Origin of the sequence: Bacillus sp. FSL H8-0547 (genome assembly GCA_038002745.1) — a bacterium.
Classification (GTDB): domain Bacteria; phylum Bacillota; class Bacilli; order Bacillales; family Bacillaceae; genus Bacillus_P.
In genome coordinates this window covers 173,015-288,357 of record JBBODD010000001.1, presented here as the reverse complement: position 1 = coordinate 288,357, position 115,343 = coordinate 173,015, and the positions used below count along the sequence as shown (strand labels likewise).

Sequence of the window (115,343 nt, the reverse complement as noted above, 5' to 3'; positions counted from 1 at the left end):
GAGAAAATCCATTCCACAAGCGACACAACAGCCATGCTGTACTTTGTTCTTTTTGAGTTCAGATACTTGCTCACAGAAAGAGATTTTGCAGAAGCAGAAGCAAAGCTTGAGAAAATCAGCCTCTATAAAGATATCTTTGAAGAAAAAATGACGTACTATTACGAGAAATTCATCGGCCTTCATCACTACCTTCAGAGCAAATATTCCTCAGCCCTTATGCATCTTAAAGGAGCTGAACGGTTTTTGACGAAGCATCTCCCCTTTGAAAAATGGGAAGAAGCGGATCTCTATTATTCAATCGCCCTTACCCTCAGCCAGCTGCGGAAGGCAGCCCTGGTCATTCAATATACCCACTTCGCATTAAATATCTATCAGTCAAGATATGATTTAATGAGATGTGCCGAATGCCAGATCCTGCTTGGGATTAATTATTTGAGGTGTGAGGAGTACAGCAGGTCAGAGGAAAGCTATCAGCTTGCCCGAAAAATAGCCGAACAGCTGAATGATAAAAGTTTACTAGGAATGATCTGCCATAACATGGGGTATTTAAGTTCTATCACCAAAAAATATGAACAGGCAATTGATCATTATAACGAGGCCTTGAAGTACAAAAATAAACATGAAGCATTAAGCACAATTTTCTCCATTCTCTACGCGTATTACCAGCTGGACAAGAAAGAGGATGCAGAAAAGTGGATTCTTGAAGGCCAAACCATTTTAAAGCAGAATCCTAATCAGGAATATGATTATCATTTTAAAGTCTATGATTCTCTGCTCAAAGGCAATCTTTCAGCTGAATTTGAATTCTTTATGCTGGAAGTGGTCATTCCGTACTTTATTGAACATGAAAAGCAGCAATATATTATTGAATACTCGGAGCTCATGGCCTCTTACTTCGAAGAGCGCCACAAATATAAATCAGCGGCACACTACTATCAAATCGTATGTAATGCTTTAAAAAGAGCTTATTCAAATTAGGAAAAGAGGAGAATGATTTATGAAGAAACTATTAGTTGGATTAACCACTGGCGTATTCTCTCTGGCGTTTGCAGCGGGAGTTGGACTTTTCTCAGAACCTGACCATCCGAAAATTGTTTCTGAACCTGATCACCCGAAGATTGTTTCGGAGCCGGATCATCCTAAAATTGTTTAATTGATAAACATAGACTTTGGCCAGCGAGTCTGGCTTGATACCATTTTAGTCATGAAAAACCGAACTAGGGTAGCTAGTTTGGTTTTTTTATGTTTAAAGCCTATGAATGGATTCGTATTTGTGTGTGTTTCTACTAGTGCCGCCGATTTTATTGGAAAAGGATCGTCGTTTATGGCGTCATTCGCTGGAGTGCTGCCACTTTTAACGGAATTGAATCCTTGTTTGTGGCGTCAATCGTTGGAGTGGTGCCACTTTTAACGGTAGTGGCTCCTGGTTTGTGGCGTCATTCGCTGAAGTGCTGCGACTTTTATCGGAGATGGAACCTCGATAGTGGCTCGTTATCCTCTAACAGCGCTTTCCCTCATCCATTGACCCAAGAAAGTGTTCTATTCCGCCTCTAACAACACTAACCCTCGTCGATTGAGCCAAGTAAATATTCTATTCCGCCTCTAACAACACTAACCCTCGTCGATTGAGCCAAGTAAATGTTCTATTCCGCCTCTAACAACACTAACCCTCGTCGATTGAGCCAAGTAAATGTTCTATCCGCCGTTAACAACACGAACCCTCGCCGATTGACCCAAGTAAGTGTTCTAATCCCCCGTTAACAACACGAACCCTCAACGAATGAACCCAGTAAGTGCTCTAAACCCGCCCTTAACAGCACTCCACCCAGTCCTAAAACCCCATCAACAGCTCCATTCATTCTTTTGAACTAACGATTTGCTAAATATTCTGCCAAAATGGCCGATGTATGGTGTATAAGTCTTTTTGCACACATACATACTTGGCAGATTTGGTTAAAAAGGAGGGTCTGGATATGAGAAAGAGAAAAGGATGGAATTTTAACAAGAGGTCAAACCTTACATTGAAGGGCAAGCTGCTGGGGAGTTTTTCGATCATCATGGTGCTCAGCCTGCTGATGGCAGGATTTACGATTGCCGGGTTCACTATGGTCAACAGCCAGACGAAGAAAATTGTGCAGGAGGATATGCAGTCGCTGCTTGCAGAAGGCAAGCTCAGGGACAATATCACACAGCGGGTTTCTTTAATCAGGGCATATTTCATTTATGGAAAAGATGAATACAAAGATCAGTATTATGAGTTGACGGAAGAAAGCAAATCTCTTCAGAAAAATCTGCTTGAACGCAGTGTGAACCCTAAAAGCAGGGAGCTTATGGAAAAGAGTTCCGAGTGGGAGAAAATGGTTGAGGAAGATGTGATTAAAAGCTTTGATTCCGGGATGAGAGTGACAGCCAATCAGACGTTGAGAGGCGATGTTCAGAATCTTGCGGATGAGCTTACAAAGGGCTTTGACGCCCTGGCTGAAGAGCGTGAAAAATCGATTGTAAGAGATGGTGACGCGATCATCAGTCAGGGAAGATTGATCAATCTTCTTGGAATTGTTTTGTCTTTACTTATTATCGGAACGGGTATTTTTCTTTCTGTCCGGATTTCAAATGCCTTGACGAAACCAATTCATTCCATCGCCAAAAGGATGGAGGATATTTCAAAAGGACAGCTGAATCATGAGCCCATGTCTCTTGATTCGAAAGATGAAATTGGCAGTCTTGTCGCATCTGTGAATGAAATGAATGTGCAGCTGAGCGGAATTGTCCGGGACATTTCGGAAGCATCGGTTGTTGTTTCATCGCAAAGCGGTCAGCTGCAGGCTTCTTCAAAAGAGTTAAAAGCTGGAAGCGAACAAATTGCGTCAACGATGCAGGAGCTTTCATCGGGAGCTGAGACGCAGGCATCTTCCGCTTCCGATCTTTCTGAAACGATGGGTGAACTGATGGAATCCATTTATGTCGCGAATCAAAGCGGGGAAGCTGTTGCAAAAGCATCTGGTGAAGTTCTCACTCATTCGTATGCGGGGTATGAACTTATGAATGAATCTGTCAATCAGATGAACCGCATTAATGGACTTATGGAAACAACTGTTGAAAAAGTAGAGCATCTGGATGAACAGTCAGAGAAAATTTCCACTTTGGTGGATGTCATTCAGAGCATCGCAGATCAGACGAATCTTCTTGCTCTTAACGCAGCGATTGAAGCTGCCAGAGCAGGGGAGCACGGCAGAGGGTTTGCGGTTGTGGCAGATGAGGTTAGAAAACTTGCTGAACAGGTTTCAAGCTCAGTTGTTGATATTAACAAGATTGTCAGCAATGTCCGCAAAGAAACAGAAGAAGTAGCTGAAAACCTGAAGGATGGATATAAGCAAATTATAAAAGGGTCTGCATCCATCAGTAAGACAGGAGAGAGTTTTTCAGAGATTAAAGAGTATATTGAAGAAATGTCGGGAAGAATCACGACCATCCAAAAGGATTTAAACCGCATTATGAAAAGCAGCGAAATCATGAATGATTCCATTTCAAGTATTGCGTCAGTTTCAGAGGAGGCTGCGGCAGGGATTGAGCAGACTGCTGCTTCTGCTGAACAGTCAAGCCAGTCCATGGAAGAGATATCAGGACATGCTGATTCACTGGCTGCCGTCTCAACAAGACTTACACAGCTTGTAAACCGGTTTAAACTATAAAAAAATGAGGCGCAGCAGGCGCCTCATTTTTTATTGCGGAAATGAAACTGAGCGTTTAGCTGGCCTTCAAGCATTTTTTTGCGGTAATCAGGATTTGAACGCATTTCCTTCTTGCGCATTTCTTTCAGGATTTCATTCGTCTGCACGCCGTCTTCACGTTTGTTGGCAATGTCCATTAATCGTTCTACATCCGAAAAAGAATACTTTCTTGTGCCTCTTGAGGTCCGCTGCGGAGAAATCAGATGCCTCTCTTCGTAATAGCGGATTTGGCGCAGGGATAAGCCGGTAAGCTCGCTTACAATCCCGATTGAAATCACTTTTTTATCTTTATATGAGTGGTCTTGCTGTTCCATTTTTCCACCCCGCACTTTCATTTCTTTTTCCAATTATACCTTATGGAAATGAGTTGAAGTGCACTTTTGTCAGAAAATCTAACATGAATTGTTAGATTTATAAAAAACATTGTGAGTTTATTTAACAACAATGATGATTTATGAATCTTTTCTCATTACACTTGAATTAACAGATTGAAGGAGGAGACAGCATGGATTTGAAGAAGGCAGCTGAAATTGCCAGGAAGATTGTAGAACTGGATGTAAGGAGGGATGAAATGCTTGAGGATCTGCAGAATGAAATCGGAAAAGATGCGCATGAATTTCTGCGGTACATGCAAAACTCATGCCTGAAAAAATCATCCTGATCTTCTGGCCATTCGGGAAGGAAGAAAGTCCGTTAAAAAGTGACTGAGCTCAAAAAGATAGTCTTCTGTAAACATTGAGGTTACATCGCTGAAGCGGTCATATCTGTGTTCATAAGCACATAAAAGCAGCAGTTTCCCGGATTTGAATTCAGCAGTATACAGCTGCTCATTCTTCGGTTCAAGTGTATTCAGAAAATAGATTTGATGCAGTTCCCCGCGTGTCCGATAAGCAATCGGGCGGATATGATTCATTGTCAAGCCTCCTCCATGTAATAGCCTGAGACTAGTCTTGACCGTTTACGGCTTTTTAACACATTCAGCTGAACTTTTACACTGGCTTAACCGTGGACTAACAATCAGCGGGTAGAGTGATAACTAGACAGTTTGAAAGGAGAAGTGAAAAATGAGCAAATTGTTCCGGAAAGCTCTTGAAGATCAAAGGGTTTTTTACAGCAGGAAATTGAACTCGCTCGGCATATACGACGAAGAGGTGCTGAGCAGCATGACGCTGTCTGAATTAAAAAAGGAATATCAGTATTTTTACAGCGGTGTACCTTTTATGAAACTCACCCATAAAAAACCTGTGCAGCCGTAGAATCCCGGTTTATACTCTTCATGGCGGGCAAAAATTGCAAAAACGATGCCATTCTTCTAATCAGCCTTCCTCATGAAATCCCGCCAAAAGCCGAGATGTTCTCCGGCTTTTTTTGCTGTCTGGAAGACGCGCGGTGCAGGAACAGAGGGAAAAGAGAAGATAGCCTCGAGACACGAAATTGTGGTAAGATGATTAAAAGAAGACTGCGGAGGAATTTATGACAGTTGCAGGTATTGTACTGGCCGGCGGAATGTCGCGGCGATTTCAGTCTGATAAGGCATGTGAACCATACAATAACGGCACATTTCTCACGTATGCTTATTCGGAATTGAAAGCGGTATCAGATGTTGCTGCAGTCTCCGGACGCAAATTGAAACATCCTGAGATCACAAGTTTTGAAGACATTCCTCCATTTAAGGGACTTGGACCGCTTGCCGGAATTTACTCGGCTATGAAAATAGTAAAATCTGAATGGTACCTTGTCCTTGCTTGTGACATGCCGCTGATTGACCGGCAGACTCTCTCTGTCTTTACAGGGTTACAAACCGCAGGACATTCAGCTGTTGTACCTGTTATTCACGGAAAGGTTCATCCGCTTTGTGCAATGTACCATCGCTCGCTGCTTCCCGTGCTGCAGAAACAGCTTGAGGACAGAGAACTTAAAATGATGTCACTGCTGCATGCCGCCGAACCGCTCATGCTCGATCAATCGCATTTTGACCGGCCTGACCGATTTGCAAATATCAATAAAAAAGAGGATCTGGCCTTATTGAATGAGCCAAAGTTCCAGCAGGAAAGAAGCCTTTAAAAAACAGTATTTTCATAGTAAAATAATCCATGTTGTTTTTTGAATTTTTAGATATCTTTAGAATGTTAAGGTAAGAGGGCGATGAGAATGAAGTCTTATACAAATGAAGAACTTGAACTTGCACTGAATCTTTTTAAAACGTTTGCAAGGGCATTTAAGAGTGTTTCCGAACATTCAATTCGTGACAGCAAGGAACATGGGTTTAACCCGACAGAGTTTTCTGTGCTTGAACTTCTTTATACGAAAGGTCCCCAGAAGCTTCAGCAAATTGGCTCGCGTCTTCTGCTTGTCAGCGGGAATGTTACCTATGTGATCGATAAGCTTGAAAAGAATGAATTTATATACAGGGAGCAGGATCCAAAAGACAAGCGTTCTGTTTATGCCAATCTTACTGAAAAAGGAAGAACCTACCTGGATGAGATCTATCCGGTACATACATTGCGAATGGCCCGGGCTTTCTCCGGCCTGTCCATCGACGAACAGCAGCAGCTGATGGCTTTGCTGAAAAAAGCAGGCGTACACAGTCAGCATCTGCTTTTCAGATAAAAAATCCCGAAAATCGGGATTTTTTATTTTGGCTGTACGCCTTAATCATCCTGCGTGCGATCTGACAGCATCCAGTGTCCATTTCCACATCAGGCAGCTCACTGCGATAAAGAACAGGTGCAGCGCTGCGAACGAGGCGAAGCCGGTGTGATAGGAAAATAATCCATTTTCCAGCAGGAAATAGTGGATGCAGAGAAGGATAAGAAAAAGCAGCAGCTTAATGACTCTGCGGCGGATAAGGACAATCAGTGTGTAAAAAACGCACGCAATGCTGAAAAAGACAGAGTTTGCTGCAAGATGATCACGAACGGGATTATCAAACCAGCCCGGCTGAAACAAATACATGGTAAGCGGAACGGTTGCTGCCCATGTTAGTGTTAAGGATACGCTCAAATTCATAAAGTAAAGGCCCAGTTTGGCAGCGGGGCGGTTATTTTTTTTCAGCAGCCTGTACCACCAGGATGAAATGAGAAAGGCGGCAGGAAGCAGCAAAGTTGTATAGTAAACTTTCCACCAGTGATGTTCATAAATTCCCAAATGCAAAAAGGAAACTTCCACAGCGGACATGCCAAAACTGATCAGCAGCATCGCCGGAAAGGTAAGCCTGTAAAATGCGGCTGTGACACCAATCATCGGGACAATCATGAGCTGGCTGAAAATAGAACCAAATGAGCTGTCTGAGAAAGGGTCACTGAAAACTTCCGGTTTATATGTATAAGAATGTAAGAAAACAAAGATGAAAACTTCAAAAATAATCGCAAGCCCCGCATTTAACAGCCATAGAGGAACGAGCATGGGACGGTCTTTTCGTGCATTTGCATAAGCAAGCGCTGCGGTTGCTGCGAAAAGGAGAAAGAACCAAAAAAAATTCGGCATAGGTCAGGCCTCATTTATATAAGAGTATGACTTATTTTTGTCATTCTCCCGATGAATTATGTTTGGCTTAACAGATTCGGGATGATGACGCTGTTATCCTTTTGATTTTTGCTCCTCAATGAAATGCAGGATTTGCATTAGCACTTTATCCTGCGGAGAGGAAAAGAAGTCTGCAAAGGGACAGGACATATCCTGCAGGCGATCGGCAACTGTGTTCATTGTATACGAGTCAGGCTTCAGACCGTCCTTTACTTCCTCCCAATAGAGCGGTGCTGCTGCAAAGGCTCCTGCAGGATTTCCCCTGAGAGAATAGGGTGAAATGATGGTCTTGCCTTCAGCATGCTGAATATAATCGATATACAGCCTGTTTCCGCGGTTTTTCTTCAGTCTTTCAACCGTAAACGCTTCAGGGAATACCTGTACAAGATAAGAAGCAATAAATTCTGTAAAGCTTCTCGTCTGCTCGTAGGAAAATGTCCCCTCCGTTATGGGGATGTGAATCTGAATGCCTTTTCCTCCTGAAAGCTTTGGAAAAGACTTAAGAGAGAATGATTCAAATAGTTTATGCATTTCAAGAGCCGCTTTTACAGCAAGTCCAAATTCATTTCTTGAAGGAGGGTCTAGGTCAAATACGATTTCATTTGGCTGATGGGACTTCCGGGTCTGAAAGGGAACGTGAAATTCGATGGCACCCTGATTGCCGAGCCACAATAAAGTGGAGGGGTCATTGCAGAGAATGTACTGGATTCCTTCATGTAAGGATGTTTGAATAAAATCCGGCGCGTAGTCAGGGCAGTTTTTCTGATAAAAAGCTTCATCAGAAGTGCCGTGCGGATAGCGGATGACAGTCAAATGTTTATTCTCAAGAAAAGGGAGCATGCTTTCAGAAACATCAATCAAGTATGCAAGATAATCTTCCTTTGACCTTACCGGATTGTTCCAAAGAGGCTTGTCCGGGTGAGTAAGATGAACGTCTTCATGAACGGAAACCGCATGTACTTTAAGCTGTGACCATGTGCAGAGTTCAGGAGCAAGGTCAAATCTGAACGCATGAAATGAAGGCTCCCGCAGCTGATTTTTGTACAGTCCGAGAAATTGAAGTTCCACACAGATTGCTGGAGCAATAGTGATCCATTGGGAATTTTCCTTCTCTTTATTTTGTCTGAGAATCTCCACAAGCGATTCTCTTTCTGTTTCCTCAAGCCCGTGGGAAAAAACACCGGCTTCCATAATCGTGCCGTGATCGTAAGTGCCTGCTTTAAAGTAGCCGTTTTTCTTGTCATATCCGATAATAAATACATGGCCGTATTTATAGTTTTTTATTTTAAGCCAGTTTTTTGTGCGGATGCCTGCCTCCCACCTGCTGTTCAGATCTTTCGCCAGAATTCCTTCTGAATCGTGGCGTATGGCATCCTTAAACAGGGCATCTCCGTCTGAGAAAGAGGGGACATATTGTATACGTCCTTCCCCGGGTGCGGGGGTGAGCGGAAAACCACATGATTCCAACAGAGATGACAGTTTCTCCTTTCTGATATTGAGAGGGGAAGCCGAGAACTTTTCACCGGCGCACTCTACCAGATCAAACACCAAAAACGTACATGGATCAGCATGTACTGCACGCTGGATGTTCTCCTCCTTTTTCAGCCTTCCCCGCTTTTGAATCTTCTCAAATGATGCTTTGTGCGCACTTTGCAAAACGGTGAGTTCCCCGTCAAGTGTACAAGGCATAAACGGCTGAAACTTGGAAAAGCTTGAACGGACAGCTTCTATGATTTCGGGAAAAAGAGGAGCAAGGTCTTTTCCGTTTCGGCTTGTAAAGGAAATGGCTGATTGTGAGATGGAAAGAAGGGCTCTGAATCCGTCATATTTTATTTCAAAGCTCCACTGGCTTCCTGCAGGCCTCTTTAAAGAAAGAGATGGAAGCATTGGTTTTACATACATAGCAGACTTCCTTTGCTTTTTATTACTCTTACTATTTCTTATTAACGATTCGTTTATGAAAGGATGTTCTAATGATGAAAGCCGTATTTTTGGACCGTGATGGTGTGATAAACGAAGTGCTTACGGAGAGGGTCCGCTTTGTGAACAATCCCTCACAGCTTTACCTGCTTGACGGTGCTGCAGAGGGAGTGCGGATTTTATGCGATAAAGGCTATAAAGTGTTTGTCGTCACCAATCAGGGCGGAGTTGGACTTGGCTATATGAAAGAGGCTGTCCTAAAAGATATCCACCGGAAAATGGTTGAAGAGATTGAAAAAGCAGGAGGGAAAATCGAAGAGGTCGCATATTGCGCACATTCCCCGCATGCCGGCTGCGAATGCAGAAAGCCCGGTTCCCTCATGATTACCGATCTTGCTGAACGACATGGCGTTACAATAGAAGAAAGTTACATGATCGGTGACAGGGATGTGGATATAATGGCCGGAAAAAAAGCGGGAACCAAAACAATTCTGGTTGGCTCATCTGATCATGGCGCGGATATGAATTTTCCTTCTCTGCTGGATGCCTCGAAATGGATTGGGGAACAGCAGGAATCCCGCTGATTGCTCAGCGGGACTGTCCTTACGCTTTTTTTCTGGCTGTTTTGGTTTTTTTGCCGGCTGCCGCTTTTTTCTTTGTTTTTGCAGCTGGTTCTTTTGCTGCCGGTTTTTCTTTGGATTTGTCGATGCTTGCCTGAAGGGCGCTCATCAAGTCAACGACATTTTCACGGGGAGCATCTGCAGGTGTTTTGCCCTCATTTTTGCCGGCTTTTTTCTGAATCAAATTCAGGAGCGCTTCGCGGTAGTCATCTATATAAGATTCTGGGTTAAAAGAGGTTGTCAGCTGGTCAATGAGCATGATTGCTGTATCAAGTTCCTTTTCCCCTATATCTGTCTTCTCAGGAACACTTGGCACGTCTGATGCTTTTCTGACTTCGTCCGGGTAATGAACTGTCTCCATCACAATCGTATTCTGGTATACCCTCAGAACCGCGAGCTGCTGTTTTGAACGGATGGTCATTTCTGCAACACCGATTTTACCCGATTTCAGCAGGGCCTCGCGCAGAAGAGAATAAGCTTTTGCTCCATTTTCCCCGGGGCCGATAAAATAGGAGCGATTAAAGTAAATCGGATCAATTTCATCAAGGTTGACAAAATCGATGATTTCAACCGCTTTATCCTCAAGCTCCTGCTTAAGCTGTTTGAGTTCGTCTTCTTCAAGGATGACAAATTTTCCTTTTACGTATTCGTAGCCTTTTACAATCTCATCATTTCCGACTGCTTCATCACAGTTCGGGCATTTCTTTTCATATTGAATGGGCGTATGGCATTTACTGTGCAAACTCCTCAGCTTCACATCTTTATCTTCAGTAGCGGCATATAATTTAACCGGTATATTGACCAGTCCAAAACTGATGGATCCTTTCCACATCGTGTGCATGTCAGATCTCCTGCTTTCCTTGATGATATATCATTAGGTTTGCCATAATTTCTGTGATAATGTGCAGGTTCCATACAGCTGTTTATTGTTTATGATCTTTTTAAATGGGAATATTTCTAGAAAAGAACAGGAGGGGAAGCCATGGAGCAAAGCAAAACTGCGGCAGACCTAAACCCGGCTGGAATTGCCGGGGCAGGAGCCATTGATCAGACATCTGATTTCCGCATCAGCCAAATCATGAATTCTTCAAGAAGAGCGTTTGCCTCTTGGAGAGAAAAGAGTGCAGGAGAACGGCTATCTTATCTGAAAAAGCTGAAACACGTTCTGATAGACCATATGGACGAGTGCATTGAAGTTCTCGCAGCAGACACCGGAAAAGTAAAAATAGAAGCGGTTACAGCAGATTTGATGCCTGTTCTTGACACATTATCCTTTCTCGAAAAAAATGCTGAAAAAAGTTTGAAGGCGAGGCGTGTTAAGACGCCGATCCACTTTATCGGGAAAAAAAGCTACATTGAATATATGCCAAGAGGAGCCGCTCTGATTATCTCGCCCTGGAATTATCCCCTCCAGCTCGCACTCGTGCCAGTCGTAAATGCTCTTGCAGCAGGAAATACCGTTATTTTGAAGCCTTCGGAAATTACCGCTGAAACAGGATTGTTTATTGAAAAAGCCGTTCAGCTCGCAGGTTTTCCGGATGGAGTCATTCAGGTGGTTCATGGAGGAAAGGAAACCGGGCAAGCGCTGGTTAAAGCTAAACCGGATTTTATCTTTTTTACAGGATCTGCTGCTGCAGGCAAGAAGATTCAGGAAGAAGCCGCAAAGACCCTCATTCCCGTTACATTGGAGCTCGGAGGAAAGGACCCCTTCATTGTTTTTGAAGATGCAAATCTTGAAAGAGCAGCGAAGGCAGCTGCATGGGGTTCCTTCACAAACAGCGGGCAGGTCTGCATGAGTACTGAGAGGATTTATGTGCAGGAGGATGTGTATAAAACATTTCTTGACCTGCTCGTTTCTGAAACAGTCAAGCTGAAGCAGGGTCGTGGTGAGGATGATGATATCGGCGCGATGACACATCCGTCGCAGCTTTCAGTTATAAAAGACCACGTGGAAGAAGCCGTTGCGGGAGGGGCACGACTCATCGCCGGATCACTTCCTGAAAACTGGAAGCTGTCTGAAGGCCTGTTTATCAATCCGATGGTTTTTGCAGACGTAAAGCAGCATATGAAGATCATGCAGGAAGAAACCTTTGGGCCTGTTGCAGCTGTCATGCCGTTTCAATCTGAAGATGAGGCCATTGCTCTCGCGAATGATTCAGTCTATGGGCTGAATGCAAGCGTCTGGAGCAAAGATCTTGAAAAAGCTAAGCGTGTTACTTCAAGACTTGAAACTGGAAACGCCGTTATTAATGATGTGATGATGTCCATAGCCAACCAGCATCTCCCGTTTGGAGGAGTGAAACAAAGCGGAATCGGAAAGTATCACGGCAAGGACGGAATCCGCCGCTTTTGCCATGAAAAATCTGTCATGGTGGACAGGGGCAGAAAAAAGACAGAGATGCAGTGGTATCCGTATAAAAACAAGTATAACAAAGTAAAGTCGCTTTTAAAGATGCTCTACGGCAGGAAAAGAAACAGGAAGGCACGCTAAAAAACAGCGGGAGAACCTCCGCTGTTTTTTTCTGTTTGTAAGGAAATTATAAAGAATAAAAGGCTGTGGATAGCATAACAAATTTATCCTCGGCAAGCGTAAGCTCCTAAATCCTCTCTCAGAACAAATCCGTCAAAAAAGGTGGGAACCGGACTCTTCAGCCTGATTCTTATCTGCCTATCGGAGCGGGCCTTGGCGCTTGCGCTTTTGTTCTTATCCCTTAAACTGAATGAACAGAATGACCGCTCCCAATATCCATACGTAGACCGCAAATCCCCTCAAAGAATGTTTCTTCACAAATTGGATCATCCACTTAACAGCCACATATCCTGTCAGGGCAGCACTAAGCGTAGCAACGAAAAGAGGGAAGAAGCCAATAGTCGCCGCCTCGCCTGAAAACAAATCGGATGCCTGAAAAAGAATAGCTCCGAATATAGCAGGTATCGACAGCAGAAACGAAAAATAAGCAGCTGTTTCTTTGTCTATTCCTCTCATAAGAGCTCCGACGATCGTCATTCCTGATCTTGAAATGGCAGGGAAGATGGCGAGGGCCTGGAAGGAACCGATGAAAAAGGCATCAAAAATGGTGAGGTCATCGAGTTTTTTTGCTCCTTTTTTTATGGAATCAGCAAACCATAAAAATGCTCCGGTAATAAGAAACTCCCATCCGATCGTTGCCCCTGATTTGCTGATGCCGTCAAAAAAATCGCTGATGAAAACACCTGCAGCCACCGCAGGCAATGTTCCCGCAGCAAGCAAAAGAGTTAATTTGCTGAATGGCTGTTTCAAAAGCCTCCATAATATATCTTTGTAAAAGACGATCAGGGCAATAAATGTGCCAATGTGAAGCATCGTATCGAGAAAGATCCCGCCGTCCTTCATGCCAAACAGCATTCTGCCCAAGTAAAGATGACCAGTTGAACTGATGGGAAGAAATTCCGTCAGTCCCTGAATAACGCCCAAAATAAACGCCTGAATCCAGTCCATTTTCATCACCCCTGTAAAATAAGCGTTCATAAAAATGCCAAAATAAAAGTATTGTAAAGTTGTCCCTTTTTAATGATATGTATAGTATGATAGCTTGTAGAACTGAAAGGCTGATTTGTGCGGCTGCTTCTGATAAGAAGGAAAGTACTGCGCGTAATCGATGTCTGTAATAAAGGAGTCTGGAACTGAATATGGAACATTACATACTTGCTTTTATTGAGTACTTTAAAGACCTCTCCTATTTTGGGGTGCTTTTTGCTCTATGTTTTGAATTTGTGCCTGCCGAGATTGTTCTTCCGCTCGCTGGATACTGGGTGTATCAGGGAGATATGCTGCTGTGGGGCACTGTGCTTGCCGGCACGATTGGCGGAACAATCGGTCCGCTTACCCTTTATGCACTTGGCCGCTATGGTGGAAGACCTTTTCTGATTAAATATGGAAAATACATGTTTATCAATGAAGAAAATCTCGCTAAGGCCGATTTGTTCTTTGAGAAAAACGGGGCTATGGTGGCTTTTACGGCAAGGTTTCTGCCAGGGGTCCGAACGCTGATCTCCATTCCGTGCGGCATGGCAAAAATGAACGTCTGGGTATTTTCCATCTATACCTTTGCAGCCATGCTGCCGATCACATTCCTGTATGTTTATCTCGGATTTAAACTTGGGGATAAATGGGAACAGGTAGGCGGAATGGCAAACGACTATTTGCTTCCTGCCGCTGCAGTAGTCGTAGCTGCTTTTATTTTGTACAAGTTCTTCACAAGAAAAACGGTCAAGCCCTCAGCAATTTCACAGGATAAGAAAACCAGCTGAAAAACTTGCTGCATCCTGACATGGATTTCCTAAAACGTCTTTTCCAGCATAAGGAAAAGATTTTTTTTGATAAGAGTGAAAGGAAATTGGGTATATAGAGAAAATACAGATATAGGAGGAATGTTGAATGGATGTTGCCCTTTTGCTTGAATACGGGTGGGTATTACTTGTTTTAATTGCACTGGAAGGAATTCTTGCGGCAGACAATGCTCTTGTTATGGCCGTCATGGTTAAGCACCTTCCGGATGATCAAAGAAAAAAAGCTCTGTTTTACGGGCTTGCAGGAGCATTTGTCCTGAGGTTCGGCTCGCTTTTTTTAATTTCATTTTTGGTCGATGTCTGGCAGGTACAGGCAATAGGGGCTGTTTATCTGCTGTTTATTGCCATAAATCATTTGGTGAAGAAATTCATTTTAAAGAAGGATTTGCATGGTGATAAGGACAGAAAGGAATCAGGCTTTTGGATGACGGTTCTTAAAGTGGAACTTGCAGACATTGCGTTTGCGGTTGATTCCATCCTTGCGGCAGTCGCACTGGCAGTAACACTGCCTGCAACGGGTCTGCCGGAAATCGGAGGTCTGGATGGCGGCCAGTTTGCCGTCATTTTGGCCGGGGGCATCATTGGCCTGATTATCATGAGATTTGCAGCGAGCTATTTTGTCGCCCTGCTGCAAAAACGTCCGAGTCTTGAGACCGCTGCATTTGTCATTGTTGGCTGGGTAGGAGTGAAGCTTGCTTTGTACACGCTCGCTCACCCGGACATTAACATCATTGATAAACATTTCATTGAATCTGCAACATGGAAGCTTATCTTCTGGATTGTTCTAGCAGGGATTGCTGTTGCCGGATGGTTCTTATCCAAAGATGAAAGCAGTCGCCCGGATACAGAAGAAGAGAAGCTTGTGGAAAAAGCTGAAGACCGACTTGATTGAGCACCCTGAAAGGGGTGTTTTTTTTTTTGAAATTAAATGACAGTTCGTGGGTGAAATAGTGGTTTTATATTAAAAATTTTACAATTAATCAACTTTTACCCTGGATTTCCGCCTTTATTTGTAACCTTTTTGTAAAAAAAACTAATATTACACCCTCAAAACCCAAACTTGCTTCGTAGCTGTTTAGTAAGAAAAAAGAAAGGAGAACAATTATAATAGATTCTTCATCTGCTGCTTCATCAATGCCTAATAGGTTCATCTTTACCTCAAGGCTCTCACGATTCCAAATTTCTTCCTTTGCGCTCTCAGGGCAAATTAGCTATGATTATACGAAGTAATATGGGAGAACTGAGGTGAGAACCGGTGCTTAGCCTGTTGTTTAAACTTGGCAAAAAGAAACCAACTTTAGAAGAAACTGTCCTGCAGATCCAGGACGGCGACACACAATTGCAGAACACATTAATTGACCAGTATAAACCTTTCGTGGCAAAAACCGTTTCTTCGGTCTGCAAAAGGTATATTGATGAAAAAGACGATGAATTCAGCATTGGATTAATTGCCTTTAATGAGGCCATTGAAAAATATTCAACTGAAAAGGGAAGTTCGCTGCTCGCTTTTGCCGAATTGATTATAAAGAGAAAAGTCATTGACTATATTCGAAAAGAAGCAAGAAACGCCCAGACAGTAAATATTGATCTACAGGAACACGAAGAAGGCGAGGCTTCGCAGAGCAAGATTGAAGCGGAGCTGTCCGTTGAAGAGCATCAAAAGCTCATTGAACAGGAACAGCGAAGGGAAGAGATTGTGTATTTCCATAAAGTGCTCCAGGAATTCGGTCTTTCTTTTTCAGAGCTGATGGAGAATTCTCCAAAACATATGGATGCAAGGCAAAATGCAATAAAAGTAGCTCAAGTCCTGATTGAGCACGATGAGCTGAGGCGGATTCTGTTTGCGAAAAAACAGCTTCCTGTTAAACAGCTTGAATCGCTTGTATCTGTCAGCCGCAAAACAATAGAGAGAAACAGAAAATATATTATTGCCATGACAATAATTTTATCGGGGGATTACGTTTATCTGAAAGACTATATAAGAGGGGTGCTTCAATCATGAAAAAAGGGATCGTCGTTGACCGTAATGATGATTATGTTACATTGCTTACCCCTGATGGACAATTTTTGAAAGCAGCAAAACAAAAACGTTCATACGAGCTGGGTGAGGAAATTACTTTTTTTCAGCTTTCAGATACAAGCGAAAGAGCATCAAAATCAGTAAGTATTTTTAATCTGCGCGGAATTCGAAACGGGTTACTCGCAGTGGCAGCTCTTATTCTTATCTTTTTTACCTTGCTGCCCGTTTTGAATGATGACAGGGTATATGCTTATATGACGATTGATATCAATCCAAGCTTTGAGCTTCAATTAAACGAAGAACTTAAAGTCATAAGGATTGAACCCATGAATGAAGATGGGAAGGCTATGCTTGCCGAACTGAAAGACATGAATAAACGCAGTGTATCAGATGTCTTTTCAACCATTGTGGACAAAAGCAGATCTCTCGGCTATTTAACAGACGATAAGGAGATCTTTGTGACGACGGTAACAGCAGATGACAAGCATGAAGAGACAAAAAAGAAAATGCTTGCAGATGTTGTGCGCCTGAAAGAGTCATACAAGGAACAAAGCCTGAATGTTCAGGCGGTAGAGACAGATGTTGAAACACGCAATAAAGCAGTGGAACAAGGGATTTCTACTGGTAAATATGTAAAACTGCAAAAAACAGAAGAAGCTGATCCTGCAGAAAAAGAAGATGCGGAAAAGCGCAATGAAGAGGAAAAGGCTGATAAAGAGACAGAACCAGCCAAACCGGAATCTGCTGAAACAGTTCCTCCTGTTAAAGAGCCAGCACCTCCGCCAAAAAAGGATCAGGAACCGCCTGCTTTGAAAGAGAACAAAGAGAAGGAAATCAACAAAAAGCCCGCTGTGCCAGATCCGCCTAAAGAAAAAGAAACATCGATGAACACAAATAAACAGACAGCTAAAGCAAAAGCCGAAGCTGAAAAAGTAAGTAAAGAAGCTGAAAAAGCAAGAAAAGAAGCAGATAAAGCAAGTAAAGAAAGAGAGAAAGAAAAAAAGCGGAATGAAGAGAAATCCCGTGAAGACGATGATGACGAGAGAGACGGCGACAGCCGCGACCGGGATGATGACCGCGAGGAAGATGAAGACAACGACAATGACGATGACGATAATGAGGGGTCAAGATCTGATCGTGATTGAAACATAGGGTGCCGCGAAAGCGAATCTGACCGGATAGGCACCTGCTGCATACATAGAAAGAAGAAAACCGCAGGAGGATTCCTGCGGTTTTTGCCATATTATTCAGTTTTAGAAGCCTGTCCTCCAAGACCTGCCTGTGCTTGTGCGACCAGGCGCTTCGTGATTTCTCCTCCAACAGAACCGTTAGAGCGTGCAACTGTATCAGAACCAAGCGTAACGCCGAATTCCTGTGCAATTTCATATTTAATTTGATCCAGGGCCTGTTCAATCCCAGGAACAAGCAATTTATTGCTGCTGCGTGCCATTATACTCAACTCCTTCATAAAAGTTTGCAGCCATAGGGCTGTGTTTATAGTCTTGTTTCAAAAGGACAATCTATACTGGCAATTGTGCCCTATGATATGAGGTGAAGGGGTTGAGTAAATGACACTTATTTAAAAATGCTCCTGCAGAAACAGACGGGTTCTTTTCTGAAGATAGGATGTGATGACGGAAAGCACGGTAATCGTCAAAATATCCTTTACCTGATTCCAGTCATCTTCCGGAAGATCCTGAAAAAGGTCATGAGCCGCCTGTATTTGATCCTGAACATCCTTTTCGAGCTCATGTTCAGAAAGCGAGAATACCGTGATCGATTCCATACGTTCAAGAATTGTCCCGTAAGCGGAGTAATAACGCAATGGCGAAATCAAATCATCGCTTCGGTCCGATAATGTATTAAACAGAAGCTTCAGCAAATGCCTGATTGTATCAAAATCAAATGCTGATTTCAGGTCTCTCACAATGAGGAGGATGGCTGCTTGTTCGATTGAATATTTTTTGCCGTGTTCAGGTGAGCCGATCAGCTCTTTCATATCCCTCTTTATCCAATTCTGAATCGATGTGGACTTTAAAGAAGTCAGTTCGCACAGTTTTGCAAGTGAAACAATTTCATTTGATGAAAGTCCTCTTGGAAGAGGCTTGGAGCTTCTGATGAAATCAGGAAAATCAGACGGGTCGATCCCGATTTCTTTCAGTACAGATGCCGGAGCCGCATCGCTTTCTCCCTGCAGGGTGAAAAGCAGTTTGGCCATTTCTGAGCGTTTCAGCTGTATTTTCATGGGCATCACCTCTTTGTCATTTATATGTCTGTTTTTTAAGCAGCCATTTTTCAATCGTGCTGCATAACATTACCAAGTGCTTAGTATTTGCGATTATTCCTCTTCATTCTTTATACTATAAATTATAATATAAGTTCAAATGAACTCAAAATCTTTGGGGGTGCAAGATGGCAAAACGTATCTTTTTGTTCCTTTTAACCAATATCCTCGTATTGACAACAATAGGAATTGTCTTATCTTTGCTTGGAGTTGGCTCCTATGTAACGGCTGGAGGTGGAATCGATCTCATCAGCCTGCTCGTATTCAGTGCTGTTGTAGGTTTCTCCGGATCATTTATTTCTCTGTTCATGTCAAAGTGGATGGCAAAAATGATGATGGGCGTAAAGGTTCTGAAACCGGATCAAAATTTATCGGCATATGAGCGAAACCTCGTAGAACGCGTTCACAGACTTGCAAGAGCTGCAGGCATCAGAAAAATGCCTGAAGTGGGCATCTATCAGTCACGCGAGGTCAATGCGTTTGCAACGGGTGCGTCTAAAAATAATTCTCTCGTTGCCGTTTCCACCGGACTGCTTGAAGAAATGGATGACGCTGCAGTTGAGGGCGTTCTTGCCCATGAAGTTGCCCATATCTCAAATGGCGATATGGTAACGATGACGCTGCTTCAGGGTATCGTTAATACATTCGTAGTGTTCCTGGCAAGAATTGCGGCTTGGATTGCCTCCAGGTTTGTTAGAGAGGACATGGCGCCAATCGTTCATTTTATTGCGGTTTTAGTGTTCCAAATCCTGTTTTCCATTCTTGGAAGCCTTGTCGTTTTTGCTTTCTCCCGCCACAGAGAATTCCACGCGGACAAGGGAGGGGCCGATTTGGCAGGCAAGGACAAAATGGTCCACGCTCTGCGTATGCTGAAAGGATACACGCAGCGGATCAGCAGCGATCAATCTTCTGTTGCATCATTGAAGATAAGCGGGAAACGCGGGCTTGCCCTCTTTTCAACCCATCCTGACCTTGATGAGAGAATCCGCCGTTTAGAAGCAAAATAACCAGGGTATGAATCTGAGGAGATGCTGTCTCCTCTTTTTTTTGTTTACTCAACCCCAAAGTATGTTTTTGTCTTCGCATGTTGAAAATGAAAGCAGGCAAGATAAATTTTGGACAACCCCTTTTCATTCTGCCGGGTTTTCATTATGATAGAGAACATGCAGTTCACCCTAAAAATTTAAGGAACGATATCCATGACCCGAACTAGAACCTTTTTCCAATCATTAACGCCTTTTCAGCTGATTGTAGCTTATTATGCCATAGCCGTCTCCGTTTCAGTTGGTTTGCTGAGCCTGCCTGTTGCCCACCAGGAGGGAGTGCAATGGACGTTTATGGACGGTCTGTTTACAGCTGTAAGTGCTGTAAGCGTGACAGGCCTCAGTGTCATAACGGTAGCAGATACCCTGACTGTACCCGGCATTTTTATTCTGATGTTTGTGCTGCAGTTCGGGGGGATTGGCGTCATGACACTTGGAACATTTGTCTGGCTGATTGTCGGAAAACGCATTGGCCTGAGAGAAAGAAGACTGATCATGGCTGATCAAAATCAGTATTCTCTTTCGGGAATCGTCAACTTGATGAAGCAGGTCCTGTTTTTAATATTGATTATTGAGTTTTGCGGCGGCATGATTCTTGGAACCTACTTTTTAAAATACTACTCGACTTGGCAGGAAGCGTATTTGCACGGGTTTTTTAATTCTGTCAGTGCAACTACAAACGGAGGCTTTGATATTACAGGAGCATCCATGATTCCATATGCAGACGATTATTTCATTCAGTTTGTCATCATCCTTTTAATTACACTTGGAGCGATTGGATTTCCTGTACTGATAGAAGTGAAAACCTTTCTTTTCAGCAAAAAAGGCAAGTACAGATTTACTCTTTTTACAAAGCTGACGACTGTTACATATACCTTGCTCGTTATCGGCGGAACGATTATGATCGCTCTGCTTGAGTATCAGTTTTTTTTCAGCGGGAAAAGCTGGCACGAAAGCTTTTTTTATTCCTTGTTCCAGTCAACCGCCACACGAAGCGGGGGACTTGCAACGATGGATGTCAGCCTGTTTTCTGAAGCCACGCTGCTCGTCATGTGTGCGCTGATGTTTATCGGGGCTTCCCCAAGCTCTGTTGGGGGCGGGATCAGGACAACGACATTTGCTTTAAATTTGCTTGCTCTTTATCACTTTGCCAAAGGCAACAAAACCATTAAGATCTTTAAACGGGAACTTCATGAAGATGATGTGAAAAAATCACTCGTCGTCACGCTGATGGCCTTTGTCCTTTGTTTTGGTTCCGTGTTTATTCTTTCAATCACAGAAAAATTCACGCTCATTGAAATCCTTTTTGAAGTTTGTTCGGCATTCGGAACGACAGGGTTATCGATGGGAATTACAGCAGATCTGAGCACAATAGGAAAATGCATCATTATGATCTTAATGTTTATCGGACGGATTGGGATTGTTACGTTCATTTACATTATCGGATCAAAAGCATCAAAACCAAATTATCACTATCCGAAAGAACGTGTTATTATCGGGTGACGAAGGATGAAGCAGACAGGGAGACTGTCTGCTTTTTGCTGTTTACAACGTACAGTTCAGGAAAATCTTCCCTTGCCTGTGCTATACTTTAGCTAATACGTATTGGGAGAGGTCAGATAAAGTGAAGAAATGGACGGCAGTACTTTTTTGTATGCTAACGCTTGTGATTCTTTCGGCATGTTCAAAGGGACCGCAGCCTGAAGAACGATTCCAGAAATATGTCAGCCTGTGGAATGACCAGAATTTCAGCGGAATGTATGATTATTTATCTTCAGATGCTAAAAAAAGCATCACTGAACAGGAGTTCACAGAACGATATCAGCAGATTTATGAGTCCATCGAGACGGAAAATCTAAGCATCAGCTATGAGAAGCCGGAGGAGCCCGAAGAGAGAAAAGATGAGAAAAAAGCTTCCTTGCCGTTTTCGTTAAAAATGGATACTCTGGCAGGACCTGTTGCATTTGATCATCAGGCGTCACTCGTTCAGGAAGAGACGGATGATGGAGACAACTGGTTCGTCTCATGGAATCCATCGATGATTTTCCCGCAGCTGAAGGAAGGAGATGCGGTCAGAATTTCGGAAGATAAGCCGGAAAGAGGAAGCATCTTGGATAAGAACGGAAAAGGTCTGGCTATAAATGCCGTCGTTCCTGAAATCCAGGCAGTTCCCGAAAAGCTCGGAAGCGATCCTGAAGCCGCAAAAGAAGCAGCAGCAAAGCTTTTGAATCTGACAGCTGAGGACATAGATAAAAAGCTGTCAGCAAGCTGGGTTAAGCCTGATATGTCCGTGCCGGTCGCAAAGGTGGACCCATCAGAAACTGAACTGGTAAAAAAAGTGACATCCCTTCCCGGTTTTCAAAAGGCGGATGTTTCATCCAGGTACTACCCGCTGGGTGAGAATGCTGCCCATTTAACCGGATACATAGGCAATATTTCCGGTGAGGAACTCCAAAAGCTGAAAGGGAAAGGATATACAAGTACATCGCAGCTTGGAAAAGCAGGGCTTGAAGAAGTTTACGAGGACGAGCTCCGGGGAAAATCCGGATTCCGCATCTATACAGATCCTTCAAACGAAACCATTGCCGAGCAGCCTGCCGAAGATGGCAAGGACATCACTTTAACGATCGACTCTGCTCTTCAAACAGTGCTTTACAATCAGCTGAAAGGTGATTCAGGAACAGCTGCAGCTGTTCATCCGATGACAGGGGAAACACTTGCGCTTGTCAGCAGCCCTGCTTACAATCCGAACAGCTTTGTATTAGGAATGTCAGGTGAGGCTTATCAGGCTCTTACAGAGCAGCCCGGTAAGCCGCTGAGCGCCAAATTCAACAAGACATTCTCTCCGGGGTCTGTGTTTAAGCCTCTGACAGCCGCAGCGGGTTTAAAAGCAGGTACACTGGATCCGGCTGAAGTCAAAACCATTGCGGGTTTAACCTGGAAGAAAGGGCCTGAGTGGGGGAACTACTCTGTCACAAGAGTAACGGACGCCTATTCTGCGGTTGACCTTAAAAGGGCTCTTGTTTCATCTGACAACATTTATTTCGCACAGGCAGCGCTCGAAATGGGTGCCGATGCTTTTAAAGAAGGAGCAGCTGCGTTTGGGCTTGGTGAACGATTTGAGTTTGACTTTCCGACTGCCGACTCATCAGTCGCAGCGTCTGACCTAGCTGAAAAGGAAGTTCTTCTGGCTGACTCAGGATACGGGCAGGGAGAGGTCCTGATGAGCCCTGTTCATATCGCAGCAGCCTATACCGCATTTGTCAATAACGGCAGCATGATTATGCCTTATCTTGAGAAAAAAGATGAGCCTGCTCCTGAAATTTGGAAGGAAGGCATTATAACGCCGGAGCAGAGTTCTTTCCTTATGAAACACTTAATCAGCGTCGTGGATGACCCGAGCGGTACCGGCCATAAGCCTGTCGTGCCGGGTCTGAATCTGGCGGGAAAAACCGGCACAGCCGAACTGAAACAGGCCAAAGGTGAAATAGGACAGGAAAACGGCTGGTTTGTGGCTGTGAATACGGATCAGCCAAGCCTGCTGATTGCCATGATGATTGAGGATGTAAAAGACAGAGGCGGAAGCCACTATGTGGTGCCTAAAGTAAAACAGGCGTTTTCCGCTTATCTTAAGCAATGAACAAAAAAGAAGCTGCCAGCGCAGCTTCTTTTTTTATACCTCTTCCATTTTTTTGTGTGTAAAAGCTTTTATCTGCTTCTTAACAATTCTTAATAATCCTTTACCTTCACTTTAGATGGCCTTCATTCTGGCGTGATACGTTAGAAGCATCAGAGGGAGGGAAGGCCAATGAAGCATTCTGTAAAAACAGCAGGCATTTTATTCATGATTGTCTTATTTTTATTTTTTGCATCTGTTTTTGGAGAAAGTCAAGGGCGGGCAGGCACAGATGATAACAAACTCACAGAAATTCATCTGCTTGGTGTGAATGATTTTCATGGACAGCTGGACACTCATTCTGTTCAATCTGGCAAAAAGGTTGGCGGAGCCGAATATCTTGCTTCTCATCTTAACAAACGGAGAGAGATGCATGAGCACTCGCTGCTCTTGCATGCGGGTGATATGACAGGAGGAAGTCCGCCGCTGTCATCCTTGTTTATGGATGAACCGACTATTGAGTTTATGAATCAGCTTAAGTTTGATGCGGGAACACCGGGAAACCACGAATTTGACAGAGGAATCGGCGAGCTTAAAAGACTGATAAATGGAGGGTATCATAGTAGTACAGGATACTTTAAAGGTGCCGATTTTGATTATGTTTCAGCCAATGTGATTGATAAACAGACAGGAAAGCCAATTTTTCCAGCATACACAATTAAAAAAATTGACGGCGTAGAGTTAGGCATAATCGGTGTTGTAACAAAAGAAACCAATCAATTTCTGCTGCCTGAAAACCGGGAGCAGATTGAAATAACGGATGAGTCTGAGGCAATCAATCAGGCAGCTTCACAATTGAAAAAGCTTGGTGTTGAGTCAATCATCGTTTTGGCGCATGCAGCTGCATCATCAGATGAAAACGGTGAACATGCAGGAGAAGAACTGATCGAGATGGCTCCGAAAATCACCGATGAAGTAGATGTCATATTCGGGGCTCACAGCCATAAGCGTGCAAATACCAGAGTTGGAAACAAGATGATTGTTCAGAGCTATTCTTACGGGAAAGCCTTTTCTGATGTAACGCTTCTCATTGACCGCGACCAGAAGGAAATTATCCAGAAGGAAGCACAAATTATTCTGACAGACCACAGTCAGGCACCACCCGATGAAGGTTCTCTGAAGCTTATTGAAAAATATAAGAAGCGGGTCGGAGCCGAATACAGCAAGGAAATAGGGAGTCTTCCCCACGATTTATCAAGAAAAAAGAATGATCAGGGCCATTCTCCTCTTGCCGCACTCCTGGCAGAATCTATGATGAAAGAAATGAATACTGATATTGCTTTCGTTCATCATGGCGGCATCAGGGAAAGCCTGAAGAGAGGGCCTGTGACAAAACAGCACGTCATTGCCGCGCTCCCTTTTAATCATTACGCAGCAGAAATTTCTCTATCTGGAAAACAAATAAGAGAGATTCTTGAACAGCAGTGGAGTTTAAAAGCAGAGAATTTGCTTCAAACGCAAGGACTGACCTTTGAGATCGACCGGAGTGCGCCAAAGGGAGAGCGGATAAAAGCATTAAAGACAGAAGATGGAGAAGTTATTGAAGATCAAAAAATGTATCGTGCGGCTGCAAGCAATTACCTTGCATCAGGCGGAGATGGCTTTGAGGCATTTAAATCAGGGGAAATCATTCAAAAAGGACCGGAACTTTCAGATGTGCTGTCTGCATATTTTGTCGAAAAATTCCATCAATAACTTCTGCGAAAAAGATCCCCAATGGCTGCGCCTTTGGGGAAAACAGGGCTAATTTCTAATCCTGTCCATAGCCTGCATCTTTATCAGGATGAGTAAACGGAAAGCCATCAGGCTTTTTTTTGCTTTCTAAAAGCTCCCGGTTTTCAGGTGTGTTCCAGCCAATGTCGTTTGTAGGATGGACCCATTGATCGCCCGCCATGATGGAAGGGTCGACATCATCGCTCCACTGATTTAAGGGAGACTGTTTGGAATCATAAAAACTGTCTCCGATTAAAACGCCGTATTCATTGATAAAGGGTTTTTTCATGGTTATGCTTGTTCCTTTAAAGGACGGGGCACTTGCCTGATGAGGCATCGTTTCATCCATCGTAAATTCATCTTTTTCACTCATATTCATCACCTCTGTAGTAGTATTGTCTGCTTTTTGGCAGGCTATGAAAGAGACATCTTTAAGGAGGAAAAGGATATGAAAAATGAATTTCCGGTTGCAGCTCTTCAGGATCAGTTTCTTGAAAAGGTGAAAAAGATGGAAAGTGAACTGAGAGAACAAACAGGCGAAGAGATTGTACTAATTGCCTACAAACACAATAAACAGCAAAACTGACTCGTTTTCCCTCTAATGAATGATCCGGATTCGCCTAACACTATAAACAGTGAGGTGCTTCTCACGAACTTTCAGGGGGGTATGAAGATGAAAAGAAAAGCCGCTAGAAATCAGGCAGTGAAAAATAATACAACACCAAAAGAAAGCATGGCCGATACTGAATTTGCTGCAGAAGCGGTCTACAGCAGCGAAAATCCTGCCAAGGGTGCAAACCGCAACAGTAAAAACGGCAGCAAGGGACGTTCAGGAGGGTCATTCTCATGACACACAAAAGCAAAGAGAGCGGACAGCATAAAAAGCAGATGGATCCTGATCTGCTGAAAGAAGAGTTCGGCACAGAAATGGGCGATTATAATTCAGCGAAGTTTTTGGAGGCGGCATCATCCAAAAAGAAGACATGCAAATAAAAGAAGAACCGCTCAGGGGGCGGTTCTTCTTTGTTTGTCAGCTGACTTTATTGTGCAGTCTATTTTCTTGTACAGCATAGGAGCTTGCAGTGCGTGTAACTGGATCATAATGAACAAGCAGGATGCTCTCGCCGGGCATCACCTCTCCGGTTCTTAAATATGCATCCATGTCAAACGGCACCTTATCAAGGATTGTATGCTTATAAAGATCTTTTTCAGTAAAAGCTTTTGCTTCGAATTCTTTTCCAAGCAATGACGGCTGAGAAAGAATCGCCTGATAAATGGTGCTGCGTTCTGACTTCGTCAGCATATCGTTCCACCACGGCTTGCGCGGTTTATGTTTTTGAGAAGACAGATAGTCGTATTTCATAAATCCTTCTGCCAAGTCAGCCTGTTCTTTATGATGGACAGACAGGAACTCATAAAGGCGTTTAAATAAGTCTTCAAGCTGATGGCCGATGCGGACCCAGCCCTGTTCGTCCCAGTAGGTGCCGAATTGCTGGAAAAAATCAAACGGAGTTTCAAACACACTCTTGATCAGAAATTCTACCGTTGCATCCATCCGGTGATCATTCCAGTACTTCTCAAGTACATCTTCCACTTGCTTAATCTTCACGATATCTTCAAATGAAAGGACATTGTTTTTCAGAATTTCATAAGGCGAGTGGTCCATATAGACATAATCATGGTCTGCAGCGCGCAGACGCAGGCCTGTTCCGCGAAGCATTTTTAAGAAGCCGAGCTGCAGTTCTTCCGGACGCATTTCAAATACATCGTTAAATGTCTTTTTAAACGACGTATAGTCCTCCTCAGGCAGCCCTGCTATCAAATCAAGATGCTGGTCAATCTTTCCGCCTTCTTTAACCATTGTGACAGTCCTCGTAAGCTTGCTGAAATTCTGGCGTCTCATCACAAGATCATTTGTCGCATCATTTGTGGACTGCACGCCGATTTCAAAACGGAAAAGACCTTTTGGGGCATTGTCATTTAAAAACTGGATGACTTCAGGCCGCATAATGTCAGCGGTTATTTCAAATTGAAAAACCGTTCCGGGCAGATGCTCATCGATAAGAAACTGAAACATTTCCATCGCATAGCTTCTGCTGATGTTAAACGTCCTGTCAACAAACTTAATGGTTTTGGCGCCGTTTTGCATCAGGTAGCGGATGTCATCTTTAACTTTTTCACGGTCAAAATAACGGACCCCGACCTCAATGGAAGACAGACAGAACTGGCAGCTGAACGGACACCCTCTGCTTGTTTCAATATAGGTAACCCGCTTTGAAAGGTGGGGGATATCCTCTTCAAAACGAAAAGGAGAAGCAAGTTCAGCCAGATTGATCTTATTCCGCTGAGGATTGATCATGACCTCGCCATGATTTCTGTAGGCAATTCCGGAAACATTCTTCATGTTTTTGTCTGATTGAAGGGCAGCCAAAAATTGCTTGAATGTCTCTTCACCTTCGCCAATGACAATATAATCCGCTTCAGGTATGGATTCCATCCATTCTCTTGTGTCGTACGTCACCTCAGGACCGCCGAGCACGATGATGAGGGAAGGGTTGATTTTTTTCATCATTTTCATGATCTTAATGGTTTCTTCGATATTCCAAATATAGCAGCTGAAACCAACGACATCAGGTTTCATGCGGAACAGATCGGTCACTACATTCATTGCCGGATCTTTAATTGTATATTCAGCAATGGCCACTTCAAAGTCAGGCTGGGCATGAGCTTTCAGGCAGCGCAGGGCAAGACTTGTGTGGATATATTTTGCGTTCAGCGTACTTAGTACAACGTTCATTTATTAACACCACTTCTAACATAATTTTTAATCCTATCTATTCTATCACATTTTATCCATAATAAAGCGACCTAAAAACATGGAAAAACCCGCTGCACAAGCAGCGGGTTCTATTCTTAGCGGTACTGCACCTTTTCTTCTCTGTTTTTGAAGAATTTGCGCAGATTTGTTGCTTTAAGCTCAATAATCGGCTGTGTAACAGTTTTAACAGCATTTGTAGATAAGATGAATGTCAGAAGAATGGACAGAAGAACAATCAGGGTGACGCTCTGATAATCTTTAAGCCATTCGAGAGCCTCGCTGTTTCTCAAGGATCTGACAATGAATCCGTGCAGCAGGTAAACGTAAAATGTCCGTGTCCCCCAATGTGTAAAGAAAAAGCGGCTTTTAGGAATCAGGGAAAGAAAACTGAATGTCAGGACAAATGTCAGTGTGTAAAATCCGAGACGGATCAGGCCGTCTTCAATGCCGACTCCGCCAAACTGAGAGTAGGGTTTAGAACCAAACAGCCACTCGTAGTCAAAATCCATAAAGAAATAGGCGGCGAAAACGGCCATCAGCATAGCGGTTGACACAAGACGCACTTTTACTCCGGTCAGTCGCTTGAAGTGTGATTTATCCAGATAGAACCCGACTAAAAACAGCGGGAAGAAGACAAATGTTCTTGACACACTCAAGTAATTGCTTGCCGAATCCACATAGCCTATCCCAACGCCAAGTGTGATGGCAACAAGAATGGCCGTTCTTTTATCAAGCTTCGTATAGGCAAACAGGAAGAGATTCCAGAAAAATAAGCTCATCAGGAACCAAAGCGACCAGTGCGGGTCGAGCGGATTGACGGCAAGAGCGCTTTCGGATTCAACAAGGAAGTAATAAACTGAGTAAATTCCCTGGAAAATTAAATACGGGATAATCAGTTTTTTAAAGATTTTCTGTACATAGCCTTTTTTGTTGTACCCTTTTGCAAAGAAGCCTGATATTAAAATGAAGGCAGGCATATGAAAGGTGTACACAAATTTATATACATTCAGCATAAATTCGTTATCATCAATAAATGAGCGAATAACATGACCAAACACAACAAGAATGATCAGAATAAATTTCGCATTATCGAAATAGCTTTCACGATTTTTCACAGTATCACCCATTTTCACAGAAGTCATTAAAGGCTCCTGCAGTTAGTTTTCCCATAAGGGATATTACTACCCTTTCTACCCTTCCTCAAAAGAGTTTAAAACAGCCAAACAGCAATATAGCCTTTTTTAAAGGGATTGTAAAGAAGTTGTTAGGTGCGTGTAAAAAGAACGAATTTTTGCACTTATTCACGATTGCTCCCTTTTGCATAGGTCCTTAGCAATAAAATTGTCAAATCCGGTAAAACGGTGAAGGACTATTCAGTATTCTGTAGAATTACAGGGGAGATGAAAATTTGCCCGTCGGCAAGGAGCGGAATGATGCATGAGCAAAGTAATGAATGAATGTGAAGTGACGTCATTGCAGGAGCAGATCACGATATTAAAAGAAGAAAATAAGCGGCTTGCAGAAAAGAGCCGTCAGCAGGAATTGATTATTGAAAGTGCGATGGAAGCGATCATTATTCTTGATGAATCGTTTCATTTTATAGATTGCAACAAATCTGCCTGTCACCTTTTTCAGCTGGATAAGCTTGAAATGGGCAAGAGAAAGATGTGTGATTTTCTTTCGCTTGTTCCCCACCAGCAGCTGCTGAATCAAGTTGACGAGCTTCGTGACAGGGATCAAATAGAAGATGAACTGATTATCAAGCTTGACAATGGCCAGGTGAAATTTATTGAACTGTCCATTAAGAAAAATGCGCTCGGAACCCGGCATCTCGCACTTATGAGGGATATTTCCTCCAATAAAATGCTTGAGCGGGAACGGACAATCAACGAACAGCTCTTTAAAGATCTGTTTCACAGGGCGGTTGACGGCATCGTCATTTTTGACGGAAGCGGCCAGTTTATAGATGCGAACGGCTCTTTTTGTCTGAATTTTGAAATAGATAAAACCAGCCTGGGCTCATTTAAGCTTGAGGATTTTGTTGAGCACGAGAACCAGTTTAAACTCGATAAACTCTGGTCTATTTTGAATGAAGGAGGCAGAGCAAAAGGGGAAATGCCCGTGACGCTTTTGTCAGGGCGCAGAAAAGTATTTGAATTTACATCCACCTCCAATGTGCTCAGCGGATTTAACATGGCCATTATGAGAGACATTACGGAAAAAAGGAATATGGAAATGAAACTGTTCAAAAGCGAGGAACGTTTCAGGGAAATATTTGAAAATGCCATAGATGCCATCATTATCTGGAACAATGACGGGCGGATCATCAGCGCCAATCAGTCAGCCTGCAGAACGTTTGAGCTTTCAATGGAAAACCTGATTAGCAGCAGCATCTTTGATTTTATGGATGCCAGTGAATCCAAATTCAGGACAGTCAAAAAGAAATATGTAAAATCAGGAGCTATTCGCGAGGAGCTCTTGTTTTATATGCCGAACGGCCAGTGCAAACAGCTGGAATTTACATCTAAAATGGACGTAACAGACGGGCACCATCTGACCATCCTCCGGAATGTAAGCGACCGTAAGCAGATGGAAAAAGAATTAAGGGAAAGCGAACAGAAATTCAGAAAAATTTTCAACGGGGCCATGGACGGCATTGTGCTGATCGATGACAATTACACGATTATTGACGCCAATCAGGCAGCTGGAAAAATCCTTGAGATTCCTCTTGAGGACATCCATAAGTACAATCTGCATGAGCTGATTTCCTATGATAAAATGGAAGGCAGCGCCATGTATCTCATGGACGAAATGACAGAAGAAATTCCATTTAAACTCCAGAACAACAAAGAAAAAATTCTCGAATTTTCATTAAAACGGCATATTATCGAAAATATGAACCTGGCTATTTTCAGAGACGTTACGGAGAAGAAGGAGCTTGAAGAACGGCTCCGCAAATCTGACACGCTGAGCGTTGTCGGAGAGCTTGCAGCAGGCATTGCGCACGAAATCCGAAATCCGATGACGGCATTAAAAGGTTTTATCCAGCTGCTCGAAGCCAATGTAAAAGAAGATTTTTCCATGTATTTCAACGTGATTACATCAGAACTGAGCAGGATTGAATCCATCATTACAGAATTTCTCATACTCGCAAAGCCTCAGGCCATTTCTTATCAGGAAAAAGATGTCGTGACCATAATGAAGGAAACAATCGATCTTTTGAACGCGCAGGCTATATTGGTCAATGTGCAGATTGAGCTTTTTCATAACGGCTGTGTGCCTCATGTATACTGTGAGCCGAACCAGCTCAAGCAAGTCTTTATCAATATATTAAAAAATGCGATTGAGGTTATGCCGTCAGGCGGTACAATCCAGGTCCATATTTCACTGAAAAACGAAGATGAACTTCATATTTCGATCATTGACGAAGGGTCAGGCATTCCTGAAGACAAAATTAAACGGCTCGGGGAACCTTTTTATACAACAAAAGACAGGGGCACAGGACTCGGCCTTATGGTGAGCTACAAAATTATCGAAGAGCACTGCGGAAAAGTGGAGGTTGAAAGCGAAGTCGGAAAAGGGACAGCTTTTCATATCAGCTTGCCGCTTCATCAGACATGCTGAAAGGAAGACATCATGAACGCATATAAATCAGTCAGCACGCCAATGGGGATTCTCCGCATAGCATCAGACGGAACATATATAACGAATCTTTTTTTAAAGGAAGAACACTTACATGAGTTTATGGAAAAAAATCAAGTGCAGGAAAACAGTGAAGACCCTCTGCTCAATGAAGCAGAGAAGCAGCTCAACGAATATTTTGCAGGCACAAGAAAAGATTTCAGTCTGCCGCTGAAGCAAAAGGGAACAGCATTTCAGGAAAAGGTGTGGCAGGCGCTCACTGAAATTCCGTATGGCACATCCTGCACGTATCAGGCCATCGCTGTAAAGACCGGCAACCCAAAAGCTGTCCGCGCCGTCGGCCAGGCCAACAGAAAAAATAATCTTCCCATCATTGTGCCATGTCACCGGGTAATTGGAGCAAACGGACGTATGACGGGGTATGCGGGAGCGAATGTCCATTTAAAGCAAGTGCTGCTGGACCTGGAAAAAATACCGTATAAAATGTAGGTTTGCTTGTCACTTTTTAGCCCCAGCGACATATCATTTGGTAAGGGTAAAAAAGTTGCTCAAGGGCAAATTGAAAGGGCGGGCTTGAAATGTGGAAACGGCCGAATAAACTTGCATTTTATACGAGTCTCCTGACTGCCATGCATGTGCTGACAGAAGAACAGAAAAAGCTGATTTTAACTGATAAGAACAGATAAAGGGAAATGGAGTTCAAGCGCTGAACTCCTTTTGCATGAGGAGAAATGGAGCGGGGGAGAGTCATGTGAAAGATCCAAAAGACGAAAAAGGGATACATACCGATTTCAGCAGCCGGATGACGTACGGGGAATACTTGAGTCTAGGACAGCTGCTTGGCAGTCAGAACCGCCTTTCAGGCCATCATGATGAAATGCTGTTTATTATTATCCATCAAGTCAGCGAACTATGGATGAAGCTCATCCTTCATGAGCTTCAGGCGAGCATACAGGCAATTGAAGAGGGAAATCTGTCAATGGCATTCAAAATGCTTGCCCGTGTGTCAAAAATCCAGTCACAGATTATTGCAGCATGGGACGTGCTTTCTACATTAACGCCGTCTGAATATGTGCAGTTCCGGGACAAGCTCGGTCAGGCTTCAGGATTTCAGTCCCATCAGTACAGACTGATTGAATTTGCCCTCGGCTATAAAACCACGCATGTTCTGGAAATTTACAAAAAAGATCAAGAGCTGCACAGCGAGCTGTCAAAAGCCCTTAATAGCCCAAGCATATATGATGTATCCATTCAGGCTCTTGCTAAAGCAGGGCTTCCAATTAAAGATGAAATCCTGAACAGGGATCATTCACTGACCTATAAAGGTGATGCATCCGTAGAGGAAGCATGGCTGGAAGTATACCGGAATACCGGCACCTACTGGGACTTATATGAGCTTGCCGAGAAATTGATTGATATTGAGGACTGGCTTCAGCAATGGCGTTTCCGCCACATGAAAACAGTCGAACGAATCATTGGATTTAAAAAAGGAACAGGCGGCTCTTCAGGGGTCACCTACTTGAAAAAAGTACTCGATCACCGTTTTTTCCCCGAACTGTGGGATATCCGGACAAAATTATGATGACATGGGCCCAAGCTGAATGCTTGGGTCTTTTTTCTTTGCGGTTGTGTTGTAGGCCATCGTTTAAGAGCACTTATGGGTTCGGACTAATTGTAGTTCGTGTTGTAAAAGTTGGTTAAGAACACTTACGCGCATGTGCCAATCACAATAAATGTTGTAAACATCGTTTAAGAGCACTTTCGTCTTGCTGTGAATGCGAGTTCTTGTTGCAAAGATCGTTTAAGAACACTTTTGTCTTGCTGTGAATGCGAGTTCTTGTTGTAAACATCGTTTAAGAACACTTTTGTCTTGCTGTGAATCGGAGTTCTTGTTGTAAACACCGTTTAAGAACACTTTGGTCTTGCTGTTAATGCGAGTTCTTGTTGTAAACATAGTTTAAGAGCACTTTGGTCTTGCTGTGAATCGTAGTTCTTGTTGCAAACATAGTTTAAGAACACTTTTATCTTGAAGTGAATCGGAATTCTTGTTGCAAACATCGTTTAAGAACACTTTTGTCTCGCTGTGAATCGTAGTTCTTGTTGCAAACATTGTTTAAGAACACTTTTGTCTTGTCGTGAATCGGAGTTCTTGCTGCAAAAATCGTTTAAGAACACTTTCGTTTTAATGTGAATGCGAGTTCGTGTTGCAAACATTGTTTAAGAACACATTCGTTTTGCTGTGAATCGGAGTTCTTGTTGCAAAGATCGTTTAAGAACACTTTCGTCTTGTCGTGAATGCGAGTTCTTGTTGCAAAGATCGTTTAAGAACACTTTTGTCTTGCTGTGAATGCGAGTTCTTGTTGTAAACATCGTTTAAGAACACTTTGGTCTTGCTGTGAATGCGAGTTCTTGTTGCAAACATCGTTTAAGAACACTTACACCCCGGTACCACTCATATTTAGTGCAGTAACATCCCTAAAGAGCACTTACCCTCCTCCCCTGCAAGACCGCAAGATTTTCAAAAACCAGATTGACAGAAATATCTAATTTGATTATCATCTAATTAGATAGTAATCGAATTAGATGGAGGGGAACGATTATACAGCTCGGCAAACTTGTCACATTTCACAAAGTAATGGGAGATGCTACGCGCATCCGGATACTGGCTCTTTTGGCGAAAAGCCCTAAAAACGGGCAGGCGCTTGCCGGAATACTGGGCCTGACGCCGCCTACTATCACACATCATTTAACGAAACTTAGAGAGATTGGCCTTGTCACTGAAAAACGGGTAAAAAACACCGTCTATTTTCAGGTGAACGAAAAGCTGCTGCAGCAGCTTTCACTTGGGATGATGGAAATTGTCACTGGAAAAGGGGAGCTTGAGATGAATCAGGAAAAAACGGGTGAACATGCGAAAATTCTGGGGAATTATTTAACAAAGGATGGAAAATTAAAAACCATTCCGCCGCAGCGAAAAAGAAGGCTTATTGTTTTATATCACTTAGTTAAAGAGTTTGAGCCGGGAAGAAAATATCCGGAAAAAGAGATTAATGACATCATTAAAAAATATCACGAAGACTTTGCGACGATCAGGCGGGAATTGATAGTGAATCATATGATGTACCGCGAGAACAGCATCTATGAACTGAACCCCAAAGAGCTGTGGGCGAAGATTGAATAGGGGACATTGTATGCTGACGTTTGTTCCGGTGCAAGATGAACATCTTCTTGATGAAGAACTCTGTATCATGAACTCGAATCCTGCTTATAACCTGATTTCTGAAGACAGGGAAATACTTAACAAGCAGAACATAGCAGAAGACAGGGAAGAAGGAAAAGCAGTCAGTGCCAAACGATTTTTAATCATGGACGGCGATGTTCCTGCAGGCATTTTTGAATACTGCCCGCTTAATCCGAGTGATAAAAAACCATGGATCGGCTTGTTTATTCTTCACCGTTCCTACCAAGGAAAAGGATATGCCGCTGCAGCATATGAGACAGCAGAAAAACTGCTTCAGGATGAAGGGTTTACCGAAATGAGGCTTGGAGTCCTGACAGAGAATGAGCGGGGCAGGAAGTATTGGATGAAGATGGGGTATTCTGCTTTTAAAGAGGGAGTTTACAAAGGAAAGCCCATCATCCACTTCGCAAAACAAATCAAGTAGAGCCGGATGGCTCTACTTTTTGACTTTTTGAAAGAGGCTTTCTATTTCCAGCAGGTAGTCTCCGGATAGAACACCTTCCTCTGTAATAATGCCTGTGATCAATTCATGAGGCGTTACATCAAATGCCGGATTAAAGACCTGCACTCCTTCAGGTGCAACACGGCAGCCCGCTATATGAGTGATTTCTTCCGCATCACGTTCTTCTATTGGGATGTCATCCCCGCTGCCTGTCTCAGGATCAAACGTCGAAAGGGGCGCAGCTACATAAAACGGAATCTGGAAAGCATGTGCAAGAAGGGCAAGGCCGTATGTGCCGATTTTATTGGCTGTATCTCCATTTGCAGCAATCCGGTCAGCTCCGACAATGATGGCTGAAATCTGTTTTGTGCGGATCGTATGGGCAGCCATACTGTCTGTTATGAGCGTTACATCAACGCCTGCCTGCATAAGCTCCCATGTTGTCAGTCTTGATCCCTGCAGTACGGGACGTGTTTCACAGGCATATACACTTAAGGGGATGCCTCTTTCTTTCGCGAGATAAAAAGGCGAGAGGGCCGTTCCGTATCTTGCTGTCGCAATAGAGCCTGCATTGCATATGGTCATAACAGCGTCACCTGCACTAAAAAGAGGCAGGGCATGCTCGCCGATTTTCCTGCACGTTTCTTCATCTTCAACTTGAATTTGAATCGCTTCATGCAGCAGAACTGTTTTTGCTTCTTCTGTGGACAGGGCATGCTGTACACTGTTTTTTAAGCGGTTGAGAGCCCAGAAAAGGTTGACGGCAGTCGGTCTTGAACTGGCAAGATAATCATGGTCGCGGGAAAGCAGTTTTTGAAATTCCGAAATATCATCTGTTTCATATTTTTTTGCCGCGAGCGCGAGCCCGAAAGCAGCTGCAATGCCGATTGCAGGGGCTCCGCGCACTTTAAGGGTTTTGATGGCATCCCAGACCTCTTCAATCGTTTCAAGGTGCAGGTATTCACTCACAGCAGGCAGTTTCTGCTGATCAAGAAGGCGGATATAGGATTCTTTCCATTCGACAGAACGGGGTATGATGGATTGCTGATATGTCATGATGAATGCTCCTTATCTGACAGGTACTTGTTTGAAATAGTCTGCAATTTGTGCAGGTGTTTTGATGCTGCTGCGGTTCTTAACGAGTTTTTTTCCAAGTTCGAGCGCGCGGATTTTCGCTTCAATCTTTCTGTCATGCGGCTCTACCAAATCAAGGTCTGCAACGTGCGCAAGCCCGATTGTCCTTCTGATGATTTCCACACCGGCAAAGCCAACCGCATCTTCAAACGTTTTTTCCAGGATGAAGGAAAGATAGCCGTCGACTTCTGTGTAAACTTCAAGGCCGTCTTTCTCCCATGCTTTAGAAAACTCCCCGGCAAATACAGTCCAGGCCGTATCAATATGATCCAGGAGGACCTGCTGTTTTGCTTCCTCACGTGAAATGGCATTCATCAATAAATTTGCCGTGAAATGCCCGTAGTCAAAACCAATTGGTCCATAGTAAGCAAATTCGGGATCAATGACTTTTGTTGTTTCATCATCTGCAAAAATACTTCCCGTATGAAGATCTCCGTGAACAAGGGTCTCGGCTTCTGTTAAAAATTTGTGCTTCAGCTTGGCAACTTCAAGCTTTAGTTCCGTGTCGTTCCAAATGGCTTCTGCTGCAGGTCTCAGTTCATCTTCAAAACTGTTTGATTCCACATCAAAAAAGGGATCTGTAAAAACGAAATCTTCCGTTATTTTGCAGAGCTCAGGGTTTGAAAACTGCTTGACCAGCTGCTTTTTTGTCTGCGGATTTAAAGCGAAATCCGAGCTGTAGAAAAGGGTTTTTCCAAGAAATTCACCAATGTGGCGCCCGAGAAGAGGGAATTCTTTGCCTTCGATCAACCCAGCGCGTGCAATCTGAAGATGGGATAGGTCCTCCATGGCTGTTATGGCAAGTGTTTCATCAGAGTAATAAATCTTCGGCACGTATTCTCCTGCCGTTTCAGCCTGCTTGAGCATGGCGCTGCTTTCAATTCTTGCGCGGTCAAGCGTAAGCGGCCAGCTCTCGCCAATAACCTTTGCATATGGAAGAGCCTGTTTAACGATCAGACCTTTATTTGATTGGTCGGTTATGCGGAAAACGAGATTTAAGTTGCCGTCTCCTATTTCCGTGCAGGAAAGCACACTTTTTTCTTCAAATAATCCAAGCCTGAGGGCAAGAGTGACGGCAGCGCTTTCTGTTAATGGTTGATATGATTGATAGTTTGACATGGGTTTCTTCCTCCGGTTTCATATGGACTTTTACTGCCAGCAGCAGGAACATGTCGTCTGAGAAAGAGGCCATGCACATGTAAAAAAGCCTCTTTCACAGGGAAAGAGGCTTGAAGGCGCAGGCTTCGCACCTCTTATCTGCCAGAAAGATGTCTTTCTGCTGGAATTAGCACCGTGCCTTGTGGAAGATGTCTTCCGGCGCAAAAAGCTGCGCCCCATTTCGCAATGGTTTTACGGTCGGTTGCTGGGCATCATAGGGCCAAATCCCTCCGCCTGCTCTTGATAAGAGATTCTATTAGGTTTTGTTTTCGAACAATTCGCAATTGATCACTTGTTCTGAATGTTAACAGGTTTTAAAGAAATATGTCAATGCTTTTTTTTGAAAGTTACAAATAAAAATGGGGAAGTCTGTCTTCAAAAACGGGAATTTGTTTTCGGATTTCTTTTACTTTGTCCAGGTCGATTTCTGCTGTAAGGACGGCTTCCTCTGTTCCTGCTTCAGCAAGAATTTCTCCCCATGGATCAATGATCATAGAATGGCCGGCAAAGACGTTTGCAGGATCGCTGCCCGCCCGGTTGCAAGCAACAACGTAGCACTGATTTTCAATTGCGCGGCTGATCAGCATGGTTTTCCAGTGATGAAGTCTCGGAAGCGGCCACTCCGCAACAACGAACAGGAGTTCAGCCCCATTAACCGTATGAGCACGGATCCATTCAGGAAAACGGATGTCATAGCAAATGACTCCGGCACTTTGAATTCCTTCAAGCTTAAAAAGTCCCTTTTCTGTGCCGCCATTTAGATACAAGTGTTCATCCATCAGTTTGAAAAGGTGCAGTTTGCTGTATTCGTGCAGGAGGTCACCCTGTCTGTTAAACACGTACATGGTGTTTGTTACTCCTGCTTCTGTTCTTTTTGCTACAGACCCTGCTATGATATTAACCGAGCAGTTTTTTGAAAGGCCGCTCATCAGGGAAAGGGTGCGTTTTCCTTCTTCATCTGCCAGCACATCAAGACGTGTCAGGTCATATCCGGTCGTCCATAACTCCGGCAGGACAATAACATCAGGATTGTCGCTGAGCATGATGGATTTTATCTTTTTTTCCACTGCTGCAATGTTTTCTTCCGGTTTTCCGAATGCAATGTCTGTCTGCAGGCAGGCGATTTTAAGTATCATATGCGTCATCTCCGCTAAAAAATATTTTCCTTTACAAGCTGACTATAACAATATATGATTTTTGACTAGAATTTCAAGAATTTTCACAAGAAGGTGCAAAGATGAAAAAGTTTGAGCAATCAACGCTATTGAATAATCTTCCGAAACAATTTTTTGCAAGTCTCGTTGCAAAAGTAAATGCGAGTATTGATGCCGGGCATGATGTCATTAATCTTGGCCAGGGGAATCCCGATCAGCCGACGCCGCCTCATATTGTAAAAGCTCTGCAGGAAGCGGCAGGCAAACCGGACTATCACAAATATTCACCGTTTAGAGGACAGCGCTTTTTAAAAACGGCGATAGCAGAATTTTATCAAAGGGAATATAGCGTCACACTGGATCCTGACACAGAAGTGGCCATTCTTTTTGGGGGAAAGGCAGGTCTTGTGGAAATCCCGCAGTGTCTGCTAAATCCCGGTGAGACGGTTCTAGTTCCCGATCCGGGCTATCCGGATTATTGGTCAGGAGTGGAGCTTGCGAGGGCCCGAATGGAATATATGCCTCTTTTGAAGGAAAATGAGTTTTTGCCTGACTACTCCAAGCTCTCTGAAAAAGCAAAGGCGGATGCAAAGCTCATGTTTTTAAACTATCCAAACAACCCTACAGGGGCAGTGGCCAGCCGGCGCTTTTTCGATGAAACGGTTGCGTTTGCAGAAGAAAATGATCTATGCGTCGTCCATGATTTTGCATATGGAGCCATCGGTTTTGACGGCAAAAAGCCAGTCAGCTTTCTTGAGTCAAATGGAGCAAAAGAGACAGGAATCGAAATTTATACGCTGTCTAAGACGTATAATATGGCAGGGTGGAGAATCGGTTTTGCAGTCGGCAATAAAAGCGTCATAGAGTCGATTAATCTTTTGCAGGATCACATGTTTGTCAGTGTGTTCAGCGGAATACAGGAAGCTGCGGCTGTTGCTCTTCTTGCCCCGCAGGACTGTGTCAGTGATCTTGTCGCACGCTATGAAAGCAGACGTGCGGCGTTTATAAACGCGCTGAACGGCATCGGCTGGAAAGTGGAGGCTCCGCCTGGATCATTCTTTGCATGGCTGCCTGTACCCGAGGGATTCACATCGGAATCATTCGCTGACTATCTGCTGGAACACGCTCATGTATGCGTGGCGCCGGGCATTGGATTCGGGACGTTTGGTGAGGGATATGTCCGTGCCGGACTCTTAACCTCTGAAGAGAGATTAAGAGAAGCCGCAGATAGAATAAAATCTTTAAATCTCTTTTCATTGCCGGTTGACAGCTGAGGGAAAAGCTGTCATAATCCAAATTAATTTCAGGTTATTCAGAACATATACAATTCTTATCAAGAGCAGGTGGAGGGACTGGCCCGATGAAGCCCGGCAACCGACTTAAACAGTGTTTAAGCACGGTGCTAAATCTTGCAGCAATTGCTGGCAGATAAGGATCTTACCCATTTCAGATAAGGTCTCTTCCGTCAGCGGAGGGGACCTTTTTTATTTAAATGCGAAAGGCAGGTACAATCATGAGCGGCGTTACAGCAACTTATCTCATCTATGATCAGTACAGCATCGAAAAAAAAGCAGAAGGAATCGCCACCAGCCTTACGGTCGGCTCATGGACGGATCTTCCGGAGCTTACACAGCAGCAGCTGAAACAGCACAAGGGTCAAGTTGTTTCCGTTAAAGAAACAGATGCTGAAGAACGCATTGCCGAGTTTCTCGGAAAAAAAGTGAAAAAAGGAATTGTGAAAATATTCTATCCCGGCGTGAACTATTCTCATGACCTGCCTGCGGTCCTGACGACGGTTTTCGGAAAGCTTTCCCTTGACGGGGAAGTGAAACTGCTTGATTTGGAGTTTACAGGAGATCTTCTTTCTTCTTTTCAGGGACCTGCATTCGGCATAAGCGGCATCAGGGAAAAACTCGGAGTCTATAACCGGCCTCTTCTCATGAGCATTTTCAAAGGAGTCATCGGACGTGATCTATCGTTTTTAAAAGAACAGCTAAGAAATCAGGTGCTTGGCGGCGTTGATCTTGTAAAGGATGACGAAATCCTGTTTGACAATCCGCTTACGCCGTTTGAACAAAGAATCACAGCAGGAAAAGAATTGCTCGGCAGGGTGTATGAGGAGACCGGCCATAAAGCGATGTACGCTGTTAACTTAACCGGAAAGACATTCAGCCTCAAAGAGAAGGCAAGACGCGCTTCAAAGCTTGGGGCGGACGCCCTTCTTTTTAATGTTTTCGCTTATGGTCTTGACGTTTTGCAGGAGCTTGCAGAAGACAGGGAGATTCATGTTCCGATCATGGCGCACCCTGCTGTAAGCGGTGCTTTGTCTTCTTCCGCCCTTTATGGTATTTCACATTCTCTGCTGCTTGGAAAATTGCTTCGCCAGTGCGGAGCAGACTTTTCCCTCTTCCCGTCGCCATACGGCAGTGTGGCACTTGAAAGGGATGCCGCACTGTCTATCGGTGCAGCGTGCAAAGAGAGCACTGGGTTAAAAGAAACGTTTCCGGTTCCATCAGCAGGAATTCATCCGGGTCTTGTGCCTGTTCTGATTCAGGATTTTGGCATCGACAGTGTCATTAATGCCGGCGGAGGCGTACACGGGCATCCAAACGGTGCGCAGGCGGGCGGAAGAGCTTTTCGCTCTGCAATCGATGCTGTGCTTGAAGGCATCTCATTATCTGAAAAAGCTAAAAGCCAACAAGACCTTCAGCTTGCGCTGGATCTATGGGGTCAGGTGGAGGTGAACCGATGAGCAAACCGGTTATTATCTGCGATTTTGACGGCACGATTACAAACAATGACAATATTATCGCGCTCATGAAACAATTTGCACCTCCTGAGTGGAACTCTCTGAAAGATGACGTTTTAAGCCAGCGCATCTCAGTCCGTGAAGGAGTCGGCAGGATGTTTGAGCTGATCCCGTCACATCTCAAGGCGGATATGATTCAGCATTTGCTGTTTACCGCACAAATCCGGGACGGATTCAGAGATTTTGTTCAATTTGCAAAAGACAATGAAATACCGCTGTACATTGTGAGCGGAGGAATTGATTTTTTTGTCTATCCGCTGTTAAACGGACTAATTCCATATGACCGCGTCTACTGCAATGAATCAGATTTCAGCGGGGAATATGTTCAAATCCTCTGGCCGAACTCATGTGATGACAGGTGCACAAATGACTGCGGATGCTGTAAGCCGAGCATCATCAGAAAGCTTGCTGCCTCTGATCAGGAGGTCATTGTGATCGGAGATTCGGTGACAGATCTTGAAGCGGCCAAGCTTGCAGATTTTGTATTTGCCCGGGATTATCTTCTTGAAAAATGCGATGCACTAAAGCTGCGCCATCAGGCTTTCTCAAGCTTTTATGACGTAATTGAAGGGCTTAAGAAAAGGCAGGAGGCGGCAGTATGAGCTTATATAAACAGCGATGGAGTGAGCTTGCATCTGTGAAAAGGGAACTGGCGGAACGGGACTGGTTCCCGGGTACAAGCGGAAATCTTGCGATAAAAGTACATTCCGACCCGCTCTCATTTCTGGTCACATCAAGCGGAAAAGACAAGAGACTTGAAACAGATGAAGATTTTCTGCTTGTGGACGGTGCTGGAACACCCCTTGAAGACACAGCTCAAAGGCCTTCAGCGGAAACCCTTCTGCACGTAGAAATCTATAAGCGGACCAGTGCCGGCTGCAGCCTCCATGTCCACACCGTAGACAATAATGTGATTTCTGAAATATATGGCGATGAAGGCGGAATCACTTTCAAAGGGCAGGAGATTATTAAAGCTTTCGGGCTGTGGGAAGAGGATGCGGAATGGCATATTCCAATCATCGAAAACCCTGCGGATATTCCTGCTCTCGCTGCTGACTTTGGACGGTATGTCAAAGGCAGCTCTGGTGCCGTTCTCATTCGGAATCACGGCATTACGGTTTGGGGAAAAGACGCTTTTGAAGCCAAAAAAGTGCTGGAAGCGTGCGAATTTTTATTTTCCTATCAAGTGAAATTACTTGCTCTTAAACAGGCAAAATCGCTCGTGCGATAAATTAAACATACAGGAGGAATGAAGGATGGCGACGATTCGACTTCAAGAAACGAATGAAAGATTAACAGATCAAAAGGAAGTTTCAGCTTTTCTTAATGCGCAGGAGGTTATTTATGAGCAATGGGATATAGAGAAGCTGCCTGAGGCATTGAGAGAAAACTACAGTCTTTCTGATGAACAAAAAGAAGAAATTCTTCAGGTGTTCACAAATGAAATTGCGGATATCTCGGAACGCCGCGGCTACAAGGCGCAGGACGTTATTTCTTTGTCTGAAAGCACGCCGAATCTTGAACAGCTTCTTCAAAATTTCCAGCAGGAGCACCATCACACAGATGACGAAGTCCGCTTTATTGTCAGCGGCCACGGTATTTTTATTATCCAGGCAAAAGACGGCTCATTTTTTGATGTTGAACTGGACCCCGGCGACCTGATCTCTGTTCCTCCGAACATCCGCCACTACTTTACACTTCAGGAAGACCGCAAAGTAGTAGCAGTCCGCATTTTTGTAACGACTGAAGGATGGGTGCCTATCTACGAAAAAGAACAGCAGCAGGCTTAAACGGTCTAAAACCCCCTTCACTTTCAGAAAGGGGGTTTCTTCCGGTCATTAGACGAAATAATACGAATTTTCTTTACTCTTACCCTGTTCTATGGTAAATTTTCAACAATATAGAGAGGGGAGGATTGTCAGCATGAAAATTCGCTACAATTTTGTTAAAAAAGAAGATGTCAGGTACTGCAAGGCGGAGAGCACTGTAAAAGAAGCTTACGAATTGCTGAAAGAATCAGGCTACCGCAGCATTCCTGTTCTGAAAGACAACGGAACAGTTTTCGCAGGTTTGATCTATAAAGTTGATCTGCTCGATTATTATGTAGAAAAGCAGGGCAAGGATGAGGATTCAATTGAATCTTTGATTGCAGATAAGGATGCATTTGTTTACGAGGAGGATTCGTTTTTTAAAACGTTTCTGACAATCAGAAGGCTTCCATTTTTGGCTGTCCTGAATGAAAAAGATGAATTTTCCGGAATCATTACACATGGAAACATCATGGACGTTCTTGAAGATTCATTCGGCATGAAAACAGGGGGCTATATCCTGACTGTCGGCACTAAGGAACACAAGGGTGCCATCAAGGAGCTCGTCTCTGCCATCAAAGATGTAAATATCGAAGGGCTGCTCACTCTGGATAATGGAGATACATATTTAAGACGGATCATCGTTAATCTGTCCCATGATATTTCAGAAAAAAAGCTTCATAAAATCATCAAAAAACTCGAAGAAAAAGATTTCAGAGTGACCGCAGTGGATGATGTAAATAAAAGTGAGAAAGTACTGATAAAATAACTGCAGAACCGGTAATTCCGGTTCTTTTTATTTTTAAAAAAATTAAAAATAAAGGTTTAAAAGTGGGGGAATATGGGAAAAGAAAAGCAAATGAGCCGGTTCATCCAGGTGTGTTAACAGAATTGTCAAAAAGTCCTGTAAAAAAGCTGTCGGATTTTGCTAATCTATTTACAAGTTTAGAAGTATCTGTAATAATTTACTTGAATATTTATTCCCATAACAGATATTTTTGGATGAGGCGGAGGGAAGAAAATGTCAACTGTATCAGATAAGACCCAGCTGCTTGAGAGCATCGATGCAAAAAGGAAAGAAATGATGGACTCTGCAAGGGCCGGAGGATATACGAGCAGCGAGGCCGTGAAGTGCAGCCAGGAACTGGACATGCTGTTAAACCAATACCAGCAGATTGTTTTTGAAGAGGAAAACCGGACAACCCCCCCTTTTATGCGGTTTATTCATTCTATGAAAAAATGGACAGATCGGGAAGGACTTACTATATAAAATCAAAAACGGCAGAGCCCGCAGCTCAGCCGTTTTTTTTTACGCTTTATTTAGCCGAAAGTCTCAATGAGCAGAATCATAAACAATATTCCTAAAATGAAGGAGTAGGTTGCATTCCGTTCATTTCCGTCCCCGTGACTTTCAGGAATCAGTTCTTTATAAATAATGAACAGCATGGCACCGGCTGCAAAGGACAGGCCGTACGGAACGAGATTGTCTGCGAATGACGTCAAATAAAATCCCAGAAGAGAAGTTATGATTTCAACAGCGCCTGTCATCGTTGCAATGATCAGGGCTTTAAATTTGCCGATGTTCTGATTAAACAGGAACAAGGCAACGAGAAATCCTTCCGGAGCGTTCTGCAGACCAATGGCGAAAGCAATTAGATTTCCTGTCTCTGACTGCTCTGATGCATAGCTTACACCTACAGAAAGTCCTTCCGGCAGATTATGCATCGTGATCGCAGCGATAATCAGGAACGCCTTTTCGTCGAATTGTATGCCGTATCTTGAATGCTCAAGGTCTATGTGGGGAATTTTTTTTTCAAGCGTCGTCAGCACTAATACTCCTAGAAAGAGTCCGGCAAAGACTTCAAGAAACCCTCCCTGACTCAGCGCTTCAGGAAGCAGGCTCATCATGGATGCGGCCATCATGATGCCCGCGGTAAAAGCAAGCAGAATATCTCTCCACCTGTGTGTAATCGTATTTTGCAGGAACAGGATAGGAAGAGCCCCAAGTCCTGTAGCAAGGGCAGACAGTGTGCTGCCGAGTAAAACTTCTGTCATGTTACGGCTCCTTTTTTAAACGGATCTATGTTAGCCATATTATAGCTGATTTTGGCAGTGAAAAGATAGACTTTGCACCTGTTTGATGACGAAGCAGAGAAAAATGAAGGTGGGTTTATTGATTTCAGGAGGGGGGCGGTGTCAAATTGTGTCGCAAGGACGGCGATTCTCTCTCTTTACGATATTTGAAATTTCTGATAAGTTAAAGATAACGATATTGATCATGCACAACAGGGGGAATGGAGATGCAGTACCGGAGGCTTGGGAGATCGGGATTAAAAGTTAGTGAAATCAGTCTTGGAAGCTGGCTTACATTTGGGAAAACAGTAGATGAGCGGGCAGCATCCGAAATTATCCACAAGGCCTATGAAGCGGGCATCAATTTTTTCGACAGTGCCAACGTATATGAACGCGGAAAAGCAGAAATCGTCATGTCAAGGGCGCTTAAATCATTTCCGCGCGATTCTTATGTACTTACGACAAAAGCGTTTTGGCCGATGGGAGACGGGCCGAACGACAGAGGGCTTTCAAGAAAGCATATTATGGAACAGGTTCATGCGAGTTTAAAGAGAATGGACCTTGAGTATGTTGATATTTTTTATTGCCACCGCTATGACCAGGAAACACCTCTTGATGAAACGCTGAGGGCAATAGACGACTTGATCCGCCAGGGTAAAGTTCTTTATGCAGGTGTCAGCGAGTGGACGGCTGCGCAAATCCAGGAAGCGCTCAGTGTATCAGACCGCTATCTTCTTGACAGGATCGTCGTCAATCAGCCTCAATATAATATGTTTCACCGGGATATTGAAGAAGAAATCATTCCTATGTGCGAAAATGCAGGTGTTTCACAGGTTGTCTGGTCACCGCTTGCTCAGGGCATCCTGACAGGAAAGTATAAAGAGGGGCTGATCCCCAAAGGCAGCCGTGCTTCAGGGGAAAACGCCAATTCATGGATGAAGCAAATTTTAAATGATATGGTAAACCGCAAAGTAGAGCTGCTCGATCAGCTTGCAAAAGAGAATGACATCACACTTGCCCAGCTTGCCCTTGCATGGACCCTTCGCCAGCATAACGTCGCCAGCACCCTTGTCGGTGCATCTCATCCTGATCAGATCGCTGAAAATGCAAAAGCATCTGATGTAGCTTTAGGCTACAGCACCCTGCAGAGGATTGAAGAAATCATTACAAGCTGACAGGATACATAGGCAAATACAAATGAGAGTGACAGGATTGCCTGTCACTCTTTCTTTAGGTTTATAAAAATGCCTCAGGCTTTTGGCTCTGTCAGAGGGAGTATGATTGTTACTTCAGTGCCCTTGTTTGATTCACTCTTAATCGAAATCGTGCCTTTGTACAGGGTGATGATGCGTTTGCATACGACAAGACCAAGCCCTGTTCCTGTATCTTTCATCGTAAAGAAAGGGTGGAACAGTTTGGACTGAACTTCCTGCGGAATGCCTTTTCCTGTATCAGTTACATTAATCACCGCATTGCCATCCAGCTTTCTGACCTCTATTGTCACCTTTCCTTCCTGCTTATCTATCGCCTCCAGAGCGTTTTTTACAAGATTCAGAAGGACTTGTTTTATGTGATCTTTTGTGCAGAAAATGTAAAGCGGTTCTTTATTCAGCTTTAAATCCAGTTCTGTGTTGTACAAATTGGCTTCTGATCCAAGGAGCGGAGATAATTCCAGGATGATCGCATTCAAATCGTATACAGCATGGTGATGGGCTGTTGGTTTTCCAAGGACTAAAAATTCACTTACAATTTCATTGATGCGCTGAATTTCGATGTCAATGACAGAAAAGTAATATTGATCCTCTGAGTCTTTATATTTTTCCTGAAGCAGCTGAATAAACCCTTTGATTCCCGTCAGAGGATTCCGGATCTCATGTGCGGTGCTTGCAGCGAGAGTTCCTACAAGCTCGACTTTCTGTGCATCAATCTGGCTTTGCTCCAGAAGGGCGCGCCTCTTCAGTAAGTAATTCTGAATGAGAATGTAAATGATGTTCATCAGACCGAATACAATCAGCATGTAGACGGCAATGTCTTTCGTATGATCAGCGGTGATGACGGTTTCAGGAAAGCCTTCAAGTTTCCAGGGGATCTGATCTAAATAAACGCGTACAGGTTCGATGCTGCCGGTTGGCTCTGAGCGGCCGGCAGTGAAAATTGTGTGATCGCTGCCATTTAGGACACTTATCGTCAGTCTTGGACTGATCACGTTCATAATGTTCTGGAGATAATCGACTTTAACCGCTGCCACAAGCAGACTTTTGACTTCCCCTTCATCATCCATTACCGGAGTTCCGATTGAAACGATATAATCACCTGTTATGTTACCAAAATAAGCATCCGAAACTTTCGACTGTTTTGTTGCCAGAGCACTTTGGAAAAAAGCGCGGTTTGATATGTTTACAGACTTCATCCGTTTTGATGTGCCGGCTGTTATATCTCCATTCTTTTTCACATAGTAAAGGCCCGAGAAGCGGGGTTCCTGGCTGTGCGCTTCATTCAAAATGCGCTGGATTTTTGCTGTGTCCGATTCTTCTTCAAGAACGAGGGACATCGTCTCAAGCCTCGCTTTTGTATCCTGTATCAGATTATCAATTTGATTTTTATGAATGGTAATTAAAAACGCTGCCTCTTCCCTGTGTTCATCCATGATTTTATCCTTTTGATACAGGTAAATGCCTGTGTTGATCAAAAGGGAGGGGATAAGCACGATTATAAAATAGACGGCAGCTTTTCTGTATTTTGCAGAATCTTTCAGCAAGGTAATCGCCCCAGTTTGATATTGCCGATTAGGCATACTTTCAATTATATACCATTTACATGTTTTCTACTAGGAAGGTAGAATCGGGAAAAGCGTTGTGCCAGCCTTGAAACCATCTCTTGAAGAAGTAGGACTTTTTATGTATGATGGAAAGAAAAGGGAAGAGATGAATGTTGCAGCCGTTTATGAATGAACCTATTCTTTTAATTTTGCCCTTCTAAACGCAGTGCACATTGCTCTTCTTGACAGCAGAAAACAAAGTCTGTATTATTAATAGTTAGAATTCAAGATATTTAGTTATCGAAGGATTGATGAAAAGTGGAAAATACACAAACAGATATTGAACAGTCACTAAAGCTTTTTATCGTGCTGTCACGTGCTCACCGTGCCATTAACGATCAAGTAAATAAACAGATTACAAGCTTTGGGCTGAATCCGACGGAATTTGCCGTACTGGAGCTGCTGTATCACAAAGGCGAACAGCCCCTTCAGCAAATTGGCGGGAAAATTCTCCTTGCAAGCGGGAGCATCACCTATGTAGTCGATAAGCTTGAACAAAAACAGCTGCTGACTAGAAAAGCGTGCGAAAAAGACCGCCGTGTGACGTTTGCTCAAATCACCGAAAACGGAAAACAGCTGATTGAACGCATTTTTCCTGCACATCAGGAAAGATTGAATGAGATTGTGGGCATTTTATCGGAAGAGGAAAAGCAGACTGTCATCGACCTTATGAAAAAAGTCGGTTATCATGCCCGGGATAGTCATGAGTGAAACACTTTCTGGATGAAAGTGTTTTTTCTTTTGCCCAAAACTTGAAACAAAAAACGCCTGCAAGCAGGCGCTTCTTACTGGTTTTGTTCAATTGGAAGAATGAGAATTTCAACACGTCGGTTTTTTTGCTGGCCGGCTTCTGTTGCATTGTCGGCAACGGGGTTATATTCACCAAATCCTTTGGCGGAAAAGGCTCTCGGGTCAAGCTTTTCATTTTCAAGCAAGAGTTTCATAAAATTAACGGCTCTCATTACGCTCAAATGCCAGTTAGAATCATAGTCGGCATTTGAGATCGGAACATTGTCGGTATGGCCGCTCACGATAATATTTCTCGGAGGATTCATGACGAGCAGATTTGAAATTTCTTTTGCCAGTTTCTCATCTTTGCCTCTGATGGCTGATTCGCCTGAATCAAAAAAGATATCGTTCAGAATCGTAATCAGCAGGCCTTCATCTGTAAGGGTGGTTTTGAGCTGGCTTTCGAGATTATTCGCTTTAATATAGGCATTTACTTTTTCCTGAATTTTTTTAAGCTTTTGCTGTTCCATTTCTTTCTGGGCTTCTTCCTGATCTGCTTTTTCTTCCTTTTTATCATCCAGCTGTTCCATGTCCCCGTCCGGCACAGGGCTTGGATATTCAAGGACACCTGTTCCGCCTGTAAATGTGCTGTTAAATGCGCGTGCAAGCATCTGGAATTTCTGCGCATCAACGGAGCTCATGGCAAACAGGACAATGAAAAGGGCAAGGAGCAGGGTCAGCAGGTCTGCATACGGCAGCAGCCAGGACTCATCAACGTGCTCTTCTTCGTGCTTCTTTTTTTTCTTTCTAGCCATCGAGCTTCTCTCCCTCAGCGAGCAGCCCGTCCCTTTCGTGAGCTGGAAGGTAGGTTGCGAGTTTTTGCTCAATCGCTTTTGGAGCCTGTCCTTCAAGCACTGACAGCACCCCTTCAATCATGACTTGCTTGACTTTTGCTTCCTGCTTTGATTTTCTCTTAAGTTTATTTGCGAATGGATGCCAGAGGACATAGCCTGTAAAAATCCCCATTAGGGTGGCAACAAACGCTGCTCCGATTGCTTTTCCAAGTTCATCTGTATTATCCATATGGGACAGTGCGGCAATGAGGCCGACAACTGCACCAAGTACCCCGAGAGTAGGGGCGTACGTGCCTGCCTGGGAAAAAATCGACGCGCCGGCGAGATGCCTTTCTTCCATTGCATCAATTTCTTCCGTCATCACATCACGGATAAATTCCGCGTTCTGACCGTCTACAGCCATGCTCAGTCCATTTTTCAAAAATGGATCTTCCACATCTGCAATTTTTGCTTCAAGGGCAAGCAATCCTTCGCGACGTGCTACTTGAGCCCATTCAGAAAACATAGGGATCAGTTCCTGAATGCTGAGCGATTGCTGTTCTTTGAAAATAACACCAAAGAGTTTTGGCACTCTTTTAATCTCGCTTGTCGGAAAAGCAGTGACAACCGTTGCAATTGTACCTGCAATGATGATGAGCAGAGCTGCCGGATTGAGGAGTACAGCAGGACTGACCCCTTTCATGAACATGCCGACGCCGACTGCGATAATGCCTAACAATAATCCAATGAGGGACGTTTTATCCATAGAATTCACCAAATCCTTTTTAGAAACTAGTTCTTATAAGTAATATCGTCTGTTTTTCTTTAACTTTTAGGTAAGTTTCAAAAAGAGATAGAAAGGATTCAGCACTTTTTTCGCGAATAGTAAACCGTGGCAGGCAATAACTAATAGATGAAAGCGGGGACCTTACATATGAAATTTCAGGATTATACATACAGCCGTCCTGTGAAAGAAAAAACAGAAGCTTCCTTCCGCGAAGCACTGGAGCTGTTCAAACAGGCGGAAACACTGGAGAAGCAGGAGAAAGCACTTGAGAAAATAGGAGAAATCAGGGGACATGTTTCAACGGCATTCAACCTCTGTTCCATCCGTCATACGATTGATACGAATGATGAGTTCTACAAGGAAGAACAGGACTATCTGGATGAGCTGGATCCTCATATTAAAGCTTTGGAAACAGAGTTTTACAAAGCTCTTACAGGTTCTAAATTCAGAAACAGTCTTGAAGAAAAGTACGGCAGACAGCTATTCCTTCTTGCTGATGCCCAGCTGAAAACATTCTCCCCTGAAGTGCTTGCAGATCTTCAGCAGGAAAATAAACTGGTGACGGAATATACAAAACTTGTTGCCTCTGCAAAAATTGATTTTGACGGCAAAGAGTATACACTTGCACAAATTGAACCGCTTCTCGAAGCAAAGGAGAGGGAGACGAGAAAGCGCGCTTCTGATGCCTATTTCGGATTTTTCGCGGAGAACGGCGAAAAGTTCGATGACATTTTCGATAAATTGGTTAAAGTCCGTACGTCGATTGCCAAAAAACTTGGCTTTTCCAATTTTACAGAGCTAGGGTATCAGCGCATGCAGCGTGTAGATTATAATGCTGAAATGGTGAAAAACTTCCGTGATCAGATCAAGGAATATATTGTTCCGATTGCAACAGATCTCCGCAAAAGGCAGCAAAAACGGCTTGGTTTGGACAAGCTTGAGTTTGCAGATGAAAAACTTGCCTTCACAACGGGAAATGCAGCGCCAAAAGGCGATGCAGAATGGATCATTTCTAATGGAAAGAAAATGTATGAGAAATTATCACCTGAAACAAATGAGTTTTTTGATTTTATGATTGAGAAAAACCTGATGGATCTGCTTGCCCAAAAAGGCAAAGCCGGAGGCGGATATTGCACGTATATTGAAGATTACAAATCCCCGTATATTTTCGCGAATTTTAACGGGACAAGCGGGGATATAGATGTGCTTACGCATGAAGCGGGCCATGCATTCCAGGTTTATATGAGCCGTCATTTCAATTTGCCGGAATACCATTTCCCAACCTATGAAGCATGCGAAATTCATTCCATGAGCATGGAGTTCTTCACGTGGCCATGGATGGAATCCTTCTTTAAGGAAGATGCGGAGAAGTATAAGTTCAGCCACTTGAGTGCAGCTCTTCAGTTCCTTCCATACGGAGTAGCTGTAGATGAGTTCCAGCACTTTATCTATGAAAATCCGGAAGCTTCTCCGCAGGAACGCAAACTTGCCTGGAGAGAAATGGAGCGGAAGTATTTGCCTCACCGTGATTACGGGGATAACGAATTTTTAGAAGGCGGAGGCTTCTGGCAGCGTCAGGGCCATATTTACAACTCGCCATTTTACTACATTGATTATACGCTGGCTCAAATCTGCGCTCTTCAATTCTGGAAGAAAATGCACGAAGACAAAGACGCGGCATGGGCAGATTACCTTCATCTCTGCAAGCAGGGCGGAAGCAAATCTTTCCTTGAGCTCGTGGAGACAGCGCATTTGATTTCTCCGTTTGAAGATGGCTGCGTTCAGTCTGTTACAGGAGAGATCAGAGAGTGGCTTGAAAAGGTAGATGATACAAAGCTGTAATCTTTTAAACCGTCAGCGGTATGCTGGCGGTTTTTTAGTCCAATGCATGAAGTGAATTTCAGCACAAAGACTGAGCAAAGATGAAACCAAAAAACCTATACTTGAAAAGGGATCGATCAGCCGGCAGCAGCAACCGGAAAAAATCCAGTACAAATAAGGGAATAGGTGGTTCAAATGAAATTTCTCCACATCCAAATGCACGCAAAAAACCTTCTGAAGCTCAAAAAATTTTACACAGAATCGCTGAGTATGAACATAATCTCCGAAGACTCGGACTCCTTTACTGTTCAGTCAGGAAAAACTCTTTTGACGTTCAGACAGTCAGAGGAGTCCGCATATTACCATCTCTGCTTTAGGGTGAATGAGTTCTTTTTTGACATGATGGCGGGTAGACTGCCTTTGCTCTCAAATGAACAAGGCGAGAAAATTATGGACTGGAAAGGCAAACAGGCATACTTTTACGATTCTGAAGGTAACATCCTCGAAATGATTGTCAGGAGAGAGGCTGAAAAACTGACTGGCTGGTTTGATGTCTTTGAAGTAGGTCTGCCCTGCACCAGTGTCAAGAGCATGCGGGAGGATTTGAATTTTTTAAGGGATATCCATAACGGGGAAGATAGCATGTTTTCATTTTACGGGGATCATCACGGTTCACTTGTTCTTGTGAATCAGGGGAGGCCGTGGTTCCCTACACAAAGAGGGGCAGAAATTCACCCGCTGGCAATTGAAGCAGAGGACCAGACAGAAATTGAATTTGTTCACCCGGTCTATCCATATAAGATTAAGGCAAAAAAAAGAGCTGAATTCCTATGAATTCAGCTCTTTTCCAAGTTTAACCTTGCTTTACTGTCAGTGTGTCATCAACAAGCGATACAGTAAGTTCGGAGATTTGGCTGCCATCCAGAAGAACATCGGCAATGGCATCTTCAACATGCTCTTGTATCACTCTGCGGAGCGGACGTGCTCCAAAGGCAGGATGATAGCCGAGCTCTGCTATTTTTTCTTTTGCTTCATCTGTGATGTTCAGCTTAATGTGCTGTTCAGTGAGCGTTTCCTGAAGCTCACCAAGCATAATGTCTACGATTTGCAGCAGATCCGTTTTTTCGAGAGACTTAAATTCGATGATGCTGTCAAAACGGTTCAGAAATTCAGGCTTAAAGAATGAACCAAGTGACTCAAGCAATGAGCTTTCGTTCAGTGCTTCGCTGTTTCCGAAGCCGACTGTGACTTTCTTGTGTCCGGCACCGGCATTGCTTGTCATGATAATGACGGTGTCTTTGAAACTTACCGTTCTGCCCTGGCTGTCTGTCAGGCGGCCATCCTCCATGACTTGAAGGAACATATGCTGCACATCTGGATGAGCTTTTTCAATTTCATCCAGCAGGATGATGCTGTACGGGTTCCGGCGGACTTTTTCGGATAGCTGACCTGCTTCCTCGTGACCGACATATCCCGGAGGTGATCCGATAATCTTTGAGACAGAGTGTTTTTCCATATATTCACTCATGTCCAGGCGGATCAGTGAATCACGCGTACCGAACAGCTCGGATGCAAGGGTTTTGGTCAATTCCGTTTTTCCGACTCCTGTAGGGCCGACGAACAGGAATGAACCGATTGGACGCTGTTTTGATTTTAGCCCTGCACGGCTTCTTCGGATGGCCTTTGCCACTTTCTTAACGGCTTCTTCCTGACCGATGACTTTACCGGAAAGTTTGCTTTCAAGATTTTTCATTTGAGCCTGCTCATCTTCCTGTAACTTGCCTACCGGAATGCCTGTTTTCTTTTCGATAATGGCTGCAATATCTTCTGCTTCCACTGTTGCATGGGATGTTGACTGCATGCTTTCAAGCTTTATTTCCTCGTCACGCAGCTTAGCAGCAAGCTCATAGTTTTCTTCTTTTGTAGCCTGTGCTTTCTTTCGTGCAATCTCAGCCAGTTTCCCGCTGATATCTTCACCGCCGCCTGACTGCAGGTTCTTTTTAGATCCCGCTTCATCAAGAAGATCAATGGCTTTATCTGGCAGATAACGGTCCTGGATGTAGCGGTGTGAAAGCATAACAGTTGCTTTAATCGCATCTTCCGAATAAGACACTTCATGATATTTTTCGTATTTGTCCTGAATGCCTTTCAGGATTTCAATCGCTTTTTCCAGAGAAGGCTCAGTGACCATGACAGGCTGGAAGCGGCGTTCAAGTGCTGCATCTTTTTCAATCTGACGGTATTCTTTCAGAGTAGTGGCTCCGACAACCTGGAGCTCTCCGCGTGCAAGCGCCGGTTTTAAAATGTTGCCTGCGTCCATGGAGCCTTCTGCTGAGCCTGCGCCTACAAGCTGATGAATTTCATCTATAAACAGAATGATGTTTTTCTTTTGCTGAAGTTCTGAGATCAGCTGCTTCATTCTCTCTTCAAATTGTCCTCTGACCCCGGTATTTGCAACAAGTGACGCAACATCCAGCAGATAAACTTCCTTATTCTTCAGTTTAGCCGGAACATCCCCCTCTGCAATTTTAAGAGCAAAGCCCTCTACTACAGCCGTTTTCCCGACACCAGGCTCTCCGATAAGAACAGGGTTGTTTTTGTTTCTTCTGTTCAGTATCTCTATTAATCGTTCAACTTCCGCATCTCTGCCGATGACAGGATCAATGACGCCGGCTTTTGCAGCATGTGTCAGGTTGCGTGCCAGCTGATCAAGGAGTCCGTTTCCGCCTTGTTTTTGTGCCGTTTGTTCAGCATGAGGACCAAATGGCTGTGATGGCGGGACATGACCGAACCCTCCGCTTGGAACTGAACTTCTGTACTTGGCATAACAGTCAGAGCAGATCATGACTTGATGGCGCTCATGGTTGACTTGCATAGTTAAATGAACAGATGCTTTCTTAGCTTGGCAGTTTTGACATAGCATAGTGAAAACCTCCATATAGTAATTTATGTTTATGTTTGACTTTGACTATCTTTGACTTTTGATTGAAAGAAAATCATCTCAAGTGGATGATCTTGATTCTTATTATAGTTTGACCTATTTTGACTTTCAAGTATTTTGTTTTACCTTTTTTATCTTTTCAGGAAAGAACGATTCCTTTACTCAAACAGTGACAATCTGTCCTTCTTTCCTGGCATCTTGTCTCATATACATATGAAAAGACCAGGGTTCGTATCGGAGGCAAAACAATGAAGAAACAGTGGTTTCAGGTAGTGCAGATAGCAGCTGTATATGTGGGAACGGTAGTGGGGGCAGGATTTGCCACCGGCCGGGAGATTGTTGAATTTTTTACGCAGTATGGGGTTTTTGGAATGTTTGGCATTCTTTTATGCGGTTATTTCTTTATGCATCTTGGCTCCAAAATAATGATTATTTCAAAACGGATAGGTGCCAATTCGTATCAGGACCTTAATTTTTTCCTGTTTGGTAAATCCTGCGGTACGGTCGTCAATCTGTTTATGCTTGTCGTTTTGTTTGGTGTTACATCTGTCATGCTTTCAGGGGCGGGTGCCATTTTTGAAGAGCAGCTTAACCTTTCAAGCCGCTTTGGGGTTATGCTGACGATAGCACTGACGCTTATTGCCATGTCATTTGGATCAAAGGGCCTTTTCAGCGTGAATATCATTGTTGTGCCGATGCTGATTTTGTTCAGTGTGCTTGTGGCTGCCTCATCTTTTGATGCTCATTCGGCAAAGAGTCTCATGTCCGGTCATTCATCCTTTAAGTGGATCATCTCTGCGGTTTCATACGCGGCGTTTAATCTTGCGATGGCGGAGGCTGTGCTTGTCCCGCTTGCAAAGGAAATAGAGGATGAACGAACGGCAAAATGGGGCGGGATTGCAGGCGGTGCCATCCTCACGTTTATTTTGCTCAGCAGTCATTTTGCGCTGTCCTCATTGCGTGATGTCATCTCCTATGATATCCCGATGGCAGAAGTCATGAAGGCATCTGTGTTTTCGTTTTTTATCATTTATATTCTTGTCATCTATGGGGAAGTGTTTACATCTGTAATCGGGAACCTGTTCGGGCTCGAGCGCCATCTTATCCGCGTCGTTCCTCTTCCTGGCATGCTGATTATTGCCATGCTGCTGTGCGGTGCGTTTTTTATCAGCCTGATTGACTACAGCTCGTTAATTGCGGTTTTGTACCCGGTTTTCGGTTACATGAGCCTCATCTTTCTCCTCCTGCTGATGGTCAGAAAAGCTCCTCCTTCCGGGAATGAAAACAAATTTTAAAAAAGCAGAATAATGAAAAAATCCAAACATAATAGCTTGATTTTCGTCATATTTATGAAGAAAACAATGCGAAGGATTGTTTGACTGGTGGCAGGCTTCATATTATGATGGGATATATTCAGAATTTTATATATTTTTTTCGGGAGAGGTGATTGATGGGGTAATACCTTCATGACAGGGTTTCACCATCTTTTATTTAAAGATTGAACTTTTCCGGGAGGTGACTCCTTTTTCGTTTCTGCGAAAAAGGGAATTTATTTGGACATAGTCAATTTGTTCATAATTGCGGTTTTAATTGCTGCGACTGCCTTTTTTGTAGCGTCTGAGTTTGCAATTGTCAAAATCCGGAGTTCCCGCCTGAATCAGCTTATTGATGAAGGCAGCAAACAGGCGCTCTCAGCAAAGCGGGTGACGGATAATCTGGATGAGTATTTATCAGCCTGTCAGCTGGGAATCACGATTACCGCACTTGGACTTGGGTGGCTCGGAGAACCTGCTGTAGGGAAGCTTCTTCAGCCGGTTTTTGAAAAGCTGAATCTCCCTAGTGCAGCTGCACACTTTTTTGCGATTGCTTTTGCTTTTGCCATTATTACCTTCCTGCACGTAGTTGTCGGAGAACTTGCTCCGAAAACAGTTGCGATCCAAAAAGCAGAGAGGGTCACCCTGGCTTTTTCAAAACCGCTGATTGCATTTTACAGGCTGATGTTTCCGGCGATCTGGCTTCTGAACGGCTCTGCACGCATGCTCACTCAAGCCTTTGGATTAAAGCGGGTATCAGAACATGAACTCGCTCACAGCGAAGAAGAGCTGAGGATCCTGCTGTCGGAAAGCTATGAAAGCGGGGAGATCAATCAGTCGGAATATAAATATGTAAATAAGATTTTTAAGTTTGATGACCGCATTGCTAAAGAAATTATGGTGCCCCGCACACAGATTATTTCACTCGACAGCGATGAACCGCTTCAGGCCCACCTGAAAATAATTAAAAGCGAAAAATATACAAGATACCCTGTTGTTGATGGAGATAAAGACCATATTATCGGGATGGTCAATATTAAAGAAATTTTCACCGATTTGTTTCAGTCAAAAAAACTCGAACAGTTCTCCCTAAGAACTTATATACGGCCGGTCATTCAGGTAACTCAGTCTGTACCTGTGCAGGAGCTGCTTTTAAAAATGCAGAGAGAGCATATTCATATGGCGATTCTTATCGATGAGTATGGAGGGACTGCAGGGCTTGTCACAGTGGAGGACATTCTTGAGGAGATCGTTGGAGAAATCCGCGATGAGTTCGATGCGGATGAAGTGCCGCTCGTTCAAAAGATCAATGAAGATCATTACATCATTGACGGTAAAGTCCTGATCAGTGAATTAAACGATCTTTTCGGCCTTGAGCTTGATGATTCTGATGTCGATACTATTGGCGGATGGATGCTGACTGAGAAATACGATATCCAAAAAGGCGAGCTTGTTGAACTCGGCTCTTACTCATTTAGGGTGAAAGATATGGAAAATCACCATATCCGCTATCTGGAAATGATCCGAAAAAAAAAGGAAGCTAGCGTGCCTGTCATACAGGACGGGATCGCTGCCACCCAGTAAAGATGCTTCGGCATCTTTTTTTGTTGTAAGGGCAAAATAAAATCTGAAATCTATTCAGCAAAGGAGTGGCGAGAGATGACTCAGTCAAAAGGACAAAAACAGCGTCAATGGGACATCCGGAAGGAATCTCAAAATGAACACGGAAAAGTAAAATCTTTTAAAGAACTTGAACAAGAAGGTACTCAAAAAAAGCAGTAACGCAAAAAGGAATCCATTGAACGGATTCCTTTTCTTCTGGTTTACAGCTGAAGCGATGAATCATCTTTGCCGCATGCCACCGCAATAGCTGCAAGCTCACGGTTCAGAAACTTCTTATCAAAGCTAAGCCAATCTATCGTATCCAGTCCTTCATAAATGTAGTGAGAAAAAGACCAAATATCTTCTTTCATTTCCTTCCGGTTTGTTTCGGCAATCAGGCAAAGAGCTTTTAAAATGGAGGCCATGACGGAAACATCTTCTTTGCCATAGTGACGGATCTGATAAAAGCTTGTATACAGATAGTCATGAAAATCCGGTTTTGGCAGAATCACTCTTATCTTCCCTTCGCTGTCCCTGTGGTAGGGGGAAGGGGAATGATGTTTCCCGATTTTGATGAGGATCTGAGTAAGGTGCTCAATGCATGCAATGGCTGTTTCCGGGTCGTTTTTTCCTGGTGCGATGCCCCGCAAAGCAATTTCAGCAAGCTTCTGAATACCGAATTCAATGTCGTTTTTTGATTCATGATCGGCACTAATTGTGATGAACTTCAAGACATCTTCCCGTTGGATTTCTTTATTATCAGAAATGAGTGTCAAGAGAGGGGTATCTTCATCTGCATACGCTCCCTGATCTCTGTGGAACTTTACGGCTGCTTCGTGTTTTGCGGCAAATGAAACAAGTTCATCAACCGCGATGTCTTCAATATACCCTTCATGCTTGCTTTTAATTTCCAATCCATGATCAAATGAAGGCTCATCATCTGTTCTTTTTTCTTCAGGTCTTTTTTTATCATCGATCGAGGCAAGTGTTTCTTTCGTGATGTTTGAAATCACGTTTCCAACTTTAATCCACTCAGTCATATGGTGAATCAGGAAAACGAACATGCCCACGCACAAGAAAGCTACAAGGATTGCAAGGCTCGGTACAATGAAGTCGTTGCTTGTCTCATTTTCTCTCACCTGGTTTAGAAGAACGAGAGAATAGATATATCCTCCGACGAAGACGCCAAGTACCCGCTGGATTTTTGAATCGGTATTGAAATTGTGCATGGTTCTTGGCGAAAAATTAGCCAAAAAGGTGGTCAGAACGACAAGGACAGATGAAAAGGTGATGGTTGTCATTGTAAGCAGCGAGGTGGAAGTTGCGCTCAGAATCGTGTGTGAAAGCTCTTTATCAGTTAAAAAAACAGAAGGAACATAGCTGAAATATCCATGTGAAGCGAGAAATCTGTCAGCCCACATGCTGAGGATGGCAAGGATGAAAAAAAATACGGCATAGGCAGCAGGCGTTATCCAGAAGTTGGATTTTATTTTTACAAGGGCAGGTTTGAGCGGCACGGCATTTCCTCCATTAAAATAGATTGATGTAACATTCCGTTCGTGGTATAGTATGAACGGTAAAAAGAATGATAAATTCCGCGCATGTGCGTGCGGGAGAGGTTCTAGCACAACCCTCTATAAAAAACTAAGATCAAACAGCCAAATCTGCTGTTTTTTAGTTGAGGACTTACATGCTGGACACTTCTGAACACTCAGGGTGTCTTTTCTTATGCCGATTTTTAGGAATCCGGGTTGTGAAAGAATGCTCTCTTCTATTATGAGGAGGCAGAATATGATGAAAAATGAAAAAGCGCTTGTTGTCTTCAGCGGAGGACAGGACAGCACGACTTGCCTGTTCTGGGCGAAGAAGCAGTTTAAAGAAGTCGAGGCCGTAACCTTCAATTACAACCAGCGTCATAAACTGGAAATTGATGTGGCCGAACAAATCGCAAAAGAGCTTGATGTGCGCCATCATCTTCTTGATATGTCTCTGTTAAACCAGCTGGCTCCAAACGCCCTTACAAGAGATGATATTGCCATTGAACATAAGGAAGGAGAGCTCCCGTCTACTTTTGTGCCGGGAAGAAACCTTCTCTTTTTAACATTCGCTTCAGTGCTTGCCAAACAAATTGGCGCAAAGCATATTGTGACAGGGGTATGTGAAACGGATTTCAGCGGATATCCCGATTGCCGTGATGTATTTGTAAAGTCATGCAATGTAACAATCAATCTTGCCATGGATGATCAGTTTGTCATTCATACTCCGCTTATGTGGATTGATAAGGCCGAAACATGGAAGCTTGCAGATGAGCTTTCAGCCCTTGAATATGTAAGGGATAAAACACTTACATGCTACAACGGTATTATCGCAGACGGGTGCGGAGAATGTCCAGCCTGCCGCCTCCGCAAAAAAGGGCTTGACGAGTATATCTCAGCTAAAGGGGGAGAGGCTTCATGATCCAGCAAATGTATCCCCAGACACTTCATCCCTATACGTTCGAACTGAACAAAGATATGCAGCTGTCAGCAGCACACTATGTGCCTAAAGAAGAAGCGGGCAAATGCCGCCGCCTTCATGGCCACACGTACTTCATCAATGTGACGGTTGCAGGAGATGAGCTTGATGACTCGGGATTTTTGATAAATTTTGCCCATATCAAACAGCTTGTGCATGACCGGTTTGATCATACGATTTTAAATGAACATGACGTTTTTAATGATGAAGATCCAAATAAATTCCCTACGACAGAAGTGGTAGCGCGAACAATCTGCGAAATGATTCAGCAGCATTTGGACAGTCTTTCCCACAAACCGAAATGTGTCGGTGTATTTGTCCGCGAAACCCCGACAAGCTATGTCATGTATCGGCCAAAGCTGGTGAAAAAAGGATGAAGAAGTTTCCGGTTTTGGAGATCTTCGGTCCGACCATTCAGGGAGAAGGCATGGTCATCGGCCAGAAGACGATGTTTGTCAGAACGGCGGGATGCGATTATTCCTGCAGCTGGTGTGATTCTGCTTTCACATGGGACGGTTCAGCTAAGGATGACATCAGGCAGCTCACAGCAGAAGAGATCTGGAACGAGCTGTATGAACTGGGAGGAGACCTCTTTTCCCATGTTACGATTTCCGGCGGTAACCCGGCTTTGCTCGTTCACTTATCAGAGCTGGTTGACCTGCTGCATGAGAAGGAGATAAAGGTTGCCATCGAAACGCAGGGCAGCCGGCTTCAGCCATGGTTTTCAGAAATTGATGATTTGACCATTTCACCTAAACCTCCAAGCTCGGGAATGAGCACGGATTTCGATAAGCTGAAGGAAATCATCGATTATCTGGTAAAGGAAAACAGACTTAATCATGCGAGTCTTAAAGTGGTCGTCTTTGATGAAGCAGACCTTGAATTCGCTAAAAAAGTGCACATAATGTATCCAGAGCTTCCATTCTATATTCAAGTAGGCAACGATCTTGTTCAGGAAAACAACGACGACAAGCTGATTGGGCATCTGCTGTCCAGATATGAATGGCTGATTGAACGGTCAGCGCAAGAAAAAGAGCTTAACAGCGCCCGTATTCTGCCCCAGCTCCACACGCTCGTATGGGGAAATAAAAGGGGAGTTTAACATAGAAAGGACGTATAAAATGGCTGGAAGATTAGATTCAGAACTGACAGATGTAACTTTGCTCGGAAATCAGGGGACAAACTATTTGTTTGAGTACAGCCCTGAGATCCTTGAGTCATTTGATAATAAGCATGTGAACCGTGATTACTTCGTTAAATTCAACTGCCCGGAATTTACAAGCCTCTGCCCGAAAACAGGTCAGCCTGATTTCGCAACGATTTACATCAGTTATATTCCTGATCAGAAAATGGTAGAGAGCAAATCATTAAAGCTTTATTTGTTCAGCTTCAGAAACCACGGCGATTTCCATGAAGACTGTATGAATATCATCATGAATGATCTGATTGAACTTATGGACCCCCGCTATATTGAAGTCTGGGGCAAGTTTACACCGCGCGGCGGCATTTCCATCGACCCATACACAAACTATGGGAAACCAGGGACAAAGTATGAGAAAATGGCGGAGCACCGCATGATGAACCACGATATGTATCCGGAGAAAATTGATAACCGATAAAAAAAATTACCGAGAAAATTTGCTTTTTATTTTCATACATGGTATGGTTTAAAAGAATTATTTTTGTTCGGTACGCAAGGAAAGACAAAGTTTACAACTTTTCGCCTTTTGTTATCACAAGAGCAAGGATAGTAATACAAAGTATGCTGAAGCATACGAGGAGGCAACAACAATGGAACAAGGTACAGTAAAATGGTTTAACGCAGAAAAAGGTTTCGGATTCATCGAGCGCGAAGGCGGAGAAGACGTATTCGTTCATTTCTCAGCTATTCAAGGCGAAGGTTTCAAAACTCTAGACGAAGGCCAAGCAGTTACTTTTGACGTAGAGCAAGGTCAACGCGGACCTCAAGCAACTAACGTTCAAAAAGCTTAATTGTTAAGCTGACATATAAAAACAGCCTCTTTTTCAAGAGGCTGTTTTTTTTTGCATTTTTATAGGGTAAATAAAAATCCGCCCGTTTTGCGGGCGGGGTACTTGCAGATTTATGGCTTATTTGTCTGGTGGTTTGAAACGGGTGACTTGTTTGCCTTAGGCTTTAAATTTTTCAGCCTGCTTTTAATGTAATCCTTGATCATGTCGCGTTTGCGCTTCAGGCGCTTATCACGGTTTTTCATGCGAATCACCATCCCATGCAGAAGAATTACGTGCACACTTCTATTATAACCCGGATTTGCATCACGCGACATGGCAGACTTGCATTTTTATAAGCGCAATGCCCCGAAAAAACTTGCCGGTTGACCAATCGGCTGTCATGATGTAATATACTACTACAAGCTGCATTGTGCGTAATGATAATTAAGTTTTAACCTTTAAGCTGTAATAGGGAGTTTTACATCGCACCCGGAATGTCATGCCTCCATTTGCAGAGGAAGACAGGAAGGCTGCTGCAAACACCCACTTTGAGAAGTGGTGGTTTAAAACTTTCTTACGTGACTTACGGCAATTGTGGCTTCTGTCTTTACCATTAAAACCAGTTCCTGTTTCAGGAGCTGGTTTTTTGCTGTTCTTAGAGGATTATGCACCCTCAGCAAATCTCCCGAATCAGATGCGGACCATTATTTTTAACGGAATTCACTTCAGAAGAGACTTCAAAAGCCTCCATCTGGTTTTCATCAAAGGGCTTCAAAAACTGGCTTAAATAGGCGGGATCAGAATGCAGCGGGTTAAGCCAGATAGATTCGTCCTCTTCTTTAAGGATCACGGGCATTCTGTCGTGGATTGTGCTCATGAGCCTGTTTGGCTCTGTTGTGATCACAGAGCAAGAGTGGATGACTTTGCCCTCCGGTGACTTCCAGGATTCCCACAGCCCTGCCATCCCGAATGGTGCGCCTGACTTCAGCTTTATCCTCATGGGGAGTTTGTTTCCTTCTGTACGCTTCCATTCATAAAATGAATCTGCAGGGATGAGGCATCTTTTTTTCATAAAGGCATTTCTGAAGCTTGGTTTCTCTGATAGTGTTTCGGCACGTGCGTTGATGGTTTTATAGCCGATTTTTTCATCTTTTGCCCAAGGCGGGATAAGGCCCCACCGCAGGTAGCCCATTCTGTTTTGCTTACCGTCGTTAATAACGGCTGCCACATGCTGCGAGGGGGCAATGTTGTAGCTTAAGGCATATTGATCTTCCTCTATGGCTGCTCCAATCTGAAACCGTTCTACAAGTTCTGCATATTCAGCAAAAAGCGTGTATCTTCCGCACATGGGGGACCGCCTCCTTACATATAAAAAATGATACCGTTATCATTCCCTCTTAGACAATAAGAAAACCGTTATCGTATAATGAAAGAAAGCATGAGCGGGAGGGGATTGCAGATGGTTCACTTGAAAAGAGTACATTATACTGCGGGTAATCAAAATGAGGGGTATCCTTACCATCTTCCCCTCTTTAATGAATCTTTTGAATTATCCTTTGAAGCCCCGGTCACCATTCTTGCTGGAGAGAACGGCACAGGCAAATCCACACTGCTTGAGTCGATTGCCCAGCACGCGGGTCTCATCAGGATTGCTTCTGAGGAGGAACAGGATATGAATGCTGAAATCAGAGCATTCACTAACCACCTTAAGATTACCTGGAGAGCAAAAACGAAAAAAGGATTCTATCTGAAAGCAGATGATTTTCTGACATATGCGCGGAATGTGTCCAGAATGAGAGCTGAAGCAGAGAAAAGGGTTGAAGAAGTGGAGGAGGAATACCGGGGGAAATCCATTCTCGCGCGTCAGCTTGCTGCGTCACCTCACAAAAAAGCGATGGCGGAAATTCAGTCCTTATATGGAAGGGGACTTGATAACAGGTCCCACGGTGAGAGATTTTTATCTTTTTTTCAGTCCAGATTCCGGCCGAATGGCTTTTATCTTCTGGATGAGCCTGAAGGGCCGCTTTCTCCTATGAAACAGCTCAGCTTCATCAGTATGCTGAAGGATATGACGGAGGAGGGGTCTCAGTTTATTATTGCCACGCATTCCCCGATCTTAATGGCGTTCCCCGGGGCCATTCTGTACTCGCTTGATGAGTACCCGGTTTCGAGCGTTTCCTACGATGATTTGGAGCATGTGAAAATGACAAAAGATTTTCTGAACGCACCTGAACGATACCTCAGACATTTATGAGACATTTGTCGAAATAGGCACTAATGATTGCCATTTTTCTAGTTCAAATGCTTTGTTTTTCCCTCATTGCACCTGCAATTCCAGGTTTTTGTCGAATAGTGTTATGTATAATCACTTTTCGAGGAGGAACACAATGAGGAAAAAGCTTATGGGATTAATTGGAGCATCGGTACTTGGCGTCAGTGTTATGTTTCCGCTGAGCGGGGAAGCTGCACTTGGTGACAGAACCCTTTCAGAAGGAATGAGCCATTCAGATGTGAAAGAGCTTCAGGAGCATCTTTTATCTAAGAGTGTTTATCCTTACTTTGAGGAAACAGGCTACTATGGCCCGATTACTAGAGAAGCGGTAAAAGATTTTCAGGAGAAAAGCAGAATCAAAGTGGACGGAATTGCCGGTCCGCAAACGCTGCAGAAAATAAAGGTGCTCCGATACGGCGATATGGGAAAACCGGTTACAGATCTTCAGCTGTTATTGAAAGAATGGGGATTATACTCCGGTATCGTTGACGGCATGTATGGAAACGGAACCAAAAATGCAGTGGCAAGCTTCCAGCAGAAATACGGACTTGCAAGCGATGGAATCGCAGGAATGCAAACTTTTGCAAAACTGAAACAGAGATCAAGCGGTGTTTCCGGAACAGTAAAGGAACTCTCAGTTACAAGTACAGCATATACTGCATCGTGTGAAGGCTGCTCAGGCGTCACTAAGATGGGCGTGGACCTGAACAAATATCCGGAGGCTAAAGTAATCGCAGTTGACCCTAATGTGATACCTATCGGCTCGACAGTCGAAGTTGAAGGCTACGGAAAAGCAATCGCCGCTGATATCGGAGGCGCGATTGACGGAAATAAAATCGATGTATTCATCGCCAGTCAGAGCAGTGCTGTTAACTGGGGAAGAAAAACAGTGAAAATTAGAGTATATCAATAATAATTTTACATAAAAAAATCCGCTGCTTTCAGCGGGTTTTTTCTGTTTTTAACGCGAGTGTCATATAAAGCTCATCTACGTATTCTCCATCTACTTTTAAAGCATTCGCATACTCTCCGTACTGGACAAAACCGAGAGACCGGTACAAGGCGATGGCCCCTTTGTTTTCAGCTCCCACTGCAAGGTCTGCTTTTTCGATAGCAGGATTTTCTCTGATCCGGTCCAAAAGATACGTAAGCAGGCTTTTTCCCGCGCCGTTTCCTCTGGCAGGAGGGGATATGTACATGCTCAGGATCTGTCCTCTGTGTTTCATTTTGTGAAGAGGCTCCTGCTTGAACGCGGTTATGCCTCTCAGCTCCCTGCCTGTAAACGCTCCGGCAATGAACTGAGAGGCGGATGGCATGATTTCCTCCATTAACTCTTCAATTGATTTTTTCTTTTCAAGTTCATAGGCAGAGGCAAAATGAAAGGGCAGCTCCTCCAGTGCCTGCAGACGCAAACGTCTGTATTGTTCAGTGTCTTCCACTGTCAGCAAACGGAAATCCATGGCGGTCACCTCATTTAGTCGTTACAGACTAGTATTGGTTAAAAAGCGGTTCCTCATGAGCTCCAACGTAAAAAACAGCCTGAAAGATTAAACTCTTCCAGGCTGATCTTTTATGTTAAGGAAATGATAACACAAATTTATCCTCGTCCAGCTACAGCACCTAGATCCTCTGTCAGAACAAATCCGTCAAAAAATTCAAACCCGGACTTTTTTGACGGATTCTTATCTGCCTATCGGAGCGGGCCTTGGCGCTTCCGCTTTTGTTCTAAGATAAGAAAGAATACCATTTTTGTCCTGATGTCCAGCTCCAGCGCCTAACTCCTCGGCCAGAAAAGGATCGGCGTAAAAAGCAAATCCGGCTTTTTACGCCGATCCTTTTCTGTCCTTCGGAGCTGAGCAAGGCGCTTCCGCTTTTCCTTAGTGAAGCTGTTCTTTCACGATTTTATAATTTTTATGATTGACGACCGTACGTCTTTCAAGATCCAAATCACGGAAATTCTCCATATACGTCAAGTCTACAATCACTGAATTTTCATTAACTTTCTCTACGATTCCGCGTAAACCGTCTCTGAATTCAATCACATTGCCTACTTTAGCGATTTTCATTTCCTCTCTCCTTCTCTATACAGATCCCCCATTAGGACTATTTAACATTATTTTTACAGGTAAGTAAAGGCTTTCAGACAAAATTGTGCAAGAATTTTGAAAAAACAGGCAGGCAGAATGGATGAATAACGTGTCTGGAACATGTTATAGTAGGATAAAATTAGCAGAGAAAGAGGCGGATCATTTTGGTCTCATCAGGACTTGTCCTAGAAGGAGGAGGCATGCGCGGCGTCTATACCGCTGGCGTGCTTGAATATTTTATGGAAAAAGAATTATATTTTCCTTATGTTATTGGAGTCTCGGCAGGAGCATGCATGGGGGCTTCTTACGTTTCGAGGCAAAAAGGAAGAAACAAAACCGTAAACATCGAATACGTCAGCCACCCTCAGTATCTGTCCCTTGGAAATTATATCAGACATAAGCAGCTGTTTGGGATGGATTTTATATTCGATGAAATTCCAAATAAACTCGTTCCTTTTCATTACGATGCTTTTTTAAAAAGTGATCAGACATTTAAAGTGGGAACGACTGATTGTGTCACAGGAGAAGCTGTCTACTATGAGAAAAATGACGTCGAAATGGATATTCTGACGCTGCTGCGGGCATCCAGCTCTCTTCCGTTTATAGCTCCCATGATTGAGTACAAAGGAAGAAAGCTGCTTGACGGAGGAATTGCCGACTCCATTCCGGTTAAAAAGTCTGAAGAGGACGGAAATGTGAGGAATGTTGTTATCCTTACGAGAAATGCAGATTACCGGAAGAAAAAAAGCAGCATGGAGTGGATGGTCAGAAGGACGTTTAAACAGTACCCGCTCCTTGCAGATGCTATGCTGGCACGCTACAAGCAATACAACAGCACCCTTGACTATATTGAAGAACAAGAGCAAAAGGGGAACGTATTTGTCATCCGGCCATCCCAAAAACTTGAAGTGGACAGAATCGAGCGTAACCCTGTCAAGCTCGAAAGACTTTACAATCAGGGAATTAGGGATGCCGAAAATCAGTTTGAGCAGCTGACGGACTGGCTTAAACCCCATCACGTTCTTGTCTGAACAGTTTCATTGTTTAAACCTCCTTATACCCGGGAAAAGTACAACCATACTACTTATAAAGGTGTTGGTTGAAATGAATGTACTTATAGCTGGAGCAAATGGAACAACAGGAAGACTTCTAATCGAACAAATTGCAAAAGAAGGCGAGCATCGGGCGATTGCCATGGTGCGCGACCCAAAACAGGAGCCGGAGCTTGAAAAGCTAGGTGCCCAAACGGTCGTCGGTGACCTTGAAGGAGACGTTTCCCACGCCATACATCTTGCCGATGCGGTTATTTTTGCAGCGGGCTCAGGGTCAAAAACAGGACCTGATAAAACAATCTCAGTCGATCAGGAAGGAGCCAAAAACCTGATTGATGAAGCAAAAAAACATGGAATCAAACATTTTGTCATGCTTAGTTCAATGGGTACAGACAACCCGGCTGCAGGACCATCAGATATGGAGCAGTATTTCATGGCTAAAGCGATAGCGGATGAGTACCTGCGAGGTTCAGATTTGTCCTATACAATCGTAAGGCCCGGCGCTCTTACTGATGAACGCGGCACAGGCAAAATTGAAGCTGCGGATAAAATTAACCAAACAGAAGGAAGAAGCATTCCAAGAGAAGACGTGGCAGCTGTCCTCATTGCAGCCCTTACAAAAGACGAACTTAAAAATAAGACATTTGAAATCCTCTCAGGGGAAACGGAGATTGATGAAGCTCTGTCAAAAGTCTATTCGTAAAGATGCTGGACAAGCACCCTCCTCCTTAGTAAACTTGCAGTGATAAACGAACAGGAGGAATCAGGTTCTTATGGATAAGCAGCTTGCAAATGAAGTCCTTGACTCGTTAAAAAGCGGGGAAATGAATGAATACCATGTACAAAAGGATTCATTTCTCCTTTTTCGCGAAGTTCTTGTAGAACGGGACGATTTCAAGCATTTCCGCGGCATTGCCCAGCAGGGCGGAAGTGTTGTATACAAATATCTCGAGACCCCAAGAAGCTGAAAAAGCCGTCACGACAGACGGCTTTTTTTTGTTGGTAAGCAAAATTATAAGAATAAAAGGCTTTGGATAACATAACAAATTTATCATCGGCAAGCGAAAGCGCCTAAATCCTCTGTCAGAACAAATCCGTCAAAAAAGGCGGGAACCGGACTTTTCCGCCGGATTCTTATCTGCCTCTCGGATCTTACCAAGGCGCTTCCGCTTTTGTTCATGGCTGCAGCCAAAATCTCTCTTTCCATTCTTCAGCGCTCAAAGATCTGAGCTTCTTAAGTGCGCCTCTTCTCCATGATTTGACACTGGCGGGAGTTGCCTGTTCACTTGCGGCAATTTCACTGATTGTTTTTTCTTTCAGGCAATAGGAAATCATCCAGATCTGCTGATGTTTGGTGAGGATGTCGCAGTTCGCTTTGATCATGTCTTCCATATCCTTCAGGGCAGTGGGGTCTTCTGAGATCAGGGTATGCTCCATCATATCCGGCATGTCCCTGTTTTTATTTTGTTTATTCATTTCATTCAGCATATGGCCTTTAATGCTTTTATAAAGGTACGTTTCAAACGATCCCTTTGAAGGGTCATATGTCTTTGAAGCTTTCCAGATGGCAATCAGGCCAGCCTGGTAAAACTCATCTTGATTTCGGGTGATGCAAAGCTTCTTTAGATTGTGGTAAATCATGCGCTGATATCGTTTTTCGAGCTCTGCAAATGTAACATCGTCCATCGTTCATCCGTTTCTGAAGGGAGCGCTCTCTCAAGTGTATTCCGCGGTATCTTCATCATAGGAAATGGCGGCCGTCCGGTAAAATGCTGATAAGAGTAAAATCATGAGAGTCAAATGCAGAATGTTCGCCGTTTTCTTTAAGGGTTTATGACAAATGGATGAGAAATAATCAGGAATCCTGCCGAAATAGCCGTATTTAGATTCGGAGTGTAATTTCCAGTTTTTTGTCAATGAAGAGCGTGAATAAACCTGTTAGGCTTATATATGTGCTTCACAGAGTAAAATGTTCATCCGGTAAATATGGATGCAATACAACTGGAGGTTTACATCATATGAAAAAATTAGCGTTCTTTACTATAATCTCAGCGATGACTGTTTCTCTATTCGGCTTTGAAAAAGCACAGGCTGCACAAGGCCATAAAGTGCAGCACGGCGATACTCTTTGGCTGATTGGAAAAAAACACGGTGTTTCTGTTAAAGATATTCAGTCTTTAAATCATAAAAGCGGACATTTATTATACGTTGGAGAAGAGCTTCAGATTCCTCAATCAATCTCAGATAAAGAGAAGGATCTGCTTGCACGCATTGTTCATGCTGAAGCAAAAGGTGAACCGTATGCAGGCAAAGTGGCTGTTGCAACTGTTGTTTTAAACCGGGTAGAAGATGAGCGTTTCCCGGATACTGTCACAGATGTTATCTATCAGAAGGTGTCAGGCATTTATGCTTTCTCACCTGTAGAAAACGGTGCAATCAATGAGCCTGCAGATGAAGAATCAAAAGAAGCTGTCCAGGAAGCGCTGGCTTATCAGGGAATGGACAATGAAGCTGTCTACTTCTACAACCCTGTTACGGCCGAAAGTGACTGGATCCGTTCAAGAGAAATTACGCTTACAATTGGTGATCACGTCTTTGCAAAATAAATTTTCGCCACTCCTTTCCTAATCGGAAAGGAGTTTTTTTGCGCATTCGAATAAATCCTGCCGGGGGAGGAAATATAAGGGAAAGTATGAGCATGAAACGTGGTGAGACAAATGAACGAGATGATGAAGGAAAACGGAAAACCGAAACAATCGATGGCTGAACTGATCACCTGCTTTAAATCGTCATCTGATTTTGTTCAATTTGAGCACGATGCAAAAGAGCTGAAATTCTGGATTTCCTATATTAGGACAGTAGTAGATCCAACGCTTTTGCATGAAAGCATATTAGGCCCGCTGCTTAAGGAAAAATGGACGAGTCTGCAGCAGATCAAAGAGATTTTGCCGATAGAAGAAATCATTATAACGATCGATACAGATGTTATATCAGAAAAACTGCTTGAAGGGTATGTCATTATTTCCATGACAGAATACGGCACGCCCTGTGTTCTTCTCAGATCAACCCTGAATAAAGCAAGGGATATTTCTCTCCCTGAAGTCGAGTTCAGCGTAGTAGGGCCGAAGGAAGCCTTTGTCGAGGCACTTGAGTTTAATATAAATCTTATCCGCAAACGGATACAGGTGCCGCAGCTGCGTGTCAAAGAACTTCAAATAGGCGACTTGTCAAAAACCAAAACAGCGGTTCTTTATATTGATAACATTGCAGATGAAGAAAACGTCAACACGGTCATACAAAGACTGAAAAACATTCATTATGACCAGATTGGCGACAGCGGATATGTGGCGCAGTTCATTTCAGATAATCATAACTCGCCGTTTCCCCAGGTTCTTGATTCTGAAAGGCCTGACCGGGTTGCAGCCGTACTCGCTGAAGGGAAGGTAGCTGTAGTTGTCGACGGATCTCCTCAGGTTCTGATCGGACCGACGACACTTATAGAATTTTTCTCATCCTTTGAAGACTATTATTTAAACTGGGTTCTTTCATCCTTCTTCAGGCTCATAAGGGTTTTTGCGGTAGCCTTCTCGATTTTGGTGACACCGGTGTATGTTGCAACCCTGACGTTTCATTATGAGCTGATCCCGAAAGATTTGCTCAGCACTCTTGTAACCTCCAGGAGAGAGATTCCGCTGCCTCCTATATTGGAAGCTCTCTTTCTCGAGCTGACAATTGAACTACTGAGGGAAGCAGGAGCAAGGCTTCCTACGAAAGTCGGCCAGACAATCGGCATCGTGGGCGGGATCGTGATCGGGACGGCTTCTGTTGAAGCGGGTCTGACAAGTAATGTCCTGCTTATAATCGTTGCCCTGGCTGCACTGGCTTCTTTCACAACACCTGTTTATAAAATGGGCAATACGATCCGGCTTCTCAGGTTTCCGTTTTTACTTTTTGCTCAGATATACGGCCTTTTGGGCATCGTATTGTGCTTTTGTTTTCTGGCGGCCCATCTTCTCAGGCTTACATCGCTCGGCCGCCCGTTCCTGGTGCCGATTTTCCCTGCAAGAGCAAGGGATTTGAAGGATGCAATCATCAGGTTCCCATTTTCAACATTAAGCAAAAGACCGCTTGCTCTAAGAACAAAAAAACCCGACAAATTTTCATCTGAACAGGCGAAACAGAAACACGACATAGACGAGTAGACTGCTCAAAGGAGGTGTCCCGGACTTGAAAAAAATTGCCGAACGCTATCAGGTTTCGCCTTATATGGCATTTTACCTGATACATGCCCTGCAATTCGGTGTAGGTGTACTCGGGTTTCAGCGCTTCGTTTCTCTTGATTCCGGGCACGACGCATGGATTGCTGTCCTCGCATCGGGATTTGCCGTCCATATCGCCGTCTTCTTCATTTTTCAGATCTTAAAGGATCAAGAAGGCAATATTCTTGATGTGCAGAAAAAACTTTTTGGGAAATGGATTGGAAATGCTCTCAATGCGTTGGTAATCATTTACTTTACCTGTCTTGCCACTAATGTACTGAGAACCTTTATTGAAGTCATCCAGGTGTGGATGTTTCCTGATTTAAATGTCTGGCTCTACAGCTTCCTCTTTCTCGTCCTTGCTTATTACATATTAAACGGCGGATTCAGGGTGGTGGCCGGCATCGCATTTTTTGGAGTCGTTCTTCCGAGTTATTTAATTTTGACTTATCTATTCACACTGAAATTTGCAAATTTTAACAATTTGATGCCCGTATTTGAGCATTCACTAACGGATCTTTTAAAAAGTACGAAAAACATGTCTCTTACTGTTATTGGATTTGAAGCACTGTTCATGTACTATCCATTTATAAAAAACCCGGAAAAATCAAAAAAGTGGGCCCATGCCGGTGTAGCTGTCACGACACTTCTTTATTTAATCATCATGCTGTTCAGCATCATCTACTTCAGCCAAGAGCAGCTGCAGAAAAATGTGTGGGCAACTCTTACAATATGGAAAATAGTTGAAATGCCTTTTGTAGAGAGATTTGAGTATATTGGCATTGCCAATTGGAATCTCGTTATTCTGCCAAATGTCTGTCTCACGCTCTGGTGCGCAAGCAGGGGAATGAAGCAGCTGATAAAAATCAAGCAAAAATACACCATCTTGATCGTTCTTGCAGTCAGCTATGCCGGGATCAACTTCATGAACAGCCGTGAGCAGATCAATATGCTGAATTCATTTCTGGGGGAAGTCGGGTTTTACGTTTTTGTAGCCTATATTCCAATGCTTTATTTATGCACTCTTATATACAGGAAACTAAAAAAAGGGGGAAAAAAAAGTGAAAAAGCGTAAATGGCTGATAGTCCTTATTCCGCTGTTTCTTACAGGCTGTCTTGAAAAAGAAATTCTTGATGATGTGAACATTATTACAGTTGTCGGGTATGACATGGAGAGCTCAGACATGATGAAGGGCACAGTCATTATTCCTGTTTACACACAGGATGCCCCCGTCGAAAGCGAGATTATTGAGGATACGTCCTCTACAGAAGTGAGCAAAGATATTCTGACCCATCTCCAGCGGAAATCATCTGATCCGCTTGTGCTCGGAAAAATTTCTGTCGTCATTTACTCAGAAGAGGTTGCGAAAAAGGGAATTACAAATCTTGTAGATACGCTTCAAAGGGACGCAAGCGTAGGATCCAGAGTGTATCTCACCGTGGGCAGGGAGAATGCAAATGAAATCATGAAGTCGCAGTTTGGAAACAGAGGAGCGGCCCCTTATATTTCAAATTTGATCAAACATAACATTGAAAACCGGGATGTTCCTAAGACAAATCTTCATATTTTCCTGTATGACCTGTATTCAAGCGACTCAGATCCGTACTTGCCGATTCTAAAGAAAAACGAGGCTGATTCAGTTGAAATTGATGGACTTGCCCTGTTTAAAGACGACAAAATGATCGGTGAAATTCCTAATGAAAAACTGTTTTTCTTTAAATTGATTGCTGATAAATTTACAGAGGGATCCTATGCCTTGAAACTTCCTGACAAAAACCAGGTAGCCATAAAAACGATTTCTTCAGACAGAAAAGTAAGGCTTGATAAAGGTGACCCTTCAAAGATTACGATAGAGGTGAAAATTAACGGTTTTGTCCAGCAGTATACCGGCAAAATGATTACGCCAAAAATTAAAAACGAGATGGAAAAAGCGTTCGAGAAGGTTGTTGCCAAAGAATCACTGGAGCTTATTGAACAATTTAAGGAGCAGAAAGTCGATCCGTTAGGACTGCACGATATTATCAAAAGCAAAGTTAGAGGATTTACTCAAAAAGACTGGAAAGAGACCTACCCTGAGCTTTCCGTGAAAATTAAGCCGTCTGTCACCATCACAGAAACAGGCGTGATCGAATAAGCGCCCTAAATATTAAAATAATTTCATGCCTTGTCTCATATCCTGTTAGCAGGGGGGAGCAGCATGAATTCTTTTTTTAAAGGAACATTGTTATTAATCGTCGCAGCCTTTTTCAGTGAATGCATCGAATTCTTCGTCAATATGATTCTTGCGAGGGAGCTTGGAGAAGAGGGCATGGGAAGGTATATGTCCATTTTGCCTGTTATCTTTTTGGTGATTGTTCTGGCAAGTCTTGAGCTTCCCATTTCAATTTCAAAATACATAGCAGAAAATAAGAAAGTCCTTCACTACAGCATGCTGCAGCATGCCCTGAAAATGACGGCTGCCGTCACATTCACTGTTTTGGCAGGGACTTATATCCTTTTTACGGCCACACCGCTGCTGGATGGCTTTCATCCCGCAGTCAAATGGCTGTTTATCGGGCTCATCCCGATTGCCTCATTTTCATCCATTGCCCGCGGATACTTTATGGGTGTGCAGCAGATGGGGAAGATCGCGGTGTCCAATTTCCTGAGAAAAGCCGTCCAATTCACCGTACTGCTTTGCGTTTTCTCTGTATTTAACTTTAGCCAGCAGGCGCTTCTAATTGCTCTGTGTGCCTTTATAGGCAGCGAACTGATTGTTTTTCTCTACCTGACAAGCATGTTCATGATTCACATGCACGCACTCAGGCGGGGGAGCTTTACTCCAATTACAGGAACAGAAGCCCGGAAAAAACTGCTTTCTGTCTCCCTGCCGACAACCGGACTGAGAATTTTTCATGCGATAACAAATGCCATCCAGCCTTTTCTGATCCAGACAGCCCTTGTGGCCGCCGGATTCGGGGCAGCCGCCGCAACAGAGCATTTCGGCATGCTGACAGGCGTTGCTATGTCCATTGGTTTTTTCCCTGCATTTATCGCTCACTCTCTCATGATCATGCTTATACCGACTGTATCGGATGCTTATGCTCAAAAGGATATAAAAACATTGCGCAATCTTCTGCAGCAGTCCATGTCCTTTACTATGCTTTACGGGGTTCCGGCGGTTTTCATTATTTACTTGTTTGCTGAGCCTCTGACAAGTCTTTTCTTTTCATCTGATCAGGCAGCCTTTTATTTGAAACTGCTCTGGCCGTATTTTCTGTTTCACTTCTTCGTCATCCCCATGCAGGCTTATTTAATAGGCCTCGGGCTTGTAAAAGATGCTTTTTATCATACGCTTTGGTCGCATATCGTTTCGTTTGCGATGATGTTTTTCCTCGGTTCGAGAGAGTCGCTTCACATGACCGGCATTATACTTGGCATGAACACGGGCATTGTGCTCCTGACGTTTATGCACTATTTAACAATCTGCCAGAAAATAGGTATTACCGTGTGGCTGACAAAAAGAAGAGACAATGTTTACCGATGATTCAAAATAAACTTTCTAGTCTGCAAATAACGGAGCGGGTTGAAAAAGTCCTGTGTCCAACGTAAAATACAGAAATAACTTCATACGTTTTCCTTATATAATCATGGAGATATGGTCCATAAGTTTCTACCTGGCAGCCTTAAAGTGCCGGACTATAGGGAAAGTACGAACGTATCGTCCAGTTTCAGAGGCCATTGTTCAAGCTTTCTTTGTAGAGAGATGAACTGCGGTCTCTTTTTTTTCGGCAGTAAAGAGGTCAGACATCCGACCGCCAAAATGATTTACTAAGGAAAACGGCTGTTGATTACGAAAAATGGGGGCATACAACTTGAGCATTTTATATGGAATACTATCACTTGCAGGCATTCTGTTTCTTGGCTGGCTCCTCAGCAGCAGCCGCAAAAGCATTAACTGGAAAACAATCGGCGTCGGACTATTGCTGCAGACTGTTTTTATCCTGTTTGTCCTTAAAGTAGAAGCAGGGGCCTTTATCCTTGAAAAAACAGCTTTAGGCGTTCAGAAAATGATTGATTTCAGCTCTGAGGGAATTCAATTTGTATTCGGGGGATTTTACGGGGAAGAAACGAACATTACGTTTGTTTTTGCCATTAATGTTCTCGCGGTCATCATTTTTATTTCTGCACTTATATCGGCTCTTTATTATATGAGAATTATTCCTTTTGTCGTAAGAATCATCGGCCTTTCAATCGGCAGACTGCTTGGGACAACAAAGGTTGAGACGTTCAGCGCTGTAGGCAATTCATTTCTTGGCCTTGTCGAAGCACCGCTTCTTGTCCGTCCTTACTTGAAGGATCTGACCCGTTCGGAGCTGTTTGCAGTCATGGTAGGCGGAACCGCATCGGCCAGCGGAGCCATCCTTGTCGGTTATTCGTTGATGGGCATTGAGATGAAGTATTTGCTGATTTCGGTTTTCAGCGTACCGTTTGTTTCTTTGATTACAGCCAAACTTCTTGAACCTGAGACAGAAGTTTCAAAAACAAATGACAATGTGATGATGGAAAAAACGAAGCATGCCAACGTGTTTGAGGCCATTGCAGAAGGTGCAGTGAGCGGGGTGTCGCTCGCACTTAATATCGGGGGACTGCTGATTGCTTTTATCAGTATTCTTGCCCTTGTCAACGGGGGACTTGGACTTCTTGGAACGGATCTGTCCGAAATTTTCGGGTACGTATTTTATCCGCTTGCCCTGATGATAGGCGTTCCATTTGATGATGCCTTTAAAGCGGCTTCCATTATTGGAACAAAGCTGTCAGTCAATGAATTTGTTGCCTTCATGGATTTAAGCAAGTCGATGGATGAGCTTTCTCCTAAAACAACGGCCATCCTGTCAATTGCGCTATGCAACTTTGCCAATCTTTCCTCAATTGGACAGCTGATTGTCGGACTGGGCTCGCTCGAACCGTCAAAACGCCCGCTCGTTTCAAAGCTCGGATTCAAGGCAATTATCGGCGGGACCCTCGCAAGCTTCATTACAGCTGCGTTTGTGGGCATGTTCATGTAAAAAATGAATAGGACAATTTCTAAAGAGGAAAAAGACGCGTAAAGTTAGGGAGAAGAAATTCCAGGCGGGAGGTTTTAATATGGGAATCAGAACCATTAAAATTTCAGCGCTGTACCTGGCTGCCGGGCTTTTCCTCGGTTTGTACATGTCTATGGCCCATGACTATGTGCTTGCGCCGGTTCATGCACACGTGAATCTTCTCGGTTGGACGACTCTGACCATTGCGGGTATTCTGTATTATTTATTTCCTGAGCTAACGGATCATTTTCTGGCAAAAGCACATTTTTGGCTGCATAACATCGGCCTGCCTTGTATGATGATTGGCCTTGTGTTTGCTGTATCAGGAAACAGCAGCCTTCTTTTCCTGACCATTGCCGGCTCCTTTGCAGTTGTCGCGGGTTTGTTATTCTTTGTATGGAATGTGCTGGTCAATTTAAAGTAGCATGGAAAAAGACTCGGACAAAACATAGAACAGGTTGAAATCTGTGAAACAAAAAAGCGTTTATCTTATGCTATTTGACCACCAACTGGAGATTATAGCTTAGGATAGACCATGTACCTTGTGCCATTTGAAGACTGGCTGGAGATTATAGCGTACAAAAGCACGAGATGTTATTTGAATGCCGGCTCGAGTTTATACCGTATGATAACGCGTGTATCTTATGCTATTTTTATAACGGCCGATGATTATACCGTACAAAGCAGGCCAATCGTACGCTATTGAGATCTGGTATCAGATGATAAAATCATCTTGCATAAATAAACAAAATGAAATCAAAAAAGGATGAATTTGACTAGTCTAATCAAATTCACCTTTTTTTTTCTGTCACAGCCACTTTTAGAGTTCAGCTTTTGTATGTGAATTCCTGAAGCTTGCCTGATCCGCTGCATGAACGGCATGTCCGGGATAAGGGAAGAACGGAATTTATCTTCACCTTGCCTGACCCGCTGCAGCTTCTGCAAATAACAACTAATGCCATCAAGCGTTCACCTCGCCAAGAAAATAGATAGAAACCACTATCTATTTTGGGACTCATGAAGAGGGTTTATACATTTTTAAATGAAAAAGACAGCCATTCTTCCCGCAGCATGCCCATCTTAATGGCATCATAATAAACGCCATTGTAAAATCGGCACTTTCTGATCCTGCCTTCTTCCCGCATGCCTGTTTTTTCTGCAACCCTGATTATCCTTGTATTGCCCGACCAGGTGGATAAGCCGATCCTGATGAGCTTGTATTTTTCAAATAAATGCCGGATCCAGAGCTTTAAGGCCTCTGTGCCTGCTCCCTTGTGCCAGTTGGACGGCTCGTAAATGACAATCCCCACCTCAAGCCAGTTAGAAGGCTGGTGCTCCCAGTAGTATGTCACCATTCCAATAAGGCGTCCGTTTGCTTCAATATACATTTTATTTGAATACAAATCTTTTGCTTCTCTTTTTTTCTCCTTTTCAAAATCTCTTCTTGTCATAAAGCCGACAGGGAAATAGGGAGCATCCCATTTCTTCCACTCCGGATCTTTTTCACCGTATATAAACTCCCATAATATAGGGATATCATCATGGTTCAGCCTTCTGAGAAGGACATTTTCCCCTTGAATCATACCATTATCCCACCTCCTTACTTCCTTTTTTCTCCATGTTTTAATGGAATCCTTTTCCAAAGTGGATTTTTTTTAAAAAAAAGGCCGGTTACCCTAACAATTTGTATGAATGGATTTTCGGTGGAAACACGACCTAAATGATAATTATTATTAAAAAGAAATTATAATAATTTTTAGTTGAGTTTCGGTGACATTTTGTTATAATAAAACATACACTAGTTGAAATCTTTATTTATTGGCGGATACTGCTGCTCAGAGGGCAGCATTTGTGTTTTATACAAGAGAATGATGATGATTATGATTCTCAATTAAGGAGGCTTACAATGAGCTTAAATGAAAATGCGCTCGCACATGGCTGGAAATCAATGATTGATAGAATAAAAGAATACGGCGAACTTATAGCAGCACTTCTATCGGGATTGCTGATCCTTTGTGGATGGCTTCTGCAGACACAGCAGGGAGATACCCCTTTTACGGCTGCCCTGTTCATATCGGCATTCATTATAGGAGGATATGCTAAAGCCAAAGAAGGCATTGAAGAAACGATTGAAGACCGCAAGATTAATGTTGAACTCCTCATGGTTTTTGCAGCCATCGGTTCAGCCGTTATCGGTTATTGGGTAGAGGGAGCGATTTTAATTTTCATCTTCGCGCTGAGCGGAGCTCTCGAAACGTTTACAATGAATAAAAGTGAAAGAGAGCTATCTGCCCTTATGGAGCTTCAGCCTGAAGAAGCGTCACTGCTCAAAGACGGCAGAGAAATAAGAGTTCATGTATCAGAACTCAAAGTGGGAGACAGAATTGTTGTCAGACCCGGTGAGCGGATAGCAACAGACGGGGAAGTGGTCTCAGGAACAACAAGCATCGATCAGGCAGCGATAACTGGAGAATCCATTCCTGTCGAGAAAAAGACGGAGGATACCGTCTATGCAGGAACCGTGAACTTGAGCGGTTCCATCACAGTTGCTGTTACAAAAAACAGCGATGAAACGCTTTTTAAGAAAATTATTGAGCTTGTGCAATCCGCACAGTCTGAAAAGTCACCATCCCAGCTTTTTATTGAACGATTTGAAGGAACGTATGTAAAAGGGGTTCTTGCAGCAGTTGCCCTCATGATGTTTGTGCCCCACTACCTGCTTGACTGGAGCTTCAGCGAAAGCTTTTACCGCGCCATGGTCCTGATGGTTGTTGCGTCACCATGTGCACTTGTTGCATCCATTACACCGGCAACACTGTCTGCCATTTCCAATGGAGCCAGAAACGGACTTCTCTTCAAAGGAGGCGTTCACTTAGAGCGCCTGAGCAAACTGAAGGTCATCGCTTTTGATAAGACAGGGACTTTGACGAAGGGAGAACCGCAAGTAACAGATGTGCTGATCCTTGAAGAGCTGAATGAGGCAGATGTTCTGTCTGCCGCAGCCTCTATTGAAAAGCAGTCGAATCATCCCCTGGCAAAAGCGATTGTCAAGCATGTTGAAAAAGAATATCCTCATGTGGTGACTGGAATGGCCGAAGTTCAGGAGCAATCGGGCTTTGGTGTGAGCGCTATATGGAAAGGTGATAAATGGAGTATTGGAAAGCCGGATCAGAATGAACCGCAAAATCCGCTGACTGAATTCGGACTGAAAAAGGCACAGGAAGGGAAAACGGTCGTTTATGTAAAAAAAGAGCAGACTCTTGCAGCTGTTCTTTGTCTTCAGGATGGCTTAAGACATGACGCTGTGTTGGCTATAAAGGAACTAAAAGAAGCAGGAATCCATACGGTTATGCTTACAGGAGATAATGAATCTACGGCAAAATCAATTGCAGAAGCTGCAAATGTGGATCAGTATGTGGCGGAATGTCTGCCTGATGATAAGGTGAACGAAGTGAAAAACCTCGGAAAAACATACGGACAGACCGCCATGATCGGCGACGGGATTAATGATGCCCCTGCTCTTGCCGCTGCCAATGTCGGCATTGCAATGGGGGAAGGAACGGATGTGGCTCTTGAAACAGCAGATGTTGTTCTGATGAAAAATGACCTGACAAAGCTGAAAAAAGCGATTGAGCTTTCAAAAAAAATGGACCGGATCGTAAAGCAGAACATTGTCTTCTCCATGTCTGTCATCGCCCTGCTTATTTGTTCAAACTTCCTTCAAATCCTTGATTTGCCCCTTGGCGTCATAGGACATGAAGGCAGCACGATCCTGGTTATATTAAATGGACTTCGCCTTCTGAAGGCATGAAAAAACGGACGAAATGATTTCGTCCGTTTTTTTGTTGTTCAGGAAATTATAAAGAATAAAAGGCTGTGGATAACATAACAAAGTTATCATCGGCCAGCTCCAGCGCCTAGATCCTCTGTCAGAACAAATCCGTCAAAAAAGTCAAACCCGGACTTTTCCGCCGGATTCTTATCTGCCTATCGGAGCGGGTCTTGGCGCTTGCGCTTTTGTTCCGACCAACTACTGTTCTCCGGCCGGTTCTTCATCCGGCCGTCTGCTTACAATGACGTAAGCGGATGAAATGCAGATAAAGCCAAGAATCCAGCCAATGAGCGAGCTGTAATAAAACCAATCTGTTAATTGAATAAAGATAAATGGCGAAGCAAAACCGGCAAGGCATAAAAGTAGGACTATTCTGCGTTTCATCCATTTCAGCAATGCGAACATCTCCTTAACTGGGTAAGAACAGACTCCACCATTCATTATACATAAAATCATATGCTGTGAAAAATGTGTATCGCCATTTGGACGGTCTAACCCTTATAGAAAGAAAAATCCGAGTGAAATGATGACACCGCTGATAAGAAGCACAAAAACGCAGTAGCCCATAATGTCTTTTGCTTTTAAACCTGCTATGGCAAGGGCAGGAAGCGCCCAGAATGGCTGAATCATATTCGTCCATGCATCACCCCAGGCAACGGCCATCGCGGTCTTTGGCATCGATACATCGAGTGTTTTGGCAGCTTCAATCATAACAGGTGCCTGAACCGCCCATTGTCCGCCGCCTGATGGAACAAAGATATTGACAAGTCCGGCGCTCCAGAAGGCAAGGACCGGGAACGTCTGCTGATTTGAAATGGAGACGAAGCCTTCTGAAATGACCGCAGCGAGTCCGGATGTGACCATCATCCCCATTATGCCTGCATAAAACGGAAACTGAATGATGATTCCAGAAGTGCCTTTAATCGCTTCTGCCACAGCATTCAGGAAATTCCTCGGAGTACCGTGGAACAAGATGCCTAAAAATAAAAACATGAAATTTACTACATCCAGGTTCAGCAGAAATCCATTCTTCATAAAATAAGAAATAAGGTAGATCAGGCCCATTATGCCAATGACCATTGAGATGATTTTGCTGTTTTCAGCCTTTTCAGCCGGAGTGTGAGACGCAAACTCGAGCGAAGCAGCTTCAGCGCCTGTCTCATTCAAAAGAGCAGGATCAATTGATATCGTCTCCTCTTTTACCGGCATCATCATTCTGTTAACAAGCGGAAGCGCGATAAACAACACTGCAACAATGATTAGGTTGAATGGGGCAAAAATGGTTTCGGATGTCGGAATCAGCCCAATCAGATCCTGTGCAAAATGGCCTTCTGTTGCAATCGTCAGCGGAACTGAACCTGATATTCCCCCATGCCAAATAACAAATCCGCTGTATGCGCTCGCTATCAGCAGACGATAGTCAACATTTGTTACTTTTTTCGCAAGTTCCTTTGCAAAAAGTGCTCCGATGACAAGTCCGAAACCCCAGTTGATAAAGCTCGCGATCATAGAGACCGCCGTTACATAAACGATCGCCTGACCGGGTGTTTTTGCAGCGGAAGCCATTGCGCTGAGCCCCTTTTTAAAAAGCGGGCTGCTTGCAAGTACATGCCCTGTTACAAGAACGAGTACCATCTGCATCGCAAAACTGAGCAGGCCCCAAAATCCGCCTCCCCAGAATTCCACCATTTGAAGAGGGGTGGACGGCGTAAAGATAAGACCAAGGATGAAAACGGCAAGAGTTAGAATAATGACGAATAAATACGGGTCGGGCAAATAGCGCTGCATTAGCCTGTTCGACAGTGAAATGACTGCTTTCATTTGTTTCCCTCCAATTTTTGTACTTGTGTGCACTAAAATGTATTCGCTTTCAATGCGGAATCTCCTTTTTTACACCAGATTCTATGATGAGATGTTAATGACATGATAAACTAGTTAAGGGGTATATGAGTCGGCACCAAAAAAAATGTTATATTTACACAATCTAGTAAATAGTGTAATATTACACTATCAATCACGGGTTGTTGCAATAATTGCGAATGTTAAAAGGAAGGGGCATGAAAGATGAACAGACTTATCCCGCTCGGCTACGCAGCTTCAATTGTATTTATCCTCTCAGGCATCATCTTTTTCTTTGCATCAAACTGGGGAGGCTTTGAGCGAACGGAAAAGACCGCCCTTGCAGCAGGTATTATGATTCTGTTTTATGGAGGAAGCTTTCTTTTTGGAAAATGGATGAAGAGGCCGGAGTTGACTAGATGGCTGCTGGTTGGCGGGGCAGTGTCCTTTGGGGCTGCCGTCGCTCTGATCGGGCAGATTTACAATTCACATGCAGACAGTTATCTCCTGTTTGTCATATGGCTGATTCCATCCCTGCTGCTTGCTGTTATTACCCGCTATCAGCCTTTTGCCATATTATCCTACGTGCTGTTTATGCTTTCGTACTGGTTTTATCTCTATCCGTCAAGCATCTTTCTTTACCGGACGGAATTCGAGCAGCTCCTCATCTATCTTGGAATCGTGCTGTTAAATGGAGTGGTCTTTTTTCTTGCGAGGTCACTGGGGCTGAAGGTGCTTGAATATTGTGCGTTTGCTGTCGTTCACCTCTTTTTGATCATCATGTCGTTTTACTATGTGTTTGAAACCTACAGCCTCTGGATGAATGGCTTGTTCCTTGCCGTTCTTCTGTTCAGCTATTTTTCATTCATGAAAAAAGCGGGGCATCAGGCCCTGACGTTTATTGGCTTCACGATGGCGGGCATCTATGTTCTATCAAAATATATTGAGATGAGCATACGTCTGTCAGATCAGCTTGGAGGACTCAGCTTTTACTTTTTCTCCATCCTGCTGGCTCTTATCTTTTTGGGTGCCGGAATTTTTGCAGCAGTCAAAGCATCTAAACAGGCATCAAGTGATTCGGCAGCGTTTAAAGTGTCTAAAAATATTCTGATTGTGATTATCACGTTCACATCTTCCATTTTGCTGTCATCAAGCTTGGCCGGCCTGCTTTATCTGATATTTGAGTCCTCATATGCTTTGGCAATCGTGAGTATGGTGTTTCTGATTTTGGCTGCAGTCCTGAAAACAGTAAATCCTGCAGCAAGGTATACGCTTTTCATTACAGGATTTTTATCAGCTCTTGGGGTCATCACCATCATGGATACAGCGGCTGTTTATCTTTTTCTAATAGCGGGAGCAGTCATCCTCCTGATTGAAAGAGAAGGTTTCCTTCAATTTCTCTCTTATTCATTCGTGCTCGTTTTATTGCTTAACCTGTTTTCCGTGCATTTTGAGTGGACTGATCATTTCAGAGTGATTCTTGCAGCCATGTCACTCATTCAATTTGCCCTTTTGCTGGTTCCGTTCAAGCCTCTGCGAAAGCTTGACAGTGTATTTCTGACATATGGTTTTCTGCTGTTGTATCCTGCAGCGTTCTGGGGTGCGGACTGGCGGGAAACACTTGTCTATCAGATTTTGTATTTTGGACTGAATCTTGCAGCACTGGTCATTTATCAGCAAAAGGAGGAAGTGTTTAAGAGAAATGCAGCCTGGGTGTTTTTTATTCTGTTTTTAACAGGCTTATATTATGACTTTGCCTGGAAGCTGCTGCATAAATCGGTCACGTTCCTGATTATTGGCGTGGTGCTGTTTGCAGCTGCCCGTTACTTTGACCGGGAAAATAGAGCAGGGGAATCTGCCTTTTCAAAAAAGAGATGGGCGATGATTGCAGCTGTTGTTCTTCTGCAGCTGGGATTCACGGGTTATCAGTCTATTGCCAATGAGACTGCTTTAAAAGAAGGAACGTCTGTCATTCTTCAGCTCGAACCGCTGGATCCGAGATCTGTGCTGCAGGGAGATTATGTACAGCTTAGATATGAAGCCGGCCGTTTTGAAGCAGATGAAACCATCAAAAGCGGCACGGTTGTCACTGTTAAAGTGAAGAAGGACAGTACCGGGGTTTTCAGACAGGAAGGAGAGCCTGTCATTGGAAGGGCGGCCGACATGGGAGAGCCTGAACAGGACACCGTCTATCTCACCGGGAAATACAATGGCTATGACAGTGTGCATTTCGGCATTGAATCGTTTTTTGTGGAAGAAGGTACCGGGCTTGAGCTTGAACGCTCGGCGAAGTATGCAAAAGTCATTGTATCCCGCGCAGGAAATGCTTTATTGACGGATGTTAAAAAGGATCTCTCTTCATTAAAATAGAAACATCCATCCAGGCTGCCTGGATGGATGTTTTCTGTTTCTCATTAAGGAAATGATAAAGAGTAAAAGGTTGAGGATAATAGTACAAAGTTATCCTCGGCAAGCGGAAGCGCCTAGATCCTCTGTCAGAACAAATCTGTCAAAAAAGTCAAGCCCGGACTTTTCTGACAGATTCTTATCTGCCTATCGGATCTGACCAAGGCGCTTCCGCTTTTGAGATGTTAATTCGTTTCGTTGGCCAGTTTCACAAGCATGTGTGCAAGGTAATGTCTTTCTTCATCATTTCCGACTTTCCAAAGCTGATGGAGAAGATATTCTTCGCTGTTTTTAGGTTCTACGTTATTGGCAAGGTAACCGGCTACTTTTTCAGCGCCTTTGGCCAGCATCTCATCACTCAGTCCGAGGCGTTTCCCGGCTTCAACTTTATCCCCTAAGTACGATTTAAACTCTTCAAAGTCTCTCAGGATCGCGTCCATTTTTTCATTGTTCATAGAATCCAGCTTGTTCTCAATCTTTTCAGTTTGAATTGAATCGTCTTTTACTTGATGATTTGACATGTTTCTTGCACCTCCTGGTTAAGTTACTTGTTACATTCCCTGATCTCAGAGAGGTAAACCTTGGGAATGTGCAAAAGTGCGGAAGATTTCTTATTTATAGGATTAATCATAGGTTCTTCCTTTCCAGGTATAGCCGGTTTTTTTAATAGAAGCAAACATGGACGCATAAAGGAGCAGCAGGAAGGCTGCTGCCGAAAACGGAATGGCAGGGGACAAAGCCAGTGTCTGCCTGCTGCGCAAGTCGATGTATGCTTTTTGGAGTACGATAAGCAGGTAGGGGACAAAAAGATGCAGGTTCATTTTCCCCTGAATCAGTTCTGTAATTCCATAGAGTGCTAGAAAAAAAGGAAACAGGTAGACTGCTCCGTAAAACAGCGAAAAGAGTATGACAATCACAATCGATCGCCCAAACCCCGGAAAAATGTTTTTTTTGAATCCTTCCCAAACAGCTTTATTGCTGTCATACATATAACAGGTGACATATTCCGTGACATTCGCAAGGACTGCGCGATATCCGTTTTGTTTCGTGATTTTTGCAAGAACCACATCATCTACTATGGCGTCTTTAACCGCCTGATGTCCTCCAAACTTGAGGTATGCGTTTTTTTCAAACATGATAAAGGCACCGTGTGCAGCGGATGCAGCTGCCATAGACGTGTGATTGGCAAGGTAAAGCGGAAGATGAAAATAGATTAAGAGATGCTGCATGGGCACAAGCCATTTTTCGAGAATCGTTTTGACCGGAAAGCGGGGAAAACCGGAAAGCATGGATGCTTTTTTTTGTTTCATTAAGGCGAGTGAACTTTCGATCGTATGTTTATGAACGCGTACATCTGCATCAAGAAATAAATAATAGTCGCCTGATGCCATTTTGCTCAGCTGGTGACAGGCAAATACTTTGCCTGCCCATCCATCAGGCAGGTCTGAACCTGTCACAATCCTAAACCGGCTGTCATTCTTGGTAGCATCCGTCAACACTTCTTTTGTCCGGTCAGTCGACTGATCATCGAGCATGATGATTTCAAGGTTTGGATAGGACAGGCCCTTAAGTGATGCGGCGAGATCTCCTGCATTTTTTTCCTCATTCCGGAGGGGAATTAAGATTGAGACTAAAGGTGTGGCGCCGGTCGACCCTTTTTTTAAAGACGGCATGAAAAGAGAATTAAGTATGGTCCAGGCGAGAAGACAGGCAAGGAAAATCTCAAACATAAGAAGCATGTAAACACATCCTTTTATACATATATACAATAAGGGCAAAAGGCAAAAGAAGGATGAAGCTCAGTGCTTATCCTTCTTTGCATCTTCAGGAAATTTCTTTGTCTTGATTGATTTGAGGCTTTTTGCTTTCGTGTTCTGCTATCAGGTCTGCGGTCAGCTGTCCGGAAAGGGTGACCATCGGCACTCCACCGCCCGGATGGGTGGAACCTCCGACAAAATACAGATTTTCAAGCAGCGTGCTTTTGCTCGGGATTTTAAACCCTCCGTTTTTCTTCCGGTCTGTAGCAACTCCGTAAATCGAGCCGCCGTTTGCGCCGTATAAACTTTGAAGATCGTTCGGCGTAAACGTATATTCAAATTCAATGTGCTCTCTTAACCCTGTCATCCCCATGCGTTCCAGCTTATCAAGGATTTGTGCCCGGTACGTTTCTTTTCTGAATTCAAAGTTTTCTCCTTCCTTCAAAGGAGGCACATGAGTAAGGACAAACAAGTTTTCTTTTCCGGCTGGAGCCTGAGTCGGATCAGATTTTGACGAGATGCCGACATAAACCGTCGGGTCATCTGCAAGCTTGCCTTCATTAAAAATCTGATGAAATTCTTTTTCCGGATCTTCCGAGAAAAAGAAATTATGATGGGCCAGATTTTCGTACGTCCGGTCTACTCCAAGAAGCATGACAAGGCCTGATACGGTAGGCTCATATTTTTGGAGATCTGACGCCTTCTGGCTGCTGCCGGCTTTATCTTTAAGAAGCGTATTGTAGGCAGGAATGGCTTCAAGATTGGATACGACAATGTCGGCATGAAGGATTCTGCCATCTGAAAGTTCGACGCCGGCTGCTCTTGAGCCTTCAGTGACAATCCGCTCTGCCTTAGTATTCAGGTGAATGTCAGCACCGAGTTCATGCAGCAGCTTGTTCATGGCAAGTGCAATGTTGTACATGCCGCCTTCGACGTAATAGACGCCAAGCCCGAGCTGGACATGAGTCAGCTGCGAAAGAACGGCAGGGGCATGGTAAGGCGAAGAGCCTATGTACATAATCAGAAAATTAAACAGCTGTCTGATTTTCTTGTTTTTAAAATGCTTGCGTGTGACGCCGTCCATTGATTTCAGCGGTTCCATCAGCAGCAGTTCTTTTACGCTGTGAAGAGAGCGGAGGTCATTCAGGCCGGATAAGCTTTTGCTGTAAAAGCTCTTCATGCTGTATTCATACATTTTACTGCAATACTGCAGGTAATCAAAGAATTCGTTTGCATCTTCTTCGGAAACTTTTTTCAGTTCCTCAAGCATCACCGGCAAATCGCTTGTTAAATCAATCGTTGTCCCGTCTTCATAGAATGTTCTCCAGCCTGGCTCAATCCTTTTAATTGTCAGGTAATCTGATAGATTCCGCCCGGCGCTTTTAAATAATTTTTCAAGCACCCAGGGCATTGTCAAAATAGACGGGCCTGTATCAAAGGTATAGCCGAGTCCGCCGCGCATGTTCAGTTTGCCGCCGACACGCTCTCCTTTCTCCACCACTGTGACATGATAGCCGTCTGAACGGAGCCTGATTGCCGCTGACAGCCCGCCAAGCCCGCCGCCGATAATGACTGCTTTCTTATTCATCGAAAACCCTCCTTATGAAATTCTTCTAATTTGACTAAACTAATGACCAGTCTTTACAGACATCCATTCTGCCCTGAAAAGCTCGTTTTAAACCAGTTTGACAGGAGAATGGGAAGCCGTCCGCATGGTGGCGGGACGGATCATTCCATTATGAAAGTGTGATGTGCATGTTTACGATGACAGCCGGTATAGCTGCCGGCCTTTACCTTCTATACAGAATTCAGACTCTTGAGAAGCAAAAAGGAGATAAAGATTCTCTAAGCAGGCTTTCTATTATTATTCCTGCAAGAAATGAAGAACAGAATATCGGCAGACTGCTGAATTCGCTGAAAGGCCAATATCCAGCCGAAATCCTTGTTGTGGATGATGGTTCAGAAGACAAAACAGCAGAAATTGCGTCTGCTTGCGGAGCAGAAGTCATGCACGCGGAGGAACCTCCAGAAGGATGGCTCGGAAAATCATGGGCATGCTTTTCGGGGGCAAAGAAAGCTAAAGGAGAGTGGCTCATGTTCCTTGATGCAGATACTTTTTTTGAGGAGTTCGGCGCGGGAAAAACGGCCGCTGCATTTCTTGATCAGGGAGCTTCCGGAATTCTGTCCGTTCACCCGTATCACAACATTCAAAAGCCATACGAATCACTTTCTGCTTTTTTCCACTTGGCAGCTTTTTCTGCTATGGGTGCTTTTCGTTTCCTTCAGAGAAAAGGTGTTTCATACGGTGCGTTTGGACAGTGCATGATCTGTACAAAACAAGATTATTTTAAATGGGGCGGTCACGGCATCATTAAAGACAAGGTCGCTGAAAATATGGAATTTGCCGTCCGTGTAAGCCGGACAGGAGAACCTGTCCGCTGCCTGAGCGGAAAAGGCGCACTTTCAATGAGAATGTATCCTGATGGGCCCGCATCTCTTATTGCGGGCTTTTCAAAAACATTTGCAAGCGGAGCGAAGGCAACGGATTGGAAGGTTCTGCTTCCATTTGTGCTCTGGGTGGCCGGATGTTTATCCTTTTTGACTGAGTTCCCTACGGGTGAGTGGCGGGAGGTGTATGCTCTTCTTTATGCTGCCGCTGTTCTGCATATTTGGATAACGGTAAGAAAAATTGGCTCTTTCGGCATTATCACCGCTCTGTTCTTTCCTTTTCATGCAGGTTTTTTCATGCTTGTTTTCATCACGTCATTTTGGCGGACCTTCATCAGCAAATCAGCATCCTGGAAAGGGAGAAAAATTATTGTAAAGGAGGATGCTAAGTGAGCTTGCTTACAGGTGCAGAGTCACTATTCGTGAATATAGCAGCATGGGTGGGCATCCACCTTTCTGTTTCTTTGCTGACAAGCAAAATGGACAGCTGCCAGGTTTGCCGGTTTAACTGGATGTGGAATGAAAAAACCGTTGAGAAAAGCGGCAGACTTTATGAACGGCTGATGATTAAAAAATGGAAAGACAGAATGCCTGAAGCTGGAGGTTTGTTTCCGGGCGGTTTTTCAAAAAAACACCTGCATGCGGCAAATGACATGGAACGCTTCGTCCTAGAAACAAAAAGGGGAGAGCTGTCCCACTGGATGCAGCTGTTTGCCTTTGTGCTGTTTTTTATTTGGAACACTCCTGCTGCAGGTCTTATCAATGGACTGTATGCTGCCTGCTTCAATTTGCCGTTTATCATGATTCAGCGGTACAACAGGATCCGTCTAAACCGGGCTTTATCTAAAAGAAAGACAAAAAAAGTTCATACTCCGGAAGCGAAAGTCAAACCGCCTTCTTTAAGTTCTGATAAAATTGGCGTATGATAGAGAAGAGATGTTTAGATGAAGGAGAGAGTGCGGATGAAGAAAGAAAGACTCCAAAAACTCGGCGATTGGCTTAACGAGCAGAACACAGATGCTGTGTTTATATCGTCAACAGAAAATGTTTTTTACTTGACAAATTTTTACACTGATCCTCATGAGCGGCTAATGGGGTTATTTGTATTTAAAGAGGCCGAACCGTTTTTCATTTGTCCCGGCATGGAAGTCTCCCAAGCTAGAGACGCAGGTTTTGAAGGTGAAATCATCGGATATGCCGATCATGAAGATCCATGGGAAAAAGTGAAAACGGCCATACATAAAAGAGGCCGGCAAAACATGAAGAAGGCAGCCTTTGAAAAAGAGCTGCTTCCTTTTTCCAGAGCAGAAGAAATTCAGAAGATTCTTCCGGATGCAGCCTTAGTATCAGCTGAAGAGATTATGAATGAGCTTCGTCTTGTAAAGGATGAAACGGAGCTTGCCATTTTGAAGCAGGCAGCAGAACTTGCCGACTACGGTGTTGAAGTCGGTGTTCAGTCCTTAAAAGAAGGCGTTTCTGAAATGGACGTACTTGCTAAAATCGAATATGAACTAAAGCGGAAAGGAATCCGCGAAATGTCCTTTTCAACGATGGTTCTCTTCGGGCAAAAATCAGGCCAGCCTCATGGAAATCCTGGACTTGCCCGTTTAAAAGACGGAGATTTTGTGCTGTTTGATATGGGAGTTGTTCTTGATGGGTACTGCTCGGATATTACAAGGACACTAGCTTACAAATCTGTCAGCAGCGAGCAGAGAAACATTTATCAGACCGTTCTTGACGCCCAGCTGCAGGCGCTTGATGCAAGCAGACCAGGCACCAGAATCGGAGATCTCGACCAGATTGCACGTGATGTGATTACAAATGCCGGCTACGGCGAGTATTTCCCTCACCGTCTTGGCCACGGGCTTGGCATCAGCGTTCATGAGTACCCGTCTATTAGCCATACAAATAACGGAGTGCTTAAAGAGGGGATGGTCTATACGATCGAACCGGGCATCTATGTTCCTGAAATCGGCGGAGTCCGCATAGAAGATGATGTCTGCATTACAAAAGACGGCCATGAAACGCTGACAAAATTCCCAAAAGACCTGCAAATTATTTCGTAAGAGCCACAAACCGCACTGCATGTGCGGTTTATTTTTGCCTTTTGAAGGAACGGTTTGAATTTTATTAAAGGGGAAGAACGAAATGAAAAAATGGATTGCACTCCTGCTCGGAGCCATGCTCTCAGCAGGCTGCTCGGATGAGGCGGCAGAGCAGCCCAAAACCGGGCAGCCTGCTGTTATGCAGGATGAAAAAGAAGAAGTAACAGAAGATGCCGCTGCACCTGCAGTCCAGGAAGAAAAACCGCAGGATAAACAAGAAAGCAGTTCCGAATCATTTATTGAGGCTGAAGTTATCAAAGTAATTGACGGAGACACCGTAAAAGTAATGGCAGAAGGAAGAGAAGAAACGCTTCGCCTCCTGCTTGTTGACACACCCGAAACCGTCCATCCGAATAAACCGGTTCAGCCGTTTGGCCCTGAAGCCAGCCGCTTTGCCAAAGACACGCTCTCAGGAAAAAAAGTCGAGCTTGAACTCGACGTTGGCGAGAGAGACAAGTACGGACGGCTCCTTGTTTATCTTCACGTGGACGGGAAGATGTTTAATGAAATGCTGATAGAAAAAGGCCTTGCAAGAGTGGGATATGTGTATGCTCCGAACACAAAGCATGTAGACCGGTTTTATGAGCTGCAAAAGCAGGCTCAGCAAAGCGAGATCGGAATATGGAGCATTGAAAACTATGCAGCTGAAGACGAGGGGTTCAGGGATCTCCAGGAAAAAGAGGAAGCGCCTGCAGAAAGCAAGGATGAGTCATGCGCCATCAAGGGGAATATTTCTTCTTCAGGAGAGAAAATCTACCATCTTCCAGACGGCCAGTATTATGATGTGACGGAAGAAGAGGAACTGTTCTGTTCAGAAAAAGAAGCCGCTCAGGCAGGATACAGAGCGTCAAAAAGGTAAGCAGCGGGAGGTGATTCCGCTGCTTTTTTCAGTTCTCTCATCCCGCTAATATCATTGGAATAACCGGTTTTGCACTTGGCTTGCCTATAAGGTAGCCCTGTATAAAATCAATCCCTTTCTCTCTTAGAAAAGCAAACTCTTCTTCCGTTTCAACACCTTCGCCAAGCACCTGTATGCTGAGCTTTTTGCCGATGGCTATGACATTTGACACGAAAGCCTGTTTTTCCGTGTCGCTATGGCAGTTCGAAATATAATGCCTGTCAATTTTCACATAGTCAGGCTGCAGCTCATGAAGCATTTCAAGGGTGGCATATCCTGCCCCTAAATCATCGAGAGCCACTTTCATTCCATTCTCCCTGTATACGTTAAGCACTTTTTTCAAATGAACAACATCCTCTATTTTTTCCGTTTCAACCACTTCAAAGACTAAATCCTGCGGTGAAACACCGTATTTCTTTACGATATCAAAGGTATGTTTCAGACAATACTCCGGATTATAGATGGTGGAAGGCAGAAAGTTAATAAAGCTTTTAATGCCTGCAGGAATATGAGATGCCTTTGCTTTAATCGCCGCTTCCCTTGCCTTTTTATCCAATACTGACTGCATGTTCGTTTCGACGGCTGTTTGAAAGAGCCGGTATGGGGAGATTTCCTGATCCATCGCACGCAGCAGTGATTCATAGCCGTAAAGCCTGCCGCTTTGTGCATGGATGATAGGCTGCAGATGGCTGACAAATGTTCCGTTTTGTATAAGATGGACAGTCTCCTCGTTCATAATGTGGGCACAGACTAACTGGAGGTCATGGAAAGATGTTTTTTCCTCTTTCATGCCTGAATGAATGGCGGCAAGCCATGGTTTGTCTGCAAAAAAAGAAGCTAAAGGCAAGATTTTCTCTTTGAGTTCATCTTTAGTTGAATAAGCAAGCTCGAATCTTCCTTCACCTTTGAACGTAAAACCGGAGGATTCCAGGAAGCTGGTATAGGCTGAGTCTGTATTTTTAATAGTTAAGAAACCAGCCGGGCTGATTGGAAATGACTGATAACAAAACGAACACGCATGCATAAACAAATCCCCTTTATTTCATAATAAATCCATTATACCAAAATACTAGAATGATATGAATAATAAGACCTATGAAAATGGACTTGTTGGTTAGGGTTAAACATTTCCTTTCTGCCTCCGATAGTAAATGTAGATAAAGAATAAAGGGGTTAAACATATGAAAAAAGCGGTCATGTTCTGGAGAAATATCAAAATTGGCTGGAAGTTCAGCTTTTCTGTTATGATGTGCATTCTTCTCTTTGCAATCTCAATGATGGTAACGTTTGCACAGCTGAGCAGAGTGGACGAACATATATCAGAAATGGACAAATTGAGCACAAGTGCAAGCACAATCACTGAGATGGGTTCGATTTTCCGGTCGATGGATATTGCCATTGCTGATTACATCATTAATCCCACAGACGAAAACAAAGAAAACTATCTTGATAAGAGAAAGAAATTGCTGGATGCAGGAGACAAAAGCAAGAAAGAATTCAATGATCCAGAAGAAACAGCGTTATACTTGAAGATGATTCAAAATGACAAAATGTTGAATGATCTCTTTTACATAACGGTTATGCCTGCAGTCGAACAGAACAATGCGCAGACATTAAGCCAGGCGAGGGAGAGAGCGAATGTACTCAGAGATGAGACCATTGCAGCCCTTTATGAGCTCCGGGACTTGAAAAACAAAGAAAGAACAGATGCGGCTGAGGATTCCCGCAGCAGCATGGAACAGATTGCTTTCACTTTGCTTGGAGCCCTTGTTGTTTCTATTGTTCTATCAGGAGCGATTACGTTCGTCGTTCAAAGAATGATTATCAGGCATTTTAACCGTGTCATCCGCTTCTCACATGAGATTTCAGCCGGAAATCTTGCTGCTCCAGACCTTGAATATGGTGGGCGGGATGAAATCGGGCAGCTGACCGCTTCCCAAAATGAGCTGAAAACAAAGATGAACAACATGGTCCGCCAAATTAAAAAAGCATCTGAAGAGCTGCAAGTGCGAAGCGGCCAATTAAACAAAGCTTCCGTCGAAGTCAATGAAGGAAGCAGGCATGTATCGGCAACGATGCAGGAGCTTGCTGCAGGTTCATCTGCGCAGTCCCATGCTTCATCAGACATCGCATCTCAAATGGATGACTTCTCAAGGCAGCTCGAAAAAGCGAATGAAGAAGGCGCCTTTATGAGGAAGTCATCACATGAAGTGATGCATTTAGTTTCACAGGGATCTGTACAGATGAATTCATCTTCTGCCAGAATGAATGACATCATGGGTGTGATGAATAAATCTGCAGCAGAAGTCATGAATCTGGATGATAAAACAAAAGAAATTGCTGCGCTTGTTACGGTCATTGAACAAATTGCCGAACAGACAAATCTTTTATCTCTCAATGCCGCAATTGAAGCTGCGAGAGTAGGAGAGCACGGCAAGGGATTTGCCGTTGTTGCGGATGAAGTAAGGAAACTCGCTGTTGGGGTATCGGCTTCTGTATCCGATATTACAAGGATTGTTGAAGACTTCAGAAACGTTTCTAAAAATGTGGCAGCCACGTTAAACAGCGGACAGCTCCGTGTGAAAGATTCTGCTTCCTCTATTAAGCAAACAGGTGAATCATTTGAGATGATCACCAAATCGATCCGAAAGCTTGATGAAAAGATAGCCAATGTGGACGATTACATGAAAACAATTGCAAGCGGGATGGTGCTGGTCAACAGGGCGGCAGAAGAAGTTGCTGCTGTGTCTGAGGAGTCAGCGGCAGGGATTGAAGAAGTTTCCGCTTCTGTGCACCAGTCTTCTGAAAACATAAGAGAGGTGGCAGCCTCCTCCGACCGTCTGAAAGCTCTGTCTGATGAACTCTCCCAGCTCGTTGGAGAATTTCAAGTATGAGCACAAAACCTGATCATAATTGGTCAGGTTTTTTTATGCTTAAGAGCGTATCAGGAAAAAATTTACCTTCATCCAAACCGGAACATTATCCGTTATCTTTTCAGGAAAGCATATTCCTGCTTGAATCCGCGTCAGGTTAATAGCATCATTGAGAGAGGATTTACTTAAAAGGAGGATTATATGAAGCCATTTATACTGTTTTTAATTTTGTTGACAGCAGCAGCCGGTTGCTCCCAATCTTCTGCTCCAAATAAAAATCGGGAGGCACTGGATCTATCGTGGGAAGAGATTGAAAAAGAGGCAGATGGAACGACAGTCCGAATGTTTATGTGGGGCGGTGACGAGGGAATTAATCAGTACATTGACGACTGGGCTGCGCCAAGACTTAAAGAGCAATATGGACTGAACCTTGAACGGGTTCCGATGGACGCCCCTGAATTTCTTCAAAAGCTCCTGAACGAGAAAAAGGCCGGAGAAACCAAAGGTTCAACAGATATTATCTGGATTAACGGAGAAAACTTTAAAAACGCCAAAAACAGTGAACTTCTTTACGGGCCATTTACAGAAAAGCTTCCGAATTTCAAAAAACATATCAACGGGGATGCCCTTGATATTCAGTATGATTTCGGAGAAAAAACAGAAGGTCTTGAAGCACCGTGGGGCAAGGTGCAGTTTGTTTTTCACTATGACGGGGCGAAGGTGAAGAATCCCCCGGCATCGCTTGAGGAACTTAAACAATGGGCAGAGGAAAATCCCGGAAAGTTCACCTACCCCGATGCTAATGACTTCACGGGAAATGCTTTTTTAAGGCATGTTTTCTATGAGTCGGGAGGAGGAGCAGACCGCTTTCTGAAAGAAGGTTTTGATGAAGAACTTGCAGCCTCATCAAGCTCTGATATGTGGACCTATCTGAATGATCTAAAACCATCTCTCTGGAAAAAAGGATCTGCCTACCCGAATTCGCTGACAGAGCTTGACAGACTGTACAGCAGCGGGGAAGTGTGGATGACAATGGGCTATAACGAAGCAAGAGCGGAGAGTTTAATCGAAAAAGGAATTTTCCCTGAAACGACCAAATCGTTCGTGCTTGATTCCGGATCACTCGGAAACACTCATTTTCTGGGTATCCCTTTCAACACTCAGAACCCGGAAGGCGCTATGACGGCCATCAACTTCTTCATGTCTCCTGAAGCTCAGCTGGCGAAGCATGACAGCACATATTGGGGAGAGGGAATGGCAGTTGATCCGGAAACATTTAATGAGGAGCAAAAGAAGCAGCTTAAAGAAATTGAGAGGGGACAGTCAGTGCTCCCTCAGGATGTCCTCCAAAAAGCGCTTGTTCCTGAAGTGGATGCACAATACGTGAACTGGTTAAAGGAGAATTGGCTGAATGAAGTGGCAGGAAAGAAATAGGCTGAAGCCTGCCGTCCCCTCAGTCCTGTTTACCTTAGTAATGGTTTTTGCAGGACTGTGGCTTGCTGCGGCTGAGAGCTTAACGGCGCCTGATGGAGCGAAAAGCCTGTCAGCGTATCACGATCTTTTTACTAATGAGCCTTTCAGGGATTCATTAGTTTACAGTTTGAAAATCACCCTGCTGTCGACAGTCATTTCTATTTTGGCAGGTTTATTGATTATCAGGTCTGTCTATCCGCTTTTGAAAAATAGATATCTTAAGCTTGCTGCATGGATTCCAATGCTTTTCCCCCATTTTGTGTGGGGGTACATGCTGTTTTTGCTGTTATCACAAAACGGCTGGATTTCGTCCATTTCAGTTGAACTGGGACTGATCTCCTCATCAGGCGCTTTTCCTGATCTGATGAAAGATTCAGAAGGGACCGGCATTATTCTCACATATGTATGGAAAGAGATTCCGTTCGTTCTTCTCATCCTTCTTCCTGTCTATCTGCAGCTGAATATGGGACGCAAAGATGCTGTGTATACTCTCGGAGGTAATGAATGGGATGCTTTTAAGCTGGTGGAGTGGCCGGTGCTCATCCCCAGTCTGATCGAAATCTTTATTCTTTTGTTTTCCTTTATTTTTGCAGCCTACGAAGTGCCTGCTCTGCTTGGGACGACTTACCCGAAAATGGTTTCTGTTTTAACTTATGAGTGGTTTTATTCGGGTGACTGGAGCAGAAGACCTGCTGCATTTGCTGTTATGATTTTCTCAACTGCTGTCATTCTTGCAGTTCTTGCAGCTGTTTATCTCCTATTGAATAAGCAAAGAGAGAGAATAACGAAGTCCAGTACGGTGGAAAGCATGCCTCATGGGAATGGGTCCCGTACTGTGATGGCCGTTTTGCTGATTCTGTTCACAGCCCCGGTCGTATTCGTTATAGCGAAAAGTATGACATCGGGATGGACCGGACTGCTTCCGGAAACTTTTTCAGGAAGAGGATACGCTTTATTGATGGAAGAGCCAAAACTAGCAGAAGCTTTGTCTCAGTCCATCACGATTGCCGTTTGTGTGATTGTGCTGAACCTGCTGCTTGGCATACCTGCTGCCCAGGTTCTTGCCCACTATTCTTTTAAATGGAAATCAGCAGTTGAAACGCTGCTGCTTACACCTGTCATTGTGCCGGTTCTGGCGATCGCAATGGGACTTCATACAGTGTTTATCCAGGCAGGCTTGGCCGGGTCGCTTTCTGGTGTTGTCCTGATCCACCTGCTCCCGACTCTGCCCTACACCATCAAAGTGATGCGTTCAGGATTTGAAAGAGCGGGAGTTTTGTCGGGCGAACAGGCAGCTTTGCTTGGAGCCGGCAGGTTTAAAGTGTTTTACACCATTTATTTTCCTCAGCTGATCCCGTCAATACGAAGCGTTATTTTTCTGGCATCAACGATCTCCCTAAGCCAGTATTTGCTTACAGCTCTAATAGGAGGGGGAAATGTACTTACACTTGCAGGTCTGTATTTTCCTTACTTCAGCAGTGCAGATGACACGGTGATCGCGAGTTTTTCCATGCTGTTTGCCATCCTTCCAATTGGAATCTGGCTTTTGTTTGAAGGGCTGCTTAGCTTAGTAACTCCATATCAGAAAAGGTGATCGGTTTGAATCAAGGAATAGAACTATGCTCGTTGACAAAAATGTATAAGCAAAAGCCTGTTTTTAAAAGGCTGGACTTGGTCATACCCAAAGGGGAAATTGTTTCGCTTGTCGGTCCTTCAGGGACAGGAAAGACGACTTTGCTGCGGTGCATCGCAGGACTTGAAACGCTTGATGAGGGTGAAATTAAGATCAACGGAGAGAATGTAACCTGGAGTAAACCCCAGAAACGGCCGGTCGTCATGATGTTTCAGCAGCCTCTGCTTTTTTCGCATATGACGGTATTTGAAAACGTTGAGTACGGTTTAAAGGCTGCCAAAAAGAAAAACCGGCGGGAACAGGTCGCTGCGATGCTTGAAAAAGTGGATATGTCAGCTTATTCAGATGCTTATCCAAACGAGTTATCAGGCGGCCAGCAGCAAAGGATTTCTCTTGCGAGGGCACTTATTGTGAAACCCCAGCTGATCCTTTTGGATGAGCCGTTTTCAAGTCTTGATCCTGAGCTCAGGAAAAAAATGAGAATGTGGGTAAGAAAGCTGCTTAAGGAAGAGGGCATGTCTGCATTATTTGTTACACATGATATGGAAGAAGCGATGTACATGGGGGACCGGGCAGCCGTTCTTGCTGACGGCAGGGTTCATCAGGCAGATGTTCCGGAAACCCTCTATCTGCATCCTAAAACGGAAGCTGCCGCTTCGATCTTCAGCGAAGGGATGATGACCGGCAGCGGCTCGTTTGTGCATGTCAGCAATCTAAGGCTTGCTGTCGATAAGAATGAGCAGTATCCATACAGATATGCTGCTGAAATTGAACACATTTTTATGAGGCATGGCGCCACTTTCTATACGCTAAAACTGAAAGATGCAAATGATAGAATAACCATCCATTCAGATCTATCGGCAGGTATTCAGGATTCAGTCTACGTAGAAGTCATTCATCCGGAACTCATTCAGTCGTTTGATCATTCCGAAAAAGAGGAAGATGCAGGATGAAAAAGAACAGTGTATGGAAATTGCTTTTCATTATAACGGGAGCGGGAGTACTGCTTTGGTTCAACAGCCGTTATCTGAATCTGCAGCCTAAGACGATCAAGGACTGGATATTATCTTTCGGGGCCGCTGCACCGCTCCTTTATATCGTTTTATATTCCGTCAGACCGTTAATTCTTTTTCCCGCGTCTGTCATGTCGCTTGCAGGCGGATTGGCTTTCGGCCCCTATTTGGGGACACTGTATACTCTGGCCGGCGCAACAATTGGAGCGGTAGTTGCCTATTTGGCAGCCGGCACCTTCAAACTCGACATGTTCAGGAAATCAGAAAATCAAAGAATGAAGACACTGAAAAAGCAGCTTGAGCAGAACGGATTTTTCTATGTGCTTATCCTCAGGCTGATACCGATTGTCCATTTTGATGTCATAAGCTATGCAGCCGGCATTTCAAAAGTGAGGCTTCTTCCATTTGCAGCTGCAACTTTTATAGGGGTAATCCCGGGTACAATTGCCTTCACCTTTTTAGGATCAAGCTTTGCCGAAGGGAACGTGCTGCTGCTTGCTGCTGCAGGAGCTGTATTTCTTCTTTTGATGCTCTTGCCCCTGCTTTTCAGGGAAAAAGTAAAACAGCTGCTTACCAATGAATCGAAATGAGGAAAATGTATGCTAGATACACATGCAAGAAAATATGTTCAGCCCATCATCCAACATTCTGCAAAGCGGCTCCTGCGAGCGGGGCTCACGGCGAATCAGGTGACGGTTCTGGCTTTTATCATCGGTTCGTCTTCCGGCTTTTTCGTTTATATCGGACAGCCTTTATGGGCCTTGGCCGTACTGTGGTTATCAGGATATTTGGATGCCGTTGACGGAACGATGGCGAGGCTGACTAAACCTTCAGGCTTTGGAACCGTTCTTGACATTACATTTGACAGGGTGGTTGAAATAAGCGTCATCGTAGGTCTTGCGCTTGCCTTCCCTGATGCGCGGCTTGCCCTTCTGCTGTTATCGGTTTCTATTATCCTTTCAATGACCATCTTCCTTACAGTAGGAGCCGTCAGCGAAAAGCAGGGAGTGAAAACCTTTTATTATCAGGCTGGATTGGCTGAGAGGACAGAAGGATTTATTTTGTTTTCTCTAATGATTCTTTTAACTGATCACCTTATTCTTATTACCTATTTATTTTTTGCAATTGAACTGTTTACAGCCATGCAGAGGCTGAGAGAAGCTAAAACCATTTTGAAATAGGGGGATCAGACATGGAATATGACGTAATTGTGATTGGCGGAGGATCAGGGGGACTGACAGCTGCTGCAGGCGCAGCAAGCTTTGGGGCGAGGACAGCTTTAATTGAAAAAGAGAAAGCTTTAGGGGGAGACTGCCTTCACGCCGGCTGTGTTCCTTCTAAAGCTTTTATCGCTGCAGCAAACAAAGTATACAGCGCTAAAAAAGCAGCAGCCGCGTTCGGACTTACCTCAGGCGGCAAAGCCGATATGAAAAAAGTGATGGAGTCCGTTCAAAGGGCGATAGCTGTTATTCAGGAGCATGATGGCGATGAGCGGTTTGAGAATCTTGGGATTGATGTGATTCACGGCGAGGCCGTTTTTGTTTCAAGTCATGAGATCAGTGTGGGAGATAAAATTCTAAAAGGGAAGAAAATCATACTTGCAACAGGCTCAAGACCGGCGGTTCCGGATATTGACGGCATCCGCGATTGCGGCTATTTGACAAACCGGAATGTATTTCAGCTTGAGGTTCTCCCTGAAAGCCTTGCCGTTATAGGTGGAGGACCTATCGGAGTGGAGCTTGCACAGGCATTTTCAAGGCTTGGGACCGAAGTAACACTTATTGAAAGGTCCCAATTGCCGCTCTCAAAAGAAGATGATGAGATCAGGGAAACCGCAGCGCGCCTGCTAGGAAAGGAATTCACCATTTTAACTGAAGCAGCCATTGAATCAGTGTCTTCTTTTGAAGACAGGAAAGAACTTGTGATAAGGCAAAATGATGTCCTTAAAACGCTTGAAGTGAGCCATATTCTCGTAGCAGCCGGTAGAAAACCGAATAGTGATGGGCTAAAGCTAGAAACAATCGGTGTTGAGTGCGACGAGAAAGGAGCCATAAAAGTCAACCGGTCCATGCAGACGAGCATTCCGCATATTTTTGCCATCGGAGATGTTAACGGAAACCAGCTTTTTACTCACGCTGCCGGCATGGAGGGAAAAGGGGTCGTTCAAAAAGCAGTTCTGGGATTGCCGCATACCGTCAAGTATGACAGCATGCCTTGGGTTACATATACGCACCCGGAGATTTTTCATCTTGGAATGACGGAGGATGAAGCGCGGAAAAATCACAAGGATATTGGGGTATATAAGGCTGACCTCAATGAAGTGGACAGATTTATAGCCGAAGATGAGACAGAGGGATTTGTGAAAATAATAACGGATAAACACGGCTCTATTATAGGTGCACATGCAATTGGAGAGGGAGCGGGAGACTGGATGCAGCCGGTCGTATTTGCCAGTCAGCTCGGGAAAAAAATCGGCGATCTTTCCCAGATGGTCTATCCCTATCCAAACAGGGCGGCAGCTGTTCAAAAAACGGCGGATCTTTATTGGAGAGAGAAACTTTTTTCAGGGATTGTGCCTAAGTTGACAGAAAAATGGATCAAAGTAAAACGCTGAAGAAGAATTCTTCAGCGTTTCATCTTTTTCATATATCTTCTGTCAATCCAGTGCTTTATTTTCCAGGGTAGACGTCCATAACAAAAGAAATTTCCATAAAGGAGAAATCCCTTTTTATCTCCTGCGGAAAGGATACTTATATAGCGTTTTTGAGGTTTGAACGGCTTTAGCTTCTGCCCCAGCAGAAATCTTTTGACAGTATCAAACAAGACTGGAGCCTGCCGGATGGCATACACGCCGTTCTTTGCAAGACCATGGTATTCCTCAAACGACACACAGTCTCCTGCACCAAAAATATAGGGAAACTGAACGGATTGAAAAGTTTTTGAGACTAGCATAAATCCGTTCTCATCGCATGCAATACCGCTTTCCTTCAGCATGGGATGCGGAGCCGGTCCTGTAAGGATAAGCGCTGCGTCGAAAGGAATTGTACTGGCTTCTGTCTGTATGGATTGCAGTTTGGCGGATACAGCTGACTGATGGAGAAAGAGCCGGATGCTGTTTGCTTCAAGCAGACGTTTCAATTCTTTTGAGATATTTTCATCTGCAGAAGGCAATATGCCGCTGTTTGAAAGAATCGCAACATTTGAAGGGAACCCGTTTTTCCTTCTGTATGCTGATACGGATAAAGCAAGCTCTAAACCTGCGATTCCTGCTCCGACAATAACGGGCAGGTTTGCTTCTCTGAATCTCCTCATCTTTTCAGGAAAGGTATAAGAAGGCTTTATGGAATGAACTGCTGGATGACCGGGAAAAGGGGAATGACTTTCTGACCCGAGGTTCAGGCTGAGCATGTCAAAAGCCAGCTTTTCCCCTGTTTGAAGAAGAACCTCCTTTTTCAATGGATCAATTCTAACTGCTTCTGCTTTTAAAAACTGCGCTCCTGCTCTTTTGCAGAGTGCCTCTACACTGAAAGTGAGATCCGCTTCATCATAAAGCCCTTCTGAAAATCCGGAGAACATGCCGGAGTAAAATTGATACTCTGAAGGAGAAACACATGTAATGCGGCAATTCCATTTTTCTGATTTTGCTCTCTGAAGGAAGGAAGCGTGAACATGCCCTCCTCCAAGCAGCACCAAATGCTTCATTCAAACACCCCTTGACCGCAATGAAAAGCACACTCGCATACAGCGCAGTGTGCAATAAGTAGTTGTAATAGTAGACTGTACTTATGTGAAAATCTGATTGATTCAGCCATGCCGGTACCACCTACACAACGTAAGCCCTGCCTCTCAAACGTCCTTGCGGTTCCAAGCCCGCGCCAGCTGGAGTAAGTGAAATCATGATTAGCTGAAATCTTGCCTCTAGCCATTATTTACCCGATATTCCGGTTGTGAAACACAGCTTGGAGAGTTTTATTTCATCTTGAGAAGCAGGTATCTCACGAAAAATCCAGCAGAGAGTCCAGGGATTAAAGACAGCATAGGCAGCCAGATCGGCCCGGGCAAAACTCCAAACAGCCTCACTTTAGGGGACAGCATTAACCCGACTGTTACGAAATAAGCACAGGATGCAAACGGCAGAAAGGACAGCTCAGGCTGATGTCCATCTGCATGTTTGTAAGCATCATACATGGCATACATGTAGATGCATGGATAAAACATGAGCCATCCAAAGTCAACCGTCTTAAAAGCTGTATTTATTTCCCCTAAAAAGCTCAGCATAATTCCTCTGTTAAAATGGCTGTACGTATTTATGATCACTTCCAGAGCAATAAAAAGGATCCCCTTCACCAGCTGTCTGTTCAGCAGCTGCCCAAACCCCGGAAATGCTATGCTCCATAACAAAACTTCAAGCTTAGTTGTTTTCACATTCTAACCTGCCTATCCCTGTCTGTCTTATGTATTAAAGAATATGATCTAATGTTATTTTCTGTAAAAAAACAGAGAACATACAGTAAATTTCAGCATGAAAAGTAAAAGATGAAAAAAATGATGCCTGACAAAGCTACTCCATTCATGAAATCCATGTATAACATTCATGAAAGGAGGTGATGAAATGGCAGAAACAGTCATTCTTGATTCACAGCTCCGCCTTGTGTTTGATATGGGTGTAAATGAAAAGGGCGAGCCGGCAGTCAAGTACAAAAATTACAACAACATTAAGACTTCAGCAACGCCTGAACAGCTGCTTCAGGCAGCAGCAGCCATTGCAGAACTGCAGACGGAAACGCTTTTGCATGTTGAACGCAATGATTCTCATCAAGTAATGGCGTAATGAAAAAACAGCTGGAGACAAGGAGGTGGGAGTATGGCAAAAACACTTGAACTTCATTTTTTAAATGAAGAAGGAAAGATCGTGAAAATCATGATTGATTCTCCGAAAGAACCTGTTGTGCCCGGTGACGTGGCATTAGCAATGGATGAAATTCTAGCATCCAACGCATTTTTTTCAGCGGGGGGAAACTTCATCAGCAAAAAGGGAGGCCGCATCGTTGAGCGCAATGTAGCTGACCTGACGTTTTAAAGATTAGGGCCGGATCTGATGCACGGAGGATCCGGCCCTTTCCTGTATTCAAATCATGCCGGCTGTTTACAGCTGAATAGATGTGTTTTCAGTCTTAGTGCAATAAATGATGGAAAAGGAGGAAACCCTATTATGGAAGAATGGATTCAAGTAGTGAGTGAAGTCGGATTTCCAATCGTGGTGACGCTCTATTTGCTGCATAGAATTGAAAGTAAACTGGACACTCTGAACAGTACGATCCAGATGCTTCCAAATCAGCTGAACAGCAAGTAAGAATGTGCCGGCACTCACCGGCGTTAGGAAGTGAACAAGTGGATGTTTATGATGACCTGAAAAAGGGGGAGCGCGGTGCCTGGCTGAGCATCGCATCCTATTTAATTCTGGCCGCAGCAAAACTCTCGATCGGTTATCTTTATTCCTCTCAGGCTCTGCTTGCAGACGGCCTGAACAACGGCACAGACGTTATTGCTTCTGCTGCCGTTCTGATTGGTTTGAAAATTTCCCAGAAGCCGCCCGATAAGGACCACCCGTATGGACATTTTAAAGCAGAGGCCATTGCTGCGCTTGTTGCATCTTTTATTATCATGTCAGTGGGGCTTCAGGTATTATTTGAAGGCTTTAAGTCCATTATTGAGCCGAAAACAGAATCCCCAAGCTTAATTACCGCATGGACGGCCATTATCAGTGCGGCCCTTATGTATGGTGTTTACAGGTATAACCGTGCTCTGGCTGTAAAAATCAATTCCAAAGCGCTGATTGCCGCCGCACATGACAACAGGTCAGATGCGCTCGTGAGTCTCGGGGCATTTGCCGGAATTGCCGCCTCTCAGTTCGGGATTGCGTGGCTTGATACTCTCACAGCCATTACAATTGGGTTTATTATCTGTAAAACAGCATGGGATATCTTTAAAGAAACCGCCCATTCTCTGACAGACGGTTTTGATGATCAAAAGCTCCTCAGCTTTAAATCCACCGTTGAATCGACACCGGGTGTCGACCGAATAAAGGATATTAAGGCAAGGTATCTCGGAAGCAGTGTTCTCGTTGATGTCGTTATTGAGGTCCATGCCGGATTGAATGTGACTGAAAGCCATGAAATAACAGATCTTGTTGAAAGCAGGTTGGAAAAGGAACACCGGATATCTCATGTCCATGTTCATATAGAACCATCGTAAATGCAGCTGAGACATACATAAAAAAGGGTGAATTTGAGTTGTAATAGTCAAATTCATCCTTTTTTATTCGTGTTTATTTACGCAGGATCATAATCTGATACCTGGTGCCTTAGCGTAAGATTTATTCGTTTTCTTACGTTATAATCTCCATCTGTTGTGCAAATAAAAAAACATAAAATACATATCTTTTTGTACGGATTTCAGCTCTGAATCTATTCAATGCGTGGATGAACAATGTTTCCGCAATCCAACTGTCCTATGTTTTGTCCCAGCCTTTTTATGACTGATGCAGCCTGGCATCTGCCGCAGAATTATTTCTCGACAGAATCATACAAAGGGAATTCTGCTCCTAAAGCGAATGTAATAACGTATGAAACGTAAGGAGGATGAATCATGAGGGAGAAAGAAAAAGCAGCTAAAATCAAAGAACTGAGTGATGAGATTCTGCGAAAAGTGCTACATGACGGCTACGCACCTGATGCTTATTCACTTAAGAACGTGGCCGAACTGCTGTCAAGATCCGTTTATGATCTGTCGGAGATGTACGTGAACGATCAGTGCAACCATGAAGAAACGCTTAAAGGGACACTTGCTAAGATGCAAATCGCCTTAAACACAATGGACCGCACCAAAGTTAAGACTTAACCTGAGGGCACACAAAAGCTCTCTTTTTTTTTGCTCTTTCGGCAGCTTATTAGTAAAATAGCATCAAAATACAAACGTATGTTCCTGTTTTGTTCGATAAATGTTATAATGGACTTGCAGGTCAATCTTTTATGGATCAGTTTGAACCCCTGGGGAAAGGGGGGATGAATGGTGACTATATTTGAGAGCTTAGTTGTGATGGTTTCATTTGCTACGCTGATTGTAGCCGTGCTTGGCTTCGGACAAAAAAAATAGACCTCGGTATGTTCCTTGAGGCCCGTGCAATCAAAAAGATGATTCTGATCCATATGAGTGCAGTTTGACTGCTTTGGCTGTAGATGTGGCACCATCTGCAGCTTCACGTAAACATTATATCATAAAAAAAGTAAAAATCCCTGCCCGCATGCTGATTTTTAAAAAATTCAGCGCTTGACGGAACATAGGAAAAAGGACGGTTAAATAAACCGTCCTTATCAGCTTACACTATGTAAACTTATTTTTGTTTTTTGTTAGCTTTTTGCTGATTCATTTCTTGTGCAAATTCTGTATCAGCTTGCTGATTTTGCTGATTTTGCTGGTTTTGCTGCTGCTGCTGCATATTTTGCTGCTGCTTGTTGTTTTGCTCTTGCTTCATTTTTTTCCCCTCCTTTCAAGGTGAAAATCACTTTCGTTCGATAGTTTGCATCAAAATACCGCATTTTAAACCTCTTTTTATCATTTTTTTGGAAACAATCTAGAATTCCATTCTTTTAACTTGAAAAATAGTTTGGGATACAGAGGGCAAAATTTATAAAAAACGAACAGAACATCTTAACTATCTCCGCTTTCGTTCGATATAAGGGATGAAGGGGGAGTTCAGATCGATGTTTGTGAATGCAGATTTGCTGCTGGTTTTACTTGTCATGCTCTTATCCATAGCTAGTTATCATCTTGCTCCTATATTTGCCGCCATCCGCAAATACAGTGTAAAACCTTCCTTTAGAACGAATCCATGGGTAATGAGCCTGCTACTAGGGTTCATGTTCTGGCTGACGCACGTAACGGCTGTTTTCTCTGCCGGCCTTCCTGTTTCAGAAAAATGGTTCTCTTTTTATTTGGTGCTCAGCTTTTGTTTATGCAGCATGATCGCTGTCTTTTCAATCAGATCGGGAGACACAGAAAATTTCAATACCTCAGCGTATTTTAAAACGGGATTTGGTATGTCTGCCGGCATTGTTATGGTTGATTTTATCGGCTACATGGTCATTTTCAGCGATCATTTGGAAATTAAGCCGCTGCTGATTCTTTTTGCTTTGCTCCTGTCAGTTGCCTTCAGTTTTTCGGCTGTAAGACTTTTGCTGATCGCTCTTCAGGACAGGGCAATGAACCAGAGCAGGTCCATCAGGTATCGTACAGCAGGCAGCATCATCGGAGGAATTGCACTTTCGGGAATTCCGTATGTCATCATGACATCTGTCCTGAATTTTGAATTTGCAGAAGGCGGAAAATATGTGTATTTGCTTCCGTTCCTATTCGTTTTCTTTTTAAATTTTATCCTTACTTTGATCCCGGATTTATACAGCCATACAATGATGTATGAACAGACTAAGAGAATTCATGAAAAAGAAGAGAGATTCAGGTCCCTGTTTCATCAAAGCCCTGATGCTGTTATTTCGACAGATTTAGAGGGAACCATTACATCTGTCAACAAAATCGCAGGAGTGATGACTCAGCTGAATGAATCAGAGCTGATTGGCCTGCGTTTTTTAGAGCTGATTCACAAAGAGGATCATCAAAAAGTGATGCACTATTTTTCTGAAATTGTAACGGGCACTCTCATCGATAATGATCTCTCTTTAAAGATGAAGCAAAAGAACGGTGATGACCTCGATATTCTCATCACAGCCGTAAGGCAGGTAGTAAACAATGAAGTTGTAGGTGTATACGGAGTCATAAAGGATATTACGGAAAGCAAAAAAGCTCAAACCCGGATTAACTACCTCGCATATCACGATGAGCTGACCGGATTGCCCAACAGAAGATTCTTTGTGCAAAGATTGTCTGAAGTCATCTCAAAAGAAAAAACATTTGCTGTATTGAGTCTTGATTTTGACAGGTTTAAAAGGCTCAATGATCTTTATGGATACGCTTTTGGAGATCAGGTTTTCATTAAAATTGCAGAGCGTCTTTCTGCTGTGCTTCCTGAAAGGTCGTTTGCAGCAAGGCTTGGAGGAGATGAGTTCAGTGTCATTCTGCTGGATGTCTCACTTGAGGAAGCAAATGAACTTGCACATGACATGGTTCATCACTTCAGGCTGCCGATGAAGATCAGAGGAAATGACTGTCTTGTAACAGCGAGCATCGGCGCTTCCCACTATCCGACTCACAGCACGGATGAGGAATTGCTGCTGAAGTATGCGGATATTGCCATGTATGATGTAAAGATAAACGGCTCAAACAGCTGGAGCATCTATACACCGGAAATGAACAATAAAATGATCGAAAAAATCAAAATCGAAAATGAACTTAGAAAAGCTATTCAGTACGGGGAGCTTACGGTTTACTTCCAGCCCAAATTTAAAGAGAATCTGTCAACAATCATCGGGGCTGAAGCGCTGGTCAGGTGGAATCATAAGGAACTTGGATTTATTCCTCCTTCAACGTTTATTCCAATTGCTGAAGAAACTGGCCTGATCTTTGATCTTGAAAGGTTTGTCATTGGAGAAGTTGGAAAACACGTACAGCTGTGGGAAAGAAAAAACGCATCCTTTGGAAGAATTTCAATTAATATTTCACACCTGCATCTTTATCAGGATGATTTAGTGCAGACAATCGACGATGTTCTCTCTAATTACAATATAAGGGCCTCAAGTCTTGAGCTTGAGATAACTGAAACAGCCATGATGGACAATGAGCTTGAGGCAAACATGAAACTTTCCCTGCTTAGAGACAGAGGAATCGAAATCAGCATGGATGACTTTGGGACAGGCTACAGTTCCTTAAGCTATCTTCAAAAACTGAATATCGACAGGCTGAAAATCGATCAGTCTTTTATTAAGGAAATGGAGCATCAAAATGGAAACGAAGCTATCGTCTCAATGATCATCTCAATGGCACACCATCTTAACTTAAAGGTTATTGCTGAAGGTGTGGAGACTTTGATGCAAAAAGAACTGCTCTCAAACCTCGGCTGTCTTGAATTTCAGGGATACCTTGGCGGCAGGCCTATCCCGGCTGATGAATTTTTTGCCGAGTACCTTGCCAGCGGGAAAGCAAGCTAAAAAAAGGCGAGTATCTCGCCTTTTTTGCCGTTATCCCTTATTATCATTGATCTCCAGCACTTTTAAAATCGCATCCCCGACAGAAGCTGCAGTATAGGCGGCTTCTTTCTTTACCTCAGGCAGCGCATTTTCCATAGCAAAGCTGAACGGGGTTAAGCGGAACATGGGAATATCGTTAAAAGAATCGCCGATGCAGGCAATTTCCGAAGGCGAAATGTCAAGGTGCTCGATCAGCATGTGAAGCGCATTTCCTTTGCTGATATGTTTCGGCATAATGTCCAGGCACTGCCTGTCGGATATGTACGTTTCAATTGTATCAGGATAGCTCTCGCGGAGTTTTTTCTGCAGGGGCAGCAGGGACTCATACTCACCAAGTATGGAGATCTTTGAAGCTTTAATATCCCTGCCTATCCCTTCAGCCAATTGTTCATTTTCTGTTATGGGAGCAAACATCCGGGATTCAATGCTTGTCACGGCTTCATTCCGCCGCTCTGTATAATTGGTGCTGTAGTCTGCGACAATTGTAATAAAATCTTCAGATCGAACAACTTCAAACACTTCGTGTGCAATCACACTTTCAAAAGTAAGAGCATGCAGCGATTCATCGCTGTCAGTGTTGATAAAGGCTCCGTTCTGACTGATCCGGTGGTATTTTTCACCGATTTTCGTTAAGATCTCCCCAATCTCCACATCCATTCGTCCAGAAGCAAGGCATATATCCACACCTGATTTTTTCAGCTGCTTTAAGGCTTCAATGTCTTTTTCCGAAACTTCTTTCTGGTGATCCAGCAGTGTCCCGTCGAGATCACTTACAAATAACTTAATCATGCCGGAGTTCCTCCCTTTCAATATTAAAAGCATAACACTTGGTTTATTTTAAAGAGACATTGCTGCGGCTGCAATTAAATGGTCTTTTGTAAGCTGTCTTCTTTTTCAGGGCTGGTCTACTCCAAGGGTTTTAATCATGTTCTCAGGACTGTAGTTTATTTCAAAGAACAGCGGCTTGTTTTCATCTGTAAACAAGATCAGGCGGGGATCGTCTTCTTTGCTGTATACGATCATACCTTCTGATACGATGCCATTGAACCACTTATTTTCCACTTTAAATGGCATAACAGGCTGAATGAGCACCAGATATCCTTTTTTAGGAAGCGGATTTATTTTTACAGTAATGCCTTTCATTGATTGAATAGCCTTCTTCAACTCATTTGAATAGTAGTCAGTAGAAGGAGCAGTCTTTACAACATCGCCCGTCTCTACATCAATTACTTTCACTTCCTTTACTTCTGCATATCCCTTGACTGCAGGCAGGGCTATAAGGAAGAAGATTGATAAAAAGCATATGATTTGTTTTTTCATGATGAACACCTCCTTTGTACTTTCCCCAATATCGCAGATTATTTTCTGGCAGTAATTTCATGAAGGCGGACAGGAGGATAGATTTACATGAATGGCCAATCCTAACGAATAGTCATGATATTGAAGGAGTGATTTTAATGAGAAAACTATTTATTTTCGTTTTGGCGTTATCCCTTTTAACAGGATGTAAACAGGCAGATCAGGGCCAGCGGACATTTTTGATTCCTGAAGGTTTTACTGGCTGGGTGACCGTTCACAATGAGCCTTCCGAAGGGGAAGGCGAGAGAGAATATAAAGTGTCCGAAGAGGGGCATGCAGAAGTGAAGGAAAAAGATATTCATGATGGATGGGCCTCCAATAAGTATTATTACGTGGATAAAGAGGGAAAACGCAAAGAGCTTTCAGAAGGGAAGATGATCCACGGCGCGTCAGCCGGAGATGAGAATAAAGGAGAAGCCTTTTTTTTCGTAGGAAACAAAGAGGATTTTGAAAAAACAGAGTATACACCGGAAGATAAATAACGGCAAGGCTCTTCGCAGTTGACTGCATATGACATTATTAGTACGATATGAAGCATTGAGAGATAAAAGGAGCTGAGGATTTCGTGGAGGAGTCCTTTACAATAAAAAAGGTACTGAATAATAATGTGCTGATTGCCGAGCACGATTCGTTTGAGGAAGTCGTGCTGATCGGCAAAGGGATTGGATTTGGCCGTAAACGCGGGGACAGGCTTGAAGAAACATCCTATGAAAAAATGTTTGTGCTTAAAAATCAGAAGGAACAAGAGCAATTTAAAATGCTACTGCCTTTTGTAAATGAAGATATGATTGAGGTAGTGAGCGATGTGATTCACTATATCGCAGAACAGGTAAAGCTCCCCCTCAATGAACATATTCATATCGCGCTTATTGACCATATAACTTTTGCCATTAAGCGCCTGCAAAAAGGGATGGATATTAAAAATCCGTTTTTGACCGAAACCAAAACCCTTTATCCAAATGAGTACATGATAGCAGAGGAAGTTGTTCATATGATCAATGACCGGCTTAAAGTGGACTTGCCGGTAGGGGAAATTGGGTTTATTGCCCTGCACATTCACAGTGCCATCACGAATAAACCAATCTCAGATGTGAATCAATTTTCACAGCTGATCGGCCAGCTGATCGGCGTCATCGAGGATTCCATGAAGCTGAAAGTGAATCAGGACAGCGTAAATTATATGAGGCTTGTCAGGCATTTGCGGTATACGATTGAAAGGGTTTTATCAGGTGAGAGTGTGGAAGAGCCAGAAAAATTTGCTTTACTGTTGAAAAAAGAATATCCGCTGTGCTACAATACATCTTGGAAAATGATCAAAGTAATGCAGCAATTCTTGAAAAAACCGGTATATGAAGCTGAGGCTGTGTATCTTACCCTCCATTTATACCGTTTAACAAACAAAACTTAATCTTAAAAAGTACCTTACGTGTTACTGATACGATCAGGCATGAGTGAACAAGTACGTGTTGAAACCGCCCATAAGGGGAAGTATACCCTTTGAGTGCGGATGTCCTTGTTGCACCATGCTTTTTTTGCGTTCTTTTTGGGATTTAAATGTAAACGCTTGTAATTTGCTTTCATGTTTTTTTTGGTTGCTGCTTACACAAACTATTCCTCAAGGAGGTTAAAACATGTTTAAAAATTTATTTGGAGTTCTCCAAAAAATTGGTAAAGCACTTATGCTGCCGGTTGCCATCCTTCCTGCTGCAGGGATCCTGCTGGCATTTGGTAATGCGATGCAAAACCCGGAATTAACATCAAAAGTGCCATTTTTGACAAATGATATCATCCAGCTGATTGCTAAAGTAATGGAGTCTTCAGGGGACATTGTCTTTGCAAACCTTCCGCTGCTCTTTGCAGTAGGTGTTGCTATTGGACTGGCTAACGGTGATGGTGTTGCTGGTCTTGCAGCCATTATCGGATACTTAATTATGAACGCTACAATGAGTGCAGTTCTGATTCAAACAGGAAAAATTCCAAGTGACGCTGTAGAGCTTGCGCAATTCTTCCAGCAGCTGCATCCTGAATATGCAAGGGTGCTTGGAATGCCGACCTTACAGACCGGGGTTTTCGGCGGTATTATCGTCGGTGTCCTCGGTGCATACATGTACAACAAATTCTTTAACATTGAACTGCCTCAATACTTAGGTTTCTTTGCAGGTAAACGTTTTGTACCGATTATGACCGCTGTGTCAGCTGTTGTTCTTGGTTTGGTTATGCTGTTTATTTGGCCGCCGGTTCAAGGAGGACTTAATGCCTTTTCAACAGGCCTTCTGGAATCCAACAAAACACTGGCAGCATTCGTCTTCGGTTTAATCGAGCGTTCTCTTATTCCTTTTGGTCTTCATCATATTTTCTATTCTCCGTTCTGGTATGAGTTTGGAAATTACACAACGCAGGCCGGAGAAATCGTGCGCGGAGATCAGCGTATCTTCATGGCACAGATCAAAGATGGCGCTGAACTGACAGCTGGAACATTTATGACAGGTAAATTCCCGTTCATGATGTTCGGTCTTCCTGCTGCAGCACTTGCGATCTATCATGAAGCAAAAGCTGAAAACAAAAAATTTGTTGCAGGCATCATGGGTTCAGCCGCATTAACGTCATTCCTGACGGGTATCACTGAACCGCTTGAGTTTTCATTTCTTTTCGTAGCTCCAATTTTGTTTGCGATTCACGCAGTCTTTGCAGGTCTGTCCTTTATGACGATGCATATTCTGAACGTAAAAATCGGAATGACATTCTCGGGCGGGGTTATTGACTACTTCCTGTTCGGAATTCTTCCAAACCGTACTGACTGGTGGCTTGTCATTCCAGTGGGTCTTGTATTCTCGCTGATCTATTACTTCGGATTCCGTTTTGCGATCCGCAAATTCAATCTGAAGACACCTGGCCGCGAGGACAAACAGGATGATGAAGATGCAAGCGGAACAACGGAAGCTGCAGGCGACCTTCCATACAACATCCTTGAATCACTTGGCGGAAGCTCAAACATCAAGCATCTTGATGCGTGTATTACACGCCTTCGCGTGACTGTAAATGACGTTAAAGAAGTAGACAAAAACCGTCTTAAGCGTCTTGGAGCTGCAGGAGTACTTGAAGTTGGAAACAACATCCAGGCTATCTACGGCCCTAAATCAGACAGCCTGAAATCACAGATCCAGGATGTAATGGCAGGCAAAACGCCTCGTCCGGCAAAACCTGCATCACCTGAAAAAGAAGTAGAAGAACAGGTAGAGGACGTTATACCAGGCCCGCTTAAAAATGATGTAGAGGAATTCTCATTTGTTTCACCTATTACAGGTGAGATTCACCCGATTACAGAAGTTCCTGATCAAGTATTCTCAGGCAAAATGATGGGTGACGGAATTGCGATTACTCCTTCAAACGGAACAATTGTTTCTCCGGTTGACGGAAAAATCCTGAATGTTTTCCCTACAAAACATGCAATCGGCCTTGAGTCTGAGAGCGGGAATGAAATTCTGATTCATGTCGGCATTGACACTGTAAACCTGAAGGGTGAAGGCTTTGAAGCTTTCGTAAAAGAAGGGGATACAGTTAAAAAAGGCCAAAAACTTCTTGAAGTGAACCTTGATTTCGTGAAACAAAACGCACCGTCTATCATGACGCCGATCGTCTTCACGAACTTAAACGAAGGCGAATCGATTGTGATTAAGTCTTCAGGCAGCGTTGAAGCTGGCCAGGAGCACATCATTTCAATCGAAAAATAAATGAACTTAAGCCGCATCACTTGTCAACCATGTGATGCGGCTGTTATGATAAGGTATTGTGTACTAGCTTTATTTAACTATAAAGGAGATTGATTAATTATGGCAGAGAAAACATTCAAAGTAACAGCAGAATCAGGTATCCACGCACGTCCGGCAACTGTGCTTGTTCAAACGGCAAGCAAGTTTGATGCTGATGTGAACTTAGCATATAACGGAAAAACAGTTAACCTAAAATCAATCATGGGCGTTATGTCTCTTGGTATCGCCAAGGATTCAGAAATCACAATTTCTGCAGCTGGTTCAGATGAAAACGATGCAATCGCAGCTCTTGAAGAAACAATGAAAAAAGAAGGTTTAGGCGAATAATGACTGAACTTAAAGGGATTGGAGCTTCAGCTGGGATCGCGATTGCAAAAGCTTACCGACTAGAAGAACCAGATCTTACAGTATCAAAGCGCGAGGTTGCAGATAAAGCAGCTGAAACTGCACGCTTTGAAGAAGCTATCCAACAATCCAAAGCAGAGCTTGAACAAATCAAAGAGCATGCATTCAGAGAACTTGGTGCAGATAA

117 protein-coding genes, 1 other RNA gene and 4 riboswitches (2 of these 122 running past the window's edge) are annotated in these 115,343 nt (G+C 43.7%); of the genes, 81 read left to right on the top strand and 37 right to left on the bottom strand.

What is annotated here, in order from left to right:
- From MHB63_01480 to MHB63_01470, 3 genes are all read left to right on the top strand, one after another.
- Positions 1-978, top strand: the 3' portion of a protein-coding gene (locus tag MHB63_01480; protein MEK3805258.1) for a helix-turn-helix transcriptional regulator. Its footprint begins 276 nt before the window's first position; the window shows 978 of its 1,254 coding nt (coding positions 277-1,254); its start codon lies off the left edge, out of view; the stop codon is at positions 976-978.
- A gap of 19 nt (positions 979-997) precedes the next feature.
- Positions 998-1,153 (top strand): hypothetical protein, encoded by a 156-nt coding sequence (locus MHB63_01475; protein ID MEK3805257.1) that lies wholly within the window; start codon positions 998-1,000, stop codon positions 1,151-1,153.
- Between the two features lie 820 nt (positions 1,154-1,973).
- A complete protein-coding gene (locus MHB63_01470) occupies positions 1,974-3,692 on the top strand; it encodes a methyl-accepting chemotaxis protein (GenBank protein MEK3805256.1) in 1,719 nt (572 codons plus the stop codon).
- A gap of 23 nt (positions 3,693-3,715) precedes the next feature.
- Here MHB63_01470 and MHB63_01465 read toward each other — a convergent pair whose 3' ends face one another.
- The gene (locus MHB63_01465) at positions 3,716-4,045 is read right to left on the bottom strand and encodes a MerR family transcriptional regulator (protein ID MEK3805255.1); all 330 of its coding nucleotides are present in this window, start codon (positions 4,043-4,045) and stop codon (positions 3,716-3,718) included.
- Positions 4,046-4,236: 191 nt separating this feature from the next.
- Here MHB63_01465 and MHB63_01460 point away from each other — a divergent pair, with 191 nt between their 5' ends.
- The gene (locus tag MHB63_01460; GenBank protein MEK3805254.1) at positions 4,237-4,392 is read left to right on the top strand and encodes a hypothetical protein; all 156 of its coding nucleotides are present in this window, start codon (positions 4,237-4,239) and stop codon (positions 4,390-4,392) included.
- On the opposite strand, the gene MHB63_01455 is transcribed toward MHB63_01460, so the two are convergent.
- Positions 4,384-4,644 (bottom strand): hypothetical protein, encoded by a 261-nt coding sequence (locus MHB63_01455; protein ID MEK3805253.1) that lies wholly within the window; start codon positions 4,642-4,644, stop codon positions 4,384-4,386. The genes MHB63_01460 and MHB63_01455 overlap by 9 nt on opposite strands.
- Positions 4,645-4,795: 151 nt before the next feature.
- On the opposite strand from MHB63_01455, the gene MHB63_01450 reads away from it, so the two are divergent.
- From MHB63_01450 to MHB63_01440, 3 genes are all read left to right on the top strand, one after another.
- Positions 4,796-4,987, top strand: a complete 192-nt coding sequence (locus MHB63_01450) for a stress protein (GenBank protein MEK3805252.1) — start codon at positions 4,796-4,798, stop codon at positions 4,985-4,987.
- Positions 4,988-5,204: 217 nt separating this feature from the next.
- Positions 5,205-5,795, top strand: coding sequence for a molybdenum cofactor guanylyltransferase (locus MHB63_01445; protein MEK3805251.1), 591 nt, complete (start codon positions 5,205-5,207; stop codon positions 5,793-5,795).
- Between the two features lie 81 nt (positions 5,796-5,876).
- Complete coding sequence (locus MHB63_01440; GenBank protein ID MEK3805250.1) at positions 5,877-6,341, top strand: MarR family transcriptional regulator; 465 nt, start codon at positions 5,877-5,879, stop codon at positions 6,339-6,341.
- A gap of 45 nt (positions 6,342-6,386) precedes the next feature.
- On the opposite strand, the gene MHB63_01435 is transcribed toward MHB63_01440, so the two are convergent.
- Both MHB63_01435 and MHB63_01430 read right to left on the bottom strand, forming a co-directional pair.
- Complete coding sequence (locus MHB63_01435; protein MEK3805249.1) at positions 6,387-7,217, bottom strand: hypothetical protein; 831 nt, start codon at positions 7,215-7,217, stop codon at positions 6,387-6,389.
- Between the two features lie 93 nt (positions 7,218-7,310).
- Positions 7,311-9,158 (bottom strand): DNA ligase D, encoded by a 1,848-nt coding sequence (locus MHB63_01430; GenBank protein ID MEK3805248.1) that lies wholly within the window; start codon positions 9,156-9,158, stop codon positions 7,311-7,313.
- A 71-nt stretch (positions 9,159-9,229) separates the two neighbouring features.
- Here MHB63_01430 and MHB63_01425 point away from each other — a divergent pair, with 71 nt between their 5' ends.
- Entirely contained in the window at positions 9,230-9,760 is a 531-nt protein-coding gene (locus tag MHB63_01425) for an HAD family hydrolase (GenBank protein MEK3805247.1), read from the top strand.
- Between the two features lie 19 nt (positions 9,761-9,779).
- On the opposite strand, the gene MHB63_01420 is transcribed toward MHB63_01425, so the two are convergent.
- A complete protein-coding gene (locus MHB63_01420; protein MEK3805246.1) occupies positions 9,780-10,637 on the bottom strand; it encodes a Ku protein in 858 nt (285 codons plus the stop codon).
- A 141-nt stretch (positions 10,638-10,778) separates the two neighbouring features.
- Here MHB63_01420 and MHB63_01415 point away from each other — a divergent pair, with 141 nt between their 5' ends.
- On the top strand, positions 10,779-12,287 hold the full coding sequence (locus MHB63_01415; GenBank protein ID MEK3805245.1) for an aldehyde dehydrogenase family protein: 1,509 nt from the start codon (positions 10,779-10,781) through the stop codon (positions 12,285-12,287).
- Between the two features lie 213 nt (positions 12,288-12,500).
- On the opposite strand, the gene MHB63_01410 is transcribed toward MHB63_01415, so the two are convergent.
- Positions 12,501-13,274: an undecaprenyl-diphosphate phosphatase gene (locus MHB63_01410; protein MEK3805244.1), complete on the bottom strand. Its 774-nt coding sequence runs from the start codon at positions 13,272-13,274 to the stop codon at positions 12,501-12,503.
- 191 nt (positions 13,275-13,465) lie between these two features.
- On the opposite strand from MHB63_01410, the gene MHB63_01405 reads away from it, so the two are divergent.
- The 4 genes from MHB63_01405 (at position 13,466) to MHB63_01390 (ending at position 17,290) form a co-directional block, all read left to right on the top strand.
- Positions 13,466-14,086: a DedA family protein gene (locus MHB63_01405; GenBank protein MEK3805243.1), complete on the top strand. Its 621-nt coding sequence runs from the start codon at positions 13,466-13,468 to the stop codon at positions 14,084-14,086.
- Between the two features lie 127 nt (positions 14,087-14,213).
- Positions 14,214-15,017, top strand: coding sequence for a TerC family protein (locus MHB63_01400; GenBank protein ID MEK3805242.1), 804 nt, complete (start codon positions 14,214-14,216; stop codon positions 15,015-15,017).
- A gap of 363 nt (positions 15,018-15,380) precedes the next feature.
- The gene (gene sigI, locus MHB63_01395; GenBank protein ID MEK3805241.1) at positions 15,381-16,127 is read left to right on the top strand and encodes an RNA polymerase sigma factor SigI; all 747 of its coding nucleotides are present in this window, start codon (positions 15,381-15,383) and stop codon (positions 16,125-16,127) included.
- Positions 16,124-17,290 carry an anti-sigma factor domain-containing protein gene (locus MHB63_01390; protein MEK3805240.1) on the top strand — a complete coding sequence of 389 codons (1,167 nt, stop codon included), beginning with the start codon at positions 16,124-16,126 and terminating at the stop codon, positions 17,288-17,290. Before sigI ends, MHB63_01390 begins: the two co-directional genes overlap by 4 nt.
- A gap of 98 nt (positions 17,291-17,388) precedes the next feature.
- On the opposite strand, the gene MHB63_01385 is transcribed toward MHB63_01390, so the two are convergent.
- The gene (locus MHB63_01385; protein MEK3805239.1) at positions 17,389-17,595 is read right to left on the bottom strand and encodes an alpha/beta-type small acid-soluble spore protein; all 207 of its coding nucleotides are present in this window, start codon (positions 17,593-17,595) and stop codon (positions 17,389-17,391) included.
- Positions 17,596-17,724: 129 nt separating this feature from the next.
- Positions 17,725-18,390: a DUF1836 domain-containing protein gene (locus MHB63_01380; GenBank protein ID MEK3805238.1), complete on the bottom strand. Its 666-nt coding sequence runs from the start codon at positions 18,388-18,390 to the stop codon at positions 17,725-17,727.
- A gap of 167 nt (positions 18,391-18,557) precedes the next feature.
- On the opposite strand from MHB63_01380, the gene htpX reads away from it, so the two are divergent.
- The 4 genes from htpX to MHB63_01360 all read left to right on the top strand — a co-directional run bounded on the left by htpX (position 18,558) and on the right by MHB63_01360 (position 24,843).
- On the top strand, positions 18,558-19,436 hold the full coding sequence (gene htpX, locus MHB63_01375) for a protease HtpX (GenBank protein ID MEK3805237.1): 879 nt from the start codon (positions 18,558-18,560) through the stop codon (positions 19,434-19,436).
- 192 nt (positions 19,437-19,628) lie between these two features.
- A complete protein-coding gene (locus MHB63_01370) occupies positions 19,629-20,975 on the top strand; it encodes a TrkH family potassium uptake protein (protein ID MEK3805236.1) in 1,347 nt (448 codons plus the stop codon).
- 121 nt (positions 20,976-21,096) lie between these two features.
- The gene (locus MHB63_01365) at positions 21,097-23,112 is read left to right on the top strand and encodes a penicillin-binding transpeptidase domain-containing protein (GenBank protein MEK3805235.1); all 2,016 of its coding nucleotides are present in this window, start codon (positions 21,097-21,099) and stop codon (positions 23,110-23,112) included.
- Positions 23,113-23,280: 168 nt separating this feature from the next.
- Entirely contained in the window at positions 23,281-24,843 is a 1,563-nt protein-coding gene (locus MHB63_01360; protein MEK3805234.1) for a bifunctional metallophosphatase/5'-nucleotidase, read from the top strand.
- A gap of 55 nt (positions 24,844-24,898) precedes the next feature.
- Here MHB63_01360 and MHB63_01355 read toward each other — a convergent pair whose 3' ends face one another.
- The gene (locus tag MHB63_01355) at positions 24,899-25,234 is read right to left on the bottom strand and encodes a DUF3905 domain-containing protein (GenBank protein MEK3805233.1); all 336 of its coding nucleotides are present in this window, start codon (positions 25,232-25,234) and stop codon (positions 24,899-24,901) included.
- Positions 25,235-25,309: 75 nt separating this feature from the next.
- Here MHB63_01355 and MHB63_01350 point away from each other — a divergent pair, with 75 nt between their 5' ends.
- From MHB63_01350 to MHB63_01340, 3 genes are all read left to right on the top strand, one after another.
- On the top strand, positions 25,310-25,447 hold the full coding sequence (locus tag MHB63_01350; GenBank protein ID MEK3805232.1) for a hypothetical protein: 138 nt from the start codon (positions 25,310-25,312) through the stop codon (positions 25,445-25,447).
- Positions 25,448-25,534: 87 nt separating this feature from the next.
- Positions 25,535-25,711: a hypothetical protein gene (locus MHB63_01345; protein MEK3805231.1), complete on the top strand. Its 177-nt coding sequence runs from the start codon at positions 25,535-25,537 to the stop codon at positions 25,709-25,711.
- A complete protein-coding gene (locus MHB63_01340; protein ID MEK3805230.1) occupies positions 25,708-25,854 on the top strand; it encodes a hypothetical protein in 147 nt (48 codons plus the stop codon). The genes MHB63_01345 and MHB63_01340 overlap by 4 nt, the downstream gene beginning before the upstream one ends.
- Positions 25,855-25,891: 37 nt before the next feature.
- Here the strand turns inward: MHB63_01340 and MHB63_01335 are convergent, their stop codons facing one another.
- Positions 25,892-27,658 (bottom strand): B12-binding domain-containing radical SAM protein, encoded by a 1,767-nt coding sequence (locus MHB63_01335; protein ID MEK3805229.1) that lies wholly within the window; start codon positions 27,656-27,658, stop codon positions 25,892-25,894.
- 116 nt (positions 27,659-27,774) lie between these two features.
- A complete protein-coding gene (locus MHB63_01330; protein ID MEK3805228.1) occupies positions 27,775-28,821 on the bottom strand; it encodes an acyltransferase family protein in 1,047 nt (348 codons plus the stop codon).
- Positions 28,822-29,116: 295 nt separating this feature from the next.
- Here MHB63_01330 and MHB63_01325 point away from each other — a divergent pair, with 295 nt between their 5' ends.
- The 5 genes from MHB63_01325 to MHB63_01305 all read left to right on the top strand — a co-directional run bounded on the left by MHB63_01325 (position 29,117) and on the right by MHB63_01305 (position 34,986).
- Positions 29,117-31,303 (top strand): PAS domain S-box protein, encoded by a 2,187-nt coding sequence (locus MHB63_01325; protein MEK3805227.1) that lies wholly within the window; start codon positions 29,117-29,119, stop codon positions 31,301-31,303.
- Between the two features lie 12 nt (positions 31,304-31,315).
- Positions 31,316-31,810, top strand: a complete 495-nt coding sequence (locus MHB63_01320; GenBank protein MEK3805226.1) for a methylated-DNA--[protein]-cysteine S-methyltransferase — start codon at positions 31,316-31,318, stop codon at positions 31,808-31,810.
- Positions 31,811-32,042: 232 nt separating this feature from the next.
- Positions 32,043-32,903 (top strand): tryptophan 2,3-dioxygenase, encoded by an 861-nt coding sequence (gene kynA / locus MHB63_01315; GenBank protein MEK3805225.1) that lies wholly within the window; start codon positions 32,043-32,045, stop codon positions 32,901-32,903.
- Between the two features lie 1,017 nt (positions 32,904-33,920).
- Positions 33,921-34,502, top strand: a complete 582-nt coding sequence (locus MHB63_01310; protein MEK3805224.1) for a metalloregulator ArsR/SmtB family transcription factor — start codon at positions 33,921-33,923, stop codon at positions 34,500-34,502.
- A 10-nt stretch (positions 34,503-34,512) separates the two neighbouring features.
- A complete protein-coding gene (locus tag MHB63_01305) occupies positions 34,513-34,986 on the top strand; it encodes a GNAT family N-acetyltransferase (protein ID MEK3805223.1) in 474 nt (157 codons plus the stop codon).
- A gap of 12 nt (positions 34,987-34,998) precedes the next feature.
- On the opposite strand, the gene mtnA is transcribed toward MHB63_01305, so the two are convergent.
- The 3 genes from mtnA to MHB63_01290 all read right to left on the bottom strand — a co-directional run bounded on the left by mtnA (position 34,999) and on the right by MHB63_01290 (position 38,432).
- Positions 34,999-36,060, bottom strand: coding sequence for an S-methyl-5-thioribose-1-phosphate isomerase (mtnA, locus tag MHB63_01300; GenBank protein MEK3805222.1), 1,062 nt, complete (start codon positions 36,058-36,060; stop codon positions 34,999-35,001).
- A gap of 12 nt (positions 36,061-36,072) precedes the next feature.
- Complete coding sequence (gene mtnK, locus MHB63_01295) at positions 36,073-37,257, bottom strand: S-methyl-5-thioribose kinase (protein MEK3805221.1); 1,185 nt, start codon at positions 37,255-37,257, stop codon at positions 36,073-36,075.
- A 131-nt stretch (positions 37,258-37,388) separates the two neighbouring features.
- Positions 37,389-37,546, bottom strand: a riboswitch (SAM riboswitch).
- A 97-nt stretch (positions 37,547-37,643) separates the two neighbouring features.
- The gene (locus tag MHB63_01290; GenBank protein MEK3805220.1) at positions 37,644-38,432 is read right to left on the bottom strand and encodes a carbon-nitrogen family hydrolase; all 789 of its coding nucleotides are present in this window, start codon (positions 38,430-38,432) and stop codon (positions 37,644-37,646) included.
- Between the two features lie 101 nt (positions 38,433-38,533).
- Between MHB63_01290 and MHB63_01285 the strand changes: the two genes are divergently transcribed.
- The 7 genes from MHB63_01285 (at position 38,534) to MHB63_01255 (ending at position 44,337) form a co-directional block, all read left to right on the top strand.
- Positions 38,534-39,724 carry a pyridoxal phosphate-dependent aminotransferase gene (locus tag MHB63_01285; protein ID MEK3805219.1) on the top strand — a complete coding sequence of 397 codons (1,191 nt, stop codon included), beginning with the start codon at positions 38,534-38,536 and terminating at the stop codon, positions 39,722-39,724.
- Between the two features lie 53 nt (positions 39,725-39,777).
- Positions 39,778-39,885, top strand: a riboswitch (SAM riboswitch).
- Positions 39,886-39,963: 78 nt separating this feature from the next.
- Positions 39,964-41,202, top strand: a complete 1,239-nt coding sequence (gene mtnW / locus MHB63_01280) for a 2,3-diketo-5-methylthiopentyl-1-phosphate enolase (GenBank protein MEK3805218.1) — start codon at positions 39,964-39,966, stop codon at positions 41,200-41,202.
- Positions 41,199-41,861, top strand: a complete 663-nt coding sequence (locus MHB63_01275) for a 2-hydroxy-3-keto-5-methylthiopentenyl-1-phosphate phosphatase (protein ID MEK3805217.1) — start codon at positions 41,199-41,201, stop codon at positions 41,859-41,861. Before mtnW ends, MHB63_01275 begins: the two co-directional genes overlap by 4 nt.
- Positions 41,858-42,490: a methylthioribulose 1-phosphate dehydratase gene (locus tag MHB63_01270; GenBank protein MEK3805216.1), complete on the top strand. Its 633-nt coding sequence runs from the start codon at positions 41,858-41,860 to the stop codon at positions 42,488-42,490. Before MHB63_01275 ends, MHB63_01270 begins: the two co-directional genes overlap by 4 nt.
- A 25-nt stretch (positions 42,491-42,515) precedes the next feature.
- On the top strand, positions 42,516-43,049 hold the full coding sequence (locus tag MHB63_01265) for a cupin domain-containing protein (protein ID MEK3805215.1): 534 nt from the start codon (positions 42,516-42,518) through the stop codon (positions 43,047-43,049).
- Positions 43,050-43,182: 133 nt separating this feature from the next.
- The gene (gene cbpA / locus MHB63_01260; GenBank protein MEK3805214.1) at positions 43,183-43,836 is read left to right on the top strand and encodes a cyclic di-AMP binding protein CbpA; all 654 of its coding nucleotides are present in this window, start codon (positions 43,183-43,185) and stop codon (positions 43,834-43,836) included.
- A gap of 252 nt (positions 43,837-44,088) precedes the next feature.
- Positions 44,089-44,337 (top strand): aspartyl-phosphate phosphatase Spo0E family protein, encoded by a 249-nt coding sequence (locus MHB63_01255; protein MEK3805213.1) that lies wholly within the window; start codon positions 44,089-44,091, stop codon positions 44,335-44,337.
- Positions 44,338-44,387: 50 nt separating this feature from the next.
- Here the strand turns inward: MHB63_01255 and MHB63_01250 are convergent, their stop codons facing one another.
- A complete protein-coding gene (locus tag MHB63_01250) occupies positions 44,388-45,122 on the bottom strand; it encodes a ZIP family metal transporter (GenBank protein ID MEK3805212.1) in 735 nt (244 codons plus the stop codon).
- Between the two features lie 245 nt (positions 45,123-45,367).
- Between MHB63_01250 and MHB63_01245 the strand changes: the two genes are divergently transcribed.
- Positions 45,368-46,315, top strand: coding sequence for an aldo/keto reductase family protein (locus MHB63_01245; protein ID MEK3805211.1), 948 nt, complete (start codon positions 45,368-45,370; stop codon positions 46,313-46,315).
- A gap of 74 nt (positions 46,316-46,389) precedes the next feature.
- Here the strand turns inward: MHB63_01245 and MHB63_01240 are convergent, their stop codons facing one another.
- Positions 46,390-47,898 carry an ATP-binding protein gene (locus MHB63_01240; GenBank protein ID MEK3805210.1) on the bottom strand — a complete coding sequence of 503 codons (1,509 nt, stop codon included), beginning with the start codon at positions 47,896-47,898 and terminating at the stop codon, positions 46,390-46,392.
- A gap of 318 nt (positions 47,899-48,216) precedes the next feature.
- On the opposite strand from MHB63_01240, the gene MHB63_01235 reads away from it, so the two are divergent.
- Positions 48,217-48,669: a MarR family transcriptional regulator gene (locus tag MHB63_01235; protein MEK3805209.1), complete on the top strand. Its 453-nt coding sequence runs from the start codon at positions 48,217-48,219 to the stop codon at positions 48,667-48,669.
- Between the two features lie 74 nt (positions 48,670-48,743).
- On the opposite strand, the gene motB is transcribed toward MHB63_01235, so the two are convergent.
- Entirely contained in the window at positions 48,744-49,502 is a 759-nt protein-coding gene (gene motB, locus MHB63_01230; GenBank protein MEK3805208.1) for a flagellar motor protein MotB, read from the bottom strand.
- Entirely contained in the window at positions 49,495-50,286 is a 792-nt protein-coding gene (gene motA, locus MHB63_01225) for a flagellar motor stator protein MotA (GenBank protein ID MEK3805207.1), read from the bottom strand. Before motA ends, motB begins: the two co-directional genes overlap by 8 nt.
- A 168-nt stretch (positions 50,287-50,454) precedes the next feature.
- Here motA and MHB63_01220 point away from each other — a divergent pair, with 168 nt between their 5' ends.
- Together MHB63_01220 and MHB63_01215 are read left to right on the top strand one after the other, a co-directional pair.
- Positions 50,455-52,149 (top strand): M3 family oligoendopeptidase, encoded by a 1,695-nt coding sequence (locus MHB63_01220; GenBank protein ID MEK3805206.1) that lies wholly within the window; start codon positions 50,455-50,457, stop codon positions 52,147-52,149.
- Between the two features lie 429 nt (positions 52,150-52,578).
- A complete protein-coding gene (locus MHB63_01215) occupies positions 52,579-52,962 on the top strand; it encodes a hypothetical protein (GenBank protein MEK3805205.1) in 384 nt (127 codons plus the stop codon).
- 19 nt (positions 52,963-52,981) lie between these two features.
- Here the strand turns inward: MHB63_01215 and MHB63_01210 are convergent, their stop codons facing one another.
- On the bottom strand, positions 52,982-55,051 hold the full coding sequence (locus tag MHB63_01210; protein MEK3805204.1) for an AAA family ATPase: 2,070 nt from the start codon (positions 55,049-55,051) through the stop codon (positions 52,982-52,984).
- A 266-nt stretch (positions 55,052-55,317) separates the two neighbouring features.
- On the opposite strand from MHB63_01210, the gene MHB63_01205 reads away from it, so the two are divergent.
- The 3 genes from MHB63_01205 (at position 55,318) to MHB63_01195 (ending at position 58,164) form a co-directional block, all read left to right on the top strand.
- Positions 55,318-56,364, top strand: coding sequence for a hypothetical protein (locus tag MHB63_01205; GenBank protein ID MEK3805203.1), 1,047 nt, complete (start codon positions 55,318-55,320; stop codon positions 56,362-56,364).
- Positions 56,365-56,622: 258 nt separating this feature from the next.
- Positions 56,623-57,966 carry a hemolysin family protein gene (locus MHB63_01200; protein MEK3805202.1) on the top strand — a complete coding sequence of 448 codons (1,344 nt, stop codon included), beginning with the start codon at positions 56,623-56,625 and terminating at the stop codon, positions 57,964-57,966.
- Between the two features lie 75 nt (positions 57,967-58,041).
- Entirely contained in the window at positions 58,042-58,164 is a 123-nt protein-coding gene (locus MHB63_01195) for a DUF6254 family protein (protein MEK3805201.1), read from the top strand.
- Between the two features lie 41 nt (positions 58,165-58,205).
- On the opposite strand, the gene MHB63_01190 is transcribed toward MHB63_01195, so the two are convergent.
- On the bottom strand, positions 58,206-59,501 hold the full coding sequence (locus tag MHB63_01190; protein ID MEK3805200.1) for a DUF2254 domain-containing protein: 1,296 nt from the start codon (positions 59,499-59,501) through the stop codon (positions 58,206-58,208).
- A gap of 92 nt (positions 59,502-59,593) precedes the next feature.
- Positions 59,594-59,638: riboswitch (PreQ1 riboswitch) on the top strand.
- A 140-nt stretch (positions 59,639-59,778) separates the two neighbouring features.
- Here MHB63_01190 and queC point away from each other — a divergent pair.
- The 5 genes from queC to MHB63_01165 all read left to right on the top strand — a co-directional run bounded on the left by queC (position 59,779) and on the right by MHB63_01165 (position 62,490).
- On the top strand, positions 59,779-60,441 hold the full coding sequence (gene queC / locus MHB63_01185; protein ID MEK3805199.1) for a 7-cyano-7-deazaguanine synthase QueC: 663 nt from the start codon (positions 59,779-59,781) through the stop codon (positions 60,439-60,441).
- Complete coding sequence (gene queD, locus MHB63_01180) at positions 60,438-60,875, top strand: 6-carboxytetrahydropterin synthase QueD (protein ID MEK3805198.1); 438 nt, start codon at positions 60,438-60,440, stop codon at positions 60,873-60,875. Before queC ends, queD begins: the two co-directional genes overlap by 4 nt.
- Positions 60,872-61,600 (top strand): 7-carboxy-7-deazaguanine synthase QueE, encoded by a 729-nt coding sequence (gene queE / locus MHB63_01175; protein ID MEK3805197.1) that lies wholly within the window; start codon positions 60,872-60,874, stop codon positions 61,598-61,600. Before queD ends, queE begins: the two co-directional genes overlap by 4 nt.
- A gap of 19 nt (positions 61,601-61,619) precedes the next feature.
- Positions 61,620-62,117: a preQ(1) synthase gene (gene queF, locus MHB63_01170; protein MEK3805196.1), complete on the top strand. Its 498-nt coding sequence runs from the start codon at positions 61,620-61,622 to the stop codon at positions 62,115-62,117.
- A 172-nt stretch (positions 62,118-62,289) separates the two neighbouring features.
- The gene (locus MHB63_01165) at positions 62,290-62,490 is read left to right on the top strand and encodes a cold-shock protein (protein MEK3805195.1); all 201 of its coding nucleotides are present in this window, start codon (positions 62,290-62,292) and stop codon (positions 62,488-62,490) included.
- 110 nt (positions 62,491-62,600) lie between these two features.
- Here the strand turns inward: MHB63_01165 and MHB63_01160 are convergent, their stop codons facing one another.
- Positions 62,601-62,732 (bottom strand): hypothetical protein, encoded by a 132-nt coding sequence (locus MHB63_01160; GenBank protein MEK3805194.1) that lies wholly within the window; start codon positions 62,730-62,732, stop codon positions 62,601-62,603.
- Positions 62,733-62,886: 154 nt separating this feature from the next.
- On the opposite strand from MHB63_01160, the gene ssrS reads away from it, so the two are divergent.
- A non-coding RNA gene (ssrS, locus tag MHB63_01155) (6S RNA) lies at positions 62,887-63,074 on the top strand.
- 68 nt (positions 63,075-63,142) lie between these two features.
- Here ssrS and MHB63_01150 read toward each other — a convergent pair.
- A complete protein-coding gene (locus MHB63_01150; protein MEK3805193.1) occupies positions 63,143-63,817 on the bottom strand; it encodes an SOS response-associated peptidase in 675 nt (224 codons plus the stop codon).
- A 111-nt stretch (positions 63,818-63,928) separates the two neighbouring features.
- On the opposite strand from MHB63_01150, the gene MHB63_01145 reads away from it, so the two are divergent.
- Both MHB63_01145 and MHB63_01140 read left to right on the top strand, forming a co-directional pair.
- Positions 63,929-64,723, top strand: coding sequence for an AAA family ATPase (locus MHB63_01145; protein MEK3805192.1), 795 nt, complete (start codon positions 63,929-63,931; stop codon positions 64,721-64,723).
- 133 nt (positions 64,724-64,856) lie between these two features.
- On the top strand, positions 64,857-65,654 hold the full coding sequence (locus MHB63_01140; GenBank protein ID MEK3805191.1) for a peptidoglycan-binding protein: 798 nt from the start codon (positions 64,857-64,859) through the stop codon (positions 65,652-65,654).
- Between the two features lie 28 nt (positions 65,655-65,682).
- Here MHB63_01140 and MHB63_01135 read toward each other — a convergent pair whose 3' ends face one another.
- Together MHB63_01135 and MHB63_01130 are read right to left on the bottom strand one after the other, a co-directional pair.
- Entirely contained in the window at positions 65,683-66,201 is a 519-nt protein-coding gene (locus MHB63_01135) for a GNAT family N-acetyltransferase (GenBank protein ID MEK3805190.1), read from the bottom strand.
- Positions 66,202-66,618: 417 nt separating this feature from the next.
- Positions 66,619-66,807, bottom strand: a complete 189-nt coding sequence (locus MHB63_01130) for a DUF2187 family protein (GenBank protein ID MEK3805189.1) — start codon at positions 66,805-66,807, stop codon at positions 66,619-66,621.
- A gap of 182 nt (positions 66,808-66,989) precedes the next feature.
- Here MHB63_01130 and MHB63_01125 point away from each other — a divergent pair, with 182 nt between their 5' ends.
- The 3 genes from MHB63_01125 to MHB63_01115 all read left to right on the top strand — a co-directional run bounded on the left by MHB63_01125 (position 66,990) and on the right by MHB63_01115 (position 68,848).
- A complete protein-coding gene (locus MHB63_01125) occupies positions 66,990-67,859 on the top strand; it encodes a patatin family protein (GenBank protein ID MEK3805188.1) in 870 nt (289 codons plus the stop codon).
- Between the two features lie 73 nt (positions 67,860-67,932).
- A complete protein-coding gene (locus MHB63_01120; protein ID MEK3805187.1) occupies positions 67,933-68,583 on the top strand; it encodes an SDR family oxidoreductase in 651 nt (216 codons plus the stop codon).
- A gap of 70 nt (positions 68,584-68,653) precedes the next feature.
- The gene (locus tag MHB63_01115; GenBank protein ID MEK3805186.1) at positions 68,654-68,848 is read left to right on the top strand and encodes a hypothetical protein; all 195 of its coding nucleotides are present in this window, start codon (positions 68,654-68,656) and stop codon (positions 68,846-68,848) included.
- A gap of 208 nt (positions 68,849-69,056) precedes the next feature.
- Here the strand turns inward: MHB63_01115 and MHB63_01110 are convergent, their stop codons facing one another.
- Positions 69,057-69,566, bottom strand: coding sequence for a sigma-70 family RNA polymerase sigma factor (locus MHB63_01110; protein MEK3805185.1), 510 nt, complete (start codon positions 69,564-69,566; stop codon positions 69,057-69,059).
- Positions 69,567-69,898: 332 nt separating this feature from the next.
- Between MHB63_01110 and MHB63_01105 the strand changes: the two genes are divergently transcribed.
- The 7 genes from MHB63_01105 to MHB63_01075 all read left to right on the top strand — a co-directional run bounded on the left by MHB63_01105 (position 69,899) and on the right by MHB63_01075 (position 77,630).
- The gene (locus MHB63_01105) at positions 69,899-70,486 is read left to right on the top strand and encodes a cell wall hydrolase (GenBank protein ID MEK3805184.1); all 588 of its coding nucleotides are present in this window, start codon (positions 69,899-69,901) and stop codon (positions 70,484-70,486) included.
- 120 nt (positions 70,487-70,606) lie between these two features.
- Complete coding sequence (locus MHB63_01100; protein ID MEK3805183.1) at positions 70,607-72,082, top strand: spore germination protein; 1,476 nt, start codon at positions 70,607-70,609, stop codon at positions 72,080-72,082.
- 25 nt (positions 72,083-72,107) lie between these two features.
- A complete protein-coding gene (locus MHB63_01095) occupies positions 72,108-73,214 on the top strand; it encodes a GerAB/ArcD/ProY family transporter (GenBank protein MEK3805182.1) in 1,107 nt (368 codons plus the stop codon).
- Complete coding sequence (locus MHB63_01090; protein MEK3805181.1) at positions 73,201-74,274, top strand: Ger(x)C family spore germination protein; 1,074 nt, start codon at positions 73,201-73,203, stop codon at positions 74,272-74,274. The genes MHB63_01095 and MHB63_01090 overlap by 14 nt, the downstream gene beginning before the upstream one ends.
- A gap of 63 nt (positions 74,275-74,337) precedes the next feature.
- Positions 74,338-75,666 (top strand): polysaccharide biosynthesis protein, encoded by a 1,329-nt coding sequence (locus MHB63_01085; GenBank protein MEK3805180.1) that lies wholly within the window; start codon positions 74,338-74,340, stop codon positions 75,664-75,666.
- Between the two features lie 73 nt (positions 75,667-75,739).
- A riboswitch (purine riboswitch) is annotated at positions 75,740-75,841 on the top strand.
- 153 nt (positions 75,842-75,994) lie between these two features.
- Positions 75,995-77,188, top strand: coding sequence for a nucleoside transporter C-terminal domain-containing protein (locus MHB63_01080; GenBank protein ID MEK3805179.1), 1,194 nt, complete (start codon positions 75,995-75,997; stop codon positions 77,186-77,188).
- 79 nt (positions 77,189-77,267) lie between these two features.
- Positions 77,268-77,630 (top strand): cytochrome-c oxidase, encoded by a 363-nt coding sequence (locus MHB63_01075; GenBank protein ID MEK3805178.1) that lies wholly within the window; start codon positions 77,268-77,270, stop codon positions 77,628-77,630.
- A 604-nt stretch (positions 77,631-78,234) separates the two neighbouring features.
- Here the strand turns inward: MHB63_01075 and MHB63_01070 are convergent.
- Positions 78,235-78,789: a GNAT family protein gene (locus tag MHB63_01070; GenBank protein MEK3805177.1), complete on the bottom strand. Its 555-nt coding sequence runs from the start codon at positions 78,787-78,789 to the stop codon at positions 78,235-78,237.
- 323 nt (positions 78,790-79,112) lie between these two features.
- Between MHB63_01070 and MHB63_01065 the strand changes: the two genes are divergently transcribed.
- On the top strand, positions 79,113-81,017 hold the full coding sequence (locus tag MHB63_01065) for a heavy metal translocating P-type ATPase (GenBank protein ID MEK3805176.1): 1,905 nt from the start codon (positions 79,113-79,115) through the stop codon (positions 81,015-81,017).
- A gap of 219 nt (positions 81,018-81,236) precedes the next feature.
- Here the strand turns inward: MHB63_01065 and MHB63_01060 are convergent, their stop codons facing one another.
- The gene (locus tag MHB63_01060) at positions 81,237-81,434 is read right to left on the bottom strand and encodes a hypothetical protein (GenBank protein MEK3805175.1); all 198 of its coding nucleotides are present in this window, start codon (positions 81,432-81,434) and stop codon (positions 81,237-81,239) included.
- 102 nt (positions 81,435-81,536) lie between these two features.
- A complete protein-coding gene (locus MHB63_01055) occupies positions 81,537-82,859 on the bottom strand; it encodes a short-chain fatty acid transporter (protein MEK3805174.1) in 1,323 nt (440 codons plus the stop codon).
- Between the two features lie 243 nt (positions 82,860-83,102).
- Here MHB63_01055 and MHB63_01050 point away from each other — a divergent pair, with 243 nt between their 5' ends.
- A complete protein-coding gene (locus tag MHB63_01050) occupies positions 83,103-85,247 on the top strand; it encodes a GDYXXLXY domain-containing protein (GenBank protein ID MEK3805173.1) in 2,145 nt (714 codons plus the stop codon).
- Between the two features lie 221 nt (positions 85,248-85,468).
- Here the strand turns inward: MHB63_01050 and MHB63_01045 are convergent, their stop codons facing one another.
- The 3 genes from MHB63_01045 to crtI form a co-directional block, all read right to left on the bottom strand.
- Positions 85,469-85,804, bottom strand: coding sequence for a DUF3243 domain-containing protein (locus tag MHB63_01045; protein MEK3805172.1), 336 nt, complete (start codon positions 85,802-85,804; stop codon positions 85,469-85,471).
- 102 nt (positions 85,805-85,906) lie between these two features.
- A complete protein-coding gene (locus tag MHB63_01040; GenBank protein ID MEK3805171.1) occupies positions 85,907-87,022 on the bottom strand; it encodes a glycosyltransferase in 1,116 nt (371 codons plus the stop codon).
- Between the two features lie 85 nt (positions 87,023-87,107).
- Positions 87,108-88,628, bottom strand: coding sequence for a phytoene desaturase family protein (gene crtI, locus MHB63_01035; protein MEK3805170.1), 1,521 nt, complete (start codon positions 88,626-88,628; stop codon positions 87,108-87,110).
- 167 nt (positions 88,629-88,795) lie between these two features.
- Between crtI and MHB63_01030 the strand changes: the two genes are divergently transcribed.
- The 4 genes from MHB63_01030 (at position 88,796) to MHB63_01015 (ending at position 92,452) form a co-directional block, all read left to right on the top strand.
- Positions 88,796-89,881 (top strand): glycosyltransferase, encoded by a 1,086-nt coding sequence (locus MHB63_01030; protein ID MEK3805169.1) that lies wholly within the window; start codon positions 88,796-88,798, stop codon positions 89,879-89,881.
- The gene (locus MHB63_01025) at positions 89,878-90,414 is read left to right on the top strand and encodes a hypothetical protein (GenBank protein MEK3805168.1); all 537 of its coding nucleotides are present in this window, start codon (positions 89,878-89,880) and stop codon (positions 90,412-90,414) included. The genes MHB63_01030 and MHB63_01025 overlap by 4 nt, the downstream gene beginning before the upstream one ends.
- 36 nt (positions 90,415-90,450) lie before the next feature.
- A complete protein-coding gene (locus MHB63_01020; GenBank protein MEK3805167.1) occupies positions 90,451-91,554 on the top strand; it encodes a Xaa-Pro peptidase family protein in 1,104 nt (367 codons plus the stop codon).
- Between the two features lie 82 nt (positions 91,555-91,636).
- Positions 91,637-92,452 (top strand): thermonuclease family protein, encoded by an 816-nt coding sequence (locus MHB63_01015; protein MEK3805166.1) that lies wholly within the window; start codon positions 91,637-91,639, stop codon positions 92,450-92,452.
- 37 nt (positions 92,453-92,489) lie between these two features.
- Here the strand turns inward: MHB63_01015 and MHB63_01010 are convergent, their stop codons facing one another.
- Positions 92,490-93,515, bottom strand: coding sequence for an EAL domain-containing protein (locus MHB63_01010; GenBank protein MEK3805165.1), 1,026 nt, complete (start codon positions 93,513-93,515; stop codon positions 92,490-92,492).
- Between the two features lie 157 nt (positions 93,516-93,672).
- Between MHB63_01010 and MHB63_01005 the strand changes: the two genes are divergently transcribed.
- The 7 genes from MHB63_01005 (at position 93,673) to MHB63_00975 (ending at position 102,097) form a co-directional block, all read left to right on the top strand.
- Complete coding sequence (locus MHB63_01005; protein MEK3805164.1) at positions 93,673-95,385, top strand: methyl-accepting chemotaxis protein; 1,713 nt, start codon at positions 93,673-93,675, stop codon at positions 95,383-95,385.
- Positions 95,386-95,565: 180 nt separating this feature from the next.
- Complete coding sequence (locus MHB63_01000; GenBank protein MEK3805163.1) at positions 95,566-96,798, top strand: ABC transporter substrate-binding protein; 1,233 nt, start codon at positions 95,566-95,568, stop codon at positions 96,796-96,798.
- On the top strand, positions 96,776-98,431 hold the full coding sequence (locus MHB63_00995; protein MEK3805162.1) for an ABC transporter permease subunit: 1,656 nt from the start codon (positions 96,776-96,778) through the stop codon (positions 98,429-98,431). Before MHB63_01000 ends, MHB63_00995 begins: the two co-directional genes overlap by 23 nt.
- 5 nt (positions 98,432-98,436) lie before the next feature.
- Positions 98,437-99,423: an ABC transporter ATP-binding protein gene (locus MHB63_00990; GenBank protein ID MEK3805161.1), complete on the top strand. Its 987-nt coding sequence runs from the start codon at positions 98,437-98,439 to the stop codon at positions 99,421-99,423.
- Positions 99,420-100,073: a TVP38/TMEM64 family protein gene (locus tag MHB63_00985; protein ID MEK3805160.1), complete on the top strand. Its 654-nt coding sequence runs from the start codon at positions 99,420-99,422 to the stop codon at positions 100,071-100,073. Before MHB63_00990 ends, MHB63_00985 begins: the two co-directional genes overlap by 4 nt.
- Before the next feature lie 9 nt (positions 100,074-100,082).
- On the top strand, positions 100,083-100,664 hold the full coding sequence (locus MHB63_00980; protein MEK3805159.1) for a CDP-alcohol phosphatidyltransferase family protein: 582 nt from the start codon (positions 100,083-100,085) through the stop codon (positions 100,662-100,664).
- Between the two features lie 11 nt (positions 100,665-100,675).
- Positions 100,676-102,097, top strand: coding sequence for an FAD-dependent oxidoreductase (locus MHB63_00975; protein MEK3805158.1), 1,422 nt, complete (start codon positions 100,676-100,678; stop codon positions 102,095-102,097).
- An 11-nt stretch (positions 102,098-102,108) separates the two neighbouring features.
- Here MHB63_00975 and MHB63_00970 read toward each other — a convergent pair whose 3' ends face one another.
- On the bottom strand, positions 102,109-103,185 hold the full coding sequence (locus MHB63_00970) for an FAD-dependent oxidoreductase (GenBank protein MEK3805157.1): 1,077 nt from the start codon (positions 103,183-103,185) through the stop codon (positions 102,109-102,111).
- 267 nt (positions 103,186-103,452) lie between these two features.
- A complete protein-coding gene (locus MHB63_00965) occupies positions 103,453-103,908 on the bottom strand; it encodes a hypothetical protein (protein ID MEK3805156.1) in 456 nt (151 codons plus the stop codon).
- A 187-nt stretch (positions 103,909-104,095) separates the two neighbouring features.
- On the opposite strand from MHB63_00965, the gene MHB63_00960 reads away from it, so the two are divergent.
- The 5 genes from MHB63_00960 to MHB63_00940 all read left to right on the top strand — a co-directional run bounded on the left by MHB63_00960 (position 104,096) and on the right by MHB63_00940 (position 106,383).
- Complete coding sequence (locus MHB63_00960; protein MEK3805155.1) at positions 104,096-104,314, top strand: DUF1659 domain-containing protein; 219 nt, start codon at positions 104,096-104,098, stop codon at positions 104,312-104,314.
- Between the two features lie 33 nt (positions 104,315-104,347).
- The gene (locus tag MHB63_00955) at positions 104,348-104,563 is read left to right on the top strand and encodes a DUF2922 domain-containing protein (protein ID MEK3805154.1); all 216 of its coding nucleotides are present in this window, start codon (positions 104,348-104,350) and stop codon (positions 104,561-104,563) included.
- Positions 104,564-104,695: 132 nt separating this feature from the next.
- Entirely contained in the window at positions 104,696-104,836 is a 141-nt protein-coding gene (locus tag MHB63_00950; GenBank protein MEK3805153.1) for a YvrJ family protein, read from the top strand.
- Between the two features lie 38 nt (positions 104,837-104,874).
- Complete coding sequence (locus MHB63_00945) at positions 104,875-105,738, top strand: cation diffusion facilitator family transporter (protein ID MEK3805152.1); 864 nt, start codon at positions 104,875-104,877, stop codon at positions 105,736-105,738.
- Positions 105,739-106,131: 393 nt separating this feature from the next.
- Positions 106,132-106,383 (top strand): hypothetical protein, encoded by a 252-nt coding sequence (locus tag MHB63_00940; GenBank protein MEK3805151.1) that lies wholly within the window; start codon positions 106,132-106,134, stop codon positions 106,381-106,383.
- A gap of 493 nt (positions 106,384-106,876) precedes the next feature.
- Here the strand turns inward: MHB63_00940 and MHB63_00935 are convergent, their stop codons facing one another.
- Positions 106,877-107,017, bottom strand: coding sequence for a hypothetical protein (locus MHB63_00935; protein ID MEK3805150.1), 141 nt, complete (start codon positions 107,015-107,017; stop codon positions 106,877-106,879).
- Positions 107,018-107,246: 229 nt separating this feature from the next.
- On the opposite strand from MHB63_00935, the gene MHB63_00930 reads away from it, so the two are divergent.
- A complete protein-coding gene (locus tag MHB63_00930; protein ID MEK3805149.1) occupies positions 107,247-109,643 on the top strand; it encodes an EAL domain-containing protein in 2,397 nt (798 codons plus the stop codon).
- Between the two features lie 30 nt (positions 109,644-109,673).
- Here the strand turns inward: MHB63_00930 and MHB63_00925 are convergent, their stop codons facing one another.
- On the bottom strand, positions 109,674-110,471 hold the full coding sequence (locus MHB63_00925; protein ID MEK3805148.1) for a Cof-type HAD-IIB family hydrolase: 798 nt from the start codon (positions 110,469-110,471) through the stop codon (positions 109,674-109,676).
- Positions 110,472-110,576: 105 nt separating this feature from the next.
- Entirely contained in the window at positions 110,577-111,002 is a 426-nt protein-coding gene (locus tag MHB63_00920; protein ID MEK3805147.1) for a hypothetical protein, read from the bottom strand.
- 137 nt (positions 111,003-111,139) lie between these two features.
- On the opposite strand from MHB63_00920, the gene MHB63_00915 reads away from it, so the two are divergent.
- From MHB63_00915 to ptsP, 5 genes are all read left to right on the top strand, one after another.
- Positions 111,140-111,523: a hypothetical protein gene (locus MHB63_00915; protein ID MEK3805146.1), complete on the top strand. Its 384-nt coding sequence runs from the start codon at positions 111,140-111,142 to the stop codon at positions 111,521-111,523.
- Positions 111,524-111,606: 83 nt separating this feature from the next.
- Positions 111,607-112,449 carry a transcription antiterminator gene (locus MHB63_00910; GenBank protein MEK3805145.1) on the top strand — a complete coding sequence of 281 codons (843 nt, stop codon included), beginning with the start codon at positions 111,607-111,609 and terminating at the stop codon, positions 112,447-112,449.
- 223 nt (positions 112,450-112,672) lie between these two features.
- Positions 112,673-114,772: a glucose-specific PTS transporter subunit IIBC gene (gene ptsG, locus MHB63_00905; protein ID MEK3805144.1), complete on the top strand. Its 2,100-nt coding sequence runs from the start codon at positions 112,673-112,675 to the stop codon at positions 114,770-114,772.
- A gap of 99 nt (positions 114,773-114,871) precedes the next feature.
- Complete coding sequence (locus MHB63_00900; GenBank protein ID MEK3805143.1) at positions 114,872-115,138, top strand: phosphocarrier protein HPr; 267 nt, start codon at positions 114,872-114,874, stop codon at positions 115,136-115,138.
- Positions 115,138-115,343: the start of a phosphoenolpyruvate--protein phosphotransferase gene (ptsP, locus tag MHB63_00895; protein ID MEK3805142.1), read on the top strand. The gene runs 1,510 nt beyond the window's last position; only the first 206 of its 1,716 coding nucleotides appear in the window; its start codon is at positions 115,138-115,140; its stop codon lies beyond the right edge, outside the window. The genes MHB63_00900 and ptsP overlap by 1 nt, the downstream gene beginning before the upstream one ends.

Bases quoted from the DNA above. Each gene is read 5' to 3' on its own strand.
- MHB63_01475 (MEK3805257.1), top strand. From the start codon at position 998: ATGAAGAAACTATTAGTTGGATTAACCACTGGCGTATTCTCTCTGGCG.
- MHB63_01470 (MEK3805256.1), top strand. From the start codon at position 1,974: ATGAGAAAGAGAAAAGGATGGAATTTTAACAAGAGGTCAAACCTTACA.
- MHB63_01465 (MEK3805255.1), bottom strand. From the start codon at position 4,045: ATGGAACAGCAAGACCACTCATATAAAGATAAAAAAGTGATTTCAATC.
- MHB63_01460 (MEK3805254.1), top strand. From the start codon at position 4,237: ATGGATTTGAAGAAGGCAGCTGAAATTGCCAGGAAGATTGTAGAACTG.
- MHB63_01455 (MEK3805253.1), bottom strand. From the start codon at position 4,644: ATGAATCATATCCGCCCGATTGCTTATCGGACACGCGGGGAACTGCAT.
- MHB63_01450 (MEK3805252.1), top strand. From the start codon at position 4,796: ATGAGCAAATTGTTCCGGAAAGCTCTTGAAGATCAAAGGGTTTTTTAC.
- MHB63_01445 (MEK3805251.1), top strand. From the start codon at position 5,205: ATGACAGTTGCAGGTATTGTACTGGCCGGCGGAATGTCGCGGCGATTT.
- MHB63_01440 (MEK3805250.1), top strand. From the start codon at position 5,877: ATGAGAATGAAGTCTTATACAAATGAAGAACTTGAACTTGCACTGAAT.
- MHB63_01435 (MEK3805249.1), bottom strand. From the start codon at position 7,217: ATGCCGAATTTTTTTTGGTTCTTTCTCCTTTTCGCAGCAACCGCAGCG.
- MHB63_01430 (MEK3805248.1), bottom strand. From the start codon at position 9,158: ATGTATGTAAAACCAATGCTTCCATCTCTTTCTTTAAAGAGGCCTGCA.
- MHB63_01425 (MEK3805247.1), top strand. From the start codon at position 9,230: ATGATGAAAGCCGTATTTTTGGACCGTGATGGTGTGATAAACGAAGTG.
- MHB63_01420 (MEK3805246.1), bottom strand. From the start codon at position 10,637: ATGCACACGATGTGGAAAGGATCCATCAGTTTTGGACTGGTCAATATA.
- MHB63_01415 (MEK3805245.1), top strand. From the start codon at position 10,779: ATGGAGCAAAGCAAAACTGCGGCAGACCTAAACCCGGCTGGAATTGCC.
- MHB63_01410 (MEK3805244.1), bottom strand. From the start codon at position 13,274: ATGGACTGGATTCAGGCGTTTATTTTGGGCGTTATTCAGGGACTGACG.
- MHB63_01405 (MEK3805243.1), top strand. From the start codon at position 13,466: ATGGAACATTACATACTTGCTTTTATTGAGTACTTTAAAGACCTCTCC.
- MHB63_01400 (MEK3805242.1), top strand. From the start codon at position 14,214: ATGGATGTTGCCCTTTTGCTTGAATACGGGTGGGTATTACTTGTTTTA.
- MHB63_01390 (MEK3805240.1), top strand. From the start codon at position 16,124: ATGAAAAAAGGGATCGTCGTTGACCGTAATGATGATTATGTTACATTG.
- MHB63_01385 (MEK3805239.1), bottom strand. From the start codon at position 17,595: ATGGCACGCAGCAGCAATAAATTGCTTGTTCCTGGGATTGAACAGGCC.
- MHB63_01380 (MEK3805238.1), bottom strand. From the start codon at position 18,390: ATGAAAATACAGCTGAAACGCTCAGAAATGGCCAAACTGCTTTTCACC.
- htpX (MEK3805237.1), top strand. From the start codon at position 18,558: ATGGCAAAACGTATCTTTTTGTTCCTTTTAACCAATATCCTCGTATTG.
- MHB63_01370 (MEK3805236.1), top strand. From the start codon at position 19,629: ATGACCCGAACTAGAACCTTTTTCCAATCATTAACGCCTTTTCAGCTG.
- MHB63_01360 (MEK3805234.1), top strand. From the start codon at position 23,281: ATGAAGCATTCTGTAAAAACAGCAGGCATTTTATTCATGATTGTCTTA.
- MHB63_01355 (MEK3805233.1), bottom strand. From the start codon at position 25,234: ATGAGTGAAAAAGATGAATTTACGATGGATGAAACGATGCCTCATCAG.
- MHB63_01350 (MEK3805232.1), top strand. From the start codon at position 25,310: ATGAAAAATGAATTTCCGGTTGCAGCTCTTCAGGATCAGTTTCTTGAA.
- MHB63_01345 (MEK3805231.1), top strand. From the start codon at position 25,535: ATGAAAAGAAAAGCCGCTAGAAATCAGGCAGTGAAAAATAATACAACA.
- MHB63_01340 (MEK3805230.1), top strand. From the start codon at position 25,708: ATGACACACAAAAGCAAAGAGAGCGGACAGCATAAAAAGCAGATGGAT.
- MHB63_01335 (MEK3805229.1), bottom strand. From the start codon at position 27,658: ATGAACGTTGTACTAAGTACGCTGAACGCAAAATATATCCACACAAGT.
- MHB63_01330 (MEK3805228.1), bottom strand. From the start codon at position 28,821: ATGACTTCTGTGAAAATGGGTGATACTGTGAAAAATCGTGAAAGCTAT.
- MHB63_01325 (MEK3805227.1), top strand. From the start codon at position 29,117: ATGAGCAAAGTAATGAATGAATGTGAAGTGACGTCATTGCAGGAGCAG.
- MHB63_01320 (MEK3805226.1), top strand. From the start codon at position 31,316: ATGAACGCATATAAATCAGTCAGCACGCCAATGGGGATTCTCCGCATA.
- kynA (MEK3805225.1), top strand. From the start codon at position 32,043: ATGAGGAGAAATGGAGCGGGGGAGAGTCATGTGAAAGATCCAAAAGAC.
- MHB63_01305 (MEK3805223.1), top strand. From the start codon at position 34,513: ATGCTGACGTTTGTTCCGGTGCAAGATGAACATCTTCTTGATGAAGAA.
- mtnA (MEK3805222.1), bottom strand. From the start codon at position 36,060: ATGACATATCAGCAATCCATCATACCCCGTTCTGTCGAATGGAAAGAA.
- mtnK (MEK3805221.1), bottom strand. From the start codon at position 37,257: ATGTCAAACTATCAATCATATCAACCATTAACAGAAAGCGCTGCCGTC.
- MHB63_01290 (MEK3805220.1), bottom strand. From the start codon at position 38,432: ATGATACTTAAAATCGCCTGCCTGCAGACAGACATTGCATTCGGAAAA.
- MHB63_01285 (MEK3805219.1), top strand. From the start codon at position 38,534: ATGAAAAAGTTTGAGCAATCAACGCTATTGAATAATCTTCCGAAACAA.
- mtnW (MEK3805218.1), top strand. From the start codon at position 39,964: ATGAGCGGCGTTACAGCAACTTATCTCATCTATGATCAGTACAGCATC.
- MHB63_01275 (MEK3805217.1), top strand. From the start codon at position 41,199: ATGAGCAAACCGGTTATTATCTGCGATTTTGACGGCACGATTACAAAC.
- MHB63_01270 (MEK3805216.1), top strand. From the start codon at position 41,858: ATGAGCTTATATAAACAGCGATGGAGTGAGCTTGCATCTGTGAAAAGG.
- MHB63_01265 (MEK3805215.1), top strand. From the start codon at position 42,516: ATGGCGACGATTCGACTTCAAGAAACGAATGAAAGATTAACAGATCAA.
- cbpA (MEK3805214.1), top strand. From the start codon at position 43,183: ATGAAAATTCGCTACAATTTTGTTAAAAAAGAAGATGTCAGGTACTGC.
- MHB63_01255 (MEK3805213.1), top strand. From the start codon at position 44,089: ATGTCAACTGTATCAGATAAGACCCAGCTGCTTGAGAGCATCGATGCA.
- MHB63_01250 (MEK3805212.1), bottom strand. From the start codon at position 45,122: ATGACAGAAGTTTTACTCGGCAGCACACTGTCTGCCCTTGCTACAGGA.
- MHB63_01245 (MEK3805211.1), top strand. From the start codon at position 45,368: ATGCAGTACCGGAGGCTTGGGAGATCGGGATTAAAAGTTAGTGAAATC.
- motB (MEK3805208.1), bottom strand. From the start codon at position 49,502: ATGGCTAGAAAGAAAAAAAAGAAGCACGAAGAAGAGCACGTTGATGAG.
- motA (MEK3805207.1), bottom strand. From the start codon at position 50,286: ATGGATAAAACGTCCCTCATTGGATTATTGTTAGGCATTATCGCAGTC.
- MHB63_01220 (MEK3805206.1), top strand. From the start codon at position 50,455: ATGAAATTTCAGGATTATACATACAGCCGTCCTGTGAAAGAAAAAACA.
- MHB63_01215 (MEK3805205.1), top strand. From the start codon at position 52,579: ATGGACTGGAAAGGCAAACAGGCATACTTTTACGATTCTGAAGGTAAC.
- MHB63_01210 (MEK3805204.1), bottom strand. From the start codon at position 55,051: ATGCTATGTCAAAACTGCCAAGCTAAGAAAGCATCTGTTCATTTAACT.
- MHB63_01205 (MEK3805203.1), top strand. From the start codon at position 55,318: ATGAAGAAACAGTGGTTTCAGGTAGTGCAGATAGCAGCTGTATATGTG.
- MHB63_01195 (MEK3805201.1), top strand. From the start codon at position 58,042: ATGACTCAGTCAAAAGGACAAAAACAGCGTCAATGGGACATCCGGAAG.
- queC (MEK3805199.1), top strand. From the start codon at position 59,779: ATGAAAAATGAAAAAGCGCTTGTTGTCTTCAGCGGAGGACAGGACAGC.
- queD (MEK3805198.1), top strand. From the start codon at position 60,438: ATGATCCAGCAAATGTATCCCCAGACACTTCATCCCTATACGTTCGAA.
- queE (MEK3805197.1), top strand. From the start codon at position 60,872: ATGAAGAAGTTTCCGGTTTTGGAGATCTTCGGTCCGACCATTCAGGGA.
- queF (MEK3805196.1), top strand. From the start codon at position 61,620: ATGGCTGGAAGATTAGATTCAGAACTGACAGATGTAACTTTGCTCGGA.
- MHB63_01165 (MEK3805195.1), top strand. From the start codon at position 62,290: ATGGAACAAGGTACAGTAAAATGGTTTAACGCAGAAAAAGGTTTCGGA.
- MHB63_01160 (MEK3805194.1), bottom strand. From the start codon at position 62,732: ATGAAAAACCGTGATAAGCGCCTGAAGCGCAAACGCGACATGATCAAG.
- MHB63_01150 (MEK3805193.1), bottom strand. From the start codon at position 63,817: ATGTGCGGAAGATACACGCTTTTTGCTGAATATGCAGAACTTGTAGAA.
- MHB63_01145 (MEK3805192.1), top strand. From the start codon at position 63,929: ATGGTTCACTTGAAAAGAGTACATTATACTGCGGGTAATCAAAATGAG.
- MHB63_01140 (MEK3805191.1), top strand. From the start codon at position 64,857: ATGAGGAAAAAGCTTATGGGATTAATTGGAGCATCGGTACTTGGCGTC.
- MHB63_01135 (MEK3805190.1), bottom strand. From the start codon at position 66,201: ATGGATTTCCGTTTGCTGACAGTGGAAGACACTGAACAATACAGACGT.
- MHB63_01130 (MEK3805189.1), bottom strand. From the start codon at position 66,807: ATGAAAATCGCTAAAGTAGGCAATGTGATTGAATTCAGAGACGGTTTA.
- MHB63_01120 (MEK3805187.1), top strand. From the start codon at position 67,933: ATGAATGTACTTATAGCTGGAGCAAATGGAACAACAGGAAGACTTCTA.
- MHB63_01115 (MEK3805186.1), top strand. From the start codon at position 68,654: ATGGATAAGCAGCTTGCAAATGAAGTCCTTGACTCGTTAAAAAGCGGG.
- MHB63_01110 (MEK3805185.1), bottom strand. From the start codon at position 69,566: ATGGACGATGTTACATTTGCAGAGCTCGAAAAACGATATCAGCGCATG.
- MHB63_01105 (MEK3805184.1), top strand. From the start codon at position 69,899: ATGAAAAAATTAGCGTTCTTTACTATAATCTCAGCGATGACTGTTTCT.
- MHB63_01100 (MEK3805183.1), top strand. From the start codon at position 70,607: ATGATGAAGGAAAACGGAAAACCGAAACAATCGATGGCTGAACTGATC.
- MHB63_01085 (MEK3805180.1), top strand. From the start codon at position 74,338: ATGAATTCTTTTTTTAAAGGAACATTGTTATTAATCGTCGCAGCCTTT.
- MHB63_01075 (MEK3805178.1), top strand. From the start codon at position 77,268: ATGGGAATCAGAACCATTAAAATTTCAGCGCTGTACCTGGCTGCCGGG.
- MHB63_01070 (MEK3805177.1), bottom strand. From the start codon at position 78,789: ATGATTCAAGGGGAAAATGTCCTTCTCAGAAGGCTGAACCATGATGAT.
- MHB63_01065 (MEK3805176.1), top strand. From the start codon at position 79,113: ATGAGCTTAAATGAAAATGCGCTCGCACATGGCTGGAAATCAATGATT.
- MHB63_01055 (MEK3805174.1), bottom strand. From the start codon at position 82,859: ATGAAAGCAGTCATTTCACTGTCGAACAGGCTAATGCAGCGCTATTTG.
- MHB63_01050 (MEK3805173.1), top strand. From the start codon at position 83,103: ATGAACAGACTTATCCCGCTCGGCTACGCAGCTTCAATTGTATTTATC.
- MHB63_01045 (MEK3805172.1), bottom strand. From the start codon at position 85,804: ATGTCAAATCATCAAGTAAAAGACGATTCAATTCAAACTGAAAAGATT.
- MHB63_01040 (MEK3805171.1), bottom strand. From the start codon at position 87,022: ATGCTTCTTATGTTTGAGATTTTCCTTGCCTGTCTTCTCGCCTGGACC.
- crtI (MEK3805170.1), bottom strand. From the start codon at position 88,628: ATGAATAAGAAAGCAGTCATTATCGGCGGCGGGCTTGGCGGGCTGTCA.
- MHB63_01030 (MEK3805169.1), top strand. From the start codon at position 88,796: ATGTTTACGATGACAGCCGGTATAGCTGCCGGCCTTTACCTTCTATAC.
- MHB63_01020 (MEK3805167.1), top strand. From the start codon at position 90,451: ATGAAGAAAGAAAGACTCCAAAAACTCGGCGATTGGCTTAACGAGCAG.
- MHB63_01015 (MEK3805166.1), top strand. From the start codon at position 91,637: ATGAAAAAATGGATTGCACTCCTGCTCGGAGCCATGCTCTCAGCAGGC.
- MHB63_01010 (MEK3805165.1), bottom strand. From the start codon at position 93,515: ATGCATGCGTGTTCGTTTTGTTATCAGTCATTTCCAATCAGCCCGGCT.
- MHB63_01005 (MEK3805164.1), top strand. From the start codon at position 93,673: ATGAAAAAAGCGGTCATGTTCTGGAGAAATATCAAAATTGGCTGGAAG.
- MHB63_01000 (MEK3805163.1), top strand. From the start codon at position 95,566: ATGAAGCCATTTATACTGTTTTTAATTTTGTTGACAGCAGCAGCCGGT.
- MHB63_00995 (MEK3805162.1), top strand. From the start codon at position 96,776: ATGAAGTGGCAGGAAAGAAATAGGCTGAAGCCTGCCGTCCCCTCAGTC.
- MHB63_00985 (MEK3805160.1), top strand. From the start codon at position 99,420: ATGAAAAAGAACAGTGTATGGAAATTGCTTTTCATTATAACGGGAGCG.
- MHB63_00980 (MEK3805159.1), top strand. From the start codon at position 100,083: ATGCTAGATACACATGCAAGAAAATATGTTCAGCCCATCATCCAACAT.
- MHB63_00975 (MEK3805158.1), top strand. From the start codon at position 100,676: ATGGAATATGACGTAATTGTGATTGGCGGAGGATCAGGGGGACTGACA.
- MHB63_00970 (MEK3805157.1), bottom strand. From the start codon at position 103,185: ATGAAGCATTTGGTGCTGCTTGGAGGAGGGCATGTTCACGCTTCCTTC.
- MHB63_00960 (MEK3805155.1), top strand. From the start codon at position 104,096: ATGGCAGAAACAGTCATTCTTGATTCACAGCTCCGCCTTGTGTTTGAT.
- MHB63_00955 (MEK3805154.1), top strand. From the start codon at position 104,348: ATGGCAAAAACACTTGAACTTCATTTTTTAAATGAAGAAGGAAAGATC.
- MHB63_00950 (MEK3805153.1), top strand. From the start codon at position 104,696: ATGGAAGAATGGATTCAAGTAGTGAGTGAAGTCGGATTTCCAATCGTG.
- MHB63_00940 (MEK3805151.1), top strand. From the start codon at position 106,132: ATGAGGGAGAAAGAAAAAGCAGCTAAAATCAAAGAACTGAGTGATGAG.
- MHB63_00935 (MEK3805150.1), bottom strand. From the start codon at position 107,017: ATGAAGCAAGAGCAAAACAACAAGCAGCAGCAAAATATGCAGCAGCAG.
- MHB63_00930 (MEK3805149.1), top strand. From the start codon at position 107,247: ATGTTTGTGAATGCAGATTTGCTGCTGGTTTTACTTGTCATGCTCTTA.
- MHB63_00925 (MEK3805148.1), bottom strand. From the start codon at position 110,471: ATGATTAAGTTATTTGTAAGTGATCTCGACGGGACACTGCTGGATCAC.
- MHB63_00920 (MEK3805147.1), bottom strand. From the start codon at position 111,002: ATGAAAAAACAAATCATATGCTTTTTATCAATCTTCTTCCTTATAGCC.
- MHB63_00915 (MEK3805146.1), top strand. From the start codon at position 111,140: ATGAGAAAACTATTTATTTTCGTTTTGGCGTTATCCCTTTTAACAGGA.
- ptsG (MEK3805144.1), top strand. From the start codon at position 112,673: ATGTTTAAAAATTTATTTGGAGTTCTCCAAAAAATTGGTAAAGCACTT.
- MHB63_00900 (MEK3805143.1), top strand. From the start codon at position 114,872: ATGGCAGAGAAAACATTCAAAGTAACAGCAGAATCAGGTATCCACGCA.